Here is a 113,003-nt window from a genome sequence, read left to right as displayed (position 1 = left end):
CTCCCCGCCGCGCCCAGCACGCCGCAGGCGCCGTCCGCGACGCCCGGCCCCGTCCGGCCGCGCCGGGACCCCGTCCCGGCCCGCGCGTCGGCAACAACCCCTTCGGCGTCGGTGCCGGCGCGCCGCCGCGTCCGCAGGCCCCGCGCCCGCAGTCGCCCGGCGGCGCCCGTCCCGGTGGTGCGCCCGGACCCGGCGGCCCGCGCCCGAATCCCGGCATGATGCCGCCCCGCCCGAACCCGGGCATGATGCCCGGCCGGCAGCCGGCCCGCGGTGGTCCCGGCGGTCCGGGCGGACGCGGCGGCCCCGGTGGCCCCGGCGGCCGTCCCGGCGGTCCCGGCGGTCGTCCCGGAGGCGGCGGCGGTTTCCGCGGCGGTCCCGGTGGCGGCGGTCCCGGCGGCCCGGCCGGTCCCGGTGGCCCGTTCCGCGGTGGCGGCGGTGGCCGCGGCCGTGGCGGCCGCGGTGCCAGCACCGCCGGCGCGTTCGGCCGCAAGGGCGGCGGTCCCGCCCGCGGCCGCAAGAGCAAGAAGCAGCGCAGACAGGAATTCGACAACATGTCGGCGCCGTCGATCGGTGGCGTGCAGGTTCCGCGCGGCAACGGTGAGGTGCTGCGCCTGCCGCGTGGCGCCTCGCTGTCCGACTTCGCCGACCGCATCAACGCGAACGCGGCCTCCCTCGTCCAGGTGATGTTCCACCTGGGCGAGATGGTGACCGCGACGCAGTCGGTCAACGAGGACACCCTGCAGCTGCTGGGTGCCGAGCTGAACTACACCGTCCAGGTCGTCAGCCCCGAGGACGAGGACCGCGAGCTGCTCGACAGCTTCGACCTCACCTTCGGCGAGGACGAGGGCGACGACGAGAACCTCGTCGCACGCCCGCCTGTCGTCACCGTCATGGGTCACGTCGACCACGGCAAGACGCGCCTGCTGGACGCGATCCGCAAGACGAAGGTCATGCAGGACGAGGCCGGCGGCATCACGCAGCACATCGGCGCCTACCAGGTCCACGTCGAGCACGAGGGCCAGGACCGTCCGATCACGTTCATCGACACCCCGGGTCACGAGGCGTTCACCGCCATGCGTGCCCGTGGTGCCGCGACGACCGACATCGTCGTGCTGGTCGTGGCGGCCGACGACGGCGTCATGCCGCAGACCATCGAGGCGCTCAACCACGCCCAGGCTGCGGACGTCCCGATCGTGGTCGCGGTGAACAAGATCGACAAGGAGGACGCGAACCCGTCCAAGGTGCGCCAGCAGCTCACCGAGTACGGGCTCGTGGCCGAGGAGTACGGCGGCGACACCCTGTTCGTCGACGTCTCCGCCCGGTCGAACCTGCACATCGACGACCTGCTCGAGGGCATCCTGCTCACCGCGGACGCCGCGCTCGACCTGCGCGCCAACCCCGAGCAGGACGCGCAGGGCATCGTGATCGAGGCCCGCCTCGACCGCGGCCGCGGCCCGGTGGCCACGCTGCTCGTGCAGCGCGGCACGCTGAGCGTCGGTGACTCGGTCGTCGCGTCCGATGCGTACGGCAAGGTCCGCGCGATGCTGGACGAGAACGGCGACAACGTCGACGTGGCCACGCCGTCGCGTCCGGTGCAGGTGCTCGGCCTGAACTCCGTGCCCGGCGCCGGTGACTCGTTCCTCGTCGTCGAGGAGGACCGCGTCGCCCGGCAGATCGCCGACCGCCGCCAGGCCCGCGAGCGCAACGCGCAGCTGGCCGCCGGCTCCCGGCGGGTGTCGCTGGCCGACTGGACCGAGGCGCTCGCCGCGGGCAAGGTCGAGCAGCTCAACCTCATCATCAAGGGCGACGTGGCCGGCTCGGTCGAGGCGCTCGAGGAGTCGCTGGTCAACATCGACCTCGGCGACGCCAAGGACGAGGTCTCGCTGCGCGTCATCGGCCGCGGTGTCGGTGCGATCACCGAGAACGACATCAACCTCGCCGTCGCGTCCGACGCGGTCGTCATCGGCTTCAACGTGCGCCCCGAGGGCAAGGCACGTGAGCTGGCCGACCGTGAGGGCGTCGATGTCCGGTACTACACGGTCATCTACAACGCGATCGAGGAGATCGAGGCCGCGCTCAAGGGCATGCTCAAGCCCGAGTACGAGGAGGTGCAGCTCGGCACCGCCGAGGTGCGCGAGGTCTTCCGCGTACCGCGCATCGGCAACATCGCTGGTTCGATCGTCCGCACCGGCCTGATCCGGCGCAACGCCAAGGCGCGCCTGGTCCGTGACGGTGTCGTCGTCGCCGACAACCTCACCGTCGAGTCGCTCAAGCGGTTCAAGGACGACGCGACCGAGGTGCGGGACGGCTACGAGTGCGGTATCGGTCTGGGGTCGTTCAACGACATCAAGATCGAGGACGTGATCGAGACGTTCGAGCTGCGCGAGAAGCCTCGCGTCTGAGTCCGGCTACGTCGAGGTCGTCCGATCGCTCGCAACCACCCCTCGCTCGTTCCTCGCGAGGGGGGCCAGGCCCATCCAGGCTCGCGATCGGACGACCTCGACTCCACCTCCGTCCTCGTCTCACGACCCAGTGGGAGAGTGGGCTGATGGTGGTGGGCGTGCTCGTCCTCGATCTGCTGCTCGGGGACGTGAGGTCGTTGAAGCAGAAGCGGTCGGTCGTTCGTCCGCTTGTTGCGGAGTTGCGCAAAAGATTCGAGGTCGCCGTCTCCGAGACGGGGGAGCAGGATCTGTACCGGCGGGCCGAGGTGTCGGTCGCGGTGGTCTCGGGCGACCGGGGACACGCGGTCGACGTGCTCGCCGGGTGTGAACGTCTGGTCGCGGGCCGGCCGGAGTTGGAACTGTTGTCGTCGCGGACTCGCGTGCTCGACGATGACGACATCGACTGAAGTCCCTGGACACGCTGAGGAGAGGTCATGGCGGACGCGGCGCGCGCGCGGCGGATGTCGGGGCGGATCAAACAGATCGTCGCCACCGTCATCGAACGGCAGATCAAGGACCCGCGGCTCGGGATGGTGACCATCACCGACGTCCGGGTCACCGGCGACCTGCACGACGCGACGGTCTTCTACACCGTCCTCGGCGACGACGCCGACCGCGAAGCGTCCGCCGCCGCGCTCGAATCGGCCAAGGGCGTGCTGCGCAGCGAGGTCGGACGGCAGACCGGCGTGCGGTTCACGCCCACGCTCACCTTCACGCCCGACGCGCTGCCCGACAACGCCCGCCAGCTCGAGGAACTGCTCGCGCAGGCCGCCGCCGAGGACGCGCGGCTCGCCGCCGCCCGCCAGGGCGCCCAGCCCGCCGGCGACGCGGACCCGTACCGCAAGCCCCGGGTCGACGACGAGGACGAGTGAGCACGACCGACTCCGGCGCCCCCGCGCCGCGACCCCGGCCGCGTCCCGCCGGCGGTGCCCACCGCGCCGGTGACGACACCGACGACATCCACGACACCGACGAGACGGTCGACCGCGGCACCGACGATCGCACTGACGGCGGCACCGACGACGGCCGCCCCGCGCGCCGGGACGACCGGCGCCGCCTGCGCCTCGGGCTGCTGGCCGCGGCGGCGTTGCTCGTCGTGGCGATCGGCGTGCTGGTGACCATCGTGATCGTCCAACGTGCGGGCGACGGCGACGCGCCGTCCGGGGCCGAGGTGGCCGAGGTGCGCAACCCGCAGGGCGCGGCCCAGTTCGTCCGCGACGGTGCCAAGGCCGTCGACGCGATCAGCACCTACGACTACCGCAACCTGCCCGCCGCCCTGCTGCGCGGCCTGGCGGTCACGACCGGCGACTACCGCGACTCCTTCCGCACCGCGATCACGGGCACGCTCGCGCGCAACGCCCGCAGCGGCAAGCTCACGCAGACGTTCACGGTGGTACGCGCCGGGCTGGGTGCGGTGTCCGACGACGGCACGACGGCGAAGGTCCTCGTGTTCGGCACCGAGACGCTGAAGAGCGCGAAGTCCGGCAACACCCGCACCACGCCGAGCACCGTCACCGCGACCGTGGTCCGGCAGAACGGCGTCGTCCGCATCGCCGAGCTCGCGCTGGGGGCCAACGCCGGCGTACCGCCCGGCACACCCGGTCTGGCCGCCGCCGCCGAGGCGGCGCGCTCACAGCTCGTCGCGATGCTGAGCTACCGGCGCGCGCAGTTCGACCAGGACAGTTCGCGGGCCCTGGCCGGCGCCGTCGACCCGCTGCGCCGCAGCATCGCCGCGCGCACCGCCGCCACCCGCGCGGAGCTCACCACCGGGAAGTACGACCTGTCCGGACGGGTCACCGCCATCGCGTTGCAGCAGGCCCTCGGCCGCAGCGCCGTGTTCCTCGTGGCCGCCAGCGGATCCCGCGTGTCCGACAGCGGCAAGCGCACCGACGACGGCGACAGCCGGGTCGCGGTGACCGTCGTGATGACCGCCGACGGCTGGCGTGCCAGCCAGGTCACGCCCGTCGACGGGTCGTGACGACGCCGGAGCCCGCACCCCCGACCGTCCCCGCCCGGCGCCTGCTCGCGCTGTCGGCGTCCGCGTTCGTGGTCCTCGCCGCCGAGCCGCTCTACCTGCTCGTCGACACGGCCGTGGTCGGGCACCTCGGCACCGGTGACCTCGCCGGACTCGGCGTCGGCGCGTCCCTGCTGACGCTGTTGACCGTTGCCGGCTCGTTCGTCGCCTACGGCACGACCGGACGGGCCGCCCGTGCGTTCGGCGCCGGACGTCGCGACGACGCCGTGCGCGAGGGTGTGCAGGCGTCGTGGCTCGCGTTGGGCATCGGCGTCGCCGTCGCGGTCGCCGGGCACCTGGTCGCCGACCCGCTCACTCGGGTCCTCGCGGGGAGCGACGACGCCGCCCGCACCGCCGCGCAGTGGTTCCGCATCGCCGTGTGGGGACTGCCCGGCGTGCTGCTCGTGCTCGCCGGCAACGGGTGGATGCGGGGCGTGCAGCGCACCCGAGCGCCGGTGGTCGTCGTCCTCGCCGCCAACGGGCTGTCGGCGGTGCTGTGCCCGCTGCTCGTCTACCCGGCCGGGCTGGGATTGACGGGCTCGGCCATCGCGAACGTCACCGCGCAGGCTGTCGGTGCCGCCCTGTTCGTCGCCGCGCTGGTGCGCACGGGAGTGTCGTTGCGTCCCGACCGTGCCGTGCTGCGCGCGCAGCTCGTGGTCGGGCGAGATCTGATCGTCCGCGCGATGGCCTTCCAGGTGGCGCTGCTGACCGCGGCAGGTGTCGCCTCGCGCATGGGCCAGTCACGCATCGCCGCGCACCAGATCGGTTGGCAGCTGTGGAGCTTCACCGCGCTGCTGCTCGACTCGGTCGCGATCGCCGCGCAGTCGCTCGTCGGGGCGGCGTTGGGCGGGTCCGACCGGTCGTTCGCGAGGACGACCGCCTGGCAGGTGGCCCGCTGGGGGCTGGCGGCGTCCCTGGTCTTCGCCGTCGGTTACGGCACGGGGGCTGCGGTGATCCCGTCGCTGTTCACCACCTCGGACGCGGTGGTCGATCAGGCGCACACGCTGTGGCCGTGGTTCGTGGCCATGCTGCCGCTGGCCGGTGTCGTGTTCGCCCTCGACGGCGTGCTCATCGGGGCGGGCGACGTCGCGTACCTGCGCACGCTCACGATCGCGTCGATGGTCGCCGTGTTCGCACCGATCGACCTGGCCGCGCTGCACTTCGGCTGGGGGCTGGGCGGTGTCTGGGCGGGGCTCGCGGCCTCGACGCTCGTCCGCTTCGCCGGGATGGTGTGGCGGGTACGCGGCGATCGCTGGCTGGTGACCGGTGCGGGATGATCGCGCGGTGGATGCCACACCCGCCGGTCTCACTCTCGTCGACAAGCCCGTCGGCTGGACCTCGCACGACGTCGTCGGACGGCTGCGCCGGCTCGCCCGCACCCGCAAGGTCGGCCACGCCGGAACGCTGGACCCGATGGCCACCGGCGTCCTCGTGGTCGGCATCGGCGGCGCGACCCGGTTGCTTCACCACCTCGTGCTCGCCGACAAGGCCTACACCGCGACCGTCCGCCTCGGGCAGGCGACCGTCACCGACGACGCCGAGGGCGAGGTGACGGCCACGGCGTCCGCGGCGGGTGTCGAGGAGGCGGACGTCGTCGCGGCTGTCCGTCCGCTGACCGGCGAGATCGAGCAGCGGCCGAGCGCGGTGTCGGCGATCAAGGTCGACGGGCAGCGGGCGTACAAGCGGGTGCGCGACGGGGAGCAGGTCGAGCTGCCGGCCCGTCCGGTGACGGTGTCCCGCTTCGACGTGCTGGCCGTCCGCCGCGCGGGGGAGCTGCTCGACGTCGACGTCGCGGTCGAGTGCAGCTCGGGCACGTACGTGCGGGCACTGGCCCGTGACCTGGGCGAGGCCCTCGGCGTGGGTGGCCATCTCACGGCGCTGCGCCGTACCCGCGTCGGTCCGTTCGGCGTCGGCGACGCGCTCACCCTCGAAAAGCTCGCCGCGCGTGAGCACCCCGTGCTGCTGCCGCTCGCCGAGGCGGTCCGCGCCGCCATGCCGGTGCGCGAACTGACGCCCGACGAGGCCCGCGAGCTGTCGTTCGGACGACCGCTGCCGTCCGCCGGGATCGACGGCGTACACGGGGCGCTGACGACCGACGGCGTGGCGGTCGCGTTGCTGCGCGAGGACGGCGGACGGGCCCGGCCCGTGCTCGTCTTCACGCCCGCGGGATGATCCGCCCGTCCCGGGACCGGGTAGGACACAGCGGTGAATGACGCGTTGGCCGCCGTGCGCGCGCTGCTGCCGGGTGAGCAGCTGCGCGATGTCGCCGTGCTCAAGGCCGGCGATCGCACCACCGTGCACCGCGTCGAGGCCACCGACGATGGCGGCAGCGTCCGCAGCCTGGTCGTGAAGCGCTACCACGAGGGCACCGAGGGGTGGCTGCGCGAGACCGCCGCCCTCGCGAGCGTTCCCGGGGCCGTCCGGGTGCCGGCCGTCGTGGCGGTGGGCGTCGAGCCGCCGGTGCTCGTGATGGAGGACCTCGGCGACGGCGCCGGCCTGGCCGACGCGCTCGACGGCGACGACCCGGCGGCGGCCGACGCCGCGGTGATGTCGTGGGCCGAGGCGCTGGCCGAGCTGCAGGCGGCCACCCGCGGCAGCCGCGAGCACTTCCGCGCCGCCCTCGCCGACCGGTCGGCCGCCTTGCAGCGCGGCGACGAGCGTTTCTCCGAGCCCGAGGAATCGTCTCTCGCGTCCCGGCTGCGCGAGGCCGAGCTCGTGCTCGACCGGGTGTGCGGTGCGCTCGGCGTGCGCATCCCCACCGGCGCGCTCACGACGCTGACCGGGCTGTCGTCACGGCTCGGTGCCGACGCGGAGGGCGGTCTCGCCGCGCTCACGCCGGCAGACACCTGTCCCGGCAACACGGTGCGCATCGGCGACCGGCTCGTGCTCATCGATTTCGAGGACGCCCAGTGGCGGCACCTCGCGTGGGACCTCGCCTACCTGCTGGTGCCCTGGCCGACGTGCCCCAACGCCTGGCATCTTCCCGACGACACCGCGTGGCGGGCGGTGGCGTGGTACCGCGAGAACGCAGCGGTGGCGTTCCCCGCCGTGCGGGGCGAGGCGTTCGGTCACGACCTCGGTGCCGCCGTCGCCGCGTGGAGCCTGGTCACCACGAGCTGGTCGCTGGAACACCTGCTCGGCAGCGACGACCTCGACGAGCACGACACCGACCGTCCCGGACCGACCCGGCGGGCCCTGATCATGCACCGGTTGCGCCGGGCGGCGGGCCCGCTGACCGCCGGCGCCGGTGTCGACCCGCTTGCCGAACTGGCGGACGGTCTCTGGGCGGCCCTGCAGCACCGCTGGGGCGACGTGCCGCTCGACGTGGCGCCGGCGTACCGCGACGGCGGGCGGCCCCGCGACTGACGATGGACCTGCTGCAGCAACTCGTCTTCGGCGCGGTCGTCGTGCTGCGCCTGGGCATCCCGCTGTTGATCCCACGCTTCCCGCTGCCGGCGCTGCTCGCCGCGCTGGTCGTCGACGGCATCGACCAGACGATCTTCCAGTGGTTCGACGTCACCCCGGTGCTGGACGAGTACCAGAGCTACGACAAGGCTCTCGACGTCTACTACCTGGTCATCGCCTATTGCGCGACTCTGCGCAATTGGCACGACGACGTCGCCTTCCGCATCGGGCAGGTGCTCTGGTACTGGCGGCTGGTCGGCACGGTGGCGTTCGAGTACTCCGGGTGGGGTCCGTTGCTGCTGATCTTCCCGAACACGTTCGAGTACTTCGTGATCGCGTACGAGGCGGTGCGCACACGATGGCGTCCGACGCGGTTGTCCGACCGGCAGCTGGTGCTGCTCGCCGCCGGCATCTGGGTGTTCGTCAAGATCCCGCAGGAGACGTGGATCCACGTCCTGAACCTCGACGTCACCGACGAGATCGGCGCGCACCCGGTGGTCGCGGTGCTCGTCGCGGTGCCGGCGGCCGCGCTCGTGGCCGCACTGGTCGCATACGCACGGCCCCGGGTGCCGGCGGCCGACTGGCGGTTCACCGTCGACGTCAACCGACACCAGCGGCTCAAGACGCCCGACAACCGTCCCGAGGGCACCCGGATGCTGCTGCTCACGACCGGGGAGAAGGCCGTCCTCACCTCGCTCGTCGTCGTCGTCTTCGGCCACATCCTGCCAACTGACGCCGGTCCCGGTCAGCTGGCGACCGGTGTCGTCGTCACCGTGGCGCTGAACGCCGGCGTCACCGAACTGCTCGAGTACCGCCGGCTCATCCCGCAGACCGTGCCGGCCCGCTTCGCGCTCGTCGTCACCATCAACGCGGCGATCTTCGAGGCCCTGGTGCTGCTGCGCGGCACCGTTGTCGTCGACCGTCCGACGGCGCTGTTCCTGCTGCTCGAACTGTCGCTCGTGATCACGCTCTACGACCACTTCCGCGCCGTCAGCTACGGCATCGCGATGGACGTGCCGACCTCGCCCACCCGCACGACACAGCCCGGCGCGAGCTGACCCGCCCACCGCGCGAACCGCGCGCCGGCGCCGGACGTCAGCACCGGCCGGAGGCTCGCCAGCCCCGGCAGCAGCAGCGTGCCCCAGTGCACCGGCACGGCCAGCCGCGGCTGCACCAGCGCCGCCACGCCCGCCGCCCGGCGGGGGTCGAGGTGCTCCGGCCCGAGGGTCGGACCCCACCCGCCCACCGGCAGCAGCGCGACGTCGACGCCGCCGCGCAGGTCGGCGAGCCCGGGGAAGACGCCCGTGTCGCCCGCGAACCACACGGTCGCGCCGACGCCGCCGATCAGGTAGCCGCGCGGCTGCGCGCGCACGCCGGTGCCGAGCCGGTCGTCCCCGTGGTGCGCGGGCACGGCCGTCACCGTCACCCCGGCGATCGCGGTCGACCGTCCGACGGGCAGCTCGCGCACGTCCGTAAAGCCCGGCAGCAGCCCGGCGGCGCCGACCGGGACGACCAGCGGGACGTCGGAGCCCAGCCGGCGCAGCGATGGCACGTCGAGGTGGTCGTGGTGCAGGTGCGAGATCAGGACCCCGTCCGGTCGGCGCCACGCCGATTCCGGGGGCGCCGGCCCGCGGCGCACCAGTGGTCCGACGCGGTCGCGCAGCACCGGATCGGTCAGCAGCCGCACGCCGTCGAGGTCGACGGCGACCCCGGCGTGACCGAGCCACGTCACCGTCCCGCTCGCCACTCCCACGCCTCCAGCGTGCCCGTCGATACATTGAGACCGTGCAGCGATGGCATGGACTGGATTCCGTCCCCAGCGGATGGGGTCACTGCGTCACCACGATCGGGGTGTTCGACGGCGTCCACCGCGGTCACGCGACGATCATCGGCAAGGCGGTCGAACTGGCGGCCCGGCGCGGTGTCCCGAGTGCGCTGATCACGTTCGTTCCCCACCCGTCCGAGGTGGTGCGGCCGGGGTCGCACCCGCCGGTGCTGACCACGATCGTCCGCCGGGCCGAACTCGTCGAGCAGCTGGGCGTCGACGTGTTCGTCGCCCTGCCCTTCACGCTCGAGACCTCGCGACTGGCGCCCGACCAGTTCGTCCACGACACGCTCGTCGAGAAGCTGCACGCCTCGGACGTGATCGTGGGCGACAACTTCCGTTTCGGGCACAAGGCGGCCGGCGACATCGACACGCTCGCGCGGCTCGGGCGGCGTTTCGGCTTCAGCGCTCAGGGCGTGCCGCTGGTGCAGAACGGCGAGACGCCGCTGAGCGCGACCTACGTGCGCTCGTGCGTGAAGGCCGGCGACGTCGAGGCGGCCGCGCAGGTGCTCGGCCACCCGCACCGCGTCGACGGCGTCGTCGAGCGCGGCGACCAGCGCGGCAGGGAGCTGGGCTACCCGACCGCCAACCTGCGCGCCGAGCAGTGGACGTGCATCCCCGCCGACGGCGTCTACGCCGGGCGGGTGGTCCGCCTCGACGAGCTCGGCAACACCCTCGACCTGCCGCCGCTCGGCATCACGGCCATCTCCATCGGTACCAACCCGACCTTCGCGGGGGAGCGGCGCCGCCGGGTCGAGGCGTTCATCCTCGACTTCGACGGCGACCTGTACGGCGACCACCTCGGCTTCGAGTTCACCCATCGGCTGCGGGGCACCGAGAAGTTCGACTCCGTCGACGCCCTCGTCGAGCAGATGGGCCGCGACGTCGAGAACATCCGCCGCATCACCGCCCCCGCGTGAGCGACACCGGCGCGGACCCGCGCGACCACCCACGCGACCACCGGCGGCCTGCCACGACCGGCGCCCTCGCCGGCACCGCGGTGTGGCGCGCGCTGATCGCGGTGTCCGGCTTCGTCGGACTGTTCCTGACCCTGGACGGACGGCAGCTCGCCGACGCGCTCTCGGAGCTCAGCCAGCAGGCGAGCCTCGCCGCTGGCGTGATCTACACGGGGCTGCTCGTGTACCCGTTCGTCACCGGACGGCGGTTCCACGAGCCGCGCTCGCCGTGGTGGCGCGGCGCGATCGGGGTGGTCCTCGTCATCGTGATGGTCGTGTACGCGGTGCTGCTCGACGACACCGACTACTCGACACTGCACTCGAAGCTCGAGCACGTGATCACGCCCGCCCTCGTCGTCGTCGACGTGCTGGTCGTGGGGCGCAACCTGCTGAACGTGCGGTGGTGGTCGGCGCTCGGCTGGCTCGCTGCGCCGCTCGCCTACCTCGTGTACTACAACGTGTTCGACATCGACGCCTACGACATCGCGCTGAAGGTCGGCGACGACGGCTTCCTCGGCACGTTCGTCGAACTGCTCGGTGGCACCGTCGTCGTCGCGCTGCTGATCGTGGCCGTGGGCAGGGCGAGGGCGGCGCGGGAGGTGCCGGTCAGCCGCGCCCGGTGAGCAGGACGGTCGGCCCGCTCAGGCGGTCGAGCCCCCGTCGATGGTGATCGTGGTGCCGGTGATGCCGGCGCCCGCGTCGGACAGCAGGAACGAGACTCCCGCGGCGACCTCGTCCACAGCGGCGAAGCGGCCCAGGGCCGACCGCGTGGCGATGCGGTCGAGATTGACCTCGCTGAGGCCGGCGGTCATCTGGGTCTCGAGGAAACCGGGTGCCACCGCGTTGACCGTGACGCCGCGACGTCCGACGTCGCGAGCCAACGAGCGGGTCATGCCCTCCATCGCTGCCTTCGTGGCGCCGTACGCGGCCAGGCCGCGGTATCCGGTGCGGGCGACGATCGAGGAGATGTTCACGACCCGACCGCGCTTGCGGGCGAGCATCTGCCGCACGACGAACTTCGTGAGGATCAGCGGGGCGGTGACGTTGACCCGCACCAGGTCCTCGATCGCGGTGTTGTGCAGTGTCGCCAACAGGCCGTCGGTCCCCAGCGCGGCGTTGTTCACCAGACCGAACGGCTTGCCGTGTTCGGCCACGATGCCGCGCACCAGGTCGCTGATGCCGTCGATGTCGCCGAGGTCGTACTCGACGTGGACGTAGTTCGCGCCGTCCGTGCCGATGTCTGCGGCGGTCACGGCGCGACGGGCGATGCCGACGACCCTGAAACCGTCCTCGACCAGGCGAGCGGTGATGGCGCGGCCGAGGCCACCGGACGTACCGGTGACGATCGCGTAGTCGGGCGTCGGGGAGCTCATCGCTTCACCTTCCCTGCCGGTGACGTCTCGATCACGTCGACGACCCGGACGGTGGCGGGGACATGGGTGTTGGAGGCGGCGTGCTTGCGCACCCACGACCGTATGGTCTTGCCGGTCGTCGCGGGGTCGGCGTCGCTGCGCAGGACGACCGATGCCACCAGCATGTTGCCGACCATCGCGTTGGCCCGGGCCTCGACCGTCGCCTCGGCGACGTCGGGATGGCCGCGCAGCAGCGACTCGACCTCCTCGGGCCACACGTTGGCGCCTCCGATGTTGACGACGCCGGTCTGCCGGCCGCGGAACAGCACGCGGTCGCCCACGATCTCGACCCGGTCGCCGGTGCTCGCGAACCCGTCGGCGCCGGCGGCGCTGACGCCGGGGGAGTGGACGTGCAGGATCCCGTCCCGGATGTCGAGCGCGATCCCGCGCGGCGGGTCGGTGAGGTAGTCGACGGGGAAGCCCGCACGTCCGTCGCGCACCGAGAACGCGGCCCCGGTCTCGGTCGAGGCGAACACGTGGACGATCCGCGCGTCCGGATAGGTGCGCGCGAGGCCGTTCAGGACGGGTTGGTCGGCGATCTCGCCGCCGAGGGTGATCTGGCGCAGCGGCCATCGGGCGGCGCGGGGGATCTGCAGGATCTGGCGCCAGAGCGTCGGGGTCGCGGACAGCGCCGTGACGGCGTGGTCGACGAGATGCTCGACTCGCTGGATCAGCGGCGCGTGATTGTCCGGGGCCACGAGGGCCGAGCGCGTGGCGAGGCTCTGCAGCAGCACCTGCAGCCCGGCCATCCGGTTCGGGTCGTACAACAGGCCCCACACGAGATCGCCGGACGCGGCCGACGGGTTGATCGTGCGGCTCAACGAGGCGACGGTGTGCGTGATCGGCTTGGGAGTGCCGGTCGTGCCGGAGGTGTAGACGACCCACCGCGTGCTCGTGGTGGGCTCGAGCTCGCCGTCCGTGCCGTTGCCGAGGGTGACGTCCTCGTCACGGACGACGTCGAGCGACGGGGTCAGGACGGCGTCGGCAGCGTCGCGCGGAACCAGATGCACGGATGCGGCCCAGCCGTCCAGCGCACACAACGCGGCGGCGACGAGCACGGCGTCCGTCGTCAGCAGTGCTACGTCCGCACCGCGGCCGACCCGGGCGCGCAGCGCGAAGGGATCGCGGCGCAGCAGATCGTGGTCGACCGCCCAGGCCGGGGAGCTGACCGCCGACGGGGCTGCGGCGCTCACGCCCGCGCGTGTGAGGCGAAACGCTCGTAGACCGCCACCAGCTCGCCGAACGTGGCGGGGTAGACCGGCTCGTCGAGCAGCGCGAACGGGTCGTAACCGAGCTCGTCCTCGAGGCGGGTCACCAGCACGGCGAAGCCGAGGCTGTCGAGACCGGTGTCGAGCAGCAACAGCTCGTCGGTGAAGTCGGGGGCGTCGAGTTCCTCCTCCTCGAAGATCTCGGTGAGGGTTTCGACAATCTTCTCGCGGATGTCCATGCGGTGCCTCGGTCCTCTCGAATGCGCAGCGACGACCCTACCGGTGGTGGTCCGCCGCTAGACCGGGAACACCGGGTGCGGGCCGTCCAGGAACAGCGAAGGCGGCAGTTCGTCGGCGCTGCGCCGCCCGTCCGCGCCGCGGCTGACCACCTCGTCCAGCAGCCGGCGCAGGTTGGGTCCCGGCCCGGTCACGAAGTGCGGCTCGCGCTCGGTCAACGTGCTCGCGCGGCGCAGCGCGGGGCGAGGGTTGCGGAGGTACGCCTCGAAGATCGCGACGAGCTCGTCCGTCGACCTCGCCACCGGTGCGTCCACGATCGCCGTGACGTCGATCGGGTACCTGGTGTCGCCGTCCGCGACCGACACCACCGGGGTCTGCCTGATCGCCGCGTCGACCGCGGCCGTGCTGTAGGTCGTCAGGACCAGGTCGGCGAGATCGACCGCGTTCGCGGCGTCACCGCTGAGCAGCGTGACGTGCGCGGCGACGCCACGATCGAGGTAGCGCCGGACGCGGGACGGTGACTCCTCCGGATGCGGCTTGAGGAACACGTGCGCCCCGACCCTGCGCGACGCGTCGACGACGATGTGCCACACCCGCTCGAGCTGGTGCCAGCTGCTGGGTTGACCCATGAACACGACGTGCAGCGGCGCGGCCGAGAAGTCGAACCCGGACCCGGCGGTGAGAGCGGCCCGGGCCGACGCCTGGGCGGCACCACGGTCGTGACCCGACGGAGCGACCAGACGTGGCGTGCCGATGACGTGGACCCTGTCGCGCGGCATGCCGAATGCGCCGACCGCGTTGTCGACGAAGTACTCGCTGAAGACGCCGTAGTAGTCGGCGGCGATCTTGAGGTAGCGACTGTAGTTCGCGTCCTGCATGTGCGGCTCGAGCGCGATCGTCGGCACTCCGGCGCGCCGGGCCACTCCTGCCAGCCCCACGACGCCGGGGTCGCGCTGTGGAGACAGGATGACGGCACCGGGCAGGCGTCCCGCCTCACGCAAGCGCTCGAACCGGTGCTCGTACGCCTTCTGGCGCAGCAGCCACGGGACGATGTGGCCCGCGACGAGACGGGCGAAGAAGATGTCGAACGATTTCGCCGCATCGTCCTCGTACACCGTCGTGGCCGCGGCGCGCAGCTCGTGGCACAGCGGCAGCAGGCGCCGGTGCACGAGGTCGGTCAGGGCGGCGTCCCTCAGCTGCTTCGGGGGCCCGGCCATGACGGGAACGCGGTCGGCGACACCGCGCACCTTCAGAGCGTCCGCCAGTTCCGCGGCGGGCCCGGTCGCCCGCAGGATCCGTACCGGTCGAGTGTCGACCAGCTCGGCCGCGTACGCCGCGGTCGAGGTGTTGTAGGCGGGGTTGTGGCACGTGGCCAGCAGGATCCAGCCGGGTTCCTCCGGCTCGGCCCAGCGCAACTCGTCGGCCAGACGTCGGGCGTCGGCGAGGAAGCTGTCGACGATGAGGTCGACGCAGAGATGGTCGGCCACCCGCGGCGGACGGGGCGTGGGGGCCAGAACGGTGTCGAGCACCCGCCAGAAGTCGACCCGGCGGCGCCAGCCGGGGACGACGGAGACGATGTCGACCCGCGGATCGTGCCGAAGCCCGGGAACCTGCGCCAACAGCAGCAGGAACTCGTTCTGCGCCCCGTTGTCCGAGACGGCGACGACCACGTCGTCGAACGTGTCGTCCTCGAGCAGGATCTCCAGCGCCCGGATCCGCAACGTGCGGAAGAACAGGAAGTCGGCGAGAGCGACGGCCAGGTAACGCCGGTCGTCCTCGTGCAGCACGCCGGGGATGGCCGCGACCTCGTCCACGGCCCGCTCGGCCACTCTCGCGCTGGCCTCGTGCAGTTCGGTGTACGTCCGGGAGAAGCGGGTGATGCGCGTGCGGGTGTGCTCGACGTGGATCTCGCTGCCGCCGACCCAGCTGTCGTACTTGGAGTAGTCGGCCATGCCGAACATGTCCGACAGCACCAGGACGGTGGCCTTCTCGCAGCCGGGGAGCAGGAGCGCGACCAGCGCCGGGTCGGCGGCGCCGTCGGTGACGATCAGCCGGTGTCGGACCGGCCGCCGCTCGTCCGACGATCGGACGGGCCTGAAGCCGAAGCTGTCCAGCACCTGGAAGTACCGTGCGGTGCGGCCCGAGCCGAGTTCGTGGGCGCGCTGCGCGTCCGCGGCGGGCAACAGGAGTCGGGCGGCCCCGACGAACGCTGCGTCCCGCAGTTCGTCGACGCCGATGAAGCGCCGACCGGCGGCGGGGTTCGGCGCCAGCTGTTCCAGGAGCCAGTCACGGACGATGGCTGCCGAGACCGGATGCCGAGCCAGGGACATGATCTCGATCGGTGCGTGCGTGTTCTCCAGCCCTGTCCGGACGAACAGCTCGAGTTGGTCCCTGCCACCGGCCGCGGAGGCCTCGAGAAGCCGTTCGATGTCGCTCCACGTGGACTCACGCTGCTCCGACGACCAGAAGCGGATCAGCTCCTGGCGCGTCGACGGCGTCCGGTCGTGGGCGACGGAACGCAGCCGTCCGGCGCGCTTGCGTTCGATGAAGCGCCTCGCGGCGGGGACCCGCTGGCCCGACTCGAGCTGCATCAGTAGGCGCGCCTTGCGAAGTGCGCGCGCCGCGGCCGACGTCAAGTGAACCTCCGGATCGCTCGAGCCCCATGTCGCGTGCCCGGACTTCGTGGTGTTCGGCCTCCAATACTGTCAGTCCGACGTCTCCAGCCGTCATCGGGGCGGTGCGTGGCCGGCGGCTGACCGGCCGCCGGCGCCCGCTACTGCGGTATCTTCTGGTCCTGTATCAGCGGCGGTGAGCCCGGTCCGGCGCACCCGCGTCAGGACGTGGTCCTCGCGCTCCTCGGGCGAGATGAGGGCACAACTCGATGCGTCACGTATCCAGGCGTCGAGCGGTACTGCACGTGGGCACGATGAAGACCGGCACCACGTCGATCCAGGCGACGCTCGCCGGCAACGCCGCCGTTCTTCACGATGCGGGCTGGCACTACCTGGGCTGGCCGATCCGTCGTCTGGACAGGATCAGCCAGCGACTCGCGCAGGGCCCGGACGGCGCGAACGTGGTCGTGGTCGACGAGGGATGGTGGCACTGGGCCCCGGGCAAGCGTGTGGACCTGCCCGGCATCGCGGCGCTGCTGCACGACTTCGACATCACCGTGGTGGTCTACTTCCGCCGGCCGGACCAGTACGTCGAGGCGTGGTACTCGCAAGGACTCAAGTACGGCAGGGGAGCGGTGCGCGTCGCCGACTTCCTGCGCGCCGGCACGGTGAACGCGCCGGCGCCCGAGGTGCCCGGCAACCCCTACGCCGGGATCAATCTGCGCGTCCTGAGCACCATGAAACTGCTGGTCAAGGCTTTCCCGGGCGCGGAGATCGTGGTGCGCCCCTACGAACGCCGGCAGCTGCTCGGCGACAGCGCCGTGACGGACTTCCTCGAGTTGCTGGACCTCGACGCGGGCACCCTCGACGCGCTGGTGCACCCGGAGCAGAACAACGTCACCCCGGACGCTGCCGACCTGTTGCTCATCAGCGTCCTGCGGCAGAAATACGCCGTACCCGAAGACCTGCTGGGCGTCATGCTCGAGCTGCCCAAGCGCCCGTCCACGGGTCGCATCCTGACCCTCGACGAGGCCGTGGGCATCAACGACGCCATGCGACCGGTGTTCCGGAAGGTCCAGCAGACCTGGGGCGGCGGGGCGACAGACGATTTCTTCCTCGACTGGACGATCAACCCAACCAGCTACGTCACGAGCCCGTTGCGTGCCCTTCACGATCAGATCGTCCCGCCGACCCCCTAGCCGCGCAGAGCCGCGCAGAGGGGCGCAGAGGGGCGCAGCTCACGAACCCGTCGAGGCCACCACGCGCTCCGCCAGGCGCCACGTCCCCGGATCCTTCAGCTGCTCGAGCGCATCGTCGACGAACAGCCGCGGCGGCCAGACGTGCCCGTTCAGCAGCTGTCGCCGCGGATTCGCCGACCGCTCCCGCATCGGCGAGGTCGTGATCCGGTGGATGATGTCGATCGAGCGCAGTCGGCCGTCGGCGAGCGGTTCGGCCTTGCGATCGCCGACCAGCAGCGCCGCGTACTCCTCGCGGGTGGCGAAGGGCTCGGTCGACACCGCGTACTCCTCGTTGGCGAAGCGGCTGCACGCCACGTAGTCGGCGCCCATCATGCTCAGTTCGAGCACGGACGTTCCGGACCAGATCACGACCAGGTCGCAGTCGAGCACGGACTGCGCGAAGTCCGAGTCGTACGGCAGCAGCTCGATTCCCTCCGTGCTCGGGAACAGTTCGACGAAGCGCTCGGACACGAAGAAGCCGAACCGGTCGTTGGCTTCCGCGGGATGTTGCTTCACCACCAGGGTGACCCCGTGCTCACGGGCGACCTCGTACGTGTGCCGGACCCAGTCGGCGATGTCGACGTGGACCAGTCCGCGGTCGTGAGGGATGGACAGGTCGGGAAGAATCGTCCCGAGCACCAGTACGCGTCGACCCGTCCGCGGCTTCTCCTGCGTCGTGGCCCTCGCCCGAGCGACGCGGCCGTCGATCTTGGCGACGTAGTCGCGCACCACGGGGTTGGCCGCCAGGTAGTCGTCCTCGCGGTCGAACAGCGGGACCGCCACCTCCGAGCGCGCCGGACGGAAGCACAGCGGCGTGTCGGGGAGATCGGTCATGTCGCGAGCGCTGTGGTAGCTCGCGTAGGGATTGCCGCTCCACTCGTCGGTCTCGAACTGCCTGTCGAACGTCTCGAAGCCGTTGGCGGCGTGAACCACCCGGACGTTCGGCAACTTGGCGGCGGTGACCTGCTCGCGGACGACCCAACCGAGGCCGGCTTGCACGCCGATCGTGACGAAGACGTAGCGCCGCTGCGGGTCGATGCGCTGGAAGAACTCGTGCATCAACTCGTGCACGTTCTGGACCATCGCCAGCAGCCGGGTCACGTGCGCCGACTCCATCAGGCTGTGGAAGTCGATCGAGAACCGGCGGAACTGGATTCCGAGCGAGTTGTGGACGCCGTAGTAGTAGTTCAGGCCGTGGTAGACCATCTTGCGGTGATCGGGGTCCAGCTCCCAGTCCGGTGACAAGGCGCTGGACGGACGCGCCCGGTCGCAGTAGAACCCGGGAACGATCCGGTCCTTGATCAGTTCCGCCGCCGGGGACAGTGCGGCCGACGCCGGGTACTGCCCGTTGACCATGCTCACGACCTCGGCGCCTGCCAGTCGCGCGGCCTCGATGGACGCCATCGGCAGCTGGCTGGCGAAGTTCAGGTGATTCGGGACCAGGACGAGAGTGGTGCGCGAGTAGTCGGGCGTCTCGCTGGTCAGCTCGGATGCCGACATCGTCGCCGCCTGATCGACGAAGGAGTTGATGTCGCGGACGAACGCCGCTTCCTGCGCGGTTCGCACGATGTTGTAGATCAGGAACGGATCGGCCGACTTGAGACGGGGTTCGGACGCCCTGGGGGCACGAACGAGCCGGTCGACCCGCGTCTCCGGCATCGGGTTCCGTCTGTGGAATTCCGAGTAGACGGACAAGGGCTTCCGCGCCGCCGCCAGCGCTGCCTTCGAGTCGCCGAAGGCCAAGTGGAAGCGGGCTTCCAGGTAACGCGAGTTCGGCGTGGGGTTCACCTTCGCGAAGGTGTCGATCCATTCGCGGCCACGCTTCTCGTCGCCGAACCGGATCGACATCGCCAGGTACTGGTGGGTCTTGGTCGGGGTGGGGACGTTGAAGAACAGGTCCTCGGCGAACAACGTCATGGCGGGGTCGAGCGTCGTCTCGAGCGTCCAGGAGAGACAGTTGACGGCGAGGCTCCACAAGTCGGGAGAGTCGGTCGACACGGCCTCGTCACGAATCGCCGACAACTCACGCCGCTGCTGCTCCACGTCGCCTGCGGCGAGCAGATAGCGATACGCCAGCGCACGCTGTCCGATCGTCCGCTGGGAGGGCGCCAGCTCGTCGCCGACGTGCATGGCCTTCGCCACGAGCTGGGCCTCGACGCGCAGCGCGTCGAGCTCGGGGATCGCGAAGAACACCCGGGTGGTCGTCGTGCACTTGCGCAGCAGCGTGGGCAGGTAGTCGTCGTCGACGAAGACGGCACCCGTCGCGCCGACGATCTTCAGATACACCTCGAGCAACCGGGCGGCCGCCGCCTGGTGCGCGCTGTTCACCATCGGTACCGCGATGAGACACGCTTCCGCCAGAGTGCGCAGCCGCGTGCGGTCGGCTCGCTTGAGACCGGTGCCGTGGGACAGGACCTGCTGGGCGAACCGGTGCAACCGGGCCTCGAGGGAGGCGAGGATCGCTTCGGCGTCGTCGAAGTGCAGCGATTCGCCTTGCCGGAAGGTCTCGTAGAGGCAGACGTCCAAGGCCGAACGCAGGCCGCGGCGCACCTGCAGCGGCATCCGGCCGGCACGGGGATCGGCGAGTACGCCGATCAGCACGTCCGCGGTCGCACGCGAATGGCCCGAATAGACGAGGGATTGTGTGGCGACGGCGATGGTCGGGACGTCCGGGCGGCTGGGGGTCGACGCCCGCAGCGCATCCAGGATCTCCTGCGCTGCTGCCGCCGGCAGCTTGGGCGGGCTGTCCGCGAAGACGCGCATCGTGAGTCCGGCGGCCTTGAGAGTCGCCGGGGACAGGGCAGCGGTCAACGGACCGAGCTCGGCAGCGGCAAGGGTCCCGAGTCGTGCCTGCACGCTGCGGCGTACCGAGTCCCGCGCCCGCAGCACGCGCGCGACCGTCAGCGGCGTGGCGCCGTCACGTGTCTTTCGCATCGCTCATTCATACCTGAGCGGGACCCGGGTCGAGATCAACGACGCGGTTGGGGCGGTCCTGGTCGGAGTCGGCCCGGTAGAGGTGCAGGGCAGCGCCGGCCGGGTCGTCGTCGAACAGTCTGACCGCCATGCCGATCTCGACGTTGCGGCGCTCGAACGGCGCGAAGTAGTTCGGCAGGACCAGTCCCTCGGTGTCGGCGGGGGACACCCACGCGGCCAGGTGGGACGGGTCGACACCCCAGTGGACGAGGTCGAGGTACTCGGCCCCGGCGGCCACGACCTCCTGCTGCAGGGCGTGGGTCGCGTGCGCGAGCCACGCCGTGTCGCCCACGATGTCGACGATCCGCAGCACGGTGGTGTCCTCGGCCGCGACCGCGCGCCAGACCACGACGGCCACGAGAGCGCCGTCGAGGCGGACGGCGCGCACCACGTAGCGGTACCAGGGGTGGGCGAGATAGCGAGTCGCGATGTAGGTCCAGCTCTTGGCCGGCACGGCGTCGCCGGCGACCCGGTCGATCTCGTCGCGCAGCGCCGGCGGCGCGTCGGAGGTGACGGCACCGAGCTCCACCCGCTCGCTGGGTTCGGCCGCGGCGAAGGCGCTCGCGGGCACGCCCGACGCGATGGCCGTCGTCCGGTCGTCGCGGGGGCCGAACAACGCGCAGTGCTGCATGGTGTCGACGGTGTAGCGCAACGCCTTGTACAGCGGACGGACCATCTCGGACGTGCCGATCGCGGCGATCAGGCGTGGGGCGAGCCGGGCCTTCAGGTGCTTGAGCAGGTTGAGCCCCACACCCGGCGGCACGCCCTCGTCACGCACCTTCCAGATGGCCAGGGTGATGTCGCGGGCGCCGAGGGCCGGGTCGAAGTGGCCCAGCGGGATGAACCCGAGGATGCCGAGCACGGCACCGTCGTCGTCCTCGGCCAGGACGAAGTTGAGCCGGTCGTCCGCTTCCGTGCCGTCGGCGTGCTGCCAGTCGAGCAGATCCGGGCGCTCGGTGAAGACGTGTGTGGCGATCCAGTGCTCGCGGACGAAGTCGACCACTCGGTCGCGATCCTCGACGGTGGCGAAGCGGGTGCGGATCACGGGCCCGTCACCACGCCGTGAGGCCGCCGTCGACGACGACGTTCTGACCGGTCATGTAGGTGGCGGCGTCGGAGACGAGGAACGCGACGGCGGCGGCGATCTCGTCGGCCCGGGCCATCCGTCCGAGCATCGTGCGGCGGCTGTAGTTCTCGACGAACGTGTCGTTCTGACCGCTGAACACGCCGCCCGGTGTCACCGCGTTCACGCGGACGCCGGACGCCCCCCAGTAGCTGGCGAGGTACTTCGTGAGTCCCCACAGACCGGCCTTGGACGCGCTGTACACGGCCGGCGTGTTGATGGCGCGACCCTCGTACAGCGAGCCCTCGTAGATGCGCTGATCGGGTGCGACGATGCCGTAGATCGACAGGATGTTGACGATCGAGCCCTTGCCGGCGGCCGCCAGCGGCGCGCCGAAAACCTGCGCGCAGAGCATCGGGCCGGTGAGGTTGGTGGCGATCACCTCGTCCCAGTCGTCGCGAGGGAACTCCTCGTACGGGGCGAAGAAGTTGTCGCTCTTGGTCGCGGCGTTGCAGATGAGTGCGGTGACGGGGCCGACCTCGTCGGTCACGCGCGTGCGGAGGTCCTCGAGCGCCGCCCGGTCGGAGATGTCGCACCGGTAGGCGTGCGCGGACCCACCCACGGACGCGGACCCGCCCACCAGGGCGGCGGCGTCCCGTGCGAGGTCGAGGTCGCGGTCGACCACGACCACGACCTGTCCCTGGGCGGCCAGGGCGGTCGTGATCGCACGGCCGATGATGCCGCCGCCCCCGGTCAGCAGGACGACGTCCTGATGCGTGTCGGGAGACGTCATGACAGGCCCCTTTCGGCCATCAGCAGCTCGACGAGCTTGAAGTCCAGTTCGCTGTCGATGTCGACCGATCGCTCGTGCGGCATCTCGTACAGCTTGGTGCGCCCGCCCCAGAGGCCCTTCGTGAGGGTGGCCCGGTGCCAGACGTAGATCGAGGCGTTCATCGCGTAGACCTTCGGCGCACTCTGCCGCGACACCGCGCCGGACGGGACCACGAGGCCGACGTAGTCGGCTGCGCCGGCGTCCTTGCGCTCGACCATGTTGAAGTACGGGTTCTTGTCGCTGAGGTACGCGGTGATGACGACGTCGGTGTCGTCGTCGAGCAGCGAGACGGCCGTCTCGATGTCCTCGACCGAGCGCAGCGGCGAGGTCGGGTCGAGGTCGACGATGCGGTCGACGTCGACGCCGAGGGACTCGACGTGCTCGATCAGGTGCTCGATGACCGGCACCTTGGCCGCGCTGGACGTCGCCAGCTCGGGCGGCCGCCGGAACGGGACGATCGCACCGAACTCCTCGGCGACGCGCGCGATCTCGTCGTCGTCGGTCGAGACGTAGACCGCGTCGATGGACGGGGTGGCCAGGGCCTTCTCGATCGTCCAGCCGATCAGCGGTTTGCCGTGGAGGTCGCGGACGTTCTTGCGGGGAACGCCGACCGAGCCGCCGCGGGCGCAGACGGTGCCGATGGTGCTCACGATGTGCTCCCGAGGTCGCGGACCTGCAGGCTCAGCCTCGACGAGGCGAGTCCGTCGGTCAGGGATTGTGCGGCTCCGAGGTCGTCGGGACCGCCGGCGGACAGCACCGCGGCGAGCATGTCGACGTAGGTGCCGGTGATGTCGTCGGGTTGCAGCGGCGCCTCGGTGACCTGCGGGCCGGTGCTGTCGGTGTAGACCCGCAGGCCGTCGTCGAGGTTCCATTCGACCCGGCCGTGCTCGCCGACGACCTCGTACCACCGCACCCGGCGCCGGGCGACGTAGTCGACGGCGACGGTCACGACGGGCGCGGCCACGCCGACGGGCGAGAGCACGGACACGGAGGTGTCGTTCGCACGCAGGTCGAGACCCGAGAAGCGGCCACCGCGGGCGAAGTCGACGTCCAGGTCGCCGAAGAACCAGCGCGCGACGTCGAACTCGTGCGACAGGTCCAGCTCGACCCCGCCCCCGCGGGCCACGTCGGCCGAGTAGGACTCGCGGTAGTCGGTGCCCGGACGCCAGTCGGGCAGCCACTGCCCGCAGACGAAACCGGCCCGCACGACCCGTCCGAGCCGGCAGACGTGCTCGCGCATCGCCCGCAACGCCGGCAGGTACCGCAGGTTGAACCCGGCGACCCGCACGGCGGGCGGGGCCCCGGCCAGGCGTGCGGCGATCGCGTCGCAGTCGGCCACGGAGGTGACGATCGGCTTCTCGACGAGCAGCCGCCAGCCACGGTCGATCAGGTCCGGCAGGACGTCGACGTGGTTCGCGGACGGCGTGGCGAGGATCGCGAGGTCGGCGTCGTCGCCGAGGACGTCGTCCAGGTCGGTCACGACGCGCGCGCCCAGGCGCTCGCTGAGCTCGTCCGAACCGCCCCGGTGCCGGACGAAGGTGAACCTCGCGTCCGGGTGGGACGCGGCCAGGTTGCCGGCGTGGCGGCGTCCGATCGAGCCGAGGCCGATCACGACGAAGTGGGTCACTGCCGCAACCGGGCCGGGACGTCAGCCATGCAGGTCCTCGACGGTGAGCGGCTGGTGCGCCGCGACGGAGCGGCCGAGGCGGGCGCCGATCACGACGTCGATCATGGCCGGCGCCAGGCCCGTGCCGGGACGCAGGACGGCGACGTCGTCGGTGCCGATCACGTCCCCTGCCTGCAGGTCGCGCACCGCCACGATCGAACGCCGGGCGACCGAGGCCGTCGACAGCTCGGCCGCGACCGGGCGCTTGATGCCGTCGCCGATCGCGCTCTCCACCGCGCGGATGCCGCTGACGAAGTCGGTGAACGCTGCCGGCTCCATTGACGCCGCGTGGTCCGGGCCGTCCATGGTGACGTCGAGGGTGATGTGCTTCTCGATGACCCGCGCGCCGAGGGCGACGGCGGCCAGGCTGATCGCCGGGCCGAGCGTGTGGTCCGACCAGCCGACCGGCAGCCCGAACGCCTGGTGCATGGTCGCCATCGCGGCCAGATTGCACGATGCCGGGTCGGCCGGGTAGTTCGAGACGCAGTGCAGCACCGCGACCGGCACCGGACCGGCCGCCTCGATGGTGGCGACGGCCTGGGCGACCTCGGCGAGCGTGCCCATGCCGGTCGACAGGATGATCGGCAGGCCCTTGCCGGCGAGGTGCGCGAGGAACGGCAGATGGGTGAGGTCGCCGGAGCTGACCTTGTAGGCGTGCACGCCGAGGTCGGCCAGCATGTCGGCCTGGCTCGGCCCGAACGGCGTCGACAGGAAGTCGATGCCGCGCTGGTCGCAGTAGGCCAGCAGCTCGCCGAACTGCTCGGCGGTCAGCTCGAGCGCCTTGAGCATGTCGTACTGGCTGCCACCGCCGTCGGCGTCACCCATGTTGCGCGACTGGTACTCGGCCTTGGGGGCGGCCACGCTGACGAGGTCCTCGGCCGCGAACGTCTGGAACTTCACGGCGTCGGCGCCGGCGGCGACCGCGGCGTCGATCAACTCACGGGCGAGCGACACCGACCCGTTGTGGTTGACGCCGATCTCGGCGATGACGTAGCAGCCGGAGTCGGGGTCCGCGAAGCGCGGGGGTGGAACGTCGGGAACTGCCATGCGTCACATCCGCTGGTCGAGGGACTTGGTGCTGGCGCGGTGCGTCTCGGCGAACGACGGCTCCACCCGCGCGATCATGCTCTTCACCCGCTCGTCGGTGACACCGTCCCGCTGTGCGGGCGCGCCGTTCGCGAACAGGGCGCGCAACTCGGCCACGAGGTCACCGAACGCGGACGGATCGCTCGGGGGGACGTAGCCGACCTGCTGCAGCGCGGTGAAGCGCGAGTCCGACACGGTCTCGTTCGCGCCGACGAACTCCTCGTAGGGCTTCTCACCCGCGGTGTCGAGCGGGGTGAGCAGGACCGGCCAGCGGCCGGAGGCGGCGAGCTCCTCGACCCGTCCGGCGGCCTCGGCCTGATCGCGGGTCGGGTACGCGGTCAGCCCGTGGTGCGCGAGGAACTTCTCCACGACGTCGGTCAGCAGCACCAGGTGCTCGGCCGGGTCCAGGGCCGGCACGGTCAGCGCGCGGTCGCCGCCGAGCAGGCCGGCCAGCGTGCACAGGTGCCCGGACTCCTCGAGCGAGACGAAGAACCGTCGTGTCGACTCGGGGCAGGCGAGCGGCTGCCGCGCGGCGAGGCGGTGCTGCCAGGCCTGCAGCAGCGAGCCGTTGGAGAACGCGACGTTCGCGAAGCGCGCCGACGAGATCCTCGTGTCGCCGTCCCACGGCTGGGTGGGCAGGAACAGCGCGTGCTCCATGAGCCGCTTGGTGGCGCCCATCATGCTGCTCGGGTTCGCGGCCTTGTCGGTCGACACCGAGAAGACCCGCTTCGGGCTGCGGTGCGTGCTCAACAGGCGCGACAGCGCATCGAGGTGCAGCACGTTGGTCTCGAGCATCGCCAGCACCGAGAACGGGTCCTTCTCGGAACGGACGTGCTTGAGCGCGGCGAAGTTCAGCACGTAGTCGTAGGCCGTCCGGTTGGCGTCGAGCCACATCCGGAACGGAGCACCTCCGTAGTCGAACGGGAGGGTCAGCAGGTCGTGGATGGGCGGCAGGTCGGAGGCCGAACGCAGGCCGCGGACGAGTTCGGCGAGGCCGTTCTCGTTGTGGTCGATCACGTGGACGGTCGCCGGCTCGAAGTGCATCAACGTGCGCAGCGTGTTCGACCCGATCGAGCCGGCCCCGCCGATGACGAGGATGCGACTGCCCGCGACGGCGTCGCGCAGCTCGGGGGAGCACGCGTCGAGGTCGTCGGCGAAGAAACTGCGCCTGCGCCCGACGACCTGCTGGTCGAGCGCGGCCAGCTCACCGGTCAGCGACGTCGTCATCCTGGGTCACCCGTGCCTCGAAGATCTGTTGCGCCCGCTCGTACTCGGCGGCCCCGCCGATGTCGATCCAGCGCCCGGTGTGGAGGTAGACGCCGCCCCGCAGGCCCGCCTTCGGGAGGTCGTCGAACATCGTGGTCATGTCGTAGTAGTGGTCCTTGGGGATGACGCCCAGCGCGGCCTTCGACATCAGGTACACGCCGCCGTTGATCTGGAAGTCCAGCACGGGCTTCTCGGCCACCTCGACGAACGATCCGTCCGCCGCGGACTTCACGACGCCGTACGGCACCGTGTAACTGTGCTGCCGGACGACCATCGTCGCGTCCCAGCCGTTCGAGACGTGCGTCTCGAGCAGCGCGCCGACGTCGATGTCGTTGAGGATGTCGCCGTTCGTGACGAGGAACGGGTCCGACAGCGACTCGAGGGGCACCAGGCCGAGCGGTCCGGCGGTGCCGAGACGTTTGCCGTCACGGACGTACTCGATGAAGCTGCCCCACCGCGACCCGTTGTCGTAGTAGTCGACGATCATCTCGGCCAGGTAGCCCACCGAGAAGACGAAGCGGTGGATGCCGTGCGACCGCAGGTGATCGAGGATGTGGCTGAGGATCGGCCTGTCGCCCAGCGGCAGCAGCGGTTTGGGGCAGGTGGCGGTCAGCGGCGCGAGGCGCTTGCCGAGGCCCCCGGCGAGGACGACGGCGGACAGGTCGTTCGACCGGGCGACGTGCTCGAGGACGACGAGCGCGTGCAACCTGTCGCCGTCGACCAGCGGCAGGTACTCGAGACCGCGCCTGATCATCAGCGAGCTCACCTCGGCGGTGCTGCTGCTGCTCGGCAGGACGGTCGGGGTCCGGTTGGCCGCCTCGCCCACGAGCCCGTCGATCGCCCCGCCCGCGGCGAGGTACCGGCGGATGTCGCCGTCGGCCATGACCCCGGTGAGGACCCCGTCGTGGTCGACGACGACGACGAACGTCCGCCCGGAGGCGTTCATGCGGTTCATCGCGGTGCGGATGTCGTCCGACGGCGACACGCGCACGCCGTCGAGGTGGGCGCCGCGCAGGTAGGTCAGATGCATGGCAGACCCATGTTCCCCGCTGCGGCAGCCGGGCGGAAGTCCGCGCGCCCGCTACCCATGCGCCCAGAACGCGTCCGCGAGCGAGACGACGTGGTCCAGTTCCTCGTCGGTGATGCCCGAGGACGCGGGCAGCGGCAGGATGCGCTGCCACAGGACGTCGGCCACCGGGGCAGGTTCGGCCAGCGAACCGGCGTACGGGACCTGTTGGTGGATCGGCTTCCAGAACGGGCGCGCATCGACACCGCCGTCGACCATGGCCTCGCGGAAAGCGGTCCACCGGTCGAGGTCCGAGCCGGTGTAGTGCAGCCCCGAGAACCAGTGGGTGCTGCGCCCCGCCGCGGGCGTGGGGAACGGTGCGAGGTCGGGGTGACGCTCGGCCAGGCTCGCGTAGCGGGCGTACACCTCGCTCTTGCGCTCGAGGAACGACTCGAGGCGTTCGAGCTGAGCGACCCCGATCGCCGCCTGGACGTTCGTGATCCGGAAGTTGTAGCCGACGACGTCGTGCTCGTAGGCGGTGCCGACCCGCCCCGTCGAGATGACGTGACGGATCCGGCCGATCAGGTCGTCGTCGGCCGCGGCGACCGCGCCGCCGCCACCGCTGGTGATCGTCTTGTTGCCGTTGAACGAGTAGCAGACCGCATCGACGCCGGTGGCGCCGAGCGCGCGGCCGCCGGGCGCCTCGGCCCCGATCGCGGCAGCGGCGTCGACCACCACCTTGAGCCCGAACTCGCGCGCCAACGCGGCGTGGGCGGCCAGGTCCAGGCTGGCGCCCATGATCATCACCGGCATCAGCGCCTTGACGATCCGGCCGGACCCGAGGTGCAGCCGGCCGTCCGGGTGCGCCTCGGTCTGCGTCTCCAGCGCGTGGCGGACGAGTCCGAGGTCGAGGGCCCAGTCGGCGGGGGAGACGTCGAACAGCCACACGTCGGCGCCGGAGTGACGCACCGCGTTGGCCGAGGCGATGAACGTGAGGGTCGGCAGGACCACGAGGTCACCGGCGCCGATGCCGAGGCCCTCGAGCGCCATCTGCAGCGCCACGGTTCCCGTGCACATCGCCGACGCGCGATCGGTGCCGCTGAGTGCGGCGATCTGCTCCTCGAACCGGCCGACGAACGGTCCGGCCGTGGACACGAAGGTGCTGCGGATGCACTCCTGCAGGTACTCCGCCTCCCGTCCGTTGAGATCGGGCACCGCCAGGGGCACTCTCATGGCGCTGAAAACTACCCGAGGGCCCGGCACGGGGGTCGACCGCGTCGCGGGCCGGGTGGCTCGCGACGCGCGCCTATCATTCCGTCGTGACCGGCGACCTGACGATCATCATGTATCACTACGTCCGCGACTTCGCCCGGACGCGGTACCCCGGGATCAAGGGCCTGGACGTGGCGGGGTTCCGGCGCCAGCTCGACCACCTGCAGGCGAACTTCGAGATCGTCCGCATGGAGGACGTCATCGCCGCCAGCCGCGGCGAGGCGCAACTGCCCGCCGCCGCCGCCCTGCTGACGTTCGACGACGGTTACGCCGAGCACTACGACACCGTGTTCCCGATACTCCACCGGCGCGGTCTGCAGGGCTCCTTCTTCCCCCCGGTCTCCCCGGTGCGCGACGGTGTCCTGCTCGACGTGAACCGCATCCACTTCATCCTCGCGAGCACCGATTCGTCGGCCGACCTCGCGGACGCGCTCGACGACGAGGTCCGCGCTGCCGGCGACGAGTACGAGCTGCGTTCCGTCGAGGACTACCGCGCCGAGTGGGCGCACCCGTTCCGGTGGGACACCGCCGAGACGATCTACGTCAAGCGCATGCTGCAGACCGCGCTGCCCGAGCGGCTGCGCGCCGAGATCGCCGGCCGGCTGTTCGAGCGGTTCGTCGGGGTCGACGAGGCGACGTTCGCGGCCGAGCAGTACCTGACCGAGGACCAGGCGCGGGTGATGATCGCCGACGGCATGTACTTCGGCTCGCACGGCGCGACCCACCAGTGGCTCAACCGCGTCGACCGTTCGACGCTGCTCACCGAGATCGACACCTCGTTGCAGTTCCTGTCCGGTCTCGGGATGCCGGTCGACGAGCACTGGGTCATGTGCTACCCGTTCGGCGGTCACGAGCCCGAGGTCGTCGAGGTGCTGCGCGAGCGCCACTGCACGATCGGGCTCACGACCGAGGTCGCCACCGCGGTGATCGGTCGGCACGACCCGCTGCTGCTGCCGCGTTACGACACCAACGACTTCCCCCAGTAACCGGCGGCAGCGGTCGAGGGGACGCGTCAGGCGAGCAGTTTGCGCAGCACCCGTCCGAACAGGGCCCGGCTGGTCGCGGTCGCGAGACCGTCGGCGAAGCGCGGCAGGCCCTTCGGGCGGACGGCCTCGGTCCAGGTCGTGCGCGAGCCCGCCGCGGGCGTGTCGCCGCGGGGGGCGACCACGATCTCGGCCCAGCCGAGCATCACCCGGCCGCGCTTCTCCAGTCGGCAGCGTCCGGCCCGGCCGTCGGTCGGTGGCTCCCATTCGACGATCTCCATGGGGTCGTCGAACCCGACCGGCCCGAGGGCGGTGCGCGGGTTGAAGACCGTCCCGACGACACCCGGCGTCCGGTCGACGGTCACGTTCGTCAGGGGCACGTAGGCGCCGTGGGCCTGCCAGTCGGTGACCCGCGCCCACGCCTGGGCGGGGGAGAGGTCCGAATCGACGGAGACGGCGAAGGGGCGCAGGGGCTGGTCGGCCATGACTTGTTCGTACCCGATGCCGCGCGGCGTGGGGCGCCGGGGCGGGATGGTGCCGGCGGGACGGCGTCGGTCGGCACGGTGTCGCAGGGACGGTGTCGGTCGGCACGGTGTCGCAGGGACGGCGTTGGTCGGCGTGACCCGCGCAGCCTGGTACCTTGGACGACGGTGCTCGCGGTCTCGTCCGCGTGCCGACGCGTGCGCGTCCAACTTCCACCGTGATGCAGACCGGCGGAGCGCGCCCGCACCCCGTTCCCGCGGGGCAACCGAGTCGCAGAAGGAGTCGTCCGTGGCGCTGGCCCAGGATGTCAAGAAGCAGATCATCGCCGAGTACGGCACGGTCGAGGGCGACACCGGTTCGCCCGAGGTGCAGGTGGCGCTGCTGTCGCGCCGCATCCGCGACCTGACCGAGCACCTCAAGGAGCACAAGCACGACCACCACAGCCGTCGTGGCCTGCTCCTGCTCGTCGGCCAGCGCCGGCGGCTGCTGAACTACCTCGCCAAGACCGACATCAACCGGTACCGCTCGATCGTCGAGCGGCTCGGACTGCGTCGCTAGGCACACGGGGGAGCGACCGTCCGGTCGCTCCCCTTCTTCGTGCGGCGCCGTCGCACGGGACAACTGAACAACCACCGATCGCCGGGACGCACGCGCGTCCTCGAGCGACATCCGAGCACTGATGGCCGGTCCTCGGTAGTGGCGGGCGGGACGACCTCCCGACCGCTTCGATCGAAGACCGGCACCCGGTAGGGGTGAACCCGCTCGTACGTCGCCCGTGCGCACCGGCGCGTACGAGAGGAGACCTCTGTGACAGAGGCAGACCAGGGTGTGTTCGAGACCGAGGCCGTGATCGACAACGGCAGTTTCGGCACCCGCACCATCCGTTTCGAGACCGGACGGCTGGCCAAGCAGGCCGCCGGCTCGGTCGTGGCGTACCTCGACGAGGACACCATGCTGCTGTCGGCCACCACGGCCGGCAAGAAGCCCCGTGAGGGCTTCGACTTCTTCCCCCTCACCGTCGACGTCGAGGAGCGGATGTACGCCGCGGGCCGCATCCCCGGCTCGTTCTTCCGCCGCGAGGGCCGCCCGTCCGAGGACGCGATCCTCACGTGCCGGCTCATCGACCGTCCGCTGCGCCCGACCTTCACGAAGGGTCTGCGCAACGAGGTCCAGGTCGTCATCACGGTGATGGCGCTCAACCCCGACCACGCCTACGACGTGCTGGCGATCAACGCCGCGTCGGCGTCCACCCAGATCTCCGGCCTGCCGTTCTCCGGCCCGGTCGGCGGCACCCGCGTCGCGCTCATCGACGGCCAGTGGGTGGGCTTCCCGACCCACACCGAGCTCGAGCGCGCCACCTTCGACATGGTCGTGGCCGGCCGCACGCTCGACAACGGCGACGTCGCGATCATGATGGTCGAGGCCGAGGCCACCGAGGGCGTCATCGAGCTGATCGCCGGCGGCGCCACCAAGCCGACCGAGGAGATCGTCGCCGAGGGCCTCGAGGCCGCGAAGCCGTTCATCGCCGAGCTGTGCCGCGCGCAGTCGGAGCTCGCCAAGAGCGCCGCCAAGCCGGTGCAGGAGTTCCCGGTGTTCCTCGACTACTCCGACGAGGTCTACGAGGCCGTCCGCAACGAGGTCGAGGCCGAGGTCGCCACCGCGCTCACCATCGCCGACAAGCAGGAGCGCGAGGCCAAGCTCGACGAGATCAAGGAGTCCGTCCGCGACACCCTCGGGCAGCGCTTCGAGGACCGCTACAGCGAGATCGGCGCCGCGTTCCGGTCGCTGAACAAGGCGCTCGTGCGCCAGCGCATCCTGCGCGAGAAGGTCCGCATCGACGGTCGCGGCCTGGCCGACATCCGCACGCTCTCGGCCGAGGTCGAGGTCATCCCGCGGGTGCACGGTTCTGCGTTGTTCCAGCGCGGCGAGACCCAGATCCTGGGCGTCACCACGCTGAACATGCTCGGCCTCGAGCAGAAGCTCGACACGCTGTCGCCGAACCGCACCAAGCGCTACATGCACAACTACAACTTCCCGCCGTTCTCCACCGGCGAGACCGGCCGCGTCGGTTCGCCGAAGCGCCGCGAGATCGGCCACGGCGCGCTCGCCGAGCGGGCGCTGCTGCCCGTGCTGCCGAGCCGCGAGGAGTTCCCCTACGCGATCCGCCAGGTGTCCGAGGCGCTGGGCTCCAACGGCTCGACGTCCATGGGCTCGGTCTGCGCGTCGACCCTCGGCCTGCTGAACGCCGGTGTGCCGTTGAAGGCGCCGGTCGCCGGCATCGCCATGGGCCTCGTCTCGGACGAGGTCGACGGCAAGACCGAGTACGTCGCGCTCACCGACATCCTCGGTGCCGAGGACGCCTTCGGCGACATGGACTTCAAGGTCGCCGGCACCAAGGAGTTCGTCACCGCGCTGCAGCTCGACACCAAGCTCGACGGCATCCCGTCCGAGGTGCTCGCGCAGGCGCTGCAGCAGGCCCGCGACGCCCGCCTGCACATCCTGGACGTCATGGCCGAGGCCATCGACGCCCCGGACGAGATGAGCCCGTACGCCCCGCGCGTCACCGTCGTGAAGATCCCGGTCGACAAGATCGGCGCGGTCATCGGCCCGAAGGGTCAGATGATCAACGCCATTCAGGACGAGACCGGCGCCGACATCTCGATCGAGGACGACGGCACCATCTACGTCGGTGCCGCCGACGGCCCGTCCGCCGCGGCCGCGGTCGACCGCATCAACGCGATCGCCAACCCGCAGATGCCCAAGGTGGGCGAGCGCTTCCTCGGCACGGTCGTCAAGACCGCCGCCTTCGGCGCGTTCGTCTCGCTGCTGCCGGGCAAGGACGGCCTGGTCCACATCTCGAAGCTGGGCCGTGGCAAGCGCATCGGCAAGGTCGAGGACGTCGCCAACGTCGGCGACAAGATCCAGGTCGAGATCCTTGAGATCGACCAGCGCGGCAAGATCAGCCTGGGCCTGGTCGACGAGACCAAGGCCGCTGACGGCGCCGACGCCCCCGCGGCCGAGGCGCCCGCCGAGGCCTGATCGGCACCTGCACGTCCCACGAGGGCCGGGTCACCACTGCGGTGGCCCGGCCCTCGTCGCGTTCCGGCCCGCCGCGTCGCCGCCGGAACGGATCTTCATGTCCCGGCGAACCCATGACGTCGTGGGGTCATGAAGATCCACCTCGACGTCCGGATCTTCATGGTTCGGCGACGCCATGACGCCTCCGCACCCTGAAGATCCGGGCGGACGGCGCGAGCAGGAGACCCGCGTCAGTTGCCCTTGACGTTCACGATCTGGCGCAACGTGTGGACGATCTCCACCAGGTCGCGGGCGTCGTCCATCACGACGTCGATCGGCTTGTAGGCCGACGGGTGCTCGTCGAGGAACGCCTTGCGGACATGGCTCCCATGCTCCGTGCGACGGCAAGCGGGTTCGAGGCAGCGCCTATCGTGGTGCCGTGAAGGTCCGATTTAGCTCGCCGCTGCGCGAATTGCCGGTCGAGGTGCGGGCCCTGACCGGTGTCGCGTTCATGGTGGCGCTCGGGTTCGGCCTCGTCGCGCCCGCGCTGCCGCTGTTCGCGCGGGAGTTCGGGGTGGGCGCGACCCTGGCCGGCCTGGTGGTCAGCGCGTTCGCGCTCATGCGCCTGCTCGTCGCCCCGTTCGTCGGACGGATGGTCAACGCGGTGGGGGAGCGGGTGCTGCTCGCGACCGGGATCGGCATCGTGGCCGGTTCCAGCCTGCTCGCCGGGTTCTCGCAGGAGTACTGGCAGTTGCTCGTGCTGCGCGGTGCCGGTGGCGTCGGGTCCATCATGTTCAGCGTCAGCGCCGCGAGCCTGCTGGTCCGGGTGACCCCGAACCACCTGCGCGGACGGGCGCAGGGGGTGTGGGCGGGGTCGTTCCTGCTCGGCATGATCGCCGGCCCCGCGGTCGGCACCGTGGCCACGTTCTCGCTGCGCGCTCCGTTCTTCCTCTACGCGGGCACGCTCGTCGTCGCCGGGTCCATCGGGTTGACGGCGTTGCGCTCGAGCGAGCTCGCCGAGCGCTCGCAGCCCCGCTCGGCGCCGTTGCCCCTCGCCCGGGCGCTGGAGAGCCGGGCGTACCGCGCGGCCCTGGTCGCCGCCTTCGTCGGCGGTTTCGCCATCATCGGGGCCCGGACATCGCTGATACCGCAGTACGTCACGGACGAGCTCGGCCTGTCACCCGGGTGGGCGTACGCGGCGTTCCTCGTCACCAGCGTGGTCAGCGGCCTGCTGCTGCTGCCCGTCGGCAAGGTCGCCGACACCCGGGGACGCCGTCCGGTGCTGGTCGTCGGACTGCTCGTCGCCGCCGCCGGGTACCTGCTGCTGCCGACGCTGCACTTCGCGGGCGGCCTGCTCGCGGCCGCCGTGCTGCTGGGCATCGCCGGCGCCGCCGACTCGGTCGCACCCGGCGCCATCATGGGCGACGTCGTGGCCGGACGGGGCGGCACGGTCGTCGCCCTGTTCCAGATGTGCGGTGACCTCGGCGCCGTGCTCGGACCCGTCGTCGCGGGGTGGATCGTCGACGGCGGGGGATACGGGCCCACGTTCGTGGTCGCCGCGGTCGTGTGTCTCGCGCCGCTCGCCTTCGTCGCCGTGGCTCCCGAGACGCTGCGCCGCGGTGGGGCGGTGCCGCCGGACGGCGCGCCCGGCAGCACCGCCGACGCGACACCGGACGGGGTGTTGCCGCAGCTGCAGGGTGAACCGTCCGGCGAGAGGCCCGGCATGGCACGGCCCGCGACCGACTGACCGGGACCGTCGCCGACCGGCTTGTCCGGATCCGTCCGACCTGCGCTGTGACGAAGCCCCGCCACGCCGGGGGACATGGCGTGCCCCGTGCCGCGCGTTGCTAATGTCTACCAATCCGATCGGTAACACCGGAGCAATCGAAGTAGACGGATAGCTGCGACAGGCAGCATTGATCACGGAAGCAGGTACTCCATGACGAAGGCACGTACGCGCCGTCGCGGCGTGGCGCTCGCCGCCCTGGCCGTCGCCGCCGTGGGGCTCAGCGCCTGCGGGTCCGACAGCGACGGCGGGGGCGGAGGCTCCAAGACCATCAGCGTCGTCGGCTTCTCGGTGATCGAGAGCGTCGTCGACGACCTGGCCGAGGACTTCGCGAAGACCGACGAGGGCAAGGGCTTCGCCGTCAACGGCTCCTACGGCGCGAGCGGTGACCAGAGCAAGGCCGTCGCGGCGGGCCAGAAGGCCGACTTCGTCGAGTTCTCCGTCGAACCGGACATGACCCGTCTCGTCGACGCCGGCAAGGTGTCCACCAGCTGGAACGCCGGCAAGTACAAGGGCATCGTGTCGCAGTCGGTCGTCGTGCTAGCGGTGCGCAAGGGCAACCCGAAGAAGATCACCGGCTGGGACGACCTGGTGAAGCCGGGTATCAAGATCGTCACCGCCGACCCGACCCGCTCCGGCGCGGCCAAGTGGAACCTGCTCGGCGCGTACGCCCACGGCCTGGGCTCGACGAAGGACGCGGCCGCGGCCAGGACCTACCTCGGCAAGTTCATCAAGAACGTGAGCGTGTTCGCCGAGAGCGGCCGCAAGGCCACCGAGGCGTTCTCGTCCGGCCAGGGCGACGTCCTCATCACCTACGAGGACGAGGCGATCCTCGCCAAGCAGGCGGGGGAGGACCTCGACTACGTCATCCCGGACGACACGTTCCTGATCCAGAACCCCGGCGCCGTCACCACGAACGCGTCGCCCGTCGCGAAGAAGTTCCTGACCTACATCACGTCCGAGGCGGGCCAGAAGATCTTCGCGTCCGACGGCTTCCGTCCGCTCGACAACTCGGTCGACCCCGGCACCGTCGAGGGCGCCAACGACCCGAGCAAGCCCTTCCCGGCGATCGAGAAGATCACCACCGTCGACGATCTCGGCGGCTGGGACGCCGTGAACAAGGTGCTGTTCGACGACGGCGCCCTCGTCCCGACCCTCCAGGGCAGTTGAGCGGCGTCCTCCCCGCGGCCGCGCCGTCGTCGCACCGGACGCGACGGCGGCGCGGCGGCACGCGCGCGCTGACCCGGGGCGCCGGGCTCGGACTCGGTGTCGGCGTCCTGTGGCTGTCGATCATCGTGCTGCTGCCGATGGCCGCGCTCGTCGTCGCGGCGTCCGGTGAGGGCGTCGCCGGGTTCTGGGACGCGGTCACCGCGCCGGACGCCCGCAGCGCGATGACCCTGACCGTCGGCATCAGCCTGCTGGTGACGGTCGTCAACGCGATCATGGGGACGGTCATCGCCTGGGTGCTCGTACGTCACGACTTCGTGGGCAAGCGGCTCGTCGAGGTGATCATCGACCTGCCGTTCGCGCTGCCCACGATCGTCGCCGGCGTCGTGCTCATCTCGCTGTACGGGCCGAAGAGCCCCGTCGGCATCAGCCTCGTCGGCACCCGCGAGGGCATCGCGGTCGCCCTGCTGTTCGTGTCGCTGCCGTTCGTGGTGCGCTCGGTGCAGCCGGTGCTGATCGAGATGGACCGCGACGTCGAGGAGGCGGCCGCCTCGCTCGGCGCCGGCACGTTCACGATCTGGCGCCGCATCGTGCTGCCGGCCATGGTGCCGGCGATCGTGTCGGGCTCGGCGCTGGCGTTCGCCCGCGCGCTCGGCGAGTACGGCTCGGTCATCCTGATCTCGAACAACATCCGCGGCGAGACCGAGGTCGCCTCGTACTACATGCTGCGCATGATCGAGAACGACGAGAAGGTCAAGTACGCCTCGATCGCCACGGTGCTGTTGATCGTCGCCCTCGTCGTGCTCGTCACCCTCGACGTGCTGCAGCGCAGGGTGGCGCGCCGTGGCTGACACGCTCACCCGTCCCGCCGCGCGCGCGAGCATCCCGGTGCAGCACCCGTCGCGGCTGCGCACGCGCCTGCCGCGCTCGGCGTGGGTGCTCGTCGGCGGTGCCGTCGTCGCGGGCATCGGCGCGCTGCTGCCGTGGTTCGCACCGTCCGGCCGGGTCGACGCGCAGCGCGTGCTGCGCGACCGCAGCCTCGGCGGCACCGACCTGATCGGGGTCGGCTTCGGGGCCGCGCTCGCGCTCGGCGCGATCGGCGTCGTCGCGGCCGTCGTCGTCGCGACCGGGCGGGACCGGCTGCCGGGCGGCCTCGACCCGCGCCGCGCCATCGCGTGGACGGCGCTGGTGGTGGGCCTCGTCGCCCTGGCCGGGCTTTACTTCGACTGGCGGGACGTCCCGTCGGCCGTCGGCGTCAGCCGCACCGACTGGGACAACGCGAGCGTCAACGGCTACGACCTCGGCTCCGGTGCGCGGGCCGGCGTGTGGCTGGTGCTCGCCGGGTGCGTCGTCGCCACGCTGGCCGCCGCACACCTGCTCAAGATCGTGCTGCGGGTCGTCGCCCTGGCCTATCTGGGCGGGCTCGTCGCGCTGCCGGTGTTCACCGTCGTGCAGCGGACGTTCGCCAGCGGCGCGGGCACGGTGTGGGACGTCGTCACGTCCGACCCGGAATTTCTGGCGGCGGTGCGGCTCACCGCCGTCGTGGCCGGCATCGCCGTCGTGGCGAACACCGTGTTCGGCGTCGGCATGGCGCTGCTGCTGACCCGTTACGAGTTCCGCGGACGGCGCCTGCTCAACACCTTCATCGACCTGCCGCTCGCCATCTCGCCGGTCGTGGTCGGTGTCGCGCTCGTCCTGGTGTTCGGCCAGACCGGCTGGTTCGGTCCCGCGCTCGAGGACATCGGCGTCCAGGTCATCTTCTCGACGCCGGGCATGGTGCTGGGCACCGTGATCGTGGCGCTGCCGCTGGTGATCCGCGAGGTCGTGCCGGTGCTCGAGGAGTCCGGAACCGACCAGGAGCAGGCCGCGCGGTCGCTGGGTGCCGGCGGCTGGCAGACCTTCCGGCGCATCACGCTGCCGACCATCAAATGGGCGCTCGCCTACGGCGTCGTGCTCTCGCTGGCCCGCTCGATCGGCGAGTTCGGCGCGGTGCGCGTCGTGTCCCAGAGCGTGTCCGGTCAGTCGCAGACCGTCACGTTGTGGATCAACAACGAGTACGAACAGCTCGGCAACGAGCACAAGGACAACGCGTTCATCGGATCGTTCGCCCTCATGGTCGTCGCGGTGGTCTTCATCGTCGCGATCGCCCTGCTGCGGCCCAAGGGAGAGAAGGTCTGACATGGCCATCGTCGCTGCAGGCATCACCAAGACCTTCGGCGACTTCGTCGCCCTCGACGACGTGTCCGTCGACGTGCCCAGCGGACGGCTCACCGCGTTGCTCGGCCCGTCCGGCGGCGGCAAGTCGACGCTGCTGCGCGTGATCGCGGGACTGGAGTTCGCCGACCGCGGCCGCATCGACATCGAGGGCGTCGACGCGACCTGGCTGCCCCCGCAGCGGCGCAGCGTCGGCTTCGTGTTCCAGCACTACGCCGCGTTCAAGCACCTCTCGGTGTACCGCAACGTGGCGTTCGGGCTCGAGATCCGCAAGCGTCCGAAAGCGGAGATCGCTACGAAGGTGACCGAGCTGCTCGAGCTCGTGCACCTGGAGAAGTTCGCCGACCGCCTGCCCGGGCAGCTGTCCGGTGGCCAGCGCCAGCGCATGGCGCTGGCCCGCGCCCTCGCCATCGAACCAAAGGTGCTGCTGCTCGACGAGCCGTTCGGCGCGCTCGACGCCAAGGTGCGCAAGGAGTTGCGCGACTGGCTGCGGCGGCTTCACGACGAGGTGCACGTGACGACCATCTTCGTGACGCACGACCAGGAGGAGGCCCTCGAGGTCGCCGACGAGATCGTCGTGATCAACGACGGACGGATCGAGCAGGTCGGCACACCCGACGACCTCTACGACAAGCCCGCGAACGAGTTCGTGATGTCCTTCCTCGGCCCGGTCACCCAGCTGAACGGCCGTCTCGTCCGGCCGCACGACATCGAGGTGCTGACGGCGCCGCAGCCCGGCGCCACCCGGGCCGAGATCAGCCGGGTGCAGCGGGTGGGTTTCGAGATCCGGGCCGAGATGTCGACCGCGCCCGGGCAGCCGGACACGTGGGTGCAGCTCAACCGCGGCCAGAGCGAGGCCCTGCGCATCTGCGAGGGAGCGACGGTGTGGTTGCTGCCCGCCCCGAACGCGACGTCGGTGCGCGCGCGGCAGACGCCGGCGGACGCCGGTGCCGCGCTCGAGGCCCGGGACGCCGCCGAGGGCGAGGCGGCGGCCAGGGAAGCCGCCACCGCCTGAGGTCATCCGGCCAGGTGCGCGCCGACCACGCGGCCGGCGAGGTGTTTTCGCGTGCGGGCGTCGACGTCGCCGGTGCGGGTGATCAGGCGCAGCTGCGCGTCCGGTCTCGTGCCGAGGGGCGACGTCCCGGACGGCGCACCGGCCGGCGCACCGCCGCGATGCCGCGGAAGAACAGCACGCCGCCGACGAGCAGGCCGAGCGCCAGCAACGCGAGCGGGCCGCCGTCGGCGTCGAGCGGGCGGGCCGTGCCGCCGGCGCCGGCGGGCAGCGAGCCGGCCGACGCCTGGCGCGTGCCGTTCGCGTCGGTGAGCGGACGCAGGGCGACACCGCCGCCGCGCCGGTCGAGCACCAGCACCGACGTCACGGACCCTGCGCCCGCGGCGAAGCGCAGCGACCGGGCGGCGCCGACACCGAGGGCCCTGACGCGGACCGTGAGCGTGCCCGACGGCACCGTCACGTAGCGGCTGACCGTGCCGAAGCGGACATCCGGCGCGACGATGCGTCCCGCGACGGAGACGGCCACCCGCGGCGCGCTGCCGTCGGCCTGCACGACCCGCACCGCCGCCCTGCCGCGACCGGGCGAGCGCAGCGAGTCCTGCACGACGATGCCGTGGACGTCCGACTGCTCGCCGACCGCGGCGGCGGTGTAGGACGCGTCCGGGCGCAGCGTGAGCGTCCAGCGCAACGCGGCGGGGGTGCTCGCCTTCGCGCCGTGCGGGCGCATCGACACCGCGTACCGGCCCGCCGGCATGCGGCGGTAGGCGCTGACGTCGCCGTAGCCGACCGAACTCAGCCACAGCCGGGTCGACCCGCCGCTCAAGGCCGTCAGGTAGACGTCGACCTTCGGGGTGTCGGGCGACAGGAGCGCCGCGCGGACGAAGGCCGGGGCGGCGGCGCCCGCGTCCGCAGGCGTCGAGACCGCGAGCGGGACAGCCGTGACGAGCCCGGCGGCGGCGGTCAGCAGGCGAGTGACGACCCGGCGGCGCACGGTCACGGGGGACTCCTCGGGAACGGTCGGAGCGGTCATCGGGGCAGTGGATCGACGTCGACGGGCGGGGTGAGGCGGCGCGCTCCGTCGCCGGTGACGGTGACGGTGACGGTGACGGAGGCCAGCCGATACTGGCCCGTGACGCCTGAGAGGGCGGTGCGCAGTCGGGCTGCGTCCGCGCGGACGACGACCCACCCGGCGCCGGACGGGCGGAACCGGCGCGGAGCGTCGTGCGGCGGATTCCCGAGTGATTTGACAGGATTACACGGTGCAGATCTCCGCCAAGACCGACTACGCAGTGCGCGCCCTGCTGAGCCTGGCCGCGCGCGAGCCCGACCTCGTCAAGATCGACACCGTCGTCACCGAGCAGGGCATGCCGCGCAAGTTCGTCGAGGCCATCCTGGGTGAGCTGCGGCGGGCCGGGCTCGTCCGCAGCCAGCGCGGCGCCGAGGGCGGGTACGCGATCGCGCGTCCGGCCAAGGAGATCACCCTGGGCACCGTGCTGCGCGCCGTCGACGGCCCGTTGGCCGAGGTCCGCGGGTTGCGTCCGCACGAGACCACGTACGCCGGGGTCGCCGAGCACCTGCCGGAGGTGTGGGTCGCGGTGCGCTCCGCCCTGCGCCGGGTGCTGGACGAGACCACGCTCGCCCAGGTGCTCACCGGCACGCTGCCCGCCCACGTCCGCAAGTTGAACGAGGCGCCGGACGCCTGGCTGCCGCGCTAGCGGTAGAACCACACCCCGCGGTGGGCACAGTCGCTGCCATGACCGCGAAACGCAGGAAGCGCATCGTCGAGGTCCTGGGGGACGCGTTCGGCGAGCTGGCCGCCGCGTCCCCGTCCGCGTTCCAGGTGAAGTACCGCAAGATGGCGGGCGATCCGTTCGCCTTCTACCGCGGCACCGCGTGCCTGTTCTACGCCGACGTGACCGGCCGTCGAGACGACTTCGTCGACGACCGCACGAGCCGCACGTGGATCCACGGCGACCTGCACCCCGAGAACTTCGGCACCTACCTGAACTCCGCCGGACGGCTCGTGTTCGACGTCAACGACTTCGACGAGGCCTACCTCGGGCACTACACCTGGGACATCCAGCGCTTCGCCGCCGGCATGGCGCTGATGGGATGGCAGAAGGCGTTGCCGGACGCGTCGATCACCGACCTGATCAGCCGGTACGTGCGCAGCTACCTCGCGCAGGTCAGCGCCTACGCGAAGGACTCCGGCGACGACTTCGCGGTGACGTTGGAGAACACGGACGGTCCGGTGCTGGCGATCCTGCAGCAGGCCCGTCTCGAGACCCGGGTCGAGCTGCTCGACGGCAACACCGTCGTCACCGACGCCGCACGCGAGTTCCGCGACGACCCGACCGTCCGCCGGTTGGGCAGGGCCGAGCGGCGTCGCGTCGAGGAGGCGTTCGAGCGCTACCTGGCCACGATCCCGCCCGCCAAGAAGTACGACCGCGACCTCTTCTACGAGGTGCACGACATCGTCGGCAAGTCCGGTTTCGGCATCGGCAGCGCCGGGTTGCCCGCGTACAACGTGCTCGTCGAGGGCTGGTCGCAGGCGCTCGAGAACGACGTGCTGCTGTCGATGAAGCAGGCCAACGTGCCCGCGGTCAGCCGCTTCGCGAGCTCGCCGGCGATCCGCGAGTACTTCGAACACGAGGGTCATCGCACGGTGGTCAGCCAGCGGGCGCTGCAGGTGCACACCGACCCGCTGCTGGGTTACACCGACATCGACGGCGTCGGTTACGTGGTCGCCGAGGTCTCGCCCTACGAGCTGGACCTCGACTGGAGCGAGCTGAACGACCCGAAGGACATGGCGCGCGTCGTCGACGTCCTCGGCCGGGCCACCGCGAAGATCCACTGCGCGTCCGACCAGGACAGCGAGCAGAGCCTCGTCGACTTCCAGACCGAGCACGCGGTCGCCGCGGTGCTGAAGGGGCGGCGACGCGAGTTCACCGAGGCGGTGTGCGCCTTCGGGCTCGACTACGCCAAGCAGGTGCGCACCGACCACGCGCTGTTCGTCGACCTGTTCCGCGAGGGCGCGATCGGGGTGCCCGCCACCTGATGAGCGGGCCGCCACGCGTCACGACCGGAGCGCACGTTCGTGGGCGAGCGCCGGCCGGGGCGCGGGTGCGTGCGGCGGGCCGCCGCCGTCTCCGTACGATCGACTGATGCCTGCGTCACAACCGTTGCGCCGTGCCGCGACCACGCGGCTCGACGCGGCGACCGGAGGCGGGGTCATCACCCGCACCGTGCTGCCGGGCGGCCTGCGTGTCGTCACCGAGGCGATGCCCGGCGTGCGCAGTGCCAGTGTCGGCGTGTGGGTGCCGGTCGGGTCGCGTGACGAGTCGCCGTCCCTCGCCGGTACCAGCCACTTCCTCGAGCACCTGCTGTTCAAGGGCACCGGCCACCGGTCCGCGCTCGACATCGCCCGTGAGATGGACGCGGTGGGCGGCGAGTTCAACGCCTTCACCGAGAAGGAACACACCTGCTTCTACGCGACCGTCCTCGACCGTGACCTCGCGACGGCGATCGACGTCGTCGGCGACGTCGTGCTCGACGCGACGGTCGCCGCCCCCGACGTCGAGGTCGAGCGCGGTGTCGTGCTCGAGGAGATCTCGATGCGCGACGACGACCCCGGCGACCTCGTGCACGACGAGTTCGCGTCCGCGCTGCTGGGCGACACCCCGCTCGGGCGGCCGATCCTCGGCACCGTCGAGTCGATCGGCGCCCTCACCCGCCGCCAGATCGCCGGGTACTACCACCGGCGCTACACCACCGACGCGATGGTCGTGGCGGTGGCGGGCAACGTCGAGCACGCCGAGGTCGTGCGCCTGGTGCGCCGGGTCTTCGGCGGCCGCCTCGACGCCGCCCGCGGCCAGCAGCTGCCCCGCCCGTCCGGACGGGCGGTGTCGACCCGGCCGGTCGAGGCCGTCCGCGTCATCGGAGACGACACCGAGCAGGCCAACCTCGTCCTGGGCGGCCACGGGCTGTCCCGGCACGACGAGCGGCGGTGGGCACTCGGGGTGCTGTCGTCCGCGCTGGGCGGCGGCATGAGTTCGCGGCTGTTCCAGCGCATCCGCGAGGAGCGCGGGTTGGCCTACTCGGTCTACTCGTTCACGTCCGGCTACGCCGACGACGGCCAGTTCGGCGTGTACGCCGGCTGTCAGCCGGGCAAGACCGACGAAGTGCTGTCGATCATGTGCGCCGAACTCGACGCGGTGGCCGGCGGCGCGCTCGACCACGACGAGATCGAGCGGGGCAAGGGGCAGCTGCGCGGCAGCCTGGTGCTCGGCCTCGAGGACGCCGGCTCGCGCATGACCCGCATCGGCAAGGCCGAGATCGCCCACGGGGAGATCCTCGGCCTGGACGAGGTCCTGCGCCGCATCGACTCGGTCACGCCGCAGCAGGTCGCCGAGGTCGCCGCCGACGTGCTGACGCGTCCGCGCTGCCTGACCGTGGTAGGACCGTTCGGTGAGCACGACTTCGACAGCGCAGTCTGACCGAGGCGACCAGGGGGCCTTCTCATGACCGACCCGTCCGTGCCGATCCGCATCGGCGTCCTCGGTGCCCGCGGCCGTATGGGCCAGCAGGTGTGCCGCGCGGTCGACGCCGCGTCCGACCTCGATCTCGTCGCCATGGTCGACGCGGGCGACTGGCTGTTCAGCGTCGCCGACGCCGGCGCGCAGGTGCTCGTCGACTTCACCCACCCCGATGTCGTCATGGACAACATCCGCTTCGCGATCGACCAGGGCATCCACGCCGTGGTCGGGACGACCGGCATCACCGCCGAGCGCCTCGCCACCGTCCAGGGCTGGCTCGACGACGCCCAGCACAAGGTCGGGGTGCTGGTCGCGCCGAACTTCGGCATCGGGGCCGTGCTGTCGATGAAGTTCGCGCAGCTGGCCGCGCGGTTCTACGAGACCGCCGAGGTCGTCGAGCTCCACCACCCCGGCAAGGTCGACGCGCCCAGTGGCACCGCCGTCCGCACCGCCGAGATCATCGCGGCCGCGCGGGCCGACGCGGGGCTCGACGCCCCGCCCGACGCCACCACCCAGTCGCTCGACGGCGCGCGCGGCGCGTCCGTCGACGGCGTGCACGTGCACGCCCTGCGGGTGCGCGGCATGGTGGCGCACCAGGAGATCGTGTTCGGCGGCGAGGGCGAGACGCTCACCATCCGCCACGACTCGCTCGACCGGGTGTCGTTCATGCCCGGCGTGCTGCTCGGCGTGCGTTCGGTTTCGTCCCGGCCCGGGCTCACCGTCGGGCTGGAAGCCCTGCTCGACCTGTAGTGCCGCTTTCCGACCTCCTCCGGCCCGGCCTGCGGGTCGTGCTGACGGGGACGATCGCCGCCTGGCACCGGGCCGAACGCGACCACTACTACGCGGGTGCGGGCAACAAGTTCTGGGTGCTGCTGCACGAGAGCGGGCTCGTCCCGGTCGAGCTGGCGCCCGAGCAGGACGCCGAGGTGCTCGAGCACGGCATCGGGCTCACCGATCTCGTCCGCACCGAACACCGCGTGCCCGGCGAGCCTCCGGTCTGGGACCTCGCCGGGTTCGAGCGACGCCTGCGCCGTGCCCGTCCGCGAGTTATCGCGTTCGTGAGCAAAACCGCGGCGGGTTCGTACGCGCGCGCCACCGGGCAGCGGCAGCCGCAGGGCTATGGCGAGCTGTCGTGGACGGTGGCCGGGCGGCCGGCGTTCGTCCTGCCCGGCCCGTCCGGCGCGAACAACGGCATGCCGCTGCCCCTGCGGGTCGCCCTCTGGCGGGATCTCGCCGACTTCCTCGAGCACGTCGGCTGAGCGCGTCAGTCGCGTCCGACGTGGGTGTCGAGCCAGGTGACGACGGGCACGGTCTGCCGCCACAGTTTCGCTATCTCGCTGCGGGCGGCGGGGGTGTGCAGCCACTCGGGGAAGCGCTCGTCCCGTGAGACGGTGAGCGTCTTGTGGCGCAGCAGCTCCGCGCGCGGATGCTCTTTGTCGTAGCCGGACGGCACGCGGGTGAGCGTCTCGCCACCGAGCGTCCAGCCCTTGCGGACCGCGTTCGTCACGGCCTTGACCAGCTGGGGCCCGACGACGTCGTCGGCGATCGCCCGGCGCAGCCGCTGCACCTGCGCCGAACTGCTCTGCCAGTACCCGGCGGCGAGGAACAGCCCCGCGGCCGACACCTGCAGGTACACCGACGTCTCGCCGAACCAGATGCCCTGGTGGGTCTTGTACGGCGTCTTGTCCTTGCTGAAGCGGACGTCCCGGTAGGGCCGGAACATCTTGTACTCGCCCCACTGCGCCGCGAGTTCGGTCGCCAGTTCGGTCAGCGGCGCCTTCACCGCCTCGTCGTAGACGTGTTTGTGCGCCGTCCAGAACCCCTTGCTGTTGTCGTTCTCGAGGTCCTCGTAGAAGTCCAGCGCGGCCGCCGGGATGCCTGCGAACGCCATGCGAACGAGCCTAGGCTGGGCGCATGTCCGACCACGACGCCGACCCGTTGCAGGACCGTGCCCGCCGTGCCGAGCAGGTCGCGGCCACGCTGATCGGCCTCGACGTCGAGGCCGCGCGCGCCGAGGTCGCCCGCCACGACGAGCTGTGGGTGCGCTTCGCCGAGGCGGGCACGCCGGTCACGGCCGACTTCGGCTTCGGGCGCATCACGGCCACCACGCAGGACGGCCGCGTCATCGCGGCGTCCGCCGGCTGAATCGCAAGCCGGCCGACGCGACGGCGCTTCGTCCTCGAATCCGCGCGCGGCGCAGGTGGCCGGCGACCCACGCGGTGAGGGCAGCCGCGGTCGGGCAGGTCGGTCACGACCCCAGTTCGGTGTGCAGGCGCAGTTCGCGCAACTCGCCGTCGCCGGTGTCCAGGGCACGGACGACCCCGTCGGGTGCCCATCCGGCCGACTCGAGGAACGGCAGGGTGGCGGTGTCGCCCTCGGGGATCCACATGACGAGCCGGGTCACGCCCTCGGCGCGGGCGGTGTCGACGACGGCGGCGAGCAGGCGTGAACCGTGACCGCGGCGGCCCCACCGGGATTCGACGAGCAGCACCGCGACGGCGGCCGTGTCGGCCTGCCCACCGTCGTCGGGGTCGTCGGGCGGGCCGAACGCGGCGAAGCCGACCCGCCAGTCCTGCTCCATCGCGACGAGCACGTGGTGACGGGCGGACGGGGGAGTGGCGATCGCCGCCCCCCATGCCTGCGCGGCCGTCCCGTGGTCGAGCTGGTCGAGCACGGCGGACGGCACGACCCGGGTGTACGCGGTGCGCCAGGTGTCGACCTGGATGCGCCCGATCTCGGCCGCGTCGTCGGGGACGGCGGGACGCACGCTGACATCTGCCACCCGCTCGACACTACGGCTGCGGTACGCCCCCGGACGCGGCGTGGTCGTGACCCCACCCGTCGGGGCCCGGGGAGCCGGGTGAGTGGTCGAGGTCCTCGGGCAGGTCCGGCGCCTCACGCAGCGTGTGACCTGCCGCCGCCGCCAGGACGACGACCGCCGCGCCGACCAGCATGAGCGTGACGCCGCCGGCCACATAGCTGTCGGAGGCCGCGTCGGCCACGATGACGACCACGCCGGCCACGAGCGCGAGCGCGCCGGTCCAGGTGGTCACCCGCCGGCCCGCCCAGGCGCCGTAGCGGGCCAGCACCAGCCCGAGCGCCAGGAGCAGCACCCCGGTGCCCGTCGCGCCGAACTCGTCGGCAAGACCCGAGACGCCGGAGAGCAGCAGCAGCAGGGCGGCGACGACGAACGCGGTGGCGACACCGGGACGGCCCTTGCGCTCGGCCGCGAAGGCGACCGCCACGTACAGCAGCCCGAACACCAGGGCCACGTACCCGGGCGCGGACGTGTCCGGGGTGTCGATCGGCCCGCCCGACACGGACCCGAGCGCGGACCGGGTGACGTCGTCACCGGCGACCTTGAAGCCGATGTAGCCGGGGACGCCGAGGGCGACGAGGCCGAGCAGGAACGTCCGGCCGCGCATCCCGCGGACGAGCAGGTACGAGGCCAGCCAGCCGAGGATCGAGACGAGGTACACCGCGTCCACGTTGAACGGCGTGCTCGACGCGCTCACGGTGACGAACAGCAGCGCCAGCGGCAGCGAGAACGCGCCGAGCACGGCGCCCGCCGTCGCGAGCGGACCGTCGCGGCGGGCGACGGCGAGGGCGTATCCCGCGAGCAGCAGCACGCCGAACACCGCGAAGCCCAGGAAGCGACGGCTCGTGTCGGGACCGTCCGGCGACCCATCGCCGAAGCCGCGGAACAACCCCTCGATCAGGTACCCGATCGACCAGACCAGGCCGCCGGCGATGACCAGCGCCGCGCCCGCTCCGGCCAGCGACACCCCGAACCGCGGTTCGGGGCGGACGCGCGTGCGCGCTCCCAGCTGCAGGCGCAGACCCGGTGCCGCCTGACCCGGGGGCGGGCCGAACGGCTCCCCGTGGGGGTGCCCGTACTGCTCGCCGTACGGCTGGCCATAGGGCTGGTCATAGGGCTGGCCGTACTGAGGGTGCTGGCCGTACTGCTGGCCGTACTGGGGGTACTGCGGTCCCTGGGCGTCGTCCGGGTTGCCGTGCTCGGGCGGACGGGGCGGCTGGCTCATGATCCACACCTTAGGAAGGTCGGGCCGTGCGTGCGCGCCGGAACGGTGGGGACGGGTCCCCGCCCCCGTCGGGCGTCGCTGTCGGTGGGGCTCCGTAGCGTCCGGCCCGTGAGGATGAGTGCCGAACAGGCGCGCCGCATCGCCCTGGCCGCGCAGGGTTTCGCCGACCCGCGGCCGTCCGGCCGGGTCGACGCACGCCACGTGCGCCGGGTGCTCGAGCGGGTCGTGCTGCTGCAGATCGACTCGGTGAACGTGTTCTCCCGCAGCCACTACCTGCCGGTGTTCGCGCGGCTCGGCCCCTACCCGCACGCCCTGCTCGACCGCATCACCGGCTACGAGCGCACGCCGCGGCGTCCCGAGATGTTCGAGTACTGGGCCCACGCCGCGTCGCTCATCCCGGTCGGGCTGCACCCGCTGCTGCGCTGGCGCATGGACCGCGCGCACACCGAGCCGTGGCCGCACATCCGCCGCATCGCCGCCGAGAACCCGCAGCTGATGGACGACGTCCGCCGGCTGGTGGCCGAGAACGGTCCCGTCGTCGCGGGCGACACCGAGATCCCGCGTCCGGCCCCGCGGCCGGGCCACATGTGGAACTGGTCCGACGGCAAGACCGCGCTCGAGTACCTCTTCTACGCCGGCGAGATCACCACGGCGAAGCGGGTGAACTTCGAGCGCTGGTACGACCTCACCGAGCGGGTGCTGCCGCCCGAGGTGGTGGGCACGCCGACGCCCGCGGTGGCCGACGCCCAGCGCGAGCTGGTGCGGCTGGCCGCCCGCGCGCAGGGGGTCGCGACGATCGCCGACCTCGCCGACTACTTCCGGCTGCTGCAGGCCGACACCAAGGCGGCGGTCGCCGACCTCGTCGGCACGGGGGAGCTGCTGCCGGTCGAGGTCGACGGGTGGTCCCGTCCGGCCTACCTCTGGCGCGAGGCCAAGCGGCCCCGGCGCGTCTCGGCCCGCGCGCTGCTGTCCCCGTTCGACTCGCTGGTCTGGTTCCGCGAGCGGACGGAACGCCTGTTCGGCTTCCACTACCGCATCGAGATCTACACGAAGGAGGCCGAGCGGCGGTACGGCTACTACGTGCTGCCGTTCCTGCTGGGCGAGCAGCTGGTCGGCCGGGTCGACCTGAAGTCCGACCGGCAGGCGGGCGTGCTGCGGGTGCAGGCGGCGTGGATCGAACCCGGTCACGACCCCGCCCACGTCGCCCCCGAACTGGCCGCCGAGCTCGCGAGCACCGCGTCGTGGCTGGGCCTGGCCGCCGTCGAGGTCGTGCCGCGCGGCGACCTCGCCGGGCCGCTCGCCGAGTGCGTGGCGGGTGGGGGCGCGGGGTCCGCTCCGGGTTAGAGTCGGGCCCACCCCACGCCAGTTCGGAGATCGCCGTATGCCCGCCATCGTCCCGCTCAAGGTCCAGGCCATCGCCTGGACGCACTTCGAGGCGCCGGCCGACGTGCCGTGGGAGACCGACGCCGAGGGCGGGGAGGCGCTGGCCGAGTTCGCCGGCCGTGCCTGCTACCAGTCGTGGAGCAAGCCGAACCCCCGCACCGCCACCAACGCGGGCTACCTGCAGCACATCCTCGAGGTCGGGCACCTGTCGGTGCTCGAGCACGGGTCGGTGAGCTTCTACCTCTCGGGCATCTCGCGCTCGCTGACGCACGAGCTGATCCGCCACCGGCACTTCAGCTACTCGCAGCTGTCCCAGCGCTACGTCCCGGAGAAGGACGCCGCGATGGTCGAACCCGGGGTCATCGCCGACGACCCCGAGCTGCACGCGAAGTTCGTGGCCGCCTCCGACGCCGCGGTCGCCGCCTACACCGAGCTGCTCGAGGGCCTGGAGAAGAAGTTCGCCGACGTCGAGCACGCGACGCTGCGGCGCAAGCAGGCCCGGCAGGCCGCGCGGGCGCTGCTGCCCAACGCCACCGAGACCCGCATCGTCGTCACCGGCAACTACCGCGCCTGGCGGCACTTCGTCGCGATGCGCGCCTCCGAGCACGCCGACGTCGAGATCCGCGAGCTGGCCGTGGCCTGCCTGCGCGAGCTGCAGCGCATCGCCAGCAACGCGTTCGCCGACTTCGAGATCACGGCACTGCCCGACGGCACCGAGGTCGCGTCGAGCCCGATGGTCAGCGAGGGCTGAGCGCTCGCGACCCGGCGATAAGCTGACGAGATGACGTCCCGCCCCTTCGGCCGTGTGCTCACGGCCATGGTCACGCCGTTCGACGTGACGGGCAGCGTCGACCTGAAGCAGGCGGCCGAGCTCGCCACCTGGCTCGTCGACGAGCAGGGCAACGACGGACTGGTCATCAGCGGCACCGGCGGCGAGTCGCCCACGACCACCGACGCCGAGAAGTCCGACCTGCTGCAGGTGGTGCTCGAAGCCGTCGGCGACCGCGCCCACGTCGTCGCGGGGGTCGGCACCTTCGACACGGTGCACACGATCCACCTCGCCGAGGCAGCCGCGAAGGCAGGCGCCCACGGCCTGCTCGTCGTCACGCCGTACTACTCACGCCCCACCCAGGCGGGGTTGCTGCAGCACTTCCGTGCCGTCGCCGACGCCACCGACCTGCCCGCGATGCTGTACGACATCCCCGTCCGCAGCGGCGTCCCGATCGAGGAGCGCACGCTCGTCGAGCTCGCCGCGCACGACCGCATCGTGGCCGTCAAGGACGCCAAGAACAACGTGGTGTCGACGTCGCGGGTGATCGCCGAGACCGGCCTCGCCTACTACTGCGGCGAGGACGCCGGCCTGCTGCCGTGGCTGTCCGTCGGCGCGGTCGGCGTCGTCGGCACCTCCACCCACTTCTGCGCCCGCGAGACGAAGGCGCTCATCGAGGCATTCGAACGCGGCGACACCGCCGAGGCGCTGCGGCTGCACCGGCAGCTGCTGCCCATCTACACCGGCATCTTCAAGCTGCCGGGCACCGTGCTGGTGAAGGCGGGCCTGCGATTGCGCGGCATCGACGTCGGTCCGGTCCGGCTGCCGCTCGTCGACGCGACCGACCACGACATCAGCCACCTGCGCGAGGATCTCGCCGCCGCCGGCCTGCTCTGATCGCGGACGCACCCGGCCACCGCCGGGCGTTTCTCCACGGCAACCCTCTACCTGACGGTTAGGTTCGGGAGCGTGGACAGTTCTACCGACACGCGCTCCGACGCCGACACCGGCTGGGACGACCTGCCCCGCGACCAGGGGACGGCCGCCACCGACAGCTGGGGTGAGGACCTGCCTCCGGTGCCCGCGCCGGCCCGCAAGCGCGCCGCCCGGAAGACGACCACGTCCCGCTCCGGGGCACCGACCGCCCGCAAGAGCCCCGCGCGGAAGTCGGCGTCCCGAAAGAGCCCGTCGCGCAAGACAGCGGCCCGCAAGACCCCTGCCCGGACGGCCGCGGCCCGCTCGCCGCTCGCCGTGCCCTTCGTCGGCGCCGGCAAGGCCCTCGCCGCGGTGTGGCGCGCTCTGGCCCTCATGATCGGCGGCCTGGCCCGCGCGGCGGGGCGCAACGCCGCCACGGCCCGTGAGCTGCCGGCCGAGCACCGCCGCGACGGTGCCGCACTCGGCGTGCTCGCCCTGGCGCTGGTGATGGCGGTCGCGGTCTGGGTCCAGGCGGCGGGCCCCGTCGGACGGGTGCTCGAGGCCGCTGTGCGGGTGCTCGTCGGCAACGCCGCGCTGCTGGTGCCGGTCGTGCTCGCCGTGGCCGGCGTGCACATGCTGCGACAGTCACCCGCCCCCGAGACGCGGGGCCGGGTCCTCGTCGGGGGTCTGGCCATCGCGCTGGCGGTCGTCGGCCTGTTCGACGTGTGGTCCGCCAGCCCCGGCGACACCGCCGGCCGGGAGCACGCCGGCGGGCTGCTGGGCACGCTGACCGGCGCGTCCCTGGCGCGCGGCCTCGGCGACGCGATCGCGGTGCCGCTGCTGGCCCTGGTGGGTGCCTTCGGCATCCTCGTCGTCACCGCGACCCCGATCACGGTGCTCGTCGACTACGTCGCCCGGCTCGTGGGCCTGCGCGACGACCCGTCCGACGCGACGGACGCTGCGGACGAGCTCCCCGCCCACCCGGCGGACGAGGACGAGGTGCCCGCCGCACCCCGCCGACGGCGCCGCCTCGTCGCGCAGGCCGCGCCCGAGGCCGCCACCGAGGACATCCCCGTCGTCGACCTGTCGGAACCGGTCACGCCGGCCAGCGAGGTGCGCAAGCCGCGCAAGCCGCGCACGCCCGCGGCTGCCGAGCCCGAGCTGCCGCCCATCGACCGTCCGGTGCAGCTCGAGCTGGCGGGTGGTGCCGGGCTCTACACCCTGCCCTCGCTCACGTCGCTCGCCCAGGGCAGCCCGCATCTCGAGCACACCAAGGCCAACGACGAGGTCATCGCCGCCCTGCAGCAGGTGTTCGCCGAGTTCGACGTCGACTGCGCCGTCACCGGCTTCAACCGCGGCCCCACCGTCACCCGCTACGAGGTCACCCTCGGCCCGGGCGTGAAGGTCGAGCGCATCACGAACCTGACCCGCAACATCGCGTACGCGGTGAAAAGCGCGGAAGTGCGCATTCTCAGCCCCATCCCGGGCAAGAGCGCCGTCGGCGTCGAGATCCCGAACGCCGACCCCGAGGTCGTGATGATCGGTGACGTGCTGCGCTCGAACGTCGCCCAGCGCGACCAGCACCCGATGCTCGTGGCCCTCGGCAAGGACGTCGAGGGCGGCTTCGTCGTCGCGAACCTCACCAAGATGCCCCACCTGCTGGTCGCGGGCGCGACCGGTGCGGGCAAGTCGAGCTGCATCAACACGCTGATCCTGTCGGTGCTCACCCGCGCGACACCCGATCAGGTACGCATGGTGCTCATCGACCCCAAGCGCGTCGAGTTCGCGGCCTACCAGGGCATCCCGCACCTGGTCACCCCGGTCATCACGAACGCCAAGAAGGCAGCCGACGCGCTGCAGTGGGTCGTGCGCGAGATGGACATGCGCTACGAGGACATGGAGACCTCGGGCGTCCGCCACATCGACGACTTCAACCGCAAGGTGCACTCCGGCGAGCTGAAGGCCCCGCCCGGATCGGAGCGCGTCTACCAGGCGTACCCGTACCTGCTCGTGATCGTCGACGAGCTCGCCGACCTGATGATGGTCGCGCCCCGGGACGTCGAGGACTCGGTCGTCCGCATCACCCAGCTGGCGCGGGCCGCCGGCATCCACCTCGTCATCGCCACCCAGCGCCCGTCCGTCGACGTCGTCACCGGTCTGATCAAGGCGAATGTGCCCTCGCGACTCGGTTTCAAGACGTCGTCGCTGGCCGACAGCCGGGTCATCCTCGACCAGCCCGGCGCCGAGAAGCTGCTCGGCAAGGGTGACGCGCTGTTCCTGCCGATGGGTGCGTCGAAGCCCGCCCGCATGCAGGGAGCGTTCGTCACCGACGCGGAGATCAACTCGATCGTCGAGCACTGCAAGACCCAGCTGCAGCCGACCTACCGCGAGGACGTCACCGCGCCGCAGGCGCCGAAGAAGGAGATCGACGAGGAGATCGGTGACGATCTCGATCTCTTCCTCTCGGCGGTCGAGCTCGTCGTGTCGACGCAGTTCGGCTCGACGTCGATGCTGCAGCGCAAGCTGCGGGTGGGCTTCGCCAAGGCGGGCCGGCTGATGGACCTGATGGAGTCGCGCGAGATCGTCGGCCCGTCCGAGGGGTCGAAGGCGCGCGACGTGCTCGTGATGCCCGACGAGCTGGCCGGCCTGATGTACACGCTGCGCAACGGCGGCACTGCCGCCGACCTGGTCGCGTCCGACGACGAGCCGGACGCCGTCGCCGACCCGGACCTGCCGCGAGCCGGCGGGGACGCCTGACCCCGGACGTCGCCGGAACGCCGAAGGCCACCTGCCCCGTCGGGCAGGTGGCCTTCGTGCACGTAGGGATCGTCCGGCGGGCCGGACGTGGCTCAGCGGCGGTGCTTGGCGCTGTAGAACAGGGCGGTGAGCGAGAGCCGGCGCGCGCCGACGGGACGCCGGTGACGGCCGACGTACTCCTCGTCCTCCTCGGTCGCGATGCCGGCCGCGGTGGGCGTCCACGCCGTGTAGCGCGGGTCGACCCGATCGAGTGTCGCCATCGCGATCACCTCCCCTTCGGGACGGACGCTAGTGCCTGTGACGGCTGTGACTGGTGAGACCACGCCCCGGGCGTGTCGCAGCGGGCCGTCACGCGTCGAGCTGCAGCAGCATGCGGGTGTTGCCCAGGGTGTTCGGCTTCACGTACTCGAGGCCGAGGAACTCCGCGACGCCCGGGTCGTAGGACCGGCGCAGCGCGTCGTAGGTGTCCATGTCGACCACCCGGGCCTGTTCGATCTCGACGAAGCCGGCGTGGGCGAAGAACCGGGTGTGGAACGTCAGGGCGAACAACCGCGACAGCCCGAGATCGCTCGCCACCTCGACCAGGCCGTTCAGCAGTTGCCGGCCGATGCGCCGTTGCCGGTGGTCGGGGTGCACCGCCAGGGTGCGGATCTCACCCAGATCGGCCCACAGCACGTGCAGGGCGCCGCAGCCGACGACCTCGCCGGCGTACTCGGCGACCAGGAACTCCTGCACGTCCTCGTAGAGGCTGACGAGTTCCTTGGCCAGCAGCCGCCGTCCGGACCCGGCGTAGATGTCGACGAGCGCCTTCATCGCCGGGACGTCCGCGGTGCGCGCCCGGCGGACGGTGACGCCCGCCGTCATGGGGTCGGGGTCGTCCTCGGGCACGCTCCGACCGTAGCCGGGGACGCTCGCCGCACGCTCGTGGCATCCGCCACGCCCGCGCGCAGGTAACCTGGCCTGCGTGTCGTCGGCCCGTCGCAGCGTTGCGGTGCGCACCCTCGGGTGTGCACGCAACGAGGTCGACTCCGAGGAACTCGCCGGACGGCTCGCCGCCGGCGGGTGGCAGCTGACCGAGGACGCCGACGCCGCCGAGGTCGTCGTCGTCAACACGTGCGGCTTCATCGAGTCGGCCAAGAAGGACTCCATCGACGAGCTGTTCCTGCACATGGACGGCGACCGCAAGGTCGTCGCGGTCGGGTGTCTCGCCGAGCGCTACGGCGACCAGCTCGCCGAGTCGTTGCCCGAGGCGGACGCCGTCCTCGGTTTCGACTCCTACGCCGACATCGCCACCCGCCTCGACGACATCGCCGCCGGACGGCCGGTCGCCTCGCACCGCCCGCGCGACCGCCGCACCCTGCTGCCGGTGACGCCGGTGCAGCGTCCCGCCGCGGCCGCCCAGGTCGCCGTCCCCGGTCACGACTGGCTGCCCGAGAGCCGGGTCCGCCTCGACGACGCCCCGGTCGCCTACGTCAAGCTCGCGTCCGGCTGCGACCGCCGCTGCACCTTCTGCGCGATCCCGTCGTTCCGCGGCTCGTTCGTCAGCCGCAAGCCCGTCGACGTCCTGTCCGAGGCGGCGTGGCTCGCGGGCACCGGCGTCCGCGAGCTGGTGCTCGTCAGCGAGAACTCGACGTCCTACGGCAAGGACCTCGGCGACCTGCGCGCCCTCGAGGCCCTGCTGCCCGACCTCGGCGCCATAGACGGCATCGAGCGCGTCCGGGTCGCCTACCTGCAGCCGGCCGAGCTGCGACCCGACCTGCTGCGCGTCATCGCCGACACCTCCGGCGTCGCGCCGTACTTCGACCTGTCCTTCCAACACGCGAGCACGCCGGTGCTGCGGCGCATGAAGCGCTTCGGCGGCACCGAGTCGTTCCTCGACCTGCTGCACCGCGCCCGCGAGATCACGCCCGACCTCGGTGCGCGCAGCAACGTCATCGTCGGCTTCCCCGGCGAGACCGAGGACGACGTGGCCGAGCTCGAGCACTTCCTCAACGAGGCACGCCTCGACGCCATCGGCGTCTTCGGCTACTCGGACGAGGAGGGCACCGAGGCGGTCGGTTTCGACGGCAAGCTCGACGCCGACGAGATCGCCGCCCGCAAGGAGCGCATCCAGTCGCTGGCCGACGAGTTGGTGTCCCAGCGCGCCGAGGAGCGCGTCGGCACCCGCGTCGAGGTCCTGGTCGAGGAGCTGTCCGAGGACGGCGTCATCGGCCGGGCCGCCCACCAGGGACCCGAGGTCGACGGGCACGTGCTGCTCGTCGCGGGGGAGTCCAGCGGCGACGTCGAGGTGTCGCGCGGGCAGATCGTCCCCGCCTTCGTGGTCGACAGCGAGGGCACCGACCTCGTCGCGGAGGTCGCGGGGACGCCGTGGTGAGCGGCGAGCGCACCTCGCCTCCCGGCGGGGTCTCGCCGTCCGCCGGACCATCGACCGGACGTCCGGTGCCGCCGACGCGCGTCGCGGCCGCCCGCTCCGAGGAGCGGTCGGCGATGGCGCACGCCGCCGCCAACGCCGCCGAGCAGCTCAGCGCCGCCGCCGAGCGCCGCGCACCGCTCACCGACGACCCGATCGGCGATCCGCCGAGCCCGGCGTCGGCCTGGAACATCGCCAACGCCCTCACCGTGCTGCGACTGCTCCTCGTCCCCGTCTTCGTCTGGACGCTCTTCGCCCAGGGCGGCGACGACACCACCTGGCGCATCGTCGCGTGGGCGGTCTTCGCCCTGGCCTGCATCACCGACACCGTCGACGGCGACATCGCCCGCAAGCGGGGTCTCGTCACCGAGTTCGGCAAGCTCGCCGACCCCATCGCCGACAAGGCGCTGGTCGGGGCGGCGCTCATCGGGTTGTCGCTGCTGCACGAGCTGCCGTGGTGGGTCACCGTGGTCGTCCTCGTCCGCGAGGTCGGGGTCACCGTCCTGCGGTTCTGGGTGATCCGGCACGGCGTCATCCCGGCCAGCCGCGGCGGCAAGCTGAAGACGCTGTTGCAGAGCGTCGCCATCGGCCTGTTCGTGCTGCCGTCCTGGGGCTGGCTGCACCCGATCGCGTGGGTCGTCATGATCGCCGCCCTCGTCGTGGCCGTGGCGACCGGCGTCGACTACGTCGCGCGCGCCGTCCGGCTGCGCCGGGAATCCCTCGCGGCCGCCGTCCGTTGACGCCCTGACGGCCCCGTACCGGCCCTGCACCAGGCGTGTTCGCCGAGAGCGGACGCCGTCGCCGACACCCGACAGGCTGTCGGTGCTCCGAGTAGCGTGACCGTCAGACAGCGATCGACGCCCGGTCGGTCCCGCATCCGTCCCGAGGGGGTCCCGTGCCCGTACTGCGACAAGTCGTCGGCGACACCCTCCGTGCCCTGCGGCTGCGGCAGCGCCGCACCCTGCGCGAGGTCTCGTCCTCGGCGCGGGTGAGCCTCGGGTACCTGTCCGAGGTCGAGCGGGGCCAGAAGGAGCCGTCGTCCGAGTTGCTCGCCGCGATCTGCGGCGCGCTCGACGTCGAGCTGTCCGAGCTGTTCGCCGAGGTGAGCGACTCGCTGCGCCGCGAGGAGAAGCTGGCCCTCGCCGGCCGCGTCGCGCACATCCCCGCCGGTCACGGCCAGCCGTCCCCGGCGGTCGCCCCGGCGGCGGGCGGCGCGAGCGCCCAGGTGCGCTCGCTGCCCACCGTCGCCGCCTGACGCGCCGGTCCCGCAACGCTGTCGGACGGTCCTGTTAGCGTCCCGTCCGTCACATCAGTCACATCGGTTTCAGATCGAGCGACCCGCCGTCCGTCCTGCCGGACGGGACGTCGGGGAGAGGTAGCGTCCGCCGCGAGCACCGCCGAGGACGGCCCCAGCCCGCAGCTGGATCCGCCCGGGCAGCACGGCGGCCCTCGCTTCTCGGTCGGTTCCGACGGCAGGAGGCCACGCATGGGTGCATCGGCGAATCCGTTGTTCGACACGTTGTTCCGCCCGACCACGGACGACGCCCCGGCCCAGGCCGAGCACCGCGCGCCCGCGGTGCCCGCGGTGCCTCCCGCGCGACCGGCGCCGGTCGCACGCCCGGCTGCCGCCCCGGTCCCGGCGGTGGCCGCCCCCGTCCCGGCGGTGGCCTCCGCGGCTCCGGTGCGGGTCACCGGCACCCGCACCCGCGCCGGTAATGCGATGAGCCGCACCCGGGCAGCCCTGCTGTCGGGCGCCGCGCGGGCCGTGGCCACGAGCGGCACGCGCATCGCCATGGCCCAGGTCGCCACGGCGGCCGGCGTCGCCAAGGCAACGCTCTACAACCACTTCCGCACCCGCGACGCCGTGCTCGCCGCGCTCGTGCTCGACCAGGTGCAGCATCTCGTCGACGCGCACGCCGACGAGCCGCTCGACACCGCGCTGGCCGCGACCGCGCTCGCGATCTCGCGCAACGAGACGCTGCGGGGCCTGGCCGCCGTCGAGCCCGCCGCTCTCGCGGCGTTGGCCCGCATCGACGAGGACGCGCCGGCCTGGCAGCTGGCCCGCACCGGTGTCGCGCAGGTGCTGGCGGGGTCGGGTCGTACCGGCACCGACACCGTGCTGCGATGGCTCGCCTCGTTCCTGCTCAGCCCCGCTGCGCCGGCCACCATCGCCGACGACGTCGCCGTGCTCGTCGCCGGGCTCCCGGTGTCGACCGTGGCTGTCGACGCGGCCACGGAATCGGCGGCTGCATCTGCTGCGCAACCGCTCGCGGCGTCGGGCGCACCGGGGGCGCCGACGGCGTCGGTGGACGGCGCCCGCACCGCCTGAGACCGGCGTGTTCCGCCGTCGCCGCGCGGCCGACCCGGCCGACCCGGCCGTCGTGCTCGACGGGTTGCGGGCTGCCGTCGCCCGCCTCGAGCAGCAGCGCAGCGCCGCCGCCGAGGCCGCCGGACGGGCGTTCGTGTCCCAGGCCGAGGTCACTCGCATCTGCACCGAGCAGCTCGCTGCGCTCGCCGCGGCGTTCGGCGTGGCCGAGGAGTGCGAGACGACGGCGGTCCGAGCCGCCCGAGCCGCCCGCGACGACGCCGACCCGTCCGCCGAGGACCTCGAGCGGACGGTCGAGGCGTTGCGCGCCTCCCAGCAGGTGCTCGGCGGGGCGGCCGAGCCCATCCACGCCCTGCTCGCGCAGGCACGGGACAACACCGCCCAGGCCCGCGAGGTGCTGGCCCGTTCCCGCGCCGTGCTCGACGAGCAGATCCGCGCTCAGCTGCGCGCGCTGCAACGGTTCGAACGCGCCGAGATGGCCCGGGCCGCGGCCGCAGCTCGCGAGCGGCGCCGGTGACGGCTCGTCACACCGAACGGCCGCGACGGGCGGGATCGGGCTGGCAGCGGGGGCAGAAGTACGTGCCGCGGTGTCGCGGCGGCAGGCCCTGTTCCTCCCGCACGATCGGCGTGCGGCACCGAAGGCAGGGCTGACCGCCGCGCTCGTAGGTCCAGTGCTCGCGGCCGCGCTGCGTCGAGCCCGTCGTCGACTGCTCCGGGTGGTCGCGATTGGCGCGCAGCACGGTGAAGCACCGGTTGATCAGGGCGTCGAGGTCGGCGACGTCGTCGACGCGCGTCCACGGGTGCACGCGCTGCATGAACAGCACCTCGCACTTGTACATGTTGCCGACGCCGGCGAGGTTGCGCTGGTCGAGCAGGGCCTCGCCGATGGTGAGATCGGGTTCGCGGCGCAGGTTCGCCGCCGCCAGGCCCGGGTTCCAGTCGGGGCCGAGCAGGTCGGGTCCGAGGTGGTCGACGAACTCACCCTCGCCCGCCCGCGGCACGATCTTCAGGTCGTGCACCCGGTAGCCGGTCGCCAGCCAGTCGTCGTTGCCGAGCAGGGCCCGGATCATGTGGTCGGGATGGCGCCGCGGGCGGGGCTTCCCGGTGGCCGAGAGGTACCAGCTGCCGTCCATGCGCAGGTGGCTGTGCAGCGTGAGCTCGTCCCCGGGACCGCCGATGCGCGTGAGGATGTGCTTGCCGCGGGCCAGCACCTCGCTCACCTGCCGACCGCGCAGGTCGACGGTGGCGAGCGCCGGGATGCGGAAGTCCGACACCGTCAACGGCCGCCCCGCCAACGCCTTGTGCAGCCGGTTCGCGGTGAGCCACACCGTGTCGCCCTCGGGCACGTGCAGCCTCCGTCCGATCCGACACTCCGTGGGCGCAGGCGGATGGCCCGGCTCGTGGTTCGACCCTAGGCGCGCAACCGCAACCCGCCCCGCGGTGTCGGGCGGAACCCGGCCGCGGTGAGCGCGTCCCCGAGCGCGGAGGTGGCCACGGGGGCGCCGTCGGCCTTCTCGACCTGCAGACGGCCGAGCGCTCCGTCGCGGACGGCGAGCGCGAGCGCGTCGGCGGCCGGCTGCAGCACGTCCGGATCGTCGCTGAACGACAGCAGCGTGCGTCCGCCGCGCTCGACGTAGAGCACGCACGCGCCGTCGACGAGCACGACGAGTGAGCCCGCCTTGCGAGCGGCCTGGTGCCCGCGCTTGCCGTCCTCGGCCGGCGCCTGCGGGAAGGGCAGCGCCGCGCCGTAGGGGTTCGCGGGGTCGGTGGCGGCGAGCACGAGAGCCGTGGCGCCCTCGGCCGCGCGGGTGTCGAGCGGACGCGCCTCGGCACGCAGCCGGTCGACCGCCCCGGGCAGGGCGAACTGCGAGGCACCCAGACCCTCGACGAAGTAACCGCGGCGCGCGCGCCCGCTCTCCTCGGCCTGCTTGAGCACGGCGTAGACGGCGGCGAAGCCGCCCTCGATGCGTTCGGCCATCACCGCGCCGCGGGTCACCACGCCGTACCGGTCGAGCAGCACGTCGGCGGCGGCCAACGCGCGCCGGGTGGGGTCGAGATCGCGCACCGGCACCGCCGACCAACGGCCCGCCATGCCGAACGGGGCCGCCCGTCCGCCGGCGCCGCCGCCGGGCGCGACCAGCCCGCCGTAGCGGCCGTACCGGGTCGAGCGCGGACGCCGGGGAGCGGCCGCGCGCTTGTGTGCCGTGCGGCCGCCCGAGCCGAGCAGCGATCGCACCGGCGCGATGGTGTCGTTGGTGAGCCATCCGCCCCAGACGAGGTCCCACACGGCCCGGACGACCGCCTGGTCGGACTCGAACGATTCGGCGCCCGCCATCGCCCGGTCGACGAGGGCCTTGAAGAAGACCGCCTCGTCGGCCCCGACCGCGTCGCGCAGCGCGACCGCCACGGATTCGTCGACCTCGTCCGGCGGCGGCAGCACGAGGGGTGCGATCTCGGCGGGCGCGAGCGTGACCCAGCCGTCGTTCGTCCCCAGCGCACCCGCGCCGGACCACACGACGTCTCCCGACAGGGTCAGTTCGTCGAGCAGGGCGGGGGAGTACCCCGCCACCCGGGACGGGAGCACGAGGGTCTCGAGCGCGCTGGCGGGCACGACCACGCCCGCGAGTTGCTCGATCGCCCGCATCAGGCCGTCGACCCCCCGGGACGCCCGCGTGCCCAGCCCCTGCCACGACGGCACGAAGCGGGCGAGGGCGTCGGGCGGAACCGGCTCGACCTCCTTGCGCAGGGCGGCGAGCGACCGACGCCGGATCGCCCGCAGCACCTCGGCGTCGCACCACTCGGTGGCCATGCCGCCGGGGCGGAACTCGCCCTGGACGAGCCGGCCGGACGCGCCGAGCCGCGCCAGCGCGGACCCGACGACGGCGACACCGAGCCCGAGCCGCTCGGCGGCGTCGGTGGCCACGAACGGGCCGTGGGTGCGCGCGAACCGGGACACGAGGTCGCCCAGCGGGTCCTTCACGGGCTCGGTGAACGCCTCGGGCACCCCGACCGGGATCGCCGCGCCCAGCGCGTCGCGCACGCGTCCGGCGTCCTCGATGGCCAGCCACCGTTCCTCACCCGCGATGCGGACGCGGATCGCGCGGCGCGACTCCTCGAGGGCGGCGAGATCGGCGGCGCTCGCCCCCCGGGCGATGGCCTCGGCGGTCGTCAGGTCGCCGACGGCGCGCAGCAGGTCGTGCACGCCGTCGGTGCCCTTGGCCTGCCGGTCGGGCGCCAGCCGGGCGATCTCGGCCTCGACCTGGGCGATGGCCTCGGGGTCGAGCAGCTCGCGCAGGTCGGTCGCGCCCAGCAGCTCGGCGAGCAGGGCGGAGTCGAGCGACAGCGCCTGCGCCCGGCGTTCGGCCAGCGGCGCGTCGCCCTCGTACATGAACACGCCGACGTAGCCGAACAGCAGCGACCGGGCGAACGGCGACGCGGACGACGTCTCGACCTCGACGAGCTTCACCGACCGGTTCGCGAGCTCGCGCATCAGCCCGACGAGGCCGGGCAGGTCGAAGACGTCCTGCAGGCACTCGCGCATGGCCTCGAGCACGACGGGGAAGTCGCCGTACTCGCCGGCGACCTGCAGCAGCTGGTTGGCCCGCTGCCGCTGCTGCCACAGCGGCGTGCGGCGGCGGGGGTCGCGGCGGGGCAGCAGCAGGGAACGGGCCGCGCACTCGCGGAACCTGGACGCGAACAGCGCCGACGAGCCGACCTCGCTCGTCACGAGCGCCTCGATGTCGTCCGGTTCGAACACGGCGATCTCGCCGCCGGGCGGTTCGGCGTCGGTCTCGGGCAACCGGAGCACGATGCCGTCGTCGGAGTGCATCGCCGACACCTCGAGCCCGTGCCGCTCGCGCAGCCGCGCCGCGATGGCCAGCGCCCACGGGGCGTTGACCGGTGCGCCGAACGGCGAGTGGACGACCAGCTGCCAGTCGCCCAGTTCGTCGCGGAAACGCTCGACGAGCACGGTGCGGTCGTCGGGCAGGTGGCCGGTGGCCTCGCGCTGCTCGGCCAGGTAGGTCACCAGGTTGGCCGCGCCCCACTCGTCGAGGCCGGCCGCGCGGGCCCGCGACAGGGCCTCGTCGGGCTTGGCGTTGGCCACCTCGCGCAGGAAGGTGCCCAGGGCCCGCCCGAGCTCGACCGGACGGCCGGGCTGGTCACCCTTCCAGAACGGCATCTTGCCCACCTCGCCCGGCGCGGGCGTGACCAGCACGCGGTCGTGGGTGATGTCCTCGATACGCCAGGACGACGAGCCGAGCAGGAACACGTCGCCGACCCGCGACTCGTAGACCATCTCCTCGTCGAGCTCGCCGACGCGCCGGCCGGGACCCTCGCCACCGGCGAGGAAGACGCCGAACAGCCCGCGGTCGGGGATGGTGCCGCCGCTGGTCACCGCCAGGTGCTGCGCGCCCCGGCGCGGGGTGAGTTCGCCACCCACACGGTCCCACACCAGCCGTGGCCGCAGCTCGGCGAACGCGTCGGACGGGTAGCGCCCGGCGAGCATGTCGAGCGTGGCCTCGAGCGCGGAGCGGGGGAGCCCGGCGAACGGAGCCGCCCGGTGGACCAGCGCCTCGAGTTCGTCGACGGAGACGGTGTCCATGGCCACCATGGCGACGATCTGCTGCGCCAGCACGTCGAGCGGGTTGCGCGGGTAGCGCATCGACTCGATCTGCCCGTCGCGCATGCGCTCGGCGACGACCGCGCACTCGAGCAGGTCACCGCGGAACTTCGGGAAGATCACGCCGCGGGACACGGCGCCGACCTGGTGACCGGCCCGGCCGACCCGCTGCAGGCCTGCCGCCACCGACGGCGGCGACTCGACCTGGACGACGAGGTCGACGGCGCCCATGTCGATGCCCAGCTCGAGCGACGAGGTCGCGACGACGGCGGGCAGCCGTCCGCCCTTCAGTTCCTCCTCGACGATGGATCGCTGTTCCCGCGACACCGACCCGTGGTGAGCCCGTGCCACGACGGTCTCGCCCGCCGGGCGCCCCGACCCCGCCTGCGCCATCACCTCGGCCGGGGCCTTCCCCGACTCGTCGAGCTCGGCGCCGGCCCGTTCGGCGGCCAGCTCGTTGAGCCGGGCGGTCAACCGCTCGGCCAGGCGCCGGGAGTTGGCGAACACGATCGTCGAGCGGTGCTCGCTCACCAGGTCGAGCACGCGCTCCTCGACGTGAGGCCAGATCGACGCCCGCCGCTGCGCGCCCGATGCGGCGCCGGTGAGGTCGTCGGTGGGCTCGCCGATGGCGGACATGTCCTCGACGGGGACGACGACCTCGAGCTCGAACGTCTTGGACGCCGGCGGCTGCACGATCGTGACCGGCCGTCCGCCGGCCAGGAAGGTCGCGACCTCGTCGACCGGGCGGACGGTGGCCGACAGCCCGATGCGCTGGGCGGGCTTCTCCAGCAGCAGGTCGAGGCGCTCGAGCGACACCGCGAGGTGCGCGCCCCGCTTCGTGGCGCACACCGCGTGCACCTCGTCGATGATCACCGTGTCGACCCCGCGCAGCGACTCGCGCGCGGCGGACGTCAGCAGCAGGAACAGCGATTCGGGGGTGGTGATGAGGATGTCGGGCGGGCGCCGGGTGAACAGCCGCCGCTCCTCGGCGGACGTGTCGCCCGAGCGCATGCCGACGGTGACCTCGGGTTCGGGCAGTTCGAGGCGCGCCGCCGCCTGCCGGATGCCCGCCAGCGGACCGCGCAGGTTGCGCTCGACGTCGACGGCCAGCGCCTTCAGCGGGCTGACGTAGAGCACGCGGCAGCGTCGCTTCGGTTCCTCCGGGACGGGTTCGGTCGCCAGCCGGTCGAGCGCGGACAGGAACGCCGCCAGCGTCTTGCCCGACCCGGTGGGGGCGACGACGAGCGCGTGCTCACCGCGCGCGATCGCGTCCCACGCGCCCTGCTGGGCCGGCGTCGGCGCCGCGAACGCGCCGTCGAGCCAGGCCTGCGTGGCGGGGGAGAAGGTCACGGCCTCCATGGTGCCCGCGGGGTACGACAACACGCGCGGATTCGGAGTGCCGGCCGGGACGCTGCTACTCTTGGCGTGCGACCAGCCTGTGCTCTCACCGGCGCAGGCGTGCAAGCGGAAGCCCACAGCCTCCCACCCGAGCCGCAGTTCCATCGGCGCGCCGGGTCCGGTCCGCGGTTCCCGGCCCCGCCGGTGAGCCGGAGCACGCCTGTCGTGCTCGTGCGGACCGGTCGAGAACCGGGGCCCCGCCGGCACAGGCCGCGGGGCCCTTTCGCACGACGGGGCCCGATCTACAGCCAGACCGTAGGAGGTCCCATCAGCTCCGAACCCAGGATCAACGACAGGATCCGCGTCCCCGAAGTACGTCTCGTCGGTCCCGAGGGCGAGCAGGTCGGCATCGTGCCGATCGGCAAGGCGCTCGAGCTGGCCGCCGAGTCGGACCTGGATCTGGTCGAGGTCGCACCGATGGCGCGTCCGCCCGTCTGCAAGCTCATGGATTACGGCAAGTTCAAGTACGAGACGGCCCAGAAGGACCGCGAGAACCGCCGCAACCAGACGCTGACGGTCATCAAGGAGATGAAGCTCCGCCCCAAGATCGACTCGCACGACTACGAGACCAAGAAGGGTCACGTCGAGCGGTTCCTGAAGGCGGGCGACAAGGTGAAGGTCACGATCATGTTCCGTGGCCGCGAGCAGTCCCGCCCCGAGCTGGGCTTCCGGCTGCTGCAGCGTCTCGCCGAGGACATCACCGAGCTCGGCTACGTCGAGTCCTCTCCGAAGCAGGACGGCCGCAACATGGTCATGGTCGTGGCGCCGCACCGCACCGCGAAGCCCGCCCGGGCTGCGCGTCCGGCCGATGCCGCACCTGCTGCGCCGGCCGAGTCCGCGCCGGCCGAGTCCGCGCCCGCCGAGTAGGCAGCCGTACCACCAGAACGTCCGCACCACCGACGAAGGAACCGACACCGATGCCGAAGAACAAGACCCACAGCGGGATGAAGAAGCGCGTGCGCATCACCGGCCGCGGCAAGATCCGCAGCGAGCGCGCGAACATGCAGCACAAGTTCGAGCACAAGTCCTCGCGCCACAAGCGCCGGCTGTCCGGCACGTCCGGCGTCGCGGCGTCCGACGTCAAGCGCGTGAAGAAGATGCTCGGGCTCTGAGCCCCTTCCCGACTGAACCCCCGCGCGCGCCGCACCCGGTGCGCGCCCGATAACGCAAGGAGCTCGACGTGGCACGCGTCAAGCGGGCGGTCAACGCCCAGAAGAAGCGCCGGAGCACCCTCGAGGCGGCAGCGGGTTACCGCGGCCAGCGTTCGCGGCTGTACCGCAAGGCCAAGGAGCAGCTGCTCCACTCCTCGACCTACCAGTACCGCGACCGCAAGGCCCGCAAGGGCGACTTCCGGCAGCTGTGGATCACCCGCATCAACGCCGCGGCCCGCGCCAACGACATGACCTACAACCGCTTCGTGCAGGGTCTGCGCCTGGCCGGCGTCGAGACCGACCGCAAGGTCCTCGCCGACCTCGCGGTCAATGACCCCGCCGCGTTCACCGCGCTCGTCGAGGTCGCGCGCGCCGCGATCAAGGAAGAGGGCATCGGCGGCGCCGCTGCCCAGTCCCCGGCCGCCTGAGGCCCACGGGACTCCCGCTGCTCAGCAGCTCCAACGCCCGGCTCGCCGCCGCGCGCCGTCTCACCCGACGGTCCGCGCGGCGCGAGACCGGGCGTTTCCTCGCCGAGGGCGCGCAGGCCGTGCGCGAGGCGCTGGCCGCCGACGCCGTCCTCGAACTGTTCGCCACCGCGGACGCGATCGCGCGGAACCCCGAGCTCACCGACCGGGCGGACGAGATCTCCGACAAGGACGCCGTCGCGCTGTCCGAGACGGTCACGCCGCAGGGGCTCGTCGCCGTCTGCGCGCTGCCGCAACCGTCGCTCGGTGACGTGCTCTCCCGCGGGCCGCGGCTCCTGGTCGGTCTCGCCGAGCCGAACGATCCCGGCAACGTCGGGACGATCGTCCGCACCGCCGATGCCGCCGGCGCCGACGCGGTGGTCATCGACGGCGGTGTCGACGCGTTCAACGGCAAGGCCGTCCGCGCCAGCGCCGGCAGCATCTTCCACCTCCCGGTCGTCGACGCGTCGCTCGCGGACATCACCGGGTTGCGCGTCCTGGCGACGAGTGGCGAAGGCGCCCGCGACCTCGACGACCTCGCCGACGACGGCACCCTCGCCCGTCCGACCGCCTGGCTGTTCGGCACCGAGGCGCACGGCCTGCCGCGCGCCGTGCTCGATCGCGCCGACGAGACCGTCCGCATCCCCGTCCACGGACGGGCCGAGAGCCTCAATCTCGCCGCCGCGGCCGCGGTGTGCCTCTACGCCAGTGCGCGCGCGCAGCGGAGGTCCTGAATGGGCGTCGTCGCGGCGGTCGTGCTGATCGTCGGCCTGTTCGCCGTCGGGTTCGCGCTCAAGGCCTGGGTCGATGCACGCGGGCGCGCGAAGGCGGGGGCCGTCGGCGACCGACTGATGAGCGGCAAGGCCGCGAAGCACGTGGCCCTGCTCGAGCCGACCCTGCTCGTCCGGGCCGCACCCGCCACCGTGACCGAGCTGGTCGCTCCTGTGCTCGCCGACCACTCGCGGTGGGTGCTGTTCGATCCCGCCGATCCGCAGGCCGGGGAGCACGCCGCCTGGGCTTCCACCTCGTCGCTCACGCCGGCCCTGCCCCGGTTGGCCGTGCGGCCGTCGACCACGCCCGGGTGGTCCGAGTTCGGCGTGGTCGCCTACGCGTGGCGGTCTCGCTTCCCGCAGGGCGGCGGATTCGCCAAGAGGGTGACGCCGCGGTGCCGGGAGGCGCTGCGCTCGGCCGACCTGGAGGTCCGCGAGGTTCGGCGCGAGTTCACCGTCCCGCTCACCGGTCCGACGTCCGATGGTGTCCGGACGGCCCTGCCGTTGTCGGCCGCTGCGGGTGGCGCGGGCGGCACGGCCCTGGACGCGTCGTGACGGGCGCGGTCATGCGAGGCCCGCGCGCCGTCAGTGGTCCGCGGGTCCGCTCGCTCAACGTCGCCCTCGACCTGCGGGACGTGCCGTACAAGGACCGTCCGACCGGCATCGGCAAGGTGCCGACCGTCGCGCCCGTCGTCGTGCAGGATCCCGGTCCGAAGCGAGGCGGCAGCGGCAGCGGCATCACCGTCGACCGCGTCGGCGACCAGCGGCACCACGGCGGCAGCGACCAGGCCCTCTATGCCTTCGCGCGCGAGGTCCTCGACGAGTGGGAACAGCGGCTCGACCGGACGATTCCCGACGGCGGGTTCGGCGAGAACCTCACCACCGCGGAGGTGGCCGTGGACGACGCCCTGCTCGGCGAGCAGTGGCGCATCGGACCCGAGGTCGTGGTGCAGGTGACGTTGCCGCGCATCCCCTGCAACACCTTCCGTGGCTGGATGGGCATCCGCGGCTGGGCCAGGAGGTTCACCGAGGACGGCCGCAGCGGCGCCTACCTGCGCGTCGTGACGCCGGGCATCATCCGATACGGGGACGAGGTCGAGGTGCTCGCCCGCCCCGACCACGACATCACCGTGTCGCTGGCCTTCCGCGCCGTCATGGGCGACAAGCGCCTGCTGCCGCGCCTGTTCGAGGCGGGGCCGTATCTCGTCCACGACCTGCGCAAGACCGCCCTGCGCGGCTGACTAGTCCTCGAGCGACACCAGGATCCGCGTCAGTTCCCTGCGGTCCTTCGCGCTGAGCCGCGCGAACATCTCGTCGGTCTCGGCCATCCGCGCCTCCCGCACGCGCAGCATCGTCTCGCGACCGGCGTCGGTGGGGACGACGAGTGTCGCGCGCCGGTCGGACGGATCGGGCGTGCGCTCGACCAGGCCGCGCTCCTCCAGCGCGTCGACGACCTCGGTCGCCGAGCGCGGCGCGATGCCGAGCTTCTCGGCGAGCGCGCCCGGGCGCATCGCCCCCCGGCGCATCAACGTGCCGAGCGCGCGCGACTGGGCGGGAGAGAGGTCGAAGGGCGCGAGGGTCTGCTGCGTGCCGTGCCGCAACCGCCGCGCGACCGTCCAGAAGGCGTTGGTCAGCGCCTCGAGCTCGGCGTCCCGGTCGGTCACGGGAACAGACTAGCGCAGGTTGTTGTTGAGCCTCATTGTGAGGTAACCTCAGCATCATCCCGACCGAGAGGATCTGCCCTTGACCAGCCCCATGTTCGGCGGAGGTCGCCCCGGCGGCTCCGCCAAGAAGCCCACCGCCGCCGAGAAGGCCCAGGCCCGCGAGGTGTCCCTGCGCCGCATCGGCTCCCTGTTCGTCCCGTACCGCCGCCCGCTCGGTGTCGTCACCGCGATCATCGTGGTGTCGGCGGTGCTGGCGATGGCCTCGCCGTTCCTGCTGCGCGAGGTCATCGACGTCGCGCTGCCGCAGCGCGATCTCGTGCTGCTCGGCTGGCTCGCCGCCGGCATGGTCGCCGTCCCCGGCATCACCGCCGTGCTCGGCGTCGTCCAGACCTGGATCAGCACCCGCGTCGGCCAGCAGGTCATGCACACGCTGCGCACCGGAGTCTTCGCCCACCTGCAGCGCCAGTCCATGGCGTTCTTCACGCGTACCCGCACCGGTGAGGTGCAATCGCGCATCACCAACGACATCGGCGGCATGCAGTCGGTCGTCACGTCCACCGCGACCAGCATCGCGTCGAACCTGACCACCGTGATCGCCACCGGGGTCGCGATGGCGGCCCTGTCGTGGCAGCTGTCGCTCATCACGGTCGTCGTGATGCCGCCGGCCATCCTGCTCACCCGACGTGTCGCCCGCATGCGCCGCGCCATCACCGAACAGCGGCAGCGCGAGCTCGCCGACCTCAACGTCACCATCGACGAGGGCCTGTCCATCAGTGGCGTCCAGCTCGCCAAGACGATGGGCACGGGTCCCGCGCTGATCGAGCGCTTCACCGCGTCGTCCGCCCGGCTCATCGACCTCGAGCTGCGCTCCGAACTGGCCGGACGCTGGCGCATGGCCGTCATGCGCGTGCTGTTCGCGGCCATCCCGGCCGTCATCTACTTCGGCGCCGGACTGCCCGGCACCACCCTGTCGATCGGCACCGTGGTGGCGTTCACCGCGCTGCAGGGCAGCCTGTTCATGCCGCTCATGGGCCTGCTCGACGTGGGCGTCACCGTCACCAGTTCGCTCGCGCTGTTCGCCCGGATCTTCGAGTACCTCGACCTGCCCGTCGACGTCGCCGACCCGGCCGAACCGGTCACGATCGACACCGCGACCGCGCCGGGCCACGTCCGCTTCGAGTCCGTGACGTTCCACTACCCGGGCAGCGACACCGCCGCCGTCGCCGGCGTCGACCTCGACGTCCCCGCCGGCACCACCCTCGCACTCGTCGGCGAGACGGGGTCGGGCAAGAGCACGCTGGCCTCGCTCGTCGCCCGGCTGCACGACCCCACCGGCGGACGGATCACGATCGACGGCGTCGACCTGCGCGACCTGAGACTGGCGGACGTGGCCGAACTGGTCGGCGTCGTCAGCCAGGAGACCTACCTGCTGCACGCGACCGTCCGCGAGAACCTGCGCTACGCGAAGCCCGACGCGACGGACGAGCAGATCGTCGCGGCCGCGAAGGCCGCCCGGATCCACGACCTCGTCGCCGGGCTGCCCGAGGGTTACGACACGATGGTCGGCTCGCGCGGTCACCGGTTCTCCGGGGGCGAGAAGCAGCGCATCGCGATCGCGCGGACGCTGCTGCGCGACCCGCGGGTGCTCGTCCTCGACGAGGCCACCAGTGCGTTGGACAACGAGACCGAGCGTGCGGTGCAGCTCGCCTTCGACGAACTGTCCCGCGGACGCACGACGATCACCATCGCCCACCGCCTGTCGACCGTCCGCGATGCCGACCAGATCGCCGTCGTCGACCACGGCCGCGTCGTCGAGCGCGGCGACCACGACGCACTGCTCGCCCAGGACGGCCGCTACGCCGCCCTGAACGCGTGAACTAGGCTTACGGACGTGACCGCGACCTCGCCCCGCGCGCTGTTTGCCGCGCGGCTGGCGGCCGCCCTCCGTCCGCGCGCCTAGGCGGCATCGTCGTCGGCGCGCCCGTCCGCACCGACGAAGGAACGAGATGACGTCCCAGAACTTCGACCCGGTCGAGGTCGCCACCCTGCAGCCCGAGGCGATCGAGGCGAACGTCGCCGCCGCGCTCGAGGCGTTCGCGGCGGCCACCACCCTGGACGAGCTCAAGGCGGCCGGTCTCGCCCACACGGGCGACCGGTCGCCACTGGCGCTCGCGAACCGCGAGATCGGCGCCCTGCCCCCGGCGGCCCGCGCCGCCGCCGGCAAGCGCGTCGGCCCCGCCCGCGGTCAGGTCAAGCAGGCCCTCGCCGCCCGGCAGGCCGAGCTCGAGGCCGAGCGGGACGCGCGTGTGCTGGTCACCGAGTCCGTCGACGTGACCCTGCCGACGACCCGCGGTCTCGTCGGGGCGCGGCACCCGCTCACCCAGACGATGGAGCAGATCAGCGACGTCTTCCTCGCGATGGGCTGGGAGGTCGCCGAGGGTCCCGAGGCCGAGGGGTCCTGGTTCAACTTCGACGCCCTGAACACGCCGCGCGAACACCCCTCGCGCGAGCTGAGCGACACGTTCTACCTCGACTCGGCCGACTCGGGCGTCGTGCTGCGCACCCAGACGTCCCCGGTGCAGGTCCGCGCCATGCTCGAGCGCGACCTGCCGATCTACATCGTCTGCCCGGGCAAGACGTTCCGCACCGACGAGCTCGACGCCACGCACACGCCGGTGTTCCACCAGCTCGAGGGCCTCGCCGTCGACGAGGGCCTCACGCTGGCGCACCTCAAGGGCACGCTCGACCACATGGCGCGGGCCATGTTCGGCCCCGACATGACGACCCGGTTACGGCCCCACTACTTCCCGTTCACCGAGCCCAGCGCCGAGCTCGACCTGCTCTGCTTCGTCTGCAAGGGAGAGTCGGTCGACAATCCCGACCGACCGTGTCGCACCTGCAGCAGCGAGGGCTGGATCGAGTGGGGCGGCTCGGGCATGGTCGACCCGCGCGTGCTCGTCGCGTGCGGCATCGATCCCGAGCGCTACACGGGTTTCGCGTTCGGCATGGGCATCGAGCGCACGTTGATGTTCCGCAGCGGCGTCGCCGACATGCGCGACATCGTCGAGGGCGACGTGCGCTTCAGCGGCGCGTTCGGGGTGCAGTGATGACGAACGACTACTCGGGAGTGACGCAGTGAAGGCGCCCGTCAGCTGGCTGGCCGAGCACGTCGAGCTGCCCGCGGGCCTGACGCCGAGGCAGCTCGCCGACGCGTTGATCCGCGTCGGCCTCGAGGTCGAGTCCGTCGATTCGGCTGCGGAGGGGCTGTCGGGCCCGATCGTCGTCGGACGTGTCGTGTCCCTGGTCGAGGAGCCGCAGAAGAACGGCAAGGTCATCCGCTGGTGCCAGGTCGACGTCGGCGAGCAGGAGCCGCGCGGCATCGTGTGCGGTGCCCACAACTTCGCCGTGGGCGATCTCGTCGTCGTCTCGCTGCCCGGAGCGGTGCTGCCCGGCGGCTTCGCGATCAGCGCGCGCAAGACCTACGGCCACGTGTCGGACGGCATGATCTGCTCGGTCCGCGAGCTGGGCATCGGCGACGACCACGACGGCATCCTCGTGCTGCCGCCCGACGCCGCCGCGCCGGGCGCCGACCCGCTGCCCCTGCTCGGCCTCGACGACGCCGTGCTCGACGTCGCCGTCACCACCGACCGCGGCTACACGATGTCGATCCGCGGGCTCGCCCGCGAGGCGGCCGCCGCGCTCGGCGTGCCGTTCCACGACATCGCGCCCGAGCTGCCCGAGCCCGACGGCCGGGCTTACGACGTCGACATCGACCCCGGGTCGTGCCTGCGCTTCTCGGCACGAGCGGTCACGGGGCTCGATCCCACGGCGCCGTCGCCGGAGTGGATGCAGAACCGGTTGCGGCAGTGCGGCATCCGCGCCATCTCGCTCGCCGTCGACGTCACCAACTACGTGATGCTCGAGACCGGCCAGCCCCTGCACGCCTTCGACCGCGCGAAGCTCACGGGCGGCATCACCGTCCGCCGCGCGAGGGCGGGGGAGAAGCTGACGACCCTCGACGACCAGGTGCGCACCCTCGACGCCACCGACGTCGTCGTCGCCGACGACTCGGGCGCCGTCGCTCTTGCCGGTGTCATGGGCGGCGCGTCGACCGAGATCGGTGACGGCACGAGCGACGTCCTGCTCGAGGCCGCCACCTGGTACCCGGACGTCGTCGCGCGTACGGTCCGCCGCCACCGCCTGCCCAGCGAAGCCGCCCGCCGCTTCGAGCGCGGCGTCGACCCCGAGATCGCCGGCGTCGCGTTGCAGCGCTGTGTCGACCTGCTGGTCGAACACGGCGGCGCGAGCGCCGTCGAGGGTTTCACGGTCGTGGGCGAACCGCCGGCGCCCGCCGTGATCGAGCTGCCCGTCGGGCTCAGCGAACGGCTTGCCGGCATGCCGATCGACCGCGACACCGTCGTCGCGCACCTGCGTGCCGTCGGCTGCGCCGTCGAGGGGGACGACCCGCTGACGGTGCGCCCGCCAACCTGGCGCCCCGACCTGCTGCTCGGCGCCGACCTCGTCGAAGAGGTCGTCCGCCTCGTCGGGTACGACACGCTGCCGTCGGTGCTGCCCGCCGCGCCGGCCGGCCGCGGGCTGACGCCGCGGCAGCAGCTGCGTCGCGCGATCTCGCGCGCCACGGCGTCCGCCGGGTACACCGAGGTGCTCGCCTACCCGTTCGTGTCACCGACCGTCCACGACGCGTTCGGGCTCGACGCCGACGACCCGCGCCGTCACGCGGTCCGGCTGGTCAATCCGCTGTCCGACGACGAACCCGAGCTGCGCACCTCGGTGCTGCCCGGACTGCTCGGCGTCGCCGCGCGCAACCTCGGCCGCGGCGTCCGCGACCTCGCGATCACCGAGACCGGTTCGGTCTTCCTGCCCCGTGCCGGATCCTCGCCCGCGGAACTTCCGGGTATCGACCGGCGACCCACGGCCGCGCAGCTCGCCGCGCTCGACGCCGCACTGCCCGACCAGCCCACGCACATCGCGGCCGTGCTGTGCGGCTATGCCGAACCCGTCGGCTGGGACCACCCCGGACGGGTCGCCGGCTGGGCCGACGCGGTCGAGTTCGCCCGGGTGGTGGCCCGCGCCGCGCGCGTCGACGTCACGGTGCACGCCGCCGACCGCGCTCCGTGGCATCCCGGACGCTGCGCCGAGATCCGCCTCCCCGACGGCACCGTCCTCGGCCACGCCGGCGAGTTGCACCCGCGGGTGGTCGCAGCCCTCGGCCTGCCCGAGCGCACGTGCGCCGCCGAACTCGACCTCGACGCGCTACCGGTGCCGGCACCGGCGCAGGCTCCGGCCATCTCCGGCTACCCGCCGGTGCTGCTCGACGTCGCGCTCGTGCTCGCCGACCACGTCCCCGCCGCCGAGGTCGAGGCCACGGTCCGCGAGGCGGCCGGGCCGCTGCTCGAGACCGTCCGCCTGTTCGCGGTGTACGCCGACGCCGAACGCCTGGGCGACGGGCTGCGCTCGCTCACGTTCGCGCTGCGGTTCCGCGCCGCCGACCGCACGCTCACCGTCGAGGAGGCCACGGCAGCGCGCGACGCCGCCGTCGCCGCCGCGGTCGAGCGGCACGGCGCGCGCCTGCGCTGACTACCGCTTCGGCAGGACGACCGCGAGGTTCAGCACGCGGGTGATCTGGGTGGCGCCGAAGTTGTCGTCGCTGATCAGGGTGACGCCGGTCAGCCCGAGCGGTCCGCGCGCGGTGATCGCCATGCCCTCGTAGTTGTCGAGCAACGGGTTGGTCTGCGGCTGCTTCGCGGTCGCGCCGAGCGTCGGGCAACGCACGACGTCGGCGAGCAGGGTCTTGCGCAGCGCGCTGCCGGGGTCGCCCGAGAGGTTCGGCACGCGGGTGACGTCGGCGGCCCGCCGTAGGCCCGACACCGCGTAGAGCGACACCGCGTTGCCGGTGGCCGGGTCGTAGGACGCCTCCTCGACGATCAGCCGGTCGTCGTCCACCGCCGCGATCTCGGGGATGCGCTGCCCCGTCCGTGCCCGGTACGCGACCTGCTTCGTCAGCGTCCAGCCCTTCCCGGTGCGGGAGTAGACGAGGAAGCGGTGGAAGGTCGCGTCCCCGGACGGTGACACGTCGCCCGACAGCGCGCCCTCCATGCTCGCGACGAGGGTGCGGCCGGAGGGGGTGAGCGTGAGCCCTTCGAGCGTCGCGTTGCCGGTGGCCTCGCCGGCCGGCGCAACCCGGAACCGGGCCGGAACGGGCAGCGACGCGCGCTGCACGCCGTCCCGTCCGAAGATGCGGATGCTCGGTTCGGTTTCCGAACTGACCACGAACTCGCCGGACGGCAGAACGGCCAGACCCTCGTCGTCGGCCGTCATGCCGGTGTACGGCACGCCGTCGGCGTTCTTCAGCACCAACGGCGCGCCGACGATGCGCGGACGGGCCAGGTCGCGGAAGAACCAGATGCGCGACGGGTCGGTCTTGTTGTTGTCGACCGTCGAGGCCCACGCGCGCGTGCGGCGGTCGTACGCCAGGTCGGACAGTCCGCCGACCCGCACGCCGCCGACGTCCGCCTTGTCGAGGGCGTCGCTGTAGCCCAGCGCGGCCCCACGGGGCGGGCACGTGCCCGGTTGCGCGGCCGGGCGGGCACCGGCGGCGGGTGCGGTCGCGACCGCACCGGAGAGGACGAGCAGGGACACGGCGGCGACGGCACGCATGCGCATGCTTTCCGTCCTACCCCATTCCGGACGGATCCGACTCGTCGGGCTGACGACCGTCGGGTGACGGGGCGATGAGATCCCGTCCCACGTCGGACGGATCCGCGCAGCCCGCCAGCTCGAGCACCTCCGCGACCTCGGCGGTGTAGGCGGTCAGCAGGTCCGCGACTGCCTGCGCGCCGCCGGTGGCGAGTGCCCAGACGAGCGGACGGCCCACGAGCACCGCTCGGGCCCCGAGCGCGAGGGCGACGAGCACGTCGTGGCCGCTCCGCACGCCGCCGTCGACCAGCACCGGCGCTGCGCCGGCCACGTCGACCACGTCGGGCAGCGCCACCGCCGACGCCACCGCGCGGTCGAGCTGCCGCCCGCCGTGCGTGCTGACGACGAGCCCGGCCGCGCCGAGGTCGAGGGCGCGGCAGGCGTCGTCGGCGCGCAGCACACCCTTGACGATCACGGGCAGGCCGGTCAGCCGCATCAGCCGTGCGATGTCGTCCCGGCGGACGGGCCGTTGCTCGGCGCCGGGCGGAAGCGGCCGCAGCCGTCCCTGCCGGGCCTTCGACGCCACGCGCGGGGTGTCGACGGTGAGCACGACCGCGGTCGCGCCGGCGGCCGCGGCCCGCACCGCGAGCTCGTTGCCGACGGCCTCGTCGACGGTGACGTAGTGCTGGTGCCACCACGGGCCGGTCCGGCACGCGCCGATGTCCTCCGGTGTCCGGTCGCTGCGGGCCGAGGTCACCAGCAGGTGTCCCGCGGCGCCGGCGGCCGTCGCGCACTCGCCGTCCGGGTGAACGAGCTGCTGATAGCCGACGGGCGCGACGGCGACGGGCGAGGGCAGGGCATGCCCCAGCAGGTCGACCGCGGTGGACGGCGCGGGTGCGTCGCGCAACACGCGTGGCCGCAGGCGGTGTCGTGCCCAGGCGGCGGGCTCGTCGCCCAGCGTGGTCTCCGTGCCCGACCCGCCGGCCACGTAGTCGACGACCTCGGCCGGCAGCCCGGCGCGGGCCGCGTCCTCGCACCGGCGGACGAGCTGGGCAACGGTCACGGGCGCATAATGCCCGCACCCGGTCATGTATGAAATTGCAGCATCATGCATAATTCTGCGCATGGGACATCGGGTCGCCGTCGCCGGCGCCAGTGGCTACGCCGGTGGCGAGGTGTTGCGCCTCGTCGCCGGTCATCCGGACCTCGAGCTCGCCGTCGTCACCGCGCACGGCAACGCCGGGCAGCGCGTGGGAGACGTGCACCCGCACCTGCCCACGATCGCCGACCTGCGATTCGCGGAGACCGGGGCGGACGCGCTCGCGGCGGCCGATCTCGTGTTCCTCGCCCTGCCGCACGGCGCGGCCGCGGGCCTCGCGGCCGAACTCCCGGACCGGACGCGGATCGTCGACCTCGGGTCCGATCACCGGCTCGTCGACGCCGAGGCACATGCTGCCTACTACGGCGGCCCACAGGCTCCCGCCTGGACGTACGGTCTCCCCGAGCTCCCGGGCGCCCGTGACCGCATCGCTGCCTCGGCCCGCGTCGCCAACACCGGCTGTCACGCCGTCGCCGCCATCCTGGCCATCGCGCCGCTCGTCGCCGCCGGCGTCGCCGAGGCGGACGACGTCGTGGTCACGTCGTCGTCGGGCACGTCCGGCGCCGGGCGCTCGGCGGCGGTCAACCTGCTCGGCAGTGAGGTCATGGGCGACCTGACCGCCTACAAGGTGGGCGCCCACCGACACGTGCCCGAGATCAAGCAGGCAACCGGCGTCCGGTCGCTCACCTTCGTGCCCACCCTGGCCCCCATGCCGCGCGGAATCCTGAGCGTCGCCGCGCTGAAGCCGGTAGGAAAAGCGAACCCGCGCGAAATCCTTGCCGCCGCGTACGCCGACGACCCGTTCGTGCACGTCCTGCCCGAGGGGCAGCAGCCGCGCACCTCCGCCACGCTCGGGTCGAACAGCGCGCACCTGCAGGCCACCCTCGACCGCGACAGCGGACGCATCCTGGTCACCAGCGCCATCGACAACCTGGGCAAGGGGGCCGCCGGGCAGGCCGTCCAGCTCGCCAACCTCATGCTCGGTCTCGACGAGACCGCGGGCCTGCCGGTGAACGGGGTGGCCCCGTGAGCGTCACCACGCCGAAGGGCTTCCGCGCCGCCGGAGTGGCCGCCGGTCTCAAGCAGTCGGGCGCGCCCGACGTCGCGGTCGTCGTCAACGACGGACCGTCCGACGCCGCCGCGGGGGTGTTCACGTCCAACCGGTTCCAGGCCGCGCCCGTCGTGTGGTCGCAGCAGGTCGTCCGCGACGGACGCGTCCGCGCGGTCGTCCTCAACTCCGGCGGCGCCAACGCGTGCACCGGGCCGGACGGGTTCGCCGACACCCACCGCACCGCCGAGCACGCGGCTGCGCGGCTCGACGTCAGTGCCGCCGACGTCGCCGTGTGCTCCACGGGCCTGATCGGAGAGCGCCTGCCCATGGACAAGCTGCTCGACGGCGTCGACCGTGCTGTCGACGCCCTCGGACCCGACGGTGACTCCGCCGCCGAGGCGATCCGCACCACCGACACGCGTGCCAAGACCGCCACGGCGCCCGGCGACGGCTGGACCGTCGGTGGCATGGCCAAGGGAGCCGGCATGCTCGCGCCGGCCATGGCCACCATGCTCTGCGTTGTCACCACCGACGCCGTCGCCGACGCCACCGTGCTCGAGCGCGTGCTGCGCGCGGCCGTGCGCCGCAGCTTCGACCGCATCGACTCGGACGGCTGCATGTCGACCAACGACACCGTGTTGCTGCTCGCCTCGGGCGCCAGCGGGATGACTCCCGACGAGGACACCCTGGCCGCCGCGGTCGAAAAGGTGTGCCGCGATCTCACGCTGCAGCTGCTCGCCGACGCCGAGGGGGCCTCCAAGGAGATCACCATCGACGTCCGCAACGCGGCGTCCGAGGACGACGCGTTCGCCGTCGGACGCGCCATCGCCCGCAGCAACCTGCTGAAGTGCGCCCTCTACGGCAACGATCCCAACTGGGGACGCGTGCTGGCGGCCGCCGGCACCACCGACGCCGCCTTCGAGCCCGACCGCGTCGACGTCGCGATCAACGGCGTGCAGATCTGCCGCGGCGGCGCCGCCGGTGACCCGCGCGAAATCGTCGACCTGTCACCGCGGGCCGTCCGCATCGAGGTCGACCTGCACGCCGGCGACGCCGGCACCGTCGTCTGGACCAACGACCTCACCCACGACTACGTCGAAGAGAACTCGGCCTACAGCACATGACCACCACGGATGCCGAATCCCGGTTGCGCGCGCAGGAGCAGGCGGCGACGCTCGTCGACGCCCTGCCCTGGCTGGCCCGCTTCCACGACAAGGTCATCGTCGTCAAGTACGGCGGCAACGCGATGACCAGCCCCGAGTTGCAGCAGGCGTTCGCCGAGGACGTCATGTTCCTGCGCTACGCCGGTCTCAAGCCGGTGATCGTGCACGGCGGCGGTCCGCAGATCACGCAGCACCTCGACCGGCTGGGCATCGTGTCCGAGTTCAAGGGCGGGCTGCGCGTCACCACGCCCGAGATGGTGCGGGTCGTGCGCATGGTGCTGACCGGTGACGTGAACGCCGAGATCGTGAATCTGCTCAACGACCACGGCAACTTCGCCATCGGGCTGTCGGGCGAGGACGCGAGCCTGCTGACCGCGCAGCGCCGGGGGGTCGAGATCGACGGCGAGACCGTCGACATCGGCCAGGTGGGCGACGTCGTCGCCGTCGACACGTCCGCCATGGACGCGCTCATCGACGCCGGCCGCATCCCCGTCATCGCCACGGTCGCGCGCGGCGTCGACGGCCTGACCTACAACGTCAACGCCGACACCGCCGCCGCAGCCATCGCCGTCGGCCTCGGCGCCGAGAAGCTCATCGTGCTCACCGACGTCGAGGGGCTGTACGCCGACTGGCCGAACAGCACCGAGATCGTCCGCGAGATCGACACGACCGCCCTCGCGCACCTGCTCCCGTCCCTGGCCAGCGGCATGGTCCCCAAGATGGAGGCGTGCCTGCGCGCCGTGCAGGGCGGCGTCCCGCGCGCCACCGTGCTCGACGGCCGCGTCGAGCACGCCCTGCTGCTCGAGATCTTCACCAGTCAGGGCGTGGGCACGATGGTCGTGCCGGCGACGGAAGGGGACGACGCGTGAGCCACACGGATCGCTGGAACGCGGTGATGATGCCGAACTACGGCACCCCGCCCGTCGCGCTCGAGCGCGGCGAGGGCGTCCGCGTCTGGGACGCCGACGGCACCGAGTACCTCGACTTCGTCGCGGGCATCGCGGTCAGCTCGCTGGGTCACGCCCACCCCGCGATCGTCGAGGCGGTCAGTGCGCAGGTGGCGCGGCTCGCCCACACGTCCAACCTCGTCATGCACGAGCCGGGGCTCGCGCTCGCCGAGCGTCTGGTCGAGAAGCTCGGCCTCCCGGCCCGCGTCTTCTTCGCCAACAGCGGCGCCGAGGCCAACGAGGCCGCACTCAAGCTCGCGCGCCGGCACCGTCCCGGCGGTGCGATCGTCGCGTGCCACGCGTCCTTCCACGGCCGCACCCTCGGTGCGCTCGCGGTCACCGGCAACGCCGCGAAGCGCGAGCCGTTCGCGCCGCTGCCGGGACCGGTGACGTTCGTCGACTACGGCGACGTCGTCGCGCTGCGTGGGGCCGTCACGGACGACACCGCCGCCGTCATCGTCGAACCGACGCTGGGCGAGGGCGGCGTCGTCCCGCCGCCGGCCGGCTACCTCGCGGCCGTGCGTGACATCTGCGACGCCACCGGCGCGCTGATGATCGTCGACGAGGTGCAGAGCGGCATCGGGCGCACCGGACACTGGTTCGCCAGTCAGGCCGAGGGTGTCCGTCCCGACGTCGTCACGCTGGCCAAGGGCCTGGGCGGCGGCCTGCCCATCGGCGCCTGCATCGGCATCGGCGCCGCGGGCGAACTGTTCCGCCCCGGAGACCACGGCAGCACCTTCGGGGGCAACCCGGTGTCCTGCGCCGCCGCCCTCGCCGTGCTCGCCACCATCGAGGCCGACGGCCTGCTCGACCACGTGAAGAGCGTCGGCGAGCACCTCGCGGCACGGCTCGACGCCCTCGACTCACCGCTGGTCGACCACACCCGCGGCAGCGGACTGTGGCGTGCGGTCGCCCTCACCGGCGAGCACGCGGCCGCCGTCGAGACGGCGGCGCGCGGCCACGGCCTGCTCGTCAACGCCGTCCGGCCCGACGCGCTGCGGCTCGCGCCGCCGCTGATCGTCACCGAGGCCGAGGTCGACGCCGCCGTCGACCGCCTCGCCGCCGCCCTCTCGGAGGCCCCGCATGCCTAGACACTTCCTGCGCGACGACGACCTGTCGCCCGACGAGCTCGTCACGGTGCTCGACCTCGCCGACGCCATGAAGGCCGACCGGTACGCGCACCGTCCGCTCGACGGACCGCGCTCGGTCGCGCTCATCTTCGACAAGCAGACGCTGCGCACGCAGCTGTCCTTCTCCGTCGGTGTCTCGGAACTCGGCGGGCAGCCCGTGGTCGTCGACGGTCGTCTCGCCGGCATCGGCGAGCGCGAGTCCGTCGAGGACGTCACCCGCGTCATCTCCCGCCAGGTCGCCGCGATCGTCTGGCGCACGTACGGCCAGGACCGCCTCGAGACCATGGCCTCGATCAGCCCCGTCCCGGTCGTGAATGCGCTGACGGACGCCTTCCACCCGTGCCAGATCCTCGCCGACCTGCAGACGATCCGTGAGCACAAGAAGCGTCTCGCCGGTCTGACCTTCGCCTACCTCGGTGACGCCGCGAACAACATGGCGAACTCGTACCTGCTCGGTGGCGCCGCGGCGGGCCTGCACGTCCGCGTCGCCGGACCCGACGGCTACCTTCCCGACCCCGCGATCGTCGACACGGCCGAGCGCATCGCGAAGGACACCGGCGGCAGCGTGACGGTCACCTCCGACCCGCACGCGGCCCTCGACGGCGCCGACGTGCTCGCCACCGACACCTGGGTGTCGATGGGCATGGAGGACGAGAAGGCCGACCGGCAGGCGCCGTTCCGCCCCTTCGCGCTCGACGCCGATGCGGTCGGACGGGCGGCGCCCGACGCGATCGTGTTGCACTGCCTCCCGGCCTACCGCGGCAGCGAGATCTCGGCCGACGTCATCGACGGCCCGCAGAGCGTGGTGTGGGACGAGGCGGAGAACCGGCTGCACGCGCAGAAGGCGCTGCTGGCCTTCCTGCTGGACAACAGCTGATGGCCGCACCGCGACAGCTCGCCACCCGGGCCGCGCGGCACGCGCGCATCGTCGAGGTGCTCGCGCGGCAACCCGTCCGCTCGCAGGCCGAGCTCGCGGCGCTGCTGGACTCCGCCGGTCTGCACGTCACGCAGGCCACGCTGTCGCGGGATCTCGACGAGCTGGGCGCGGTGAAACTGCGTCCGGCCGACGGTGGCCTGCCGGCGTACGTCGTGCCCGAGGACGGGTCACCGATCACGTCCCGCACCGCGGACGACGCCACCCCGCACCGGCTCGCGCGCATGGTGGGCGACCTCATGACGAGTGTCGAGGTGAGCGCGAACCTCGTCGTGGTGCGCACCCCGCCGGGCGGCGCGCACTTCCTCGCGTCGGCTCTCGACCGCGCCGGCCTGCCCGACGTCATCGGCACGATCGCCGGGGATGACACGATCCTGATCGTCACGCGCGATCCCCTCGGCGGACGCGCCCTGGCCGACCACCTGCTGAATCTCCCGCACACGATCTGAAGGACATCCTCTTGAGCAAGGTTCTGAGCTCCCTGCCCGTGGGCGAGCGTGTCGGCATCGCGTTCTCCGGCGGTCTCGACACCTCCGTCGCCGTGGCGTGGATGCGCGAGAAGGGTGCCGTCCCGTGCACCTACACCGCCGACATCGGCCAGTACGACGAGCCCGACATCAGCGGCGTGCCGGCCCGTGCGAAGCAGTACGGCGCCGAGGTCGCCCGGGCCGTCGACTGCCGCCGCGAGCTGGTCGAGGAGGGACTTGCCGCGCTCGCGTGCGGCGCGTTCCACATCCGTTCCGGCGGACGTGCCTACTTCAACACCACCCCGCTCGGCCGCGCGGTCACCGGCACGCTGCTCGTGCGCGCGATGCGTGAGGACGACGTGCACATCTGGGGCGACGGCTCGACGTTCAAGGGCAACGACATCGAGCGCTTCTACCGCTACGGCCTGCTCGCCAACCCGGCGCTGCGCGTCTACAAGCCGTGGCTCGACGCCGCGTTCGTCGACGAGCTCGGCGGACGTGCGGAGATGAGCCAGTGGCTCACCGAGCGCGACCTGCCCTACCGCGACAGCCAGGAGAAGGCCTACTCGACCGACGCCAACATCTGGGGCGCCACCCACGAGGCCAAGACGCTCGAGCACCTCGACATCTCGCTCGAGACCGTCGAGCCGATCATGGGCGTCAAGTTCTGGGACCCATCGGTCGCGATCGACGCCGAGGACGTCACGATCCGCTTCGAGGCCGGCCGCCCGGTCGCGATCGGCGGGGTCGAGTTCGGCGACCCGGTCGGGTTGGTCCAGGAAGCCAACTCGGTCGGCGGACGGCACGGTCTGGGCATGTCCGACCAGATCGAGAACCGCATCATCGAGGCCAAGTCGCGCGGCATCTACGAGGCACCGGGCATGGCGCTGCTCTGGATCGCCTACGAGCGACTGCTCAACGCGATCCACAACGAGGACACCATCGCGACCTATCACGCCGAGGGCCGCCGCCTCGGCCGCTTGCTCTACGAGGGGCGCTGGCTCGACCCGCAGGCGCTCATGCTGCGGGAGCCGATCCAGCGCTGGGTGGCCTCGCTGGTCACCGGCGAGGTCACGCTCCGCTTGCGCCGTGGTGAGGACTACACCGTCCTCGAGACCTCGGGCCCGCAGCTGTCCTACCACCCGGAGAAGCTGTCGATGGAGCGGACGGAGAACGCCGCCTTCGGTCCGGCCGACCGCATCGGGCAGCTGACCATGCGCAACCTCGACATCGCCGACTCGCGCACGAAGCTCGAGCAGTACGCGAGCCAGCCGCTGGACGAGGGTCAGGTGCTCGTCGAGAACGGCACGCTGTTCGGCGCTCTGCCGGCGGGCGGCGCGGAGGGCATCGCCGAGAACCCCGAGCCCGGTGCTCCCGATCTCGCCGACGACGCCGCGCTCGACAAGGCCGCGCTGGAGTTCGGCGGTGACTGATCGCGTCAGCCTGTGGGGCGGACGGTTCGCGGGGGGACCGGCGGACGCGCTCGCCGCGCTCTCCCTGTCGACCCACTTCGACTGGCGCCTCGCCCAGCACGACATCGCCGGGTCCCGGGCGCACGCCAGGGCGCTGCACCGTGCGGGACTGCTGACCGACGACGAACTCGAGGGCATGCTCGCCGGCCTCGACCGTCTCGCCGCCGACGTCGCGGACGGCACGTTCACCCCGGTACCCGAGGACGAGGACGTGCACACCGCGCTCGAACGCGGTCTCGTCGAACGGGTCGGTGCGGACCTCGGCGGACGGTTGCGCGCCGGGCGGTCGCGCAACGACCAGATCGCAACCCTCATCCGCCGCTATTTGCGCGAAGAAGCGCGAAAGCTGGCGGACGAGGTTCTCGCCGTCGTCCAGGCACTCGTCGACCAGGCCCGCACCCACCTCGGCGTGGCGATGCCGGGACGTACCCACCTGCAGCACGCCCAGCCGGTGCTGCTCTCGCACCACCTGCTCGCGCACGCGTGGGCGTTGTTGCGCGACGTCGACCGCTTTCGCGACTGGGACACCCGAGCGGCCCTCAGCCCCTATGGCGCAGGGGCTCTGGCGGGTTCGTCGCTCGGGCTCGACCCCGCCGCGGTCGCCGAGGAGCTCGGATTCGACGGGCCGACCGAGAACTCCATCGACGCGACCGCCTCGCGCGACGTGGTGGCCGAGTTCTCGTTCGTGACGACGATGCTGGCGGTCGACCTCTCGCGCATCGCCGAGGAGATCGTCCTCTGGGCGACGAAGGAGTTCTCGTTCGTCACCCTCGACGACGCCTTCTCGACAGGCAGCTCGATCATGCCGCAGAAGAAGAACCCCGACGTCGCCGAACTGACGCGCGGCAAGGCGGGTCGCCTCATCGGCGACCATGCCGGGCTGCTCGCCACGCTGAAGGGCCTGCCCCTGGCGTACAACCGGGATCTGCAGGAGGACAAGGAACCCGTCTTCGACGCTGTCGACTCGCTGCATCTGCTGCTGCCGGCCACGAGCGGCATGCTCGCCACCCTGGTCTTCCACACCGATCGGCTCGAGTCGCTCGCCCCGCAGGGGTTCTCGCTGGCCACCGACATCGCCGAATGGCTCGTGCGGCAGCGCGTGCCGTTCCGCGTCGCCCACGAGCTCGCCGGGGCCTGCGTCCGGGTCTGTGAGCAGCGGGGTGTCGAGCTCGCCGATCTCACCGACGACGACCTCGCAGCGATCTCGCCGCACCTGACGCCGGACGTCCGGTCCGTGCTCACCGTGGCCGGGTCGGTCGCGTCGCGCTCCGGGGCGGGCGGGACGGCCCCCGAGCGGGTGCGTGAGCAGCTCGACGCCCTCGTGGCCACGTCCGAGCACCACCGGCGGTGGGCGGCGACGTGACCGACGGCGCGGTGGTCGCGCGCGAACGGCTGGCGGTGCCCGCGCTCGTGCTCGCGCCGCGCCTCGTCGGCGCCGAGATCGTCTCGGACGTGGGCGGCGCGCACGTCCGCATCCGGATCACCGAGGTCGAGGCCTACGCCGGGGCGGACGATCCCGCGTCGCACGCGTTCCGTGGTCCGACCGGCCGCAACCGGGTGATGTTCGGCCCGGCCGGCCACGTCTACGTGTACTTCACCTACGGCATGCACTGGTGCGCGAACGTCGTGTGCGGACCGGACGGCGAGGCGGCTGCCGTGCTGCTGCGCGCCGGGGACGTGGTCCACGGCGTCGACACGGCTCGGGACCGACGCCCCGCGGCGAGGCGCGACGTCGACCTCGCCCGGGGCCCCGCGCGCCTCGCCGGCTGCCTGGGGCTCGACGCCGCGCAGAACGGCGCCGACCTCTGCGATCCCGGGTCGGACGTCCGCCTCGTGTCGATGCCGGCGCGCCGCCGGCGCGGGGTCGTCGCCGGACCCCGGGTGGGCATCACCCGGGCCGCCGAACGACCGTGGCGGTTCTGGTCGGACGGGTCGCCGTCCGTCTCGCCGTTCAAGGCGGGCGGACGCCAACGCGGTGGTGCCGGACCGGCAGACTGAGCCGTGTGAGCGACACGACCGAACTTCCGCCCGATCTGCAGGACGCGCACGACATCCTGGCCTCGGGGGCGGCTCAGATCCTGCCCGCCGACGGCCTCGCCGAGCGCCTCCTGGCCGCGCGCGCCGAGAACCGACCGCTGCGGGTGAAGCTGGGCATCGACCCGTCCGGCACGGATCTGACGCTCGGCCACGCGGTGGTGCTGCGCAAACTGCGGCAGTTCCAGGACCTCGGGCACACGGCGGTGCTCGTCGTCGGCGGTTTCACCGGACAGGTGGGAGACCCGTCCGGACGAACGTCCACCCGGGTCGCGCAGAGCGCCGAACAGGTGATCGCCAACGCGCAGGGGTACTTCGACCAGCTGATGCGCATCCTCGACCCCGATCGCACCGAGGTCGTGAACAACGCCGACTGGCTGGGTCCCATGACGGTCGCCGACATGCTCGGCTACATGCGCCAGATGACCGTCGCGCAGTTGCTGGAACGCGACGACTTCGCCCGCAGGTTCGGCGCCAAGCAACCGATCTCGCTGTCGGAGTTCGCCTACCCGCTGCTTCAGGGCATCGACTCCGTCGAGATCCGAGCGGACGTCGAGCTCGGCGGCACCGACCAGACGTTCAACAACCTGGTCGGACGCGAGCTGCAGCGGTCCCGGGGGCAGGCGCCCCAGGCGGTGCTGACGGTTCCGCTGCTCGTCGGCACCGACGGGGTCGAGAAGATGGGCAAGTCGCTGGGCAACTACGTGGCGATCGCGGACCCGGCACCCGAGCAGTTCGGGAAGCTGATGAGCATCCCCGACCCGGTGGTGGGTCTCTACGCGCGGTTGTGCACAGCGCTGCATCCGCGCGAGGTCGACGCGCTCGAGGCGGACGTCGCGACCGGGGGAGTGGCAGCCAACAAGGCCAAACGGCGGACGGCCCGCGAGATCGTCGCGCTGTACCACGGTCGCGAGGCCGCGGACGAGGCCGAGCAGCGCTTCGACGCGGTCTTCAAACGGCACGAACTGCCGACGGACCTGCCCGAACACGTCCTGCCGGACGACGACCCGGTGCATCTGCCGGCACTTCTCGTCGCGGCCGGACTCGCGAAGAGCAGCAGTGAGGCCCGCCGAGCCGTCGACGCGGGTGCGGTGAAGGTGGACGGGAATCCGGTGGACGCACGCCGGTACGACCTGCCGCGGGACGAGGTGGCCGGCTCCGTACTGGCATCCGGCAAGCGCCGGGCCGTCCGCCTCACGTAGACGACGGCCGCGCGCGGCTCGCGAGAGCCTCGGAAGCCCGGAATTCCGGGGATCGACACCTTCGCGTAACCCAGTTCACACAACTGAAACCCGGGCTCCGTACGGCGCAGACCCCGTGCCTGTACGGCCGGAAGCGCTTGGAACCCCCGAATTATCAGGCCTGCGGCCCGTTGACCCCCGATATTTGACGTCGGGTTGGACGCTGGCTAATGTTCTCCTTGTTCGCGGCACGGAGACGCAGAAAGCAAGCGGAGCCGGGCGAATGCTTCCCCAAGCACGAGGCAGGATGTTCATCTGCGCCCCGACCAAGTGGGAGTCTGGGCGGTGCAGAGCCTCGTTTGACACTGCGAAGCCGACCAGGTAGCGTAACGCAGGTTGCCCCAGAGCGATCCGAAAGGGTCGGGACGGTGCGCATCCGCTCCTTGAGAACTCAACAGCGTGCCGAAAGTAAGTGCCATTTATTTACTCTCGTCTCGTGATCGGTTCGCCGGTCACGGAAGAGATTCCTTTGGTACATCGAGCACATCAGCTCGGATGGAACCAGTGATTGTGTCGTGCGCTTCGGCGTGCGGCAACTTTCTGTGTCGACAATCCGGCCCTCGGGCCGGCGAGTCTATAAACATTCACGGAGAGTTTGATCCTGGCTCAGGACGAACGCTGGCGGCGTGCTTAACACATGCAAGTCGAGCGAGGCCCTTCCTTCGGGAAGGTGTCCTAGCGGCGAACGGGTGAGTAACACGTGGGCAACCTGCCCCTAGCACTGGGATAACCCCGGGAAACCGGGGCTAATACCGGATACGACCTCAGAAGGCATCTTCCGAGGTGGAAAGGGTTACTGGCTAGGGATGGGCCCGCGGCCTATCAGCTTGTTGGTGGGGTAACGGCCTACCAAGGCGACGACGGGTAGCCGGCCTGAGAGGGCGACCGGCCACACTGGGACTGAGACACGGCCCAGACTCCTACGGGAGGCAGCAGTGGGGAATATTGCACAATGGGCGAAAGCCTGATGCAGCAACGCCGCGTGGGGGATGACGGCCTTCGGGTTGTAAACCCCTTTCAGCTCCGACGAAGCGAAAGTGACGGTAGGAGCAGAAGAAGCACCGGCCAACTACGTGCCAGCAGCCGCGGTAATACGTAGGGTGCAAGCGTTGTCCGGAATTACTGGGCGTAAAGAGCTCGTAGGCGGCTTGTCGCGTCGGCTGTGAAATCCCGGGGCTCAACTCCGGGACTGCAGCCGATACGGGCAAGCTAGAATTCGGTAGGGGAGACTGGAATTCCTGGTGTAGCGGTGAAATGCGCAGATATCAGGAGGAACACCGGTGGCGAAGGCGGGTCTCTGGGCCGATATTGACGCTGAGGAGCGAAAGCGTGGGGAGCGAACAGGATTAGATACCCTGGTAGTCCACGCCGTAAACGTTGGGCGCTAGGTGTGGGCCACATTCCACGTGGTCTGTGCCGCAGCTAACGCATTAAGCGCCCCGCCTGGGGAGTACGGCCGCAAGGCTAAAACTCAAAGGAATTGACGGGGGCCCGCACAAGCGGCGGAGCATGTGGCTTAATTCGATGCAACGCGAAGAACCTTACCTGGGCTTGACATGCAGGGAAATCTCGTAGAGATACGGGGTCCGCAAGGGCCTTGCACAGGTGGTGCATGGCTGTCGTCAGCTCGTGTCGTGAGATGTTGGGTTAAGTCCCGCAACGAGCGCAACCCTCGTCCTATGTTGCCAGCGAGTAATGTCGGGGACTCATAGGAGACTGCCGGGGTCAACTCGGAGGAAGGTGGGGATGACGTCAAGTCATCATGCCCCTTATGTCCAGGGCTGCACACATGCTACAATGGCCGGTACAAAGGGCTGCGATACCGCGAGGTGGAGCGAATCCCATAAAGCCGGTCTCAGTTCGGATTGGGGTCTGCAACTCGACCCCATGAAGTCGGAGTCGCTAGTAATCGCAGATCAGCAACGCTGCGGTGAATACGTTCCCGGGCCTTGTACACACCGCCCGTCACGTCATGAAAGTCGGTAACACCCGAAGCCAGTGGCCCAACCCTTGTGGAGGGAGCTGTCGAAGGTGGGATTGGCGATTAGGACGAAGTCGTAACAAGGTAGCCGTACCGGAAGGTGCGGCTGGATCACCTCCTTTCTAAGGAGCACATGGCCGGCATCGATGATGTCGGTCCAACACTCGTTCGTGGACGAACGTTCTGCGCGAGTGGCTCAAGGGTGGAACACTTACTAGTTCGTACGACGCGGACATCGGCAGATCAGTACAGCGGGCTTGCCCGCCGGAACCTTCTGACCGATGACGTCGAGTGCGTAGGCACGCTGTTGAGCTTTGAGGGAGCGGACTTGATCCGCGAGCGCCCGCCGAGAGATCGGCGGGCGTCCTCACGTCCGACCACGTCGGTCGTCGAACGGCACCAGTTGGTGTACGCGACGAACAACCGCCGCGGTCGCCCGTACCTTGAGAACTGCACAGTGGACGCGAGCATCTTAAACTTTGTGGCCAAGTTATTAAGGGCGCACGGTGGATGCCTTGGCACCAGGAGCCGATGAAGGACGTAAGGGGCTGCGATAAGCCTCGGGGAGCTGCCGACTGAGCTTTGATCCGAGGATTTCCGAATGGGGAAACCCGGCAGGAGTCATGTCCTGTCACCCATGCCTGAACACATAGGGCATGAGGAGGGAACGTGGGGAAGTGAAACATCTCAGTACCCACAGGAAGAGAAAGCAACCGCGATTCCGTTAGTAGTGGCGAGCGAAAGCGGAACAGGCCAAACCACATACGCGTGATAGCCGGCAGGCGTTGCGTATGCGGGGTTGTGGGGCCGCAGTGTTGATTCTGCCGAATCAACGAGGAGTCAGAAAGCGTCGTAGTTAGTCGAGGGACTTGGGAAGGTCCGGCACAGAGGGTGATACCCCCGTAGACGAAAACTCGGCGCCTCCTTTTGCGTAACCCCAAGTAGCAGCGAGCCCGTGAAATTCGCTGTGAATCTGGCGGGACCACCCGCTAAGCCTAAATACTCCCTGGTGACCGATAGCGGACAAGTACCGTGAGGGAAAGGTGAAAAGTACCCCGGGAGGGGAGTGAAATAGTACCTGAAACCGCGCGCCTACAAGCCGTGGGAGCGTCGCTGCACCTTGAGTGCAGTCGTGACCGCGTGCCTTTTGAAGAATGAGCCTGCGAGTTAGTGTTACGTGGCAAGGTTAACCCGTGAGGGGAAGCCGTAGCGAAAGCGAGTCTGAATAGGGCGTTGAGTCGCGTGATCTAGACCCGAAGCGAAGTGATCTACCCATGGTCAGGTTGAAGCGCGGGTAAGACCGCGTGGAGGACCGAACCCACTTAGGTTGAAAACTGAGGGGATGAACTGTGGGTAGGGGTGAAAGGCCAATCAAACTTCGTGATAGCTGGTTCTCCCCGAAATGCATTTAGGTGCAGCGTCGCGTGTTTCTTGCCGGAGGTAGAGCTACTGGATGGTCTAGGGGGCCCACAAGCTTACCGAAATCAGCCAAACTCCGAATGCCGGTAAGTGAGAGCGCGGCAGTGAGACTGCGGGCGATAAGGTTCGTAGTCGAGAGGGAAACAACCCAGAACACCAGCTAAGGTCCCTAAGCGTGTGCTAAGTGGGAAAGGATGTGGAGTCGCACAGACAACCAGGAGGTTGGCTTAGAAGCAGCCACCCTTTAAAGAGTGCGTAATAGCTCACTGGTCAAGTGATTCTGCGCCGACAATTCAACGGGGCTCAAGCACACCACCGAAGCTGTGTCATTCATGCAAAAGCCCGCCGGCCGTCTACGGACTGCCGGCCAGGTGTGTGGATGGGTAGGGGAGCGTCGTGTGCCGGAAGAAGCGGCGGGGTAACCCAGCCGTGGACGGCACACGAGTGAGAATGCAGGCATGAGTAGCGAATGAGGAGTGAGAACCTCCTCCGCCGGATGACCAAGGGTTCCTGGGCCAGGCTAATCCGCCCAGGGTAAGTCGGGACCTAAGGCGAGGCCGACAGGCGTAGTCGATGGACAACGGGTTGATATTCCCGTACCCGCGAAAGAGCGCCCATGCTGAACCCAGCGATGCTAAGCGCCAGAAGCCGGGACGACCTTCGGGTCTGACACGGTGGATCGCGCGACCCGAACTGGTAGTAGGCAAGCGATGGGGTGACGCAGGAAGGTAGCTGTACCGGTCAGTGGTAACACCGGGGCAAGCGTGTAGGGCGTCGTGTAGGCAAATCCGCACGACAATGTCTGAGACGTGACGCATAGCCGATTGCGGCGAATTCAGTGATCCTATGCTGCCGAGAAAAGCCTCTAGCGAGCTCTGAGCGGCCCGTACCCCAAACCGACACAGGTGGTCAGGTAGAGAATACCAAGGCGATCGAGTGAACCATGGTTAAGGAACTCGGCAAAATACCTCCGTAACTTCGGGAGAAGGAGGGCCAGTTGACGTGACGGGACTTGCTCCCCGAGCGTTGGCCGGCCGCAGAGACCAGCGAGAAGCGACTGTTTACTAAAAACACAGGTCCGTGCGAAGTAGTAATACGATGTATACGGACTGACGCCTGCCCGGTGCTGGAACGTTAAGGGGACGGGTTAGTACTTCGGTGCGAAGCTCAGAACTTAAGCGCCAGTAAACGGCGGTGGTAACTATAACCATCCTAAGGTAGCGAAATTCCTTGTCGGGTAAGTTCCGACCTGCACGAATGGCGTAACGACTTCTCGACTGTCTCAACCATGGACTCGGCGAAATTGCACTACGAGTAAAGATGCTCGTTACGCGCGGCAGGACGGAAAGACCCCGGGACCTTTACTATAGTTTGATATTGGTGCTCGGTTCGGCTTGTGTAGGATAGGTGGGAGACTGTGAAGCGGGCACGCCAGTGTCTGTGGAGTCAACGTTGAAATACCACTCTGGTCGAATTGGGTGTCTAACCTCGGTCCGTAATCCGGATCAGGGACAGTGTCAGATGGGTAGTTTGACTGGGGCGGTCGCCTCCCAAAATGTAACGGAGGCGCCCAAAGGTTCCCTCAGCCTGGTTGGCAATCAGGTATCGAGTGCAAGTGCACAAGGGAGCTTGACTGCGAGACAGACATGTCGAGCAGGAGCGAAAGCTGGGACTAGTGACCCGGCACTGGCAAGTGGAAGCGGTGTAGCTCAACGGATAAAAGGTACCCCGGGGATAACAGGCTGATCTTCCCCAAGAGTCCATATCGACGGGATGGTTTGGCACCTCGATGTCGGCTCGTCGCATCCTGGGGGTGGAGTCGCTCCCAAGGGTTGGGCTGTTCGCCCATTAAAGCGGCACGCGAGCTGGGTTTAGAACGTCGTGAGACAGTTCGGTCCCTATCCGCCGCGCGCGCAGGAGATTTGAGAAGGGCTGTCCTTAGTACGAGAGGACCGGGACGGACGAACCTCTGGTGTGCCAGTTGTTCCACCAGGAGCACTGCTGGTTGGCTACGTTCGGAAGGGATAACCGCTGAAAGCATCTAAGCGGGAAGCTCGCTTCAAGATGAGATCTCCCATCCTTTATGGAGTAAGGCCCCCGGCTAGACCACCGGGTTGATAGGCCAGAAGTGGAAGCGTGGTAACACGTGCAGCTGACTGGTACTAATAGGCCGAGGACTTGCCACATATTTCTCACCGGTTTCGACCGGTGCAGCGCTACGCGTCCACTGTGCGGTTCCCGAGGTGCGGTCCCCGTTGTTTTGACAACGGTGCGGACCATATCTCCATAGAGTTTCGGCGACCATAGCGAGAGGGAAACGCCCGGTCCCATCCCGAACCCGGAAGCTAAGCCTCTCAGCGCCGATGGTACTGCGTGGGTGACTGCGTGGGAGAGTAGGACGTCGCCGGACATTCTTTCGACAAGGGTCGCTCTGTATAGAGCGGCCCTTGTCGCATTTAACGGTCTATCGCCAACCCATGCGCATCACGGGTTGGGCAGCACGCAGCAGCTCGAGAAAGGCGTACGCACATGACCGAAGGTCGACGCGAACATCAAGGTGCCCCCCGCCGCGGCGGCGCTCCCGGACGGGCGTCGTCCGGTGGTGCCGGCAGTGGGCGGCCGCGGCGGCCCTCGTCCGACGGCGCGCGGGACGGTTCGCGTGATCGCGGTGCCCCTCGTCGCGAGCGGACGGAGTCGGGCGGTGGCCGTCCGTCCGGTCGTGGATCCGACGGGCGCGGATCTGCCGGGCGCGGATCTGCCGGCCGCGGTTCGGCAGCGAGTGGCGCACGGGGACGCTCCGCAGAACGCGGTTCCGATGGCCGAGGTTCGGGAGGGTACGGGGCCGGGGGCCGTCCGTCCGGCGGTGGCGCATCAGGCGCCCGGTCGTCCGATCGACGTTCGTCCGGCGGGCGTCCGGTCGGCCGTGGATCGGAGGGTCGCTCGGACGCGGCTCGCTCGGCCGGTCGCGCCGGCGGCGCCGGCCGCAGGTTGGAGGCCGGTGCCGACAACGCCGGTCCCGATGTCATGGCCTTCCGTGATCGGCCTGGACGGCCTGCCTCGCTGCCGGTGCCGGATGACGTCGATCCCCGTGATCTGGATCGAAACGTCCGCGCCGAGCTGCGGTCGTTGTCCAAGCCGAATGCCGACGCCGTCGCCCGATACCTCGTCGCAGCCGCAGAGGCGCTCGACGACGGCGACGACGCTCGCGCCCTCGAGCTCGCTCGCAGCGCCAGGGCACGGGCGGCCCGCGTCGCGGCCGTCCGCGAAGCCGTCGGTGTGGCCGCGTACCGCAACGGGGAGTGGGCCGAGGCCCTGTCGGAATTGCGCACCGCACGCCGGATCTCCGGAGACCCGGGGAACCTTGCCGTCATCGCCGACTGTGAGCGCGGTCTGGGGCGGCCGGCGCAGGCGTTACGGGTGCTGAGCGACCCGGACGTCGGGCGGCTCGACCACGCGGCGCGTGTCGAATTGTTCATCGTCGTCGCGGGTGCCCGCCGGGATCTCGGCCAGCTCGATGCGGCGCTGGCCGTCCTCGCGCGAGGGGGTCTCGACAAGCTGCGGCCGCGTCCGGGATCGATGCGGCTCTGGTACGCGTACGCCGACGTGCTCGAGGCCGCCGGCCGCAAGGACGAGGCGGCGGAGTGGTTCGCCGCCTCGGCGGCCCTCGACCCCGAGGGTGAATTGGACGCGGCTGATCGGGCCGCGGCGCTGCTCTGACTCCCGGGCCCGGCCTTTAGCACGACAGACCGACATAACGTCGGTCTCTCGTCCACAGGCGGTCCGTCGTCCACAGCCCGGCTGTCGTCCGCCGCCGCTGTTGAGCGGAACGGTCGATGCTCGACCCATGGCCGTGGAGAAGAGCACGAAGGACAAGACCGACAACGCGGTGTTTCTCCGCGGGCGCCTCGCCGACGAGGTCCAGGTACGTGAGCTGCCGAGTGGCGATCTGATGGCGACGTTCCGGCTGACCGTCGACCGTCCCCGGAACGACCGGGGCAGCGTCGACAGCATCGAGTGCGTGAGCACTCGCGCACGGGTGAGGGCGACGCTCTCCCGCGTGCAGGTGGGGGCGGTCGTCGAGGTCGACGGTGCGTTGCGGCGAAGGTTCTGGCGCGGCGCGACCGGGGTGGCCAGCCGTTACTCGGTCGAGGTCACGGCGCTGTCGGTCAGTCGGGCTGGTCGGCCAGCCGGCGCATCACGACCCCGGAAGCGGGCTTCGGCGTGAACAGCGTCGACTTGCGGGGCATGCGGGCGCCGGCGGCGGCCACCGCCGCCACGTCGGTGACGGGTGTGGCCCGGAGCAATACCGCGAAGCCGCCGACCCGTCGGGCGTTGTCCACGGCCTCGGCGACATCGTGGGCGTAGCCGACCGTGTCGACGTCGTCGGGCAGCTCCCACAGCATCTGGACGACGGTGCGGTGCAGCACCGACACGTCGAGATCCGCGAGCGCAGGCACGTCCGAGAATTCGGCGGTCATCCGCGCCAGCGCGCCCTCCGCATCCCGCACCACCACGTGCTCGGAGCCGTCGGTGAGCACCGCGGCGAACGCCCCGCCCGCAGGCAAGCCGTTCAGCGCGTCCGACGCGTCCGGCACCGGCGACACATCGGCGTGTGCTGCGAGTCGCGAGACGGCATCGGTGAGCGTCCGACCCGTCACGACCCGGTGAATGGGGTGCACCTGCGGCCCGTAGGCCGACGTGTCGACGAGCAGGGCGAGTCCCCGGTCCCAAGGGCCGGCGCCCCGCTCGGCGCGCTCACGTGCCTGCCGTTCCCGATAGGTCGCGTAACGGTGGTGGCCGTCGGCGATGAGCGCGTGCCGCCCGGCGAGATCGTCCGCGACCGCACGGTGAGCATCGGGGTCCGTCACGATCCAGACCCGGTGGCGGGTTCCGTCCGCTTCGGTGTCGACGTCCGCCGGTCGATCGTCCGCGTCGGCGACGAGCGCCGACGCTGCGCCGCCGCCGTCGTAGACGAGGTAGATGGGCTCGAGGTCGGCGCCCGTCGCGGTCATGACGGCGAGCCGGTCCGCGACCGGTCCGGCCATGGTGTTCTCGTGCGGCAGGATGACCCCGTCGTCCGGGCCGCGGAGCTCGACCGCTCCGATGAGGCCGCGGGTCACGTGACCGTCCGATTCGGTCATCTCGTAGACGTAGAGCGCGGGGGCTTCGTCGAGCGCGAACGTCCCCGACTCGACCCAGCCGTCCAGCCGCCGGGCCGCGCCGGCGTACCCCTCGGGTGTGGGGTCGGGCAGTACCACCGCCACCACGTTGTCCGGGTCGGCCTCGAGCAACGCGGCGCGCCGGGCGGGGTCGATCACGTCGTAGGGCGGGCACAGCAACCGACCGAGCCGACCGTCCGGCACTGCGGGACGCAGCGCGCGCAGGGGGGCGAGCGACAGCCCCCGTCCCTGGGAGCCCGCAGTCTCGGACGGGGGAACGGCCGGTTCGCGCGCGTCGGTCACGGCTGGCGATCGTACGCAGCGACGCCGCCGTGGCAGCATGCGACCCGTGGGTTCGACACTGCGCGGGGCCGACCGTCCGTTGACCGAGCTGTTCGACGTTGCTCTGCTCGACCTCGACGGTGTGGTGTACGTCGGCAAGGACGCGGTGCCTGGTGCGCCGGAATCCCTCGCGGCAGCGCGGCAGCAGGGAATGCACCTCGCCTTCGTCACCAACAACGCGGCCCGACCGCCCAGGACCGTGGCCGGCCATCTCACGGAATTGGGCATCGCGGCGCAGCCGGACGAGGTCATCACGTCCTCCCAGGCGGCGGCACGGTACCTGCGAGAGCGCCTGCACGCCGGGGCCGAAGTGCTCGTCCTCGGCACGACGGGGTTGTACGACGCCCTCGAGGAACAGGGGCTGAGCGCCACCGACACGGCCGGGCCCGACACTGTGGCCGTGGTCCAGGGCTACTCGCCGACGATGAACTGGCAGCTGCTCGCCGAGGGCACGGTGGCCGTGCGGGCGGGGGCGGTGTGGGTCGCCACCAACGCCGATCCCACCGTGCCGTCGCCGCGCGGTCCCTTGCCGGGCAACGGTTCGCTCGTCGCTGCGCTGCGGACGGCTACGGGGGCCGACCCCGTCATCACCGGCAAACCCGACCCGACGATGCACCGGGAGACGCTGATCCGCACCGGCGCCGAGCGCCCGATCGTCGTGGGCGACCGCCTCGACACGGACATCGAGGGGGCGAACGCGGTCGGCTGCCCGAGCCTGCTCGTGCTGTCGGGCGTCACCGACGCGCGCGACCTGCTCGCAGCAGGCCCGCGCCTGCGGCCGACCTACCTCGGCCGCGACGTGTCGGCGCTGCTCGAGACGCACCCCGATGTCACCGATGTCGGCGGCCGGTGGCAGTGCGGAGGTTGGGCGGTCGAGGCTCAGGACGACGGTCTGCAGCTCGCACGTGTCGACGACGACCCGCCGAGCGCGTCCGGCGACTCCCGCGGCGGGCCCGGCTCCCGAGGCGACGGTGACACGGTGGATTCCGCGCTCGACGCACTGCGGGCGCTCTGCGCCGCGAGCTGGAGCGCCGCAGACTCCGGCGTCAGCGTCGTGCGGGCCGGTGACGACGCCGCCACCGCCGTGCTGGACGACCTCGGTCTGGCCACGCGCTGACGCGGCCGCCCGGGTCCGGACGGGCGCACGGGAGCAGCGTCCGGTGCAGGTAGCGTCGGACCCGCTGCCGGGTGGGGTCGCCGGATCCACCGCGGAACAGGTCGGCGGGCACCGCCCGGTCCGGCAGCATTGCATACAGGAGAGGACCGCCATGGAGACCGAACACTCGGACGACCGGCGCGACGACGACGCCCGCGGCGCTGTCGATGCAGCGGGCGCGGCCGACGCCTCCGTCGACGGTCCGACGACGTCAGACTCTCCGGAGGCGGAGTCGTCCGCCGGCGATCGCGAGGCCGGCGCCGTTCCCGAGGTGGCCGGCGTTCCCGAGATGGCCGCGACACCGGCGGTGCCGGCGCCCGGTCCCCGGGTGCAGGCCCCTTTGCCGGGTCCGCCCGGAGGTCCCCGGCCGGGTCCGCCGTCGGCCCACGGCGGGTCGCTCCCCGCGCCGCAGGACCCCGACGCCACTGCCGCTGCTGCCGCCGCCTCTCCTGCACCGGCTCCGGCAGTCGTCGCTGCCGACGGGACGTCGTCGGGTGAACGACCCGGGCCGCCGAGGGCGCCCCGTCCGTCCGCCCACCCTGCCGTGGCCGACGCGATGGCGGAGCTGGCCGAGATCGAGTCCCGTCCGCTCGAGGAGCACCCCGACGGTTACGCACGCATCCACGCGGGCCTGCAGCGGGCGCTCGCCGCGATCGACACCGCGTGACGTGCCCCGACGCCTGTCACGCCTGGACGCCGAATTGGTGCGCCGCGGGCTCGCCCGCTCCCGGGACCACGCCGCGTCCCTGATCTCCGCCGGCCGCGTCGAGGTCCACGGGGTCGTCGCCTCGAAGCCGGCGACCTCGGTGGGGCCGGATGCCTCGTTGCGGGTGGTCGAGGACGACGGCGACCCGGGTTACGCATCCCGGGGCGGGCACAAACTCGCCGGCGCCCTGGCCGCGTTCGCCGACGTGCGCGTCGAAGGACGTCGCTGCCTCGACGCCGGCGCCTCGACGGGGGGCTTCACCGACGTCCTGCTGCGCGAGGGCGCGGCGAGCGTCGTGGCGGTCGACGTCGGCTACGGGCAGCTGGCCTGGTCACTGCGCACCGACCCCCGGGTCGAGGTCCACGACCGCACCAACGTGCGCGCGCTCACCCCCGACCAGATCGGCGGCCCGGCCGACCTCACCGTCGCCGACCTGTCCTTCATCTCCTTGCCGATCGTGCTGCCCGCGCTCACGGCGTGCACGGCGTCCGACGGCGATCTCGTGCCGATGGTCAAACCCCAGTTCGAGGTGGGACGCGAACGGCTGGGGGCGAAGGGCGTGGTGCGCGACCCGTCCGCCCGCGCCGACGCGGTCGTCGCGGTCGCCGGCGTCGCCGCCGACCTCGGATGGACGGTGCAAGGTGTCGCGCGCAGCCCGCTGCCCGGGCCGGCGGGCAACGTGGAATTCTTCCTGTGGTTGCGCGCCGACCGCCCGGCCGCGCTCGGACCGGACGAGATCGCCGCGGCGGTGACCGCGGACGTCACCGGCGACACGGCCGGCGACACGGCCGGCGACACGGCCGGTGATCGAAGTGTCGGTGGGCCGCGCGATGCTGGTCCCGGGACCGACACCGAAGATCCGCACGTCCCGGACGGAGGCACCGGATGAGAGCCGTCCTGCTCGTCGTGCACACGCAACGCAAGCGCATCGCCGATCTCGCCCGGCGCGCCGGTGATCAACTGCGCGACGCCGGGTTCGAGGTCCGCATGCTCGTCGAGGAGGCCGAGGCGTGCGGCGGCACGACCGTCGCGCACCCCGACGACGCCGCCCGCGGGTGCGAGTTGGTGCTGGCCTTCGGCGGCGACGGCACCTTCCTGCGCGCGGCCGAACTCGCGCGCCCGGCCGGGGTCGCCATGCTCGGTGTCAACCTCGGTCACGTCGGGTTCCTGGCCGCGGCCGAACCGCAGGCGCTCGGCGAGAGCATCGCCACCCTCGTCCGCGGCGACTACACCGTGCAGGAACGGGTGACCGTCGAAGCCGAGATCGTGGTCGACGGGGTCGTCCACGAGCGGGTGTGGGCGCTGAACGAGGTGTCGCTCGAGCGCACGAACCGCGAGCGGATGCTCGAGATCGCCGTCGCCGTCGACGAGCGTCCGCTGCTGCGCTTCGGGTGCGACGGGCTGCTGTGCGCGACGCCGACCGGGTCCACCGCGTACGCGTTCTCCATCGGTGGCCCGATCGTGTGGCCCGACGTCGACGCGATGCTCGTCGTCCCCAACGCCGCACATGCGCTGTTCTCCCGTCCCGTGATCGTCGCGCCGACGTCCGTCGTCGACGTGGACCTGGTCAGTGCAGAGCACGAGGCCATGCTCAGCGCCGACGGGCGCCGGTCGCTCACCGTCCCGGCCGGCGCGCGGGTCCGGGTGCGCAAGGGCGCGCTGCCCGTCCGGGTGGTCCGCCTCGACGACGTGCCGTTCACCGACCGGCTGGTATCGAAGTTCCAGCTGCCCGTCCGCAGCCTGCGCGAGGCGTCCAAGCCCGGGGGCGACTTCGATCCCGATCTGTCCGACTCCGACGCGCCGGACGCGGGATGACCGACACCCACACCGGCGGACGGGGCCTGGAGGAGCTGCGCATCCGGGGCCTCGGGGTCATCGACGAGGCCGTGTTGCCGCTGGGCGGCGGCCTCACCGTCGTCACCGGTGAGACCGGCGCCGGCAAGACCATGGTGGTCACGGGTCTGCTGCTGTTGTTCGGCGGTCGGGCCGATCCCGCCCGGGTGCGTACCGGCGCGGAGCAGGCCAGCGTCGAGGGTCGGTTGCTGGTGCCCGTCGACTCGCCCGCGATCATGAGGGTCGAGGCCGCCGGCGGTTCGTGGGACCCGCTGTCCGACGGCGACACCGCCGAACTGGTGCTGCGTCGGGTGGTCACCGCCGCCGGCCGCTCCCGCGCGTACGTCGGCGGGGCCGGCGCGCCGGTGGCGGTGCTGGCCGACCTGTCCGATGAGCTGCTGGCGGTGCACGGCCAGTCCGACCAGCTGCGGCTGGTACGGCCGGCGGCGCAGCGTGAGGCACTCGACCGGTACGCCGGCTGCGACACGTCCGACTACGCCGCGGCCCACGCGCGGTGGCGAGCGGCCGAGGCCGCGGTCACCGAGCGCGTGGCGCGCGCGGCCGAACTGCGCCGCGAGGCCGGCCTGCTGACCCATGGCCTGGGCGAGATCGACGCCGCCGCCCCCGAGGCGGGGGAGTCCGACGAACTCAACCGGCTGGCGGCGCGGCTCGGCCACGCCGACGCGCTGCAGGCGGCAGCCCGCCGTGCGCACGACGTCCTGCGCGGCGGCGACGACCCCGCGCCCGAGGTCTCCGACGTCCTGGCCTTGCTGGCCGAGGCCGACCGCGAGCTGGCGCAGCAGTCGGGCGCGGACGCCGAGCTCGATGCGCTCGCGTCCCGGGTGCGCGAGCTGGCCGCGCTCACGGCCGACCTCGGCGCCGAGTTCGGGTCCTACGCGGCCGGGCTCGATACCGACCCGGCCCGGCTGCACGAGGTGGAGTCGCGGCGTGCCGTGCTCGCGGCGCTCGTGCGCAAGTACGGCGACGATCCCGACGCCGGTCTCGACGGGGTGCTGCGCTGGGCCGAGCAGGCCCGCGAACGGCTGGCCCAGATCGACGTGTCCGACGAGGCCATCGCCGCGTTGCGCGCCGAGGCCCGGACCGCCGAGCGGGAGGTCGTCGCTCTGGGAACGGCGCTCTCGTCGCGGCGGCGCGACGCGGCCGAGCGGCTCGGCGCGGCCGTGACCGCCGAGCTGGCCGGCCTCGCCATGGCGGCGGCCACCGTGCGGGTCGAGGTGCGGCCCCGCCCGCCGGGCTCCGGACCGTCGGTCGAGATCGACGGTGACCGCGTCGGCGCCGCTACCGACGGCTTCGACGACGTCGAGCTGCTGTTGCAGTCGCATGCGGGCGCACCCGCCCTGCCGATCGCCAAGGGCGCCTCGGGCGGCGAGTTGTCGCGGGTGATGCTGGCGCTCGAGGTCTGCCTGATCGAGAGCGGTACCGGCCACGACGGCGTCACCACGCTCGTGTTCGACGAGGTCGATGCCGGCGTGGGCGGCCGCGCGGCGGTCGAGGTCGGCCGCCGCCTGGCCAGACTGGCGCGCGGGCGCCAGGTGCTGGTCGTCACCCACCTCGCGCAGGTGGCCGCGTTCGCCGACCGTCATGTCGTCGTCGACAAGCCCGCTCCGGCGAAGCGCGGCGCGGCGGGCAGTTCCGGCGACACCGGCGCCGTCACGGCCAGCGACGTGCGCGTCGTCGAGGCAGACGAGCGGGTCGCCGAGCTGGCCCGCATGCTCGCCGGATCCGACACCGCCACCGCGCGCGAGCACGCGAGCGAGTTGCTGGCCGACGCCGCGCGCGACCGGGACGCGTCCCGCAGCCGGAGCTCCGCCGGGCGGTCGCGTCGTCCGACGTCGACGCGGACCACGCGGTCCACGCGGTCCGGGGCCGACGATGCGGCTGCGGCCGACGAGACCGCGAGCAAAACCGCGGGGCGGGTCGCAGGCACCGACACGGGCAACACCACGGACCGCAGCGGAGCTCGCGACGGGGCGACGAGCCGACGCCCACGCTCGCGGTCCGGGCCGAAGGCGAGCTGACCCGGCACCCGTCCGGCGGTGTCTGCCGTCCGGCGGTGTCTGCCGTCCGCCCGTTCGTGCCGTCGAGCGTCCGACACGGGGGAGGCCCGTCCGACGAATCGGGACGAGCCGCCTCGGTCCGTGTGGATGATGGTGTTCGTGTGACTCGTGTGACGGGCGTGGCGTAACCCGGAACGGCGGGAACCGGGTGGCAGCATGACCAGGCATGAAGCTCGCCACGCTGCGCCGTCGTCCGGAGGCGCTGCCCGGGATCAGCGGTGTCGCCCGTCTCGACCGTTCGACGGGTCGGCTCGCCGGCCGCCTCAATCCAGGCGACATCGCGATCATCGACCACGTCGACCTCGACCGCACCAGCGCCGAATCGCTGCTCGCGGCCAAGCCCGCGGTGATCGTCAACGCGGCCCCGAGCATCTCGGGTCGCTACCCCAACCTCGGACCCGAGCTGATCGTGGCCGCCGGCGTGCCGCTGCTGGACAACGTCGGCGGGGAGGTGTTCGCCGCGGTCAAGGAGGGCACCAAGATCCGCATCGACGGCGACACGGTGTACCTCGGCGACATCTCGGTGGCCGAGGGCACGGTGCTCGACGAGCTGTCCGTCCAGGGCCTGATGCTCGAGGCACGCGCCGGTCTGGCCTCGCAGCTCGAGGCGTTCGCGGTGAACACCGGCGAGGTGCTGACCGCCGAGCGGATGCTGCTGCTCGAGGATGACGGCGTTCCGGCGATCGCCACGCACATGCGGCGCAAGCACGTGCTCGTCGTCATGCGCAGCCACGACTACGCCGCCGAGCTCAAGCGGCTCAAGGGCTACATCCGTGAGTACCGCCCGGTGCTGATCGGCGTCGACGGCGGCGCGGACGCGCTGCTCGAGGCCGGGTACACGCCCGACGTCATCCTCGGCGACATGGACGCGGTGTCCGACGCCGCACTGTCGACCGGCGCGGAGGTCGTCGTGCACGCCTACCCCGACGGTCGTGCGCCGGGACTGCTGCGCGTGCAGGACCTCGGCGTGAGCGCGGCGACGTTCCCGACCTCGACCACGAGCGAGGACGCTGCCATGCTGCTCGCCGACCACAAGGGCGCCGACCTCGTCGTCGCCGTCGGCAGCCACGCGAACCTGACCGAGTTCCTCGACCGGGGCCGCGCGGGCATGGCGTCGTCGTTCCTCACCAGGCTGCGGCTGGGCTCGAAGCTCGTCGACGCCGACGCGGTCATGCGCCTGTACCGCAACCGGATCTCCGGTGCCGCACTGCTGCTGCTCGTCATCGCCGCGTTCGTGGCCGTCGCCGCCGCGCTCGCGGTCAGCGACACCGGCCGCACCTACCTGACCGACCTGTCCGATCAGTTCGGCGTCTGGATCGACTGGGTCAAGGACCTGTTCTCGTGACCGTCCGGGCGCTCTCCCGGAACACCCCCCGGTACTGCTGGAGTCTGCTGTGATCTCGTTCCGCTACCACCTCGTCTCGATCATCGCGGTGTTCCTCGCGTTGGCGGTCGGCATCGTCGTCGGCACCACCGCGCTGAACGGACCCATCACGAAGGACCTGCGCAACCAGGTCGACGACGCGAAGGGCCAGCGCGACCAGCTGGCCACCAAGGTCAAGACCCTGCAGGGCCAGGTGGACGACGCCGGCGAGTTCGCCACGACGTACGGCGCCCAGCTCGTGGCCGGCAAGCTCAAGGACAGGTCCGTGGTGATCGTCAGCCTGCCCGGCGCCACCGCCGCGATGTCCGAAGGCGTGACGCAGCAGATCTCCGCCGCCGGAGGCAAGGTGTCCGGGCAGGTCACCGTCGCCCGCGCCTATCTCGACTCGAGCCGCAGCAGCGAGATCAACTCGCTGGCCACCGGCCCCGCCCACCCCATCGGCTGGACCGCGCCCGAGACGAACGACGCCGGCAAGCTCGGCGGGTCGCTGCTCGGCTACGTCCTCGTCGGCAAGGGCGAGTCGACCGACGTCAAGCAGGTGCTCAGCGCGTTCGCGGAGCGGCACCTCGTGACCGTCGAGGGTGACGACCTGACCCCGAGCAGCACCATCGTCGTGCTCGGCGGCGGTTCGTCGAAGGCCGACCAGTACCCGGCGCGGGCGCAGCTCGGCCTCGTCGAGGGGCTCGCCGAGTCCGGCGGCAAGGTGCTCGTGGCCGGCAACCCGGCGTCCGCGTCCGACGGCGGGGTGGTGGCCGAGGTGCGCGGCGACGCCGGCAGCCGCGACGCGGTCGCCACCGTCGACGACGCCGACAGCTCGTTCGGCCAGGTCTCCGCCGTCCTCGCCCTCGCCGGCGTCGTCGCGGGCCAGCCGGGCCACTACGGCACCCAGAACGGCGCGGACGCGCTGTTCCCGGCGCCGGCCAACTGATCCCGGTAGCGCACGTGGCGGGCGCGCCGCCTCGGACTGCCGACCCGGACGGCGGTACCGTCGGACGGACGATGGCGACGAAACCCGAGGACCCGTCCGGGCCCCACGGCCGCGCCCGGCGCCTGCCCGGGCGGCGCGGGAGCGCGTCCGACCCCCGTGTCGCGGTGGCCGCGCTCGCGGGCTTCCTGCGCGACCGGCTCGCGGTCGCGTCGGATCGGGCGACCGCCGTCGCGGGCGAGATCGTCGGACAGCTCGCCGGACAGGTGACTGCCGACGCCATCGTCCCGCTGCTGCGGCAGCTCACCGGCAACACCGAGGTCGTCACCAGCGTGCGCGGCGGGCCGCCCGGCCTGGCGGCGGCGCGGCAGGTCGCCGTGGTCGTCGCTGGTGCGGCGGCCCCGTTCGCCCCCAACGCCTACGCGCGGGCCCGGTTGCTGCGTCAGCTGCACGCCACCGGCCTGCTCACCGCCGACGACGCCTACCGCATCGACAGCGCCGCCGGGCTCGTCCTCGACTCGCCGTTCCCGTCCGCCGCCGTCGTCGACGTCCGGGTCGAGCCCGCCGAGTCGCCCGCACCCGGTCCCGACGACCGGACGCGCCGGGGTCGACGCCGCCGCTCCGCCTGACTGACGTCGGCGTCCGCGCGGTCGTCGTGCGACACGACGAGCCCGGCGGTTGCGAACGGCGCCGAACGCCCGGGTGAGCGTGTTAGCGTGAATGTCCGTGGATCGAGCGCCGCAGGGCACCTATACGACACGGCATCTCTTCGTCACCGGTGGTGTGGCGTCCTCACTCGGCAAGGGCCTGACGGCCTCGAGCCTGGGCACGCTGTTGAAGGCGCGCGGGCTGCGGGTGACGATGCAGAAACTCGACCCGTACCTGAACGTCGACCCCGGGACGATGAACCCGTTCCAGCACGGCGAGGTCTTCGTGACCGAGGACGGTGCCGAGACCGACCTGGACATCGGCCACTACGAACGCTTCCTCGACACCGACCTGGTCGGGTCCGCGAACGTCACCACCGGCCAGGTGTACTCGAGCGTCATCGCGAAGGAGCGGCGCGGCGAGTACCTGGGCGACACCGTCCAGGTGATCCCGCACATCACCAACGAGATCAAGGACCGCATCACGGCGATGGCGGCGCCGGACGCCGACGGCCACGCCCCGCACATCGTCATCACCGAGATCGGCGGCACGGTCGGCGACATCGAGTCGCTGCCGTTCCTCGAGGCCGCCCGTCAGGTGCGTCACGAGGTCGGACGGGACAACTGCTTCTACCTGCACGTCTCGCTGGTGCCGTACCTGGCGCCGTCCGGTGAGCTGAAGACCAAGCCGACGCAGCACTCGGTCGCCGCGCTGCGCAGCATCGGCATCGCGCCCGACGCCGTCGTCTGCCGCTCCGACCGCGAGCTCCCCGAGAGCGTCAAACGCAAGATCGCGCTGATGTGCGACGTCGACACCGAGGCCGTCGTCGCGGCGGTCGACGCGCCGAGCATCTACGAGATCCCGAAGGTGCTGCACTCCGAGGGCCTCGACGCGTACGTGGTGCGGCGGCTCGGCCTGCCGTTCCGGGACGTCGACTGGACGGTCTGGGGCGATCTGCTCGACCGGGTGCACGACACCCGCGCCGACGTCACCGTCGCGCTGGTCGGCAAATACGTCGACCTGCCGGACGCGTACCTGTCGGTGGTCGAGGCGCTGCGGGCGGGCGGGTTCGCCCACCGCACCAAGGTCGCGATCAAGTGGGTGCCGTCGGACTCGTGCGAGACGCCGGCCGGCGCGGCCGCGGCGTTGGCCGGGGTCGACGGCATCGTGGTGCCCGGCGGGTTCGGCATCCGCGGCATCGAGGGCAAGGTCGGCGCGCTGCACCACGCCCGCGAACACGGGTTGCCCGCCCTGGGACTCTGCCTGGGACTGCAGTGCATGGTCATCGAGGCGGCCCGCCATCTCGCGGGCATCGCCGACGCCAACTCCGCCGAGTTCGCGCCCGAGACCGAACATCCGGTCATCGCCACGATGGCCAGCCAGGTGAAGGCGGTCGCGGGGGAGGCCGACCTCGGCGGCACCATGCGCCTCGGCTCGTACCCGGCCAACCTCGTCCCCGGATCGGTCGTGGCCCGCGCCTACGGCGCCACCGCGGTCACCGAACGCCACCGCCACCGCTACGAGGTCAACAACGACTACCGGGCCGACCTGGAGAAGGCCGGACTCGTCGTGTCGGGCGAGTCGCCGGACGGGCGGCTCGTCGAGTTCGTCGAGCTGCCCGCGGACGTCCACCCGTTCTATGCCTCGACGCAGGCCCACCCCGAGCTGAAGTCCCGTCCGACGCGGGCCCATCCGCTGTTCCGAGCGTTCGTGCAGGCGGCGCTGGACTACAACGACGCCGAGCGGTTGCCCGTCGCCATTCCCGAGCGCGCCGATCAGGACGCGGTGTCGCGTGGGTGAGCTGGACGACTTCGAACTGCTGTCGTCCGAGACCGTGTTCTCGGGCAAGGTGCTGACCGTCGCCGTCGACGAGGTCCGCATGCCCGACGGGTCGAGCGCGCACCGCGAGGTCGTGCGCAACCCCGGCGCCGTCGCCGTGGTCGCGCTCGACGACGAGGGCCGCGTGGTGCTGGTCAACCAGTACCGCCACCCGGTCGGCGCGCGGCTGGACGAGCTGCCCGCGGGCCTGCTCGACATGCCGGGCGAGTCGGCGCTCGAGGCGGCGCAGCGCGAGTTCGTCGAGGAGGCCGGCCTGCAGGCGCGGCGGTGGCACGTGCTCGTCGACCTGTTCTCGTCGCCGGGCATGTCCGACGAGGCGGTGCGCGTGTTCCTCGCCCGCGACCTGAGCCCGGTCGACCGCGGGGACTTCGCCCTCGAGCACGAGGAGGCGAGCATGACGGTGACACGGGAGCCGCTGACCGAGGCCGTCCGTCGCGTGATGGCAGGCACGATCACCAATGCGATCGCGGTCTCCGGAATCCTGGCCGCGGTGCACGGCCGGGCCACCGACTGGCGCCACCTGCGTCCGTCCGACGCGCCGTGGCCGGCCAAGCCGGAGTTCGGCGGGTGACGGTGGCCGCGGGAGCGGCGGGCACGGCGGGCACGGCCTCGGCGGCCGCGGTGCGGACGTACCTCGACCACCTGTCCGTCGAGCGGGGCGTCGCCGCCAACACGCTGAGCTCCTACCGGCGCGACCTGCACCGCTACCTGGACTTCCTCGCCGCCACGGGCGCCGACCGGTTGTCCGAGGTGGACGCGGCCGCGATCGGCGCGTTCCTGACCTACCTGCGCGAGGGCGACGCCGACCATCCGCCGCTGTCGGCGGCGTCGGCGGCCCGTGCTGTGGTCGCCGTCCGTGGCCTGCACCGCTTCGCGCTGCGCGAGGGCATCGTCGAGGTCGACGTGTCGCGCGAGGTCCGGCCGGCCGCGCCGCCCCGCCGGTTGCCCAAGGCGATCCCGCTCGAGGACGTCGAGCGGCTGCTCGAGGCGGCCGGGTACGCGCGCACCGCGCTCGCCCACCGCGACCGTGCTCTGCTCGAGCTGCTGTACGGCACCGGGGCCCGCATCTCGGAGGCCGTCGGGCTCGACGTCGACGACCTCGACCTGGTCGACAACACCGTGCTGCTGCGCGGCAAGGGCGGCAAGCACCGGCGGGTGCCGGTGGGCTCGTACGCGGCCAAGGCGCTGACCACGTACCTGACGCTGGCCCGGCCGGAACTCGCGACGCTGACGTCCGCGAACCGGTCCGTCGCCTCGCGGGTGTTCCTCAACGCCCGCGGAGGCCCGCTGTCGCGGCAGTCGGCGTGGGCGGTGCTGCGCAGCGCCGCCGAACGGGCCGGTATCGCGGCCGAGATCTCGCCGCACACGCTGCGCCACTCGTTCGCCACGCATCTCGTCGAGGGTGGCGCGGACGTGCGCGTGGTGCAGGAACTGCTGGGCCACGCATCGGTCACGACCACCCAGATCTACACCCTGGTCACCGTCGACACGCTGCGCGAGGTCTACGCCAGCAGCCATCCGCGGGCCGGACGCGCGGGGTCGCGTCGGCGCACGGGCTGACGTCCGCCTCGCGGGAGTTGCCTCGGTGTAGTTTCGGTGCGTCCGACAGGCCCGTCGGACGCGAAGGCGAAGGAGGCAGCGGCGTCGATGACCGAAGCTGACGGCACTCCCGCCGCACCCGCGGAGGCCGTCGAGTCCGACGCCCTGTTCGCGGTCGACCGGGCCAAGTCCGTCGACCCGGCCGCGGAGCGTTCCAAGCGGGTGGCTCCGGAGCCGCCGCCGCTCGAACGGCACGGCCCCGCGCGCGTCGTCTCGCTGTGCAACCAGAAGGGCGGCGTCGGCAAGACGACGTCCGCCATCAACCTCGGGGCCGCGCTCGCCGAGGTCGGCAGGCGGGTACTGCTCGTCGACTTCGACCCGCAGGGCGCGCTGTCGGTGGGCCTGGGCGTGCAGCCGCACCAGCTCGAGCTCACCAGCTACAACCTGCTGATGGAGCGCGGCGTGTCGATCGACGACGTGCTGCTGAAGACGTCCGTACCGGGCATCGACCTGCTTCCCAGCAACATCGACCTGTCCGCGGCGGAGATCCAGCTGGTGACCGAGGTGGCGCGGGAGCAGACGCTCGCGCGGGCGCTCGCGCCGGTGCTGCCCGAGTACGACTACGTGCTCATCGACTGCCAGCCGTCGCTGGGCCTGCTCACCGTGAACGCCCTGACGGCGTCGCACGGCGTGATCATCCCTCTCGAGTGCGAGTTCTTCAGCCTGCGCGGGGTCGCGCTGCTGATCGACACCATCGACAAGGTGCAGCATCGGCTCAACCCGGACCTGCAGCTCGACGGCATCCTCGCCACCATGTACGACGGGCGCACGCTGCACGGCCGCGAGGTCTTCCAGCGCGTGCTCGACGCGTTCGGCGACAAGGTCTACGACACCGTCATCACCCGCACCGTCCGCTTCCCCGAGACGACCGTCGCGGGAGAGCCGATCACCACGTGGGCACCGTCGTCCGGCGGGGCGAAGGCGTACCGCAACCTCGCGCGAGAGGTCATCGCGCGATCGTGATCGAGGACGACATCGACGCTGCCGACGGCACCGTGGTCGAGGTCGACGACGCCGCCGACATCGAGCTGGCCGAGCCCGTCGAGGGCGTCGACGCTCCGGAGACCGACGGGGCGTTCCGGGTGCGCCTCGACAACTTCGAGGGCCCCTTCGACCTGCTGCTGAACCTCATCAGCCGCCGGCAGCTGGACGTCACCGAGGTTGCGCTGTCGCAGGTCACCGACGAGTTCATCAGCTACCTCGCCGGCATGGACACCTACGACCTCGGCAAGGCCACCGAGTTCCTGGTCGTCGCGGCGACGCTGCTCGACCTGAAGGCGGCGCGGCTGCTGCCCGCCGCCGAGGTCGAGGACGAGGAGGACCTCGCGCTGCTCGAGGCGCGGGACCTGCTGTTCGCCCGGCTGCTGCAGTACCGGGCCTACAAGCTCGCCGCCGCGCACCTGCAGGAGCTCGACCGCCGCCAGGCGCAGCGCCACGGCCGCGCCGTCGAGCTCGAGGCCCGCTTCGCGGAACTGCTGCCCGAGGTCGACATCGGGGTCAGCCCCGAGCGCTTCGCGGCCATCGCGGCCGGGGCGTTCGCGCCCAAACCCGTGCCGGTGGTCGCCACCGACCACGTGCACGCGCCGCAGGTCAGCGTGGCCGAGCACATGGGGATCCTGCGCAGCCGGCTGCGCCGGCAGGGCGCGGCGACGTTCCGCGCGCTCGTCGCCGACTGCGCGATCACGCTCGAGGTGGTGGCCCGCTTCTTGGGGTTGCTCGAGCTGTACCGCGAGGGGTCGGTGACCTTCGACCAGGCCGAGGCGTTGTCGGAACTGCTGGTCCGCTGGACCGGCGGCGAGAACGACGACGAGGACGACGCTGTCGCGGCGAACGCCGCGGACGAGGAGTACCAGTGACCGCACCCGAGAACCCCGACGGCACCGCCGTCCCCGGGCCCACCGCCGCACCGACCGACGAGGCGGACACGTCCACGGACACCGCCCCCGACACGTTCGCGGACACCGCCGAAGCCACCGTCGACGGCATGGCTGCCGACGCTGGTGCGCACGAACCGGCGGGCGACCCGCTGGACGGCATCCGGGTCGCGAGCGAGGCCGACGTGGTGGCGACCGAGATCGAGGTGCCCGTCGAGGAGGAGCCGGAGCAGTTGCCGGGCGTGCTGGCCGCCAGGCTGGCCGACCCCGACGAGTTGCGTTCGGCCATCGAGGCGGTGCTGTTCGTCGTCGAGGCGCCGGTGACGGTGACGATGCTGGCGGCCACGCTCGAACAGACGACGGACGCCGTGCAGCAGGCGCTCGACGAGCTGCGGACGGCCTACGACGAACGCTCCGCCGGCATGGAACTGCGCGAGGTCGCCGGTGGGGTGCGGCTCTACACCCGCGCCGAGCACGCCGATGTCGTCGAGCACTTCCTGCGCGACGGCCAGAAGAGCCGGTTGAGCCAGGCGGCGCTCGAGACGCTCGCGGTCATCGCGTACCGGCAGCCCGTCACGCGCGCGCGGGTGTCGGCCATCCGCGGCGTCAACGTCGACGGCGTGGTGCGCACCCTGCTCGCCCGCGGACTCGTCGTCGAGGTCGGCAGCGACCCGATCAGCGGCGGCGGGCTGTTCCGCACCACCGACCTGTTCCTCGAACGGATGGGCCTGCGCAGCCTCGACGAACTGCCCTCGCTCGCCCCGCTGCTGCCCGACGTCGACACGGTCGACGACCTCGACGGCTTCGGCAACGATCTCGACGCCGGTCTCGACAGCGCCGACGCCCCGTCGCCGTCCGCCCCCGCCGTGCTCACGTCCGAGCGCGACTGAACGACGAGCGGACATGACGAACACCGCGGACGGCGTCCGGCTGCAGAAGGTGCTCGCCGGGGCGGGGATCGGGTCCCGGCGCAAGGCCGAGGAACTCATCGCCGCCGGGCGGGTGACCGTCGACGGTCGGGTCGCCCTGCTCGGGGCGCGGGTCGACCCCGCCCACGCGGTGATCCACGTCGACGGCGACCGCATCGAGGTACGCGAGGAGCTCGTACACCTCGCGCTCAACAAGCCGCGCGGCGTGCTGAGCGCGATGAGCGACGAGCGGGGCCGTCCGACCGTCGGTGACCTCGTCGCGCAACTCGTCGACTCGACCGAGGGCCTGTTCCACGTCGGGCGTCTCGACGCCGACAGCGAGGGGTTGCTGCTGCTCACCAACGACGGCGACCTCGCGCACACCCTCATGCACCCGTCGTTCGGGGTGCGCAAGACGTACCTCGCGACGGTGCCCGGTCCGGTCGCGAAGACGGTCGGACGGCAGCTTCTCGCCGGAGTCGAGCTGGACGACGGCCCCGCGAAGGCCGACACGTTCCGGGTGGTGCAGACCCAGAACGACCGCGCGATCGTCGAGATCGTGCTGCACGAGGGACGCAAGCACATCGTGCGCCGCATGCTCGCCTCGGTCGGCCACCCGGTCGAGCGGCTCGTGCGCACCAGCATCGGTCCGGTCCGGCTGGGCAGCCAGCGCGCGGGAACCGTCCGTCCGCTGTCGCGCGAGGAACTCGCGGGACTGCACCACCTGGCCGAGCAGGCGTGACCGCGGCGACCCGTCGGGCTCGGCCGGACGGGCCCGTCCGGCACGGTCCGTAAGCTCGTCGGCGTGACTGAGCGCTACACCGGGGTCGTCGCACTCGACGGCCCATCCGGCACGGGCAAGTCGACGGTCGCGCGGCGCCTCGCGCAGCGCCTGGGGGCCCGATACCTCGACACCGGCGCGATGTACCGCGCCGCCACCGTCGCGGCGCTGCGCGCCGGCGTCCCGCTCGACGACGCCGTCGCCATCGCCCAGGTGGTCGAGGCCGCCCGCATCGACATCTCCACCGACCCGCAGCAGGCGTCCGTGCGCCTCGACGGCGACGCGGTCGACACCGAGATCCGCAGTGGCGAGACCACCGCCGCGGTGTCGGCGGTCTCGGCGGTGCCGAGCGTGCGGGCGCAGCTCGTGGCGCAGCAGCGGGAGCTGATCGACGACGGCGGCATCGTGGTCGAGGGCCGCGACATCGGCTCGGTCGTGTGGCCGACCGCCCGTCCGAAGGTCTACCTGACGGCCAGCCCCGAGGTGCGCGCGCAGCGGCGCGCGAAAGAACTCGACGCCGACGTCGAGGCGATCGCCGGTGACATCGCCCGCCGCGACGGACTCGACAGCTCCCGCGCGGCGAGCCCGCTCGCGCAGGCCGCCGACGCCGTCGAGCTCGACACCTCCGAGCTGGACATCGACCAGGTCGTCGACCGGCTCGTCGACCTCGCGACCGGCTCGTCGTGAGCGAGGTGTCGGACGACCCGGGCGGCGACGTCGAGGTCCTGCCCGTCGTCGCCGTGGTCGGGCGTCCCAACGTCGGCAAGTCGACGCTGGTCAACCGGCTGCTGGGCCGGCGCGAAGCGGTCGTGCAGGACATTCCCGGCGTCACGCGCGACCGCATCGCCTACGACGCGCTGTGGAACGGCCGCCGGTTCACGCTCGTCGACACCGGCGGATGGGAGCCCGACGCCCGCGGCCTGCAGGCGATGGTGTCGGCCCAGGCGGAGCGGGCGGTCGCGAGCGCCGACGTCGTGCTCTTCGTGATCGACGGCCGTACCGGCGCCACCGAGACCGACCTGACCGTGGCGCGCACGCTGCGCCGCGGCGACAAGCCCGTCGTGCTCGCCGCCACCAAGGTCGACGACCAGCGCTTCGAGCCCGACACCGCCGAGCTGTGGCGGCTCGGGCTGGGGGAGCCCTACCCCGTCAGCGGCCTGCACGGCCGTGGCAGCGGCGACCTGCTCGACGTGCTGCTCGACGCCATGCCCGACGCCCCGCCCGACCGCGAGGACGAGGAACTCGGGCCGCGTCGCGTGGCCCTGGTCGGGCGACCCAACGTCGGCAAGTCGAGCCTGCTGAACCGGCTGACGGGGGAGGAGCGCTCCGTCGTCGACAGCGTCGCCGGCACCACCGTCGACCCCGTCGACAGCCTGGTCGACCTCGGCGGCGAGACGTGGCGGTTCGTCGACACCGCCGGCCTGCGCAAGCGGGTGCGGCAGGCCACGGGCATGGAGTACTACGCCAGTCTCCGTACCGCCGCCGCCATCGAGGCGGCCGAGGTCGCCGTCGTGCTGCTCGACGCCTCGGAGGTGATCAGCGAGCAGGACCAGCGGGTGATCTCGGAGGTCACGGACGCCGGCCGCGCGCTGGTGCTGGCGTTCAACAAATGGGACCTGCTCGACGACGACCGCCGGGACCGACTCGAACGCGAGATCGAGCGCGACATGGCCCGCATCGCGTGGGCGCCCCGCGTGAACGTGTCGGCGCGCACCGGCCGGGCGGTCGACCGGCTCGCGGCGGCACTGCGCACCTCGCTCGAGTCGTGGGACCGCCGCATCCCGACCGGACGGCT

At 71.8% G+C, this 113,003-nt stretch carries 99 protein-coding genes, 3 rRNA genes and 1 pseudogene (1 of these 103 cut by a window edge); 75 read left to right on the top strand and 28 right to left on the bottom strand.

What is annotated here, in order from left to right:
- The 8 genes from infB to ACYVP9_RS08455 all read left to right on the top strand — a co-directional run.
- Positions 1-2,402: translation initiation factor IF-2 (infB, locus tag ACYVP9_RS08490; RefSeq protein ID WP_460604250.1), on the top strand; the 2,402-nt coding region annotated here is incomplete at its 5' end.
- 146 nt (positions 2,403-2,548) lie between these two features.
- Positions 2,549-2,848 carry a DUF503 domain-containing protein gene (locus tag ACYVP9_RS08485; RefSeq protein WP_460604249.1) on the top strand — a complete coding sequence of 100 codons (300 nt, stop codon included), beginning with the start codon at positions 2,549-2,551 and terminating at the stop codon, positions 2,846-2,848.
- Positions 2,849-2,875: 27 nt separating this feature from the next.
- Positions 2,876-3,313, top strand: coding sequence for a ribosome-binding factor A (gene rbfA, locus ACYVP9_RS08480; protein ID WP_460604248.1), 438 nt, complete (start codon positions 2,876-2,878; stop codon positions 3,311-3,313).
- On the top strand, positions 3,310-4,419 hold the full coding sequence (locus tag ACYVP9_RS08475; RefSeq protein WP_460604247.1) for a hypothetical protein: 1,110 nt from the start codon (positions 3,310-3,312) through the stop codon (positions 4,417-4,419). The genes rbfA and ACYVP9_RS08475 overlap by 4 nt, the downstream gene beginning before the upstream one ends.
- Positions 4,416-5,732: an MATE family efflux transporter gene (locus tag ACYVP9_RS08470; RefSeq protein ID WP_460604246.1), complete on the top strand. Its 1,317-nt coding sequence runs from the start codon at positions 4,416-4,418 to the stop codon at positions 5,730-5,732. The genes ACYVP9_RS08475 and ACYVP9_RS08470 overlap by 4 nt, the downstream gene beginning before the upstream one ends.
- A gap of 7 nt (positions 5,733-5,739) precedes the next feature.
- Positions 5,740-6,627: a tRNA pseudouridine synthase B gene (gene truB, locus ACYVP9_RS08465; RefSeq protein WP_460604245.1), complete on the top strand. Its 888-nt coding sequence runs from the start codon at positions 5,740-5,742 to the stop codon at positions 6,625-6,627.
- 33 nt (positions 6,628-6,660) lie between these two features.
- Complete coding sequence (locus ACYVP9_RS08460; protein ID WP_460604244.1) at positions 6,661-7,821, top strand: phosphotransferase; 1,161 nt, start codon at positions 6,661-6,663, stop codon at positions 7,819-7,821.
- Positions 7,822-7,823: 2 nt separating this feature from the next.
- Complete coding sequence (locus ACYVP9_RS08455; RefSeq protein WP_460604243.1) at positions 7,824-8,918, top strand: hypothetical protein; 1,095 nt, start codon at positions 7,824-7,826, stop codon at positions 8,916-8,918.
- Here ACYVP9_RS08455 and ACYVP9_RS08450 read toward each other — a convergent pair.
- On the bottom strand, positions 8,855-9,613 hold the full coding sequence (locus tag ACYVP9_RS08450; RefSeq protein WP_460604242.1) for an MBL fold metallo-hydrolase: 759 nt from the start codon (positions 9,611-9,613) through the stop codon (positions 8,855-8,857). The two genes, ACYVP9_RS08455 and ACYVP9_RS08450, sit on opposite strands and share 64 nt — an antisense overlap.
- Positions 9,614-9,645: 32 nt before the next feature.
- On the opposite strand from ACYVP9_RS08450, the gene ACYVP9_RS08445 reads away from it, so the two are divergent.
- Positions 9,646-10,605 carry a bifunctional riboflavin kinase/FMN adenylyltransferase gene (locus tag ACYVP9_RS08445; protein WP_460604241.1) on the top strand — a complete coding sequence of 320 codons (960 nt, stop codon included), beginning with the start codon at positions 9,646-9,648 and terminating at the stop codon, positions 10,603-10,605.
- Positions 10,602-11,264 carry a hypothetical protein gene (locus tag ACYVP9_RS08440; protein WP_460604240.1) on the top strand — a complete coding sequence of 221 codons (663 nt, stop codon included), beginning with the start codon at positions 10,602-10,604 and terminating at the stop codon, positions 11,262-11,264. Before ACYVP9_RS08445 ends, ACYVP9_RS08440 begins: the two co-directional genes overlap by 4 nt.
- A gap of 18 nt (positions 11,265-11,282) precedes the next feature.
- On the opposite strand, the gene ACYVP9_RS08435 is transcribed toward ACYVP9_RS08440, so the two are convergent.
- The 4 genes from ACYVP9_RS08435 to ACYVP9_RS08420 are packed head-to-tail and all read right to left on the bottom strand — an operon-like array spanning position 11,283 to position 16,089.
- The gene (locus ACYVP9_RS08435) at positions 11,283-12,014 is read right to left on the bottom strand and encodes an SDR family NAD(P)-dependent oxidoreductase (protein ID WP_460604239.1); all 732 of its coding nucleotides are present in this window, start codon (positions 12,012-12,014) and stop codon (positions 11,283-11,285) included.
- Positions 12,011-13,246, bottom strand: a complete 1,236-nt coding sequence (locus ACYVP9_RS08430; protein ID WP_460604238.1) for a class I adenylate-forming enzyme family protein — start codon at positions 13,244-13,246, stop codon at positions 12,011-12,013. The genes ACYVP9_RS08435 and ACYVP9_RS08430 overlap by 4 nt, the downstream gene beginning before the upstream one ends.
- Positions 13,243-13,500, bottom strand: a complete 258-nt coding sequence (locus tag ACYVP9_RS08425; RefSeq protein ID WP_460604237.1) for a phosphopantetheine-binding protein — start codon at positions 13,498-13,500, stop codon at positions 13,243-13,245. Before ACYVP9_RS08425 ends, ACYVP9_RS08430 begins: the two co-directional genes overlap by 4 nt.
- Positions 13,501-13,557: 57 nt before the next feature.
- Positions 13,558-16,089, bottom strand: a complete 2,532-nt coding sequence (locus ACYVP9_RS08420) for a hypothetical protein (RefSeq protein WP_460604236.1) — start codon at positions 16,087-16,089, stop codon at positions 13,558-13,560.
- Positions 16,090-16,415: 326 nt separating this feature from the next.
- Here ACYVP9_RS08420 and ACYVP9_RS08415 point away from each other — a divergent pair, with 326 nt between their 5' ends.
- Positions 16,416-17,309 carry a hypothetical protein gene (locus tag ACYVP9_RS08415; protein WP_460604235.1) on the top strand — a complete coding sequence of 298 codons (894 nt, stop codon included), beginning with the start codon at positions 16,416-16,418 and terminating at the stop codon, positions 17,307-17,309.
- Between the two features lie 39 nt (positions 17,310-17,348).
- On the opposite strand, the gene ACYVP9_RS08410 is transcribed toward ACYVP9_RS08415, so the two are convergent.
- The 9 genes from ACYVP9_RS08410 to ACYVP9_RS08370 are packed head-to-tail and all read right to left on the bottom strand — an operon-like array spanning position 17,349 to position 28,473.
- On the bottom strand, positions 17,349-20,282 hold the full coding sequence (locus tag ACYVP9_RS08410) for a hypothetical protein (protein ID WP_460604234.1): 2,934 nt from the start codon (positions 20,280-20,282) through the stop codon (positions 17,349-17,351).
- A gap of 7 nt (positions 20,283-20,289) precedes the next feature.
- Positions 20,290-21,366, bottom strand: a complete 1,077-nt coding sequence (locus ACYVP9_RS08405) for a hypothetical protein (RefSeq protein ID WP_460604233.1) — start codon at positions 21,364-21,366, stop codon at positions 20,290-20,292.
- 7 nt (positions 21,367-21,373) lie between these two features.
- On the bottom strand, positions 21,374-22,177 hold the full coding sequence (locus tag ACYVP9_RS08400) for a Rossmann-fold NAD(P)-binding domain-containing protein (protein ID WP_460604232.1): 804 nt from the start codon (positions 22,175-22,177) through the stop codon (positions 21,374-21,376).
- Positions 22,174-22,866: an acylneuraminate cytidylyltransferase family protein gene (locus tag ACYVP9_RS08395; RefSeq protein ID WP_460604231.1), complete on the bottom strand. Its 693-nt coding sequence runs from the start codon at positions 22,864-22,866 to the stop codon at positions 22,174-22,176. The genes ACYVP9_RS08400 and ACYVP9_RS08395 overlap by 4 nt, the downstream gene beginning before the upstream one ends.
- Complete coding sequence (locus ACYVP9_RS08390; protein WP_460604230.1) at positions 22,863-23,843, bottom strand: Gfo/Idh/MocA family protein; 981 nt, start codon at positions 23,841-23,843, stop codon at positions 22,863-22,865. The genes ACYVP9_RS08395 and ACYVP9_RS08390 overlap by 4 nt, the downstream gene beginning before the upstream one ends.
- A 21-nt stretch (positions 23,844-23,864) precedes the next feature.
- Entirely contained in the window at positions 23,865-24,929 is a 1,065-nt protein-coding gene (neuB, locus tag ACYVP9_RS08385) for an N-acetylneuraminate synthase family protein (protein ID WP_460604229.1), read from the bottom strand.
- A gap of 3 nt (positions 24,930-24,932) precedes the next feature.
- Positions 24,933-26,195, bottom strand: coding sequence for a Rossmann-fold NAD(P)-binding domain-containing protein (locus ACYVP9_RS08380; RefSeq protein ID WP_460604228.1), 1,263 nt, complete (start codon positions 26,193-26,195; stop codon positions 24,933-24,935).
- On the bottom strand, positions 26,173-27,264 hold the full coding sequence (locus ACYVP9_RS08375; protein WP_460604227.1) for a nucleotidyltransferase family protein: 1,092 nt from the start codon (positions 27,262-27,264) through the stop codon (positions 26,173-26,175). Before ACYVP9_RS08375 ends, ACYVP9_RS08380 begins: the two co-directional genes overlap by 23 nt.
- 51 nt (positions 27,265-27,315) lie before the next feature.
- A complete protein-coding gene (locus ACYVP9_RS08370) occupies positions 27,316-28,473 on the bottom strand; it encodes a PLP-dependent aminotransferase family protein (protein WP_460604226.1) in 1,158 nt (385 codons plus the stop codon).
- A gap of 86 nt (positions 28,474-28,559) precedes the next feature.
- Here ACYVP9_RS08370 and ACYVP9_RS08365 point away from each other — a divergent pair, with 86 nt between their 5' ends.
- Entirely contained in the window at positions 28,560-29,498 is a 939-nt protein-coding gene (locus ACYVP9_RS08365; protein ID WP_460604225.1) for a polysaccharide deacetylase family protein, read from the top strand.
- Between the two features lie 26 nt (positions 29,499-29,524).
- Here the strand turns inward: ACYVP9_RS08365 and ACYVP9_RS08360 are convergent, their stop codons facing one another.
- Positions 29,525-29,980 carry an SRPBCC family protein gene (locus ACYVP9_RS08360; RefSeq protein ID WP_460604224.1) on the bottom strand — a complete coding sequence of 152 codons (456 nt, stop codon included), beginning with the start codon at positions 29,978-29,980 and terminating at the stop codon, positions 29,525-29,527.
- 286 nt (positions 29,981-30,266) lie between these two features.
- On the opposite strand from ACYVP9_RS08360, the gene rpsO reads away from it, so the two are divergent.
- Together rpsO and ACYVP9_RS08350 are read left to right on the top strand one after the other, a co-directional pair.
- A complete protein-coding gene (rpsO, locus tag ACYVP9_RS08355; RefSeq protein ID WP_460604223.1) occupies positions 30,267-30,536 on the top strand; it encodes a 30S ribosomal protein S15 in 270 nt (89 codons plus the stop codon).
- Between the two features lie 249 nt (positions 30,537-30,785).
- A complete protein-coding gene (locus ACYVP9_RS08350; protein ID WP_460604222.1) occupies positions 30,786-33,017 on the top strand; it encodes a polyribonucleotide nucleotidyltransferase in 2,232 nt (743 codons plus the stop codon).
- A 230-nt stretch (positions 33,018-33,247) separates the two neighbouring features.
- Here the strand turns inward: ACYVP9_RS08350 and ACYVP9_RS08345 are convergent.
- A pseudogene (locus ACYVP9_RS08345) lies at positions 33,248-33,370 on the bottom strand (RtcB family protein); the annotation flags it as partial.
- A 65-nt stretch (positions 33,371-33,435) separates the two neighbouring features.
- On the opposite strand from ACYVP9_RS08345, the gene ACYVP9_RS08340 reads away from it, so the two are divergent.
- From ACYVP9_RS08340 to ACYVP9_RS08320, 5 genes are all read left to right on the top strand, one after another.
- On the top strand, positions 33,436-34,743 hold the full coding sequence (locus ACYVP9_RS08340; RefSeq protein ID WP_460604221.1) for an MFS transporter: 1,308 nt from the start codon (positions 33,436-33,438) through the stop codon (positions 34,741-34,743).
- Between the two features lie 192 nt (positions 34,744-34,935).
- The gene (locus tag ACYVP9_RS08335) at positions 34,936-35,952 is read left to right on the top strand and encodes a type 2 periplasmic-binding domain-containing protein (RefSeq protein ID WP_460604220.1); all 1,017 of its coding nucleotides are present in this window, start codon (positions 34,936-34,938) and stop codon (positions 35,950-35,952) included.
- Positions 35,949-36,800 carry an ABC transporter permease gene (gene cysT / locus ACYVP9_RS08330; protein ID WP_460604219.1) on the top strand — a complete coding sequence of 284 codons (852 nt, stop codon included), beginning with the start codon at positions 35,949-35,951 and terminating at the stop codon, positions 36,798-36,800. Before ACYVP9_RS08335 ends, cysT begins: the two co-directional genes overlap by 4 nt.
- Positions 36,793-38,127 carry an ABC transporter permease family protein gene (locus ACYVP9_RS08325; RefSeq protein WP_460604218.1) on the top strand — a complete coding sequence of 445 codons (1,335 nt, stop codon included), beginning with the start codon at positions 36,793-36,795 and terminating at the stop codon, positions 38,125-38,127. Before cysT ends, ACYVP9_RS08325 begins: the two co-directional genes overlap by 8 nt.
- A 1-nt stretch (position 38,128) precedes the next feature.
- Complete coding sequence (locus ACYVP9_RS08320; protein ID WP_460604217.1) at positions 38,129-39,178, top strand: sulfate/molybdate ABC transporter ATP-binding protein; 1,050 nt, start codon at positions 38,129-38,131, stop codon at positions 39,176-39,178.
- 82 nt (positions 39,179-39,260) lie between these two features.
- Here the strand turns inward: ACYVP9_RS08320 and ACYVP9_RS08315 are convergent, their stop codons facing one another.
- A complete protein-coding gene (locus ACYVP9_RS08315; protein ID WP_460604216.1) occupies positions 39,261-40,205 on the bottom strand; it encodes a DUF4397 domain-containing protein in 945 nt (314 codons plus the stop codon).
- Positions 40,206-40,434: 229 nt separating this feature from the next.
- Between ACYVP9_RS08315 and ACYVP9_RS08310 the strand changes: the two genes are divergently transcribed.
- From ACYVP9_RS08310 to ACYVP9_RS08290, 5 genes are all read left to right on the top strand, one after another.
- A complete protein-coding gene (locus ACYVP9_RS08310) occupies positions 40,435-40,890 on the top strand; it encodes an RrF2 family transcriptional regulator (RefSeq protein ID WP_460604215.1) in 456 nt (151 codons plus the stop codon).
- A 38-nt stretch (positions 40,891-40,928) separates the two neighbouring features.
- Positions 40,929-42,233, top strand: coding sequence for a DUF2252 domain-containing protein (locus tag ACYVP9_RS08305; RefSeq protein WP_460604214.1), 1,305 nt, complete (start codon positions 40,929-40,931; stop codon positions 42,231-42,233).
- A gap of 106 nt (positions 42,234-42,339) precedes the next feature.
- Complete coding sequence (locus tag ACYVP9_RS08300) at positions 42,340-43,671, top strand: M16 family metallopeptidase (protein ID WP_460604213.1); 1,332 nt, start codon at positions 42,340-42,342, stop codon at positions 43,669-43,671.
- Between the two features lie 24 nt (positions 43,672-43,695).
- Complete coding sequence (dapB, locus tag ACYVP9_RS08295) at positions 43,696-44,460, top strand: 4-hydroxy-tetrahydrodipicolinate reductase (protein ID WP_460604212.1); 765 nt, start codon at positions 43,696-43,698, stop codon at positions 44,458-44,460.
- Complete coding sequence (locus tag ACYVP9_RS08290) at positions 44,460-44,969, top strand: mismatch-specific DNA-glycosylase (RefSeq protein ID WP_460604211.1); 510 nt, start codon at positions 44,460-44,462, stop codon at positions 44,967-44,969. The genes dapB and ACYVP9_RS08290 overlap by 1 nt, the downstream gene beginning before the upstream one ends.
- 5 nt (positions 44,970-44,974) lie before the next feature.
- On the opposite strand, the gene ACYVP9_RS08285 is transcribed toward ACYVP9_RS08290, so the two are convergent.
- Complete coding sequence (locus ACYVP9_RS08285; RefSeq protein WP_460604210.1) at positions 44,975-45,601, bottom strand: DUF2461 domain-containing protein; 627 nt, start codon at positions 45,599-45,601, stop codon at positions 44,975-44,977.
- Between the two features lie 23 nt (positions 45,602-45,624).
- Between ACYVP9_RS08285 and ACYVP9_RS08280 the strand changes: the two genes are divergently transcribed.
- Complete coding sequence (locus tag ACYVP9_RS08280; protein ID WP_460604209.1) at positions 45,625-45,855, top strand: hypothetical protein; 231 nt, start codon at positions 45,625-45,627, stop codon at positions 45,853-45,855.
- Between the two features lie 103 nt (positions 45,856-45,958).
- Here the strand turns inward: ACYVP9_RS08280 and ACYVP9_RS08275 are convergent, their stop codons facing one another.
- Both ACYVP9_RS08275 and ACYVP9_RS08270 read right to left on the bottom strand, forming a co-directional pair.
- A complete protein-coding gene (locus ACYVP9_RS08275) occupies positions 45,959-46,492 on the bottom strand; it encodes a GNAT family N-acetyltransferase (RefSeq protein ID WP_460604208.1) in 534 nt (177 codons plus the stop codon).
- Between the two features lie 10 nt (positions 46,493-46,502).
- Entirely contained in the window at positions 46,503-47,753 is a 1,251-nt protein-coding gene (locus tag ACYVP9_RS08270) for a hypothetical protein (RefSeq protein WP_460604207.1), read from the bottom strand.
- 114 nt (positions 47,754-47,867) lie between these two features.
- Here ACYVP9_RS08270 and ACYVP9_RS08265 point away from each other — a divergent pair, with 114 nt between their 5' ends.
- From ACYVP9_RS08265 to ACYVP9_RS08250, 4 genes are all read left to right on the top strand, one after another.
- Positions 47,868-49,097, top strand: coding sequence for a winged helix-turn-helix domain-containing protein (locus ACYVP9_RS08265; RefSeq protein ID WP_460604336.1), 1,230 nt, complete (start codon positions 47,868-47,870; stop codon positions 49,095-49,097).
- 37 nt (positions 49,098-49,134) lie between these two features.
- Positions 49,135-49,887 (top strand): FAD-dependent thymidylate synthase, encoded by a 753-nt coding sequence (thyX, locus tag ACYVP9_RS08260; RefSeq protein ID WP_460604206.1) that lies wholly within the window; start codon positions 49,135-49,137, stop codon positions 49,885-49,887.
- A gap of 30 nt (positions 49,888-49,917) precedes the next feature.
- On the top strand, positions 49,918-50,802 hold the full coding sequence (gene dapA / locus ACYVP9_RS08255) for a 4-hydroxy-tetrahydrodipicolinate synthase family protein (RefSeq protein ID WP_460604205.1): 885 nt from the start codon (positions 49,918-49,920) through the stop codon (positions 50,800-50,802).
- 411 nt (positions 50,803-51,213) lie between these two features.
- On the top strand, positions 51,214-53,577 hold the full coding sequence (locus ACYVP9_RS08250) for an FtsK/SpoIIIE family DNA translocase (protein WP_460604335.1): 2,364 nt from the start codon (positions 51,214-51,216) through the stop codon (positions 53,575-53,577).
- A 92-nt stretch (positions 53,578-53,669) separates the two neighbouring features.
- Here the strand turns inward: ACYVP9_RS08250 and ACYVP9_RS08245 are convergent, their stop codons facing one another.
- Positions 53,670-53,837 (bottom strand): hypothetical protein, encoded by a 168-nt coding sequence (locus ACYVP9_RS08245; RefSeq protein WP_460604204.1) that lies wholly within the window; start codon positions 53,835-53,837, stop codon positions 53,670-53,672.
- A gap of 88 nt (positions 53,838-53,925) precedes the next feature.
- Positions 53,926-54,441, bottom strand: a complete 516-nt coding sequence (locus ACYVP9_RS08240) for an amino-acid N-acetyltransferase (protein WP_460604334.1) — start codon at positions 54,439-54,441, stop codon at positions 53,926-53,928.
- Positions 54,442-54,532: 91 nt separating this feature from the next.
- Here ACYVP9_RS08240 and rimO point away from each other — a divergent pair, with 91 nt between their 5' ends.
- The 5 genes from rimO to ACYVP9_RS08215 all read left to right on the top strand — a co-directional run bounded on the left by rimO (position 54,533) and on the right by ACYVP9_RS08215 (position 58,830).
- Positions 54,533-55,951: a 30S ribosomal protein S12 methylthiotransferase RimO gene (gene rimO / locus ACYVP9_RS08235; protein WP_460604333.1), complete on the top strand. Its 1,419-nt coding sequence runs from the start codon at positions 54,533-54,535 to the stop codon at positions 55,949-55,951.
- A 113-nt stretch (positions 55,952-56,064) separates the two neighbouring features.
- A complete protein-coding gene (gene pgsA / locus ACYVP9_RS08230; RefSeq protein ID WP_460604332.1) occupies positions 56,065-56,727 on the top strand; it encodes a CDP-diacylglycerol--glycerol-3-phosphate 3-phosphatidyltransferase in 663 nt (220 codons plus the stop codon).
- Between the two features lie 155 nt (positions 56,728-56,882).
- Positions 56,883-57,242: a helix-turn-helix domain-containing protein gene (locus ACYVP9_RS08225; protein ID WP_460604203.1), complete on the top strand. Its 360-nt coding sequence runs from the start codon at positions 56,883-56,885 to the stop codon at positions 57,240-57,242.
- A gap of 231 nt (positions 57,243-57,473) precedes the next feature.
- Positions 57,474-58,316, top strand: coding sequence for a TetR/AcrR family transcriptional regulator (locus ACYVP9_RS08220; RefSeq protein WP_460604202.1), 843 nt, complete (start codon positions 57,474-57,476; stop codon positions 58,314-58,316).
- 7 nt (positions 58,317-58,323) lie between these two features.
- A complete protein-coding gene (locus ACYVP9_RS08215) occupies positions 58,324-58,830 on the top strand; it encodes a hypothetical protein (RefSeq protein ID WP_460604201.1) in 507 nt (168 codons plus the stop codon).
- 7 nt (positions 58,831-58,837) lie between these two features.
- On the opposite strand, the gene ACYVP9_RS08210 is transcribed toward ACYVP9_RS08215, so the two are convergent.
- Positions 58,838-59,659 carry an Fpg/Nei family DNA glycosylase gene (locus ACYVP9_RS08210; protein ID WP_460604200.1) on the bottom strand — a complete coding sequence of 274 codons (822 nt, stop codon included), beginning with the start codon at positions 59,657-59,659 and terminating at the stop codon, positions 58,838-58,840.
- Between the two features lie 65 nt (positions 59,660-59,724).
- The gene (locus ACYVP9_RS08205) at positions 59,725-64,293 is read right to left on the bottom strand and encodes an ATP-dependent helicase (RefSeq protein ID WP_460604331.1); all 4,569 of its coding nucleotides are present in this window, start codon (positions 64,291-64,293) and stop codon (positions 59,725-59,727) included.
- 279 nt (positions 64,294-64,572) lie between these two features.
- Between ACYVP9_RS08205 and infC the strand changes: the two genes are divergently transcribed.
- The 6 genes from infC to ACYVP9_RS08175 all read left to right on the top strand — a co-directional run bounded on the left by infC (position 64,573) and on the right by ACYVP9_RS08175 (position 67,958).
- Positions 64,573-65,199: a translation initiation factor IF-3 gene (gene infC, locus ACYVP9_RS08200; protein WP_460604330.1), complete on the top strand. Its 627-nt coding sequence runs from the start codon at positions 64,573-64,575 to the stop codon at positions 65,197-65,199.
- A 50-nt stretch (positions 65,200-65,249) separates the two neighbouring features.
- The gene (gene rpmI, locus ACYVP9_RS08195) at positions 65,250-65,444 is read left to right on the top strand and encodes a large ribosomal subunit protein bL35 (protein WP_460604199.1); all 195 of its coding nucleotides are present in this window, start codon (positions 65,250-65,252) and stop codon (positions 65,442-65,444) included.
- 68 nt (positions 65,445-65,512) lie between these two features.
- On the top strand, positions 65,513-65,911 hold the full coding sequence (rplT, locus tag ACYVP9_RS08190; RefSeq protein WP_460604198.1) for a 50S ribosomal protein L20: 399 nt from the start codon (positions 65,513-65,515) through the stop codon (positions 65,909-65,911).
- Positions 65,908-66,681 carry a TrmH family RNA methyltransferase gene (locus tag ACYVP9_RS08185; RefSeq protein WP_460604329.1) on the top strand — a complete coding sequence of 258 codons (774 nt, stop codon included), beginning with the start codon at positions 65,908-65,910 and terminating at the stop codon, positions 66,679-66,681. The genes rplT and ACYVP9_RS08185 overlap by 4 nt, the downstream gene beginning before the upstream one ends.
- The gene (locus tag ACYVP9_RS08180) at positions 66,682-67,272 is read left to right on the top strand and encodes a hypothetical protein (RefSeq protein ID WP_460604197.1); all 591 of its coding nucleotides are present in this window, start codon (positions 66,682-66,684) and stop codon (positions 67,270-67,272) included.
- Between the two features lie 11 nt (positions 67,273-67,283).
- The gene (locus ACYVP9_RS08175) at positions 67,284-67,958 is read left to right on the top strand and encodes an MOSC domain-containing protein (protein WP_460604196.1); all 675 of its coding nucleotides are present in this window, start codon (positions 67,284-67,286) and stop codon (positions 67,956-67,958) included.
- Here ACYVP9_RS08175 and ACYVP9_RS08170 read toward each other — a convergent pair whose 3' ends face one another.
- Complete coding sequence (locus tag ACYVP9_RS08170) at positions 67,959-68,381, bottom strand: MarR family winged helix-turn-helix transcriptional regulator (RefSeq protein WP_460604195.1); 423 nt, start codon at positions 68,379-68,381, stop codon at positions 67,959-67,961.
- 91 nt (positions 68,382-68,472) lie between these two features.
- Between ACYVP9_RS08170 and ACYVP9_RS08165 the strand changes: the two genes are divergently transcribed.
- The 3 genes from ACYVP9_RS08165 (at position 68,473) to pheT (ending at position 73,979) form a co-directional block, all read left to right on the top strand.
- Positions 68,473-70,257, top strand: coding sequence for an ABC transporter ATP-binding protein (locus tag ACYVP9_RS08165; protein ID WP_460604328.1), 1,785 nt, complete (start codon positions 68,473-68,475; stop codon positions 70,255-70,257).
- A gap of 130 nt (positions 70,258-70,387) precedes the next feature.
- Positions 70,388-71,488 (top strand): phenylalanine--tRNA ligase subunit alpha, encoded by a 1,101-nt coding sequence (pheS, locus tag ACYVP9_RS08160; RefSeq protein WP_460604194.1) that lies wholly within the window; start codon positions 70,388-70,390, stop codon positions 71,486-71,488.
- 28 nt (positions 71,489-71,516) lie between these two features.
- Positions 71,517-73,979 (top strand): phenylalanine--tRNA ligase subunit beta, encoded by a 2,463-nt coding sequence (pheT, locus tag ACYVP9_RS08155; protein WP_460604193.1) that lies wholly within the window; start codon positions 71,517-71,519, stop codon positions 73,977-73,979.
- Here pheT and ACYVP9_RS08150 read toward each other — a convergent pair whose 3' ends face one another.
- Both ACYVP9_RS08150 and ACYVP9_RS08145 read right to left on the bottom strand, forming a co-directional pair.
- Positions 73,980-75,065: an esterase-like activity of phytase family protein gene (locus tag ACYVP9_RS08150; RefSeq protein ID WP_460604192.1), complete on the bottom strand. Its 1,086-nt coding sequence runs from the start codon at positions 75,063-75,065 to the stop codon at positions 73,980-73,982.
- 10 nt (positions 75,066-75,075) lie between these two features.
- Positions 75,076-76,101, bottom strand: coding sequence for an alpha-hydroxy-acid oxidizing protein (locus ACYVP9_RS08145; RefSeq protein ID WP_460604191.1), 1,026 nt, complete (start codon positions 76,099-76,101; stop codon positions 75,076-75,078).
- A gap of 61 nt (positions 76,102-76,162) precedes the next feature.
- On the opposite strand from ACYVP9_RS08145, the gene argC reads away from it, so the two are divergent.
- The 15 genes from argC to ACYVP9_RS08070 all read left to right on the top strand — a co-directional run bounded on the left by argC (position 76,163) and on the right by ACYVP9_RS08070 (position 94,201).
- On the top strand, positions 76,163-77,167 hold the full coding sequence (gene argC / locus ACYVP9_RS08140) for an N-acetyl-gamma-glutamyl-phosphate reductase (protein WP_460604190.1): 1,005 nt from the start codon (positions 76,163-76,165) through the stop codon (positions 77,165-77,167).
- The gene (argJ, locus tag ACYVP9_RS08135) at positions 77,164-78,312 is read left to right on the top strand and encodes a bifunctional glutamate N-acetyltransferase/amino-acid acetyltransferase (RefSeq protein ID WP_460604189.1); all 1,149 of its coding nucleotides are present in this window, start codon (positions 77,164-77,166) and stop codon (positions 78,310-78,312) included. Before argC ends, argJ begins: the two co-directional genes overlap by 4 nt.
- Positions 78,309-79,220 (top strand): acetylglutamate kinase, encoded by a 912-nt coding sequence (gene argB, locus ACYVP9_RS08130; protein WP_460604188.1) that lies wholly within the window; start codon positions 78,309-78,311, stop codon positions 79,218-79,220. The genes argJ and argB overlap by 4 nt, the downstream gene beginning before the upstream one ends.
- A complete protein-coding gene (locus tag ACYVP9_RS08125; RefSeq protein WP_460604187.1) occupies positions 79,217-80,389 on the top strand; it encodes an aspartate aminotransferase family protein in 1,173 nt (390 codons plus the stop codon). The genes argB and ACYVP9_RS08125 overlap by 4 nt, the downstream gene beginning before the upstream one ends.
- Positions 80,382-81,305, top strand: coding sequence for an ornithine carbamoyltransferase (argF, locus tag ACYVP9_RS08120; RefSeq protein WP_460604186.1), 924 nt, complete (start codon positions 80,382-80,384; stop codon positions 81,303-81,305). Before ACYVP9_RS08125 ends, argF begins: the two co-directional genes overlap by 8 nt.
- A complete protein-coding gene (locus tag ACYVP9_RS08115; protein WP_460604185.1) occupies positions 81,305-81,811 on the top strand; it encodes an arginine repressor in 507 nt (168 codons plus the stop codon). The genes argF and ACYVP9_RS08115 overlap by 1 nt, the downstream gene beginning before the upstream one ends.
- Before the next feature lie 11 nt (positions 81,812-81,822).
- Positions 81,823-83,262 (top strand): argininosuccinate synthase, encoded by a 1,440-nt coding sequence (argG, locus tag ACYVP9_RS08110; RefSeq protein ID WP_460604184.1) that lies wholly within the window; start codon positions 81,823-81,825, stop codon positions 83,260-83,262.
- Complete coding sequence (gene argH / locus ACYVP9_RS08105; protein ID WP_460604183.1) at positions 83,255-84,664, top strand: argininosuccinate lyase; 1,410 nt, start codon at positions 83,255-83,257, stop codon at positions 84,662-84,664. Before argG ends, argH begins: the two co-directional genes overlap by 8 nt.
- Positions 84,661-85,299, top strand: coding sequence for a DNA-3-methyladenine glycosylase (locus tag ACYVP9_RS08100; protein WP_460604182.1), 639 nt, complete (start codon positions 84,661-84,663; stop codon positions 85,297-85,299). Before argH ends, ACYVP9_RS08100 begins: the two co-directional genes overlap by 4 nt.
- A gap of 5 nt (positions 85,300-85,304) precedes the next feature.
- Entirely contained in the window at positions 85,305-86,537 is a 1,233-nt protein-coding gene (gene tyrS / locus ACYVP9_RS08095; protein ID WP_460604181.1) for a tyrosine--tRNA ligase, read from the top strand.
- 622 nt (positions 86,538-87,159) lie between these two features.
- Positions 87,160-88,679, top strand: a 16S ribosomal RNA gene (locus ACYVP9_RS08090).
- Between the two features lie 361 nt (positions 88,680-89,040).
- Positions 89,041-92,161, top strand: a 23S ribosomal RNA gene (locus ACYVP9_RS08085).
- A gap of 108 nt (positions 92,162-92,269) precedes the next feature.
- Positions 92,270-92,386: ribosomal RNA gene (rrf, locus tag ACYVP9_RS08080) — 5S ribosomal RNA — on the top strand.
- Together the 16S, 23S and 5S rRNA genes form the textbook arrangement of a ribosomal RNA operon.
- Positions 92,387-92,964: 578 nt before the next feature.
- Complete coding sequence (locus tag ACYVP9_RS08075) at positions 92,965-93,693, top strand: tetratricopeptide repeat protein (protein WP_460604180.1); 729 nt, start codon at positions 92,965-92,967, stop codon at positions 93,691-93,693.
- Between the two features lie 127 nt (positions 93,694-93,820).
- The gene (locus tag ACYVP9_RS08070) at positions 93,821-94,201 is read left to right on the top strand and encodes a single-stranded DNA-binding protein (RefSeq protein WP_460604179.1); all 381 of its coding nucleotides are present in this window, start codon (positions 93,821-93,823) and stop codon (positions 94,199-94,201) included.
- On the opposite strand, the gene ACYVP9_RS08065 is transcribed toward ACYVP9_RS08070, so the two are convergent.
- Positions 94,143-95,438, bottom strand: coding sequence for a DUF1015 domain-containing protein (locus ACYVP9_RS08065; RefSeq protein ID WP_460604178.1), 1,296 nt, complete (start codon positions 95,436-95,438; stop codon positions 94,143-94,145). The genes ACYVP9_RS08070 and ACYVP9_RS08065 overlap by 59 nt on opposite strands.
- Before the next feature lie 37 nt (positions 95,439-95,475).
- Here ACYVP9_RS08065 and ACYVP9_RS08060 point away from each other — a divergent pair, with 37 nt between their 5' ends.
- From ACYVP9_RS08060 to der, 17 genes are all read left to right on the top strand, one after another.
- Positions 95,476-96,594, top strand: a complete 1,119-nt coding sequence (locus ACYVP9_RS08060; protein WP_460604177.1) for an HAD-IIA family hydrolase — start codon at positions 95,476-95,478, stop codon at positions 96,592-96,594.
- Positions 96,595-97,177: 583 nt separating this feature from the next.
- Positions 97,178-97,300, top strand: coding sequence for a hypothetical protein (locus ACYVP9_RS08055; RefSeq protein ID WP_460604176.1), 123 nt, complete (start codon positions 97,178-97,180; stop codon positions 97,298-97,300).
- 1 nt (position 97,301) lies between these two features.
- Entirely contained in the window at positions 97,302-98,228 is a 927-nt protein-coding gene (locus ACYVP9_RS08050) for a TlyA family RNA methyltransferase (RefSeq protein WP_460604175.1), read from the top strand.
- Positions 98,225-99,154, top strand: coding sequence for a diacylglycerol kinase catalytic domain-containing protein (locus ACYVP9_RS08045; RefSeq protein WP_460604174.1), 930 nt, complete (start codon positions 98,225-98,227; stop codon positions 99,152-99,154). Before ACYVP9_RS08050 ends, ACYVP9_RS08045 begins: the two co-directional genes overlap by 4 nt.
- A complete protein-coding gene (recN, locus tag ACYVP9_RS08040; RefSeq protein WP_460604173.1) occupies positions 99,151-101,211 on the top strand; it encodes a DNA repair protein RecN in 2,061 nt (686 codons plus the stop codon). The genes ACYVP9_RS08045 and recN overlap by 4 nt, the downstream gene beginning before the upstream one ends.
- Positions 101,212-101,416: 205 nt before the next feature.
- Positions 101,417-102,595: a putative cytokinetic ring protein SteA gene (steA, locus tag ACYVP9_RS08035; RefSeq protein ID WP_460604172.1), complete on the top strand. Its 1,179-nt coding sequence runs from the start codon at positions 101,417-101,419 to the stop codon at positions 102,593-102,595.
- A gap of 49 nt (positions 102,596-102,644) precedes the next feature.
- Positions 102,645-103,562: a copper transporter gene (locus ACYVP9_RS08030; RefSeq protein WP_460604171.1), complete on the top strand. Its 918-nt coding sequence runs from the start codon at positions 102,645-102,647 to the stop codon at positions 103,560-103,562.
- A gap of 71 nt (positions 103,563-103,633) precedes the next feature.
- Positions 103,634-104,188: a hypothetical protein gene (locus tag ACYVP9_RS08025; protein ID WP_460604170.1), complete on the top strand. Its 555-nt coding sequence runs from the start codon at positions 103,634-103,636 to the stop codon at positions 104,186-104,188.
- 97 nt (positions 104,189-104,285) lie between these two features.
- Complete coding sequence (locus ACYVP9_RS08020; RefSeq protein ID WP_460604169.1) at positions 104,286-106,007, top strand: CTP synthase; 1,722 nt, start codon at positions 104,286-104,288, stop codon at positions 106,005-106,007.
- On the top strand, positions 106,000-106,617 hold the full coding sequence (locus tag ACYVP9_RS08015) for an NUDIX hydrolase (protein WP_460604168.1): 618 nt from the start codon (positions 106,000-106,002) through the stop codon (positions 106,615-106,617). Before ACYVP9_RS08020 ends, ACYVP9_RS08015 begins: the two co-directional genes overlap by 8 nt.
- Positions 106,618-106,619: 2 nt before the next feature.
- Positions 106,620-107,606 (top strand): site-specific tyrosine recombinase XerD, encoded by a 987-nt coding sequence (gene xerD / locus ACYVP9_RS08010; RefSeq protein WP_460604327.1) that lies wholly within the window; start codon positions 106,620-106,622, stop codon positions 107,604-107,606.
- Positions 107,607-107,693: 87 nt separating this feature from the next.
- Positions 107,694-108,608, top strand: coding sequence for a ParA family protein (locus ACYVP9_RS08005; protein ID WP_460604167.1), 915 nt, complete (start codon positions 107,694-107,696; stop codon positions 108,606-108,608).
- Entirely contained in the window at positions 108,605-109,501 is an 897-nt protein-coding gene (locus ACYVP9_RS08000) for a segregation and condensation protein A (RefSeq protein WP_460604166.1), read from the top strand. The genes ACYVP9_RS08005 and ACYVP9_RS08000 overlap by 4 nt, the downstream gene beginning before the upstream one ends.
- On the top strand, positions 109,498-110,409 hold the full coding sequence (gene scpB / locus ACYVP9_RS07995) for an SMC-Scp complex subunit ScpB (RefSeq protein ID WP_460604165.1): 912 nt from the start codon (positions 109,498-109,500) through the stop codon (positions 110,407-110,409). Before ACYVP9_RS08000 ends, scpB begins: the two co-directional genes overlap by 4 nt.
- A 13-nt stretch (positions 110,410-110,422) precedes the next feature.
- On the top strand, positions 110,423-111,169 hold the full coding sequence (locus tag ACYVP9_RS07990; protein WP_460604164.1) for a pseudouridine synthase: 747 nt from the start codon (positions 110,423-110,425) through the stop codon (positions 111,167-111,169).
- Between the two features lie 63 nt (positions 111,170-111,232).
- Positions 111,233-111,895 (top strand): (d)CMP kinase, encoded by a 663-nt coding sequence (gene cmk / locus ACYVP9_RS07985; RefSeq protein WP_460604163.1) that lies wholly within the window; start codon positions 111,233-111,235, stop codon positions 111,893-111,895.
- Positions 111,892-113,003 carry the 5' portion of a ribosome biogenesis GTPase Der gene (gene der, locus ACYVP9_RS07980; RefSeq protein ID WP_460604162.1) on the top strand. 241 nt of this gene lie beyond the right edge of the window, so 1,112 of the gene's 1,353 nt are visible here — the first part of the coding sequence; the start codon lies at positions 111,892-111,894; its stop codon lies beyond the right edge, outside the window. The genes cmk and der overlap by 4 nt, the downstream gene beginning before the upstream one ends.

The sequence above is a fragment of the Jatrophihabitans fulvus genome (assembly GCF_054781375.1).
Note: the sequence above shows the minus strand (reverse complement) of the source record. Positions and strands in the feature narration are given on the sequence as shown.

Bases quoted from the DNA above. Each gene is read 5' to 3' on its own strand.
- ACYVP9_RS08285 (WP_460604210.1), bottom strand. From the start codon at position 45,601: ATGGCGTTCGCAGGCATCCCGGCGGCCGCGCTGGACTTCTACGAGGAC.
- recN (WP_460604173.1), top strand. From the start codon at position 99,151: ATGACCGACACCCACACCGGCGGACGGGGCCTGGAGGAGCTGCGCATC.
- ACYVP9_RS08270 (WP_460604207.1), bottom strand. From the start codon at position 47,753: ATGAGCCAGCCGCCCCGTCCGCCCGAGCACGGCAACCCGGACGACGCC.
- ACYVP9_RS08485 (WP_460604249.1), top strand. From the start codon at position 2,549: ATGGTGGTGGGCGTGCTCGTCCTCGATCTGCTGCTCGGGGACGTGAGG.
- ACYVP9_RS08375 (WP_460604227.1), bottom strand. From the start codon at position 27,264: ATGCATCTGACCTACCTGCGCGGCGCCCACCTCGACGGCGTGCGCGTG.
- argF (WP_460604186.1), top strand. From the start codon at position 80,382: ATGCCTAGACACTTCCTGCGCGACGACGACCTGTCGCCCGACGAGCTC.
- ACYVP9_RS08335 (WP_460604220.1), top strand. From the start codon at position 34,936: ATGACGAAGGCACGTACGCGCCGTCGCGGCGTGGCGCTCGCCGCCCTG.
- rpmI (WP_460604199.1), top strand. From the start codon at position 65,250: ATGCCGAAGAACAAGACCCACAGCGGGATGAAGAAGCGCGTGCGCATC.
- argC (WP_460604190.1), top strand. From the start codon at position 76,163: ATGGGACATCGGGTCGCCGTCGCCGGCGCCAGTGGCTACGCCGGTGGC.
- ACYVP9_RS07990 (WP_460604164.1), top strand. From the start codon at position 110,423: ATGACGAACACCGCGGACGGCGTCCGGCTGCAGAAGGTGCTCGCCGGG.
- ACYVP9_RS08115 (WP_460604185.1), top strand. From the start codon at position 81,305: ATGGCCGCACCGCGACAGCTCGCCACCCGGGCCGCGCGGCACGCGCGC.
- neuB (WP_460604229.1), bottom strand. From the start codon at position 24,929: ATGGCAGTTCCCGACGTTCCACCCCCGCGCTTCGCGGACCCCGACTCC.
- ACYVP9_RS08300 (WP_460604213.1), top strand. From the start codon at position 42,340: ATGCCTGCGTCACAACCGTTGCGCCGTGCCGCGACCACGCGGCTCGAC.
- ACYVP9_RS08005 (WP_460604167.1), top strand. From the start codon at position 107,694: ATGACCGAAGCTGACGGCACTCCCGCCGCACCCGCGGAGGCCGTCGAG.
- rbfA (WP_460604248.1), top strand. From the start codon at position 2,876: ATGGCGGACGCGGCGCGCGCGCGGCGGATGTCGGGGCGGATCAAACAG.
- ACYVP9_RS08305 (WP_460604214.1), top strand. From the start codon at position 40,929: ATGACCGCGAAACGCAGGAAGCGCATCGTCGAGGTCCTGGGGGACGCG.
- ACYVP9_RS08205 (WP_460604331.1), bottom strand. From the start codon at position 64,293: ATGGAGGCCGTGACCTTCTCCCCCGCCACGCAGGCCTGGCTCGACGGC.
- ACYVP9_RS08250 (WP_460604335.1), top strand. From the start codon at position 51,214: ATGATCGGCGGCCTGGCCCGCGCGGCGGGGCGCAACGCCGCCACGGCC.
- ACYVP9_RS08320 (WP_460604217.1), top strand. From the start codon at position 38,129: ATGGCCATCGTCGCTGCAGGCATCACCAAGACCTTCGGCGACTTCGTC.
- ACYVP9_RS08220 (WP_460604202.1), top strand. From the start codon at position 57,474: ATGGGTGCATCGGCGAATCCGTTGTTCGACACGTTGTTCCGCCCGACC.
- ACYVP9_RS08265 (WP_460604336.1), top strand. From the start codon at position 47,868: ATGAGTGCCGAACAGGCGCGCCGCATCGCCCTGGCCGCGCAGGGTTTC.
- ACYVP9_RS08420 (WP_460604236.1), bottom strand. From the start codon at position 16,089: ATGCAGCTCGAGTCGGGCCAGCGGGTCCCCGCCGCGAGGCGCTTCATC.
- ACYVP9_RS08410 (WP_460604234.1), bottom strand. From the start codon at position 20,282: ATGCGAAAGACACGTGACGGCGCCACGCCGCTGACGGTCGCGCGCGTG.
- ACYVP9_RS08280 (WP_460604209.1), top strand. From the start codon at position 45,625: ATGTCCGACCACGACGCCGACCCGTTGCAGGACCGTGCCCGCCGTGCC.
- pheS (WP_460604194.1), top strand. From the start codon at position 70,388: ATGACGTCCCAGAACTTCGACCCGGTCGAGGTCGCCACCCTGCAGCCC.
- ACYVP9_RS08315 (WP_460604216.1), bottom strand. From the start codon at position 40,205: ATGACCGCTCCGACCGTTCCCGAGGAGTCCCCCGTGACCGTGCGCCGC.
- ACYVP9_RS08425 (WP_460604237.1), bottom strand. From the start codon at position 13,500: ATGGACATCCGCGAGAAGATTGTCGAAACCCTCACCGAGATCTTCGAG.
- ACYVP9_RS08400 (WP_460604232.1), bottom strand. From the start codon at position 22,177: ATGACGTCTCCCGACACGCATCAGGACGTCGTCCTGCTGACCGGGGGC.
- argB (WP_460604188.1), top strand. From the start codon at position 78,309: ATGACCACCACGGATGCCGAATCCCGGTTGCGCGCGCAGGAGCAGGCG.
- ACYVP9_RS08380 (WP_460604228.1), bottom strand. From the start codon at position 26,195: ATGACGACGTCGCTGACCGGTGAGCTGGCCGCGCTCGACCAGCAGGTC.
- ACYVP9_RS08060 (WP_460604177.1), top strand. From the start codon at position 95,476: ATGCGACCCGTGGGTTCGACACTGCGCGGGGCCGACCGTCCGTTGACC.
- dapB (WP_460604212.1), top strand. From the start codon at position 43,696: ATGACCGACCCGTCCGTGCCGATCCGCATCGGCGTCCTCGGTGCCCGC.
- thyX (WP_460604206.1), top strand. From the start codon at position 49,135: ATGCCCGCCATCGTCCCGCTCAAGGTCCAGGCCATCGCCTGGACGCAC.
- ACYVP9_RS08045 (WP_460604174.1), top strand. From the start codon at position 98,225: ATGAGAGCCGTCCTGCTCGTCGTGCACACGCAACGCAAGCGCATCGCC.
- ACYVP9_RS08180 (WP_460604197.1), top strand. From the start codon at position 66,682: ATGGGCGTCGTCGCGGCGGTCGTGCTGATCGTCGGCCTGTTCGCCGTC.
- dapA (WP_460604205.1), top strand. From the start codon at position 49,918: ATGACGTCCCGCCCCTTCGGCCGTGTGCTCACGGCCATGGTCACGCCG.
- ACYVP9_RS08150 (WP_460604192.1), bottom strand. From the start codon at position 75,065: ATGCGCATGCGTGCCGTCGCCGCCGTGTCCCTGCTCGTCCTCTCCGGT.
- ACYVP9_RS08070 (WP_460604179.1), top strand. From the start codon at position 93,821: ATGGCCGTGGAGAAGAGCACGAAGGACAAGACCGACAACGCGGTGTTT.
- ACYVP9_RS08360 (WP_460604224.1), bottom strand. From the start codon at position 29,980: ATGGCCGACCAGCCCCTGCGCCCCTTCGCCGTCTCCGTCGATTCGGAC.
- ACYVP9_RS08240 (WP_460604334.1), bottom strand. From the start codon at position 54,441: ATGACGGCGGGCGTCACCGTCCGCCGGGCGCGCACCGCGGACGTCCCG.
- ACYVP9_RS08025 (WP_460604170.1), top strand. From the start codon at position 103,634: ATGGCGACGAAACCCGAGGACCCGTCCGGGCCCCACGGCCGCGCCCGG.
- steA (WP_460604172.1), top strand. From the start codon at position 101,417: ATGAAGCTCGCCACGCTGCGCCGTCGTCCGGAGGCGCTGCCCGGGATC.
- pgsA (WP_460604332.1), top strand. From the start codon at position 56,065: ATGGCGCACGCCGCCGCCAACGCCGCCGAGCAGCTCAGCGCCGCCGCC.
- ACYVP9_RS08175 (WP_460604196.1), top strand. From the start codon at position 67,284: ATGCGAGGCCCGCGCGCCGTCAGTGGTCCGCGGGTCCGCTCGCTCAAC.
- ACYVP9_RS08245 (WP_460604204.1), bottom strand. From the start codon at position 53,837: ATGGCGACACTCGATCGGGTCGACCCGCGCTACACGGCGTGGACGCCC.
- ACYVP9_RS08435 (WP_460604239.1), bottom strand. From the start codon at position 12,014: ATGAGCTCCCCGACGCCCGACTACGCGATCGTCACCGGTACGTCCGGT.
- ACYVP9_RS08370 (WP_460604226.1), bottom strand. From the start codon at position 28,473: ATGAGAGTGCCCCTGGCGGTGCCCGATCTCAACGGACGGGAGGCGGAG.
- ACYVP9_RS08455 (WP_460604243.1), top strand. From the start codon at position 7,824: ATGGACCTGCTGCAGCAACTCGTCTTCGGCGCGGTCGTCGTGCTGCGC.
- ACYVP9_RS08165 (WP_460604328.1), top strand. From the start codon at position 68,473: ATGTTCGGCGGAGGTCGCCCCGGCGGCTCCGCCAAGAAGCCCACCGCC.